The following is a 113,225-nucleotide window of genomic DNA, read 5'->3' as shown; positions in this document are numbered from 1 at the left end:
GCGTCGCGCGCCGAGGAGTGTGGTCAACCATCCGTCGAGTCTCCTGTTCTACGATCCGGACCGCTTGCGGACGACCTGCGCCGCCCGTGCCGCCGTGATTGTGCATTGCCGAAAGTCAAAACGCTGGCCCGCCGGCTGTCAATGACGCCGGCGATCCCGACCCGACGGAGGAGATTCCCGAACGCTCAGACGGAAAAGTCGACGAACGCGCCGCGCGGCGGCTCCTCGCCGGACTGGCCGGCGGCGACCGCGGCGACGATCGTCTGGCGGGTCGACTCCTCGGGGGATCCCGACGAGGCGCTCGGGGACGAGGCGCTCGGGGACGAGGCGGTCGAGGACGAGGCGCCGTCCTCCGCCTCGCTGCGCAGCTCGTCCCGGCGCGCCGCCGCTTCCGCCTCCGCCAGCTCGGCCTCGAGCCGCGCCGCCTCCTGCTGCGCCTCGCGGGCGCGTTCCCGCGCCTCGCCGAGCTCCGATGAGAACCGGATCGCGTGGTCGACCACCGTCACCCCGGTCCGCAGCCCGCTGCCGAGGGACACGGCCCCCCGCAAACCGAGCGGCACTCCCGCCGGGTTCTGAGCGGCCGCTCCGCTGCCGGGCGTCACACCGTACGCGGACAGCGACAATGTGCTTACACCGATCGCCACGTTAACGATTCCTTTGCCATAATTATTATGGGCAATGGAACGGCGATCGGCAAGCGCGTCAGAGACCGATATCGGCCTGGGTTAGGTCGAAGCAGCGGCGCGCGGTCTCGACCAGCCGGTCGACCTCGGCATGGCTGATCACCAGCGGCGGCGATATCACCATGCCGTCGCGCACCGCCCGCATGATCACGTTGTTGCGGAAGCAGTGGTCGCGGCAGATCGTCCCGACCCTGCCTTCCGGCTGGAAGAACACCGGGCCGTCCTTGTCCCGCACCAGCTCGACCCCGGCGATCAGCCCGACTCCGCGGACCTCGCCGACCAGCGGATGGTCGGCCAGCTCGCGCAGCCGGTCCTGGAAGTACGGGCCGATGTCGTCGCGGACCCGCTCGACCAGGCCCTCGTCCTGCATGATCCGCAGGTTCTCGAGCGCCACCGCGCAGGCCACCGGATGACCCGAATAGGTGAAGCCGTGGAAGAACTCGCCGCCCTCGTCGATCAGGGTCCGCGCCACCCGGTCGCCGACCATGACCGCCGAGATCGGCAGGTAGCCGGACGACAGCCCCTTCGCCAACGTCATCAGGTCCGGCTCGATGCCGAAGGTCTCCGAGCCGAACCAGTTGCCGGTCCGCCCGAACCCGCAGATCACCTCGTCGGCGATCAGCAGGATGCCGTACTCGCGGCAGATCCGCTGGATCTCCGGGAAATAGCTGTCGGGCGGGACGATGACGCCGCCGGCACCCTGGATCGGCTCGGCGATGAACGCCGCGACGCGTTCCGGCCCGAGCGCGAGGATGCGCTCCTCGAGCGCCTGGGCGGCGGCGACCCCGAACTCCTGCGGGGTCATGTTGCCGCCGTCGCGCAGATAGTACGGCGGCCGGATGTGCTCGAACCCGGGCAGCGGCAGGCCGGTCTGGCTGTGCATCGCGCTCATGCCGCCGAGGCTGGCCCCCACCAGGGTCGAGCCGTGATAGGCGTACTCGCGGCTGATGATGACGTTCCGCTCGGGCTGGCCGTGCAACTGCCAGTACCGCCGCACCATGCGCACGATTGTGTCGTTGGCCTCGGACCCCGAGTTGGCGAAGAACACGTGCTCCAGCCCCGGCGGCGTCAGCTCCGCCAGCCGGGTCGCGAGCTCGGTCGCCGGCCGCGTCGTCGTCTTGAAGAAGGTGTTGTAGTACGGCAGCTCGCGCATCTGGCGGGCGGCGACGTCGGCCAGTTCCTCCCGGCCGTAGCCGATGTTCACGCACCAGAGACCGGCCATGCCGTCCAGGATCGCGTTGCCCTGGGAGTCCCAGAGAGTGCAGCCCTCGGCGCGTACGATGACCCGGCTGCCCTCGGCCGCCAGCGCCTTGTAGTCGGTGAACGGGTGCAGATGGTGGGCGGTGTCGGCCGCCATCAGCGCCGAGTCGCTGAGAACGTTCAGTTTATTGGTCATGGGAATCTCATGTCGCCGGTCTAGCGACCCTATAGTCGTCGCCGGCGGCGTTGTCATCCAGTCAAAAATTGACCGCCCCCAAGTCACGAACGTCAACTTTTGACTGACTATTTATACAATTACAATAGTATGTTAACGGGCTTTTTACAGCCTATTCGACATCCTGTACCTTGCCGGAAAGCGACCGACAAAGGTTGCGGCAGTGGGGGAGGAGAAGACAATGGCGGCGGACCCTGTAGACATTGACAGCATTGACAGCGACGTACCGCGCGAGCCCGGGATCATCGATGTCATCGCCAAGGAAGCAGGCAGCCTTTCGATCGAGATCGTCGACGTTGCGGGCAACGTCGACGAGGTCGCCGGGCGGGTCGCGAAGCAGGCCGAGGACTTCCACAACCTGACCGCGGCGGCCGAGCAGATCGCCAGCAGCAACGCGGCGGTCGTCGAGGCGGCCGAACGCACCCGCGACATCGCGACCCGCGCCTCCGACGACGTGCAGGCTTCCCGCAGCACCGTCGACTCGGCTGTGTCCGACATTCACAGCCTGGTCGAGGGCGTGGCCGCGATCGAGGGTCGGCTGGGCGGCCTGCAGGAGGCGCTGAGCCAGGTCGGCAAGATCGCCGGCGTCATCAACGCCATCGCCAAGCAGACCAACCTGCTGGCGCTGAACGCCACCATCGAGGCAGCCAGGGCCGGTGAGTCCGGGCGCGGCTTCGCCGTGGTCGCCGGCGAGGTGAAGTCGCTGGCCAACCAGACGGCGGAGGCCACCCTCGACATCGAGCGGACCCTGAAGGACCTGGAGGCCCAAGCGCGCGAACTGATCGAGCAGGGCACGCACACCACGCGGCTGGCCGACGGGGTCCGCGACGGTACCGAGGCGATCGGCTCGGCCATGGGGACGATCGGCGACGCGGTCGGCGACATCGCCGCGCAGGCCACCTCGATCGCCACCGACGCCAGCCGGATCGCCGAGGGTTCGGCCGGCTTCCGCATGACCATCGAAAGCCTGAGCTCGGAGGTCGATCAGTCCAGCCAGACGCTCAAGGAGGCCCGCGACCGGGTCAACCGCCTGATAGACACCGCCGAGCGCCTCGCCGGCCATTGCGCCGATTCCGGGGCCAATACCGTCGACGGGCCGTTCATCGAGAAGATCCAGGAGATCGCCCGGTCGGTGTCCAGGGCCTTCGAGGCCGCGGTCGACCGCGGCGAGATCACCATGGAGGAACTGTTCGACCGCAACTACGTGCCGATCCCCGGCACCGATCCGCAACAGCTCCGGGCCGGCTGCCTGAAGATCACCGACAAGCTGCTGCCGCCGATCCAGGAGCCGGCGCTGGAGTTCGACGACAGCGTGGTGTTCTGCGCGTCGGTCGACGAGAACGGCTACCTGCCGACCCACAACAACAAGTTCAGCAAGCCGCAGGGCGACGACCCGGTCTGGAACGCCGCGAACTGCCGGAACCGGAGGCTGTTCAACGACCGCGTCGGCCTCAAGGCGGGCCGCAACCGCGACCCGTTCCTGCTGCAGACCTACCGCCGCGACATGGGCGGCGGCGTGTTCGCCCTGATGAAGGACGTCTCGGCGCCGATCACCGTCCGCGGCCGGCACTGGGGCGGGGTACGGCTGGCGTACAAGACCTGAGGCCGGTCAGACGTTGAGCAGCAGGAACTCGCGCTCCCAGGCGCTGATCACCTGCTGGTAGGCGCGCGATTCGGACTCCTTGACGGTCGTCAGCACGTTGACGAAACGCTGCCCGAGGATCTCGCGCAGCGGCTTGGCCCGGTTGAGCCGCAGAAGCGCATCCTCGAGATGCCGCGGCAGGTTGACCGCGAGCTGGTAGGCGCTGCCCTCGATCGGCTTGGACGGCTCCAGCTCCTCGATCACGCCCAGATAGCCGCAGGCGAGCGACGCCGCCATCGCCAGGTACGGGTTGGCATCCGCGCCGGCGACCCGGTTCTCGACCCGCCGGGACTCGGGCTTCGAGATCGGCACCCGGAAGCCGACCGTTCGGTTGTCCATTCCCCAATGCACGTTGATCGGCGCGTCGGTGTCGGGCATCAGCCGCCGGTACGAGTTCACGTACGGCGCCAGCAGCGGCATCGACGCCGACAGGTACTTCTGCAGCCCGCCGATGTAGTTCAGGAAGAACCCGGAGTTGCCGCCGTCGGCGTCGGCGAACAGGTTGCGGCCGGTCTCGATGTCGCTCACCGACTGGTGGACGTGCATCGACGAGCCCGGCTCGTGCTGCATCGGCTTCGCCATGAAGGTGGCGTACACCCCGTGGTCGAGCGCCGCCTGCCGCACCGTCCGCTTGAACAGGAACGTCTGGTCGGCGATCTCCAACGGGTCGCCGTGGTTGAAGTTGATCTCGAGCTGCGCGGCCCCCGACTCGTGCGTCAGGGTGTCGACGTCGATCTCCTGCGCCTCGCAGTAGTCGTAGATGTCCTCGAACAGCGGGTCGAACTCGTTGACCGCGTCGATCCCGTAGGCCTGCCGGGCCGTCTCGGGCCGCCCCGAGCGGCCGATCGGCGGCTCCAGCGGGTAGTCGGGGTCGGCATTGACCTTGACCAGGAAGAACTCGAGCTCCGGCGCCACGGTCGGCCGCCAGCCCTTCTCGGCGTACAGGTCGAGGACCCGGCGCAGCACGTGCCGGGGCGCCACATCAACCGGCGTGCCGTCGAAGTAGTGGCCCTCGCAGATGACCTGCGCCGTCGGCTCCTTGTACCAGGGCACCATACGGATGGTCTCGGCGACCGGACGCAGATAGACGTCGCTGGCCCGCGGGTCGAGGTCGTATTCCTCGATGTAGTCGCCGGTGACGGTGAGCCCGAAGATCGACTCGGGAATCCGCAGGCCCTGCTCGCCGATCGCCTTCAGGAACTTGCCGGCCGGCAGGATCTTGCCGCGCGGTATCCCCGACAGGTCGGAGACCATGCACTCGACCTCGGTGATGCGGCGTTCCTTGATCCAGGCTTCCAGATCTACGGTCATGGGACCTCGCGTGAAGGGACGGCCAGACATACACCGCCCCCCAACTCAGCGGCAACCGACGCGGCGGTGGCCGACGCGACGGCAGCCGGGGCCGGCAGGGCGTCCGGGGCAATTCCCCTCCCGCCGGAGGTCCTGGCGTGGTATGCAGTGAGATCATCAACCGCCATGCGTGTCCCATGTCTCCCGAAGGGACCTCCGGGTCCGACGCCTCCCCTCGCCTGATCGCGCAGTCCTTCCTCGACCAGCATCCGGACGTCGCGACGATCGACATCCTGCTTCCCGACATATCCGGCGTGGTCCGCGGCAAGCGCATCGGCCGCGACCAGCTGCCCGGCATCTTCGAGGAGGGAGCCGCGTTCCCGGCCTCGGTGTTCGGCACCGACGTGACCGGCGACTCGGTCGAGGAGACCGGGCTGGTCTGGGAACTCGGCGATGCCGACTACCCGTGCCGGCCGGTGCCGGGGACCCTGGTGCCGGTTCCCTGGACCGCCCGGCAGACGGCGCAGGTCATGCTGACCATGACCGATCCCAACGGGGTGCCGTTCTTCGCCGAGCCGCGGGTCGTGCTGCAGCGGGTGTTCGACCGCTACAGGGCGCGCGGCCTGACGCCGGTGGTGGCGCTCGAGCTCGAGTTCTACCTGATCGACCGCAAGCGCGAGGACCATGCGCCGCCGATCCCGGCGGTATCGCCGGTGACCGGCGCCCGCCAGGCGACCACTCAGGTGTACGGGCTCGACGAGCTGGACGATTTCGAGGCGGTGCTGGACGACGTGGCGAACGCCTGCCGCCTGCAGCAGATTCCGGCGGGGGCCGCGTCCGCCGAGTACGCCCCCGGGCAGTTCGAGATCAACCTGACCCACGAGGCCGACCCGGTGCGGGCCGCCGACCACGCGATCATGCTGAAGCGGGCGGTCAAGGGCGTGGCGCGCGCCCACGGCATGAACGCCACCTTCATGGCCAAGCCGTTCAGCGAGGACTCCGGCAACGGCCTGCACATTCACACAAGCGTCCTCGACGCCGACGGCAACAACATCTTCGCCGACCCGGACGGCGGCAAGCTCGGCTCGCCGACGCTCGAACACGCGATCGGCGGGCTGGCGGCGACGCTGAGCGACTGCATGGCGCTGTTCGCCCCGACCGCCAACGCCTACAAGCGGCTGCGGCCGCACAACTACGTCCCGATGTCGGCGTGCTGGGGCTACAACAACCGGACCTGCGCGTTCCGGGTGCCCGCCGGCTCCGCCGCCGCGACCCGCATCGAGCACCGGGTGGCCGGCGCCGACGCCAACCCCTACCTGGTGGCCGCCGCCGTGCTCGCCGGCATCCTGCACGGCATCGAGACACGGGCCGAGGCCCCGCCGCCGATCGACGGCAACGCCTACGAGACCGAGAAGCCTTCGGTGCCGAAGACCTGGGTCGAGGCGCTCGACCGCTTCGCCAGCAGCGACTTCGTCGCCGAGTGGTTCGGCGAGGGCTTCCGCCGGGTGTTCCACGCCGTGAAGGAAGGCGAGCGGCGCGACTTCGAGGCTGAGGTGACCCCGCTCGAATGGCGATGGTACCTGACCACCGTATGAGCTGCCTCCGGTGACCGCCCCGCCAGCAGCGACCGCGCCCGCGACCTGGTACCACGCGACGGTGCCCGCGGCGCCGGCGCGCCCGGCGCTGTCCGGGACCGTCCGCACCAGGGTCTGCGTGGTCGGCGGCGGGCTGTGCGGCGTTTCGGCCGCCCTGCATCTGGCCGAGCGCGGCATCGACACGGTCCTGCTGGAGAGCGAGACGATCGGCCACGGCGCCTCGGGCCGCAACGGCGGCCAGATCGTGCAGGGCTTCAGCGCGTCGATGGACCGGGTCGCGGCCGCCGTAGGTCGGGCCGACGCCCAGGCGTTCTGGGACATGGGGCGCGAGGCGATCGCCGACATCCCCGACCGGGTCGAGCGCCACGGCATCGACTGCGACCTGCGCTGGGGCTACCTGATCGCCGCCCTGAACCGCCGCCAGCTCGGCGAGCTGCACGAGACCGTCGCGGAGTGGGCCGGCTATGGCTACACCGGCCCCAGCATCGTCGAGGGAGCCGCCGTCCGCTCGGTCCTGGGAACCGACCTGTACGTCGGCGGCATGCTCGAGCCCGGCAGCGGCCAGCTGCACCCGCTCGCCTACCTGCGCGGCCTCGCCGGCGCGGCGGAGGCGGCCGGCGCCCGCCTGTTCGAGCAGTCGCCCGCCACCGCCATCGAGCACGGCACGACCGTCCGGATCGGCACGCCCGGCGGCACCGTCGTGGCCGACACCCTGGTGCTGGCCGGCAACGCCTATCTCGGGCGGCTGGTGCCGAGCATCCGCCGCCGGCTGATGCCGGTGGCGTCGTTCGTCGGCGTCACCGAACCGCTCGGCGAGGAACGGGCCCGCCGGCTGTTCCCGCAGGACGTCGCGGTCGCCGACTGCAACGTCGCCCTCGACTACTTCCGGCTGACCGCCGACCGCCGCCTGCTGTTCGGTGCCGGCGCCAGCTATTCCGCGACCACGCCGGTCGGCCTCAAGGGCTGGCTGGCCCGCCGGTTCCGCCGGGTGTTTCCGGAGCTGACCGACGTCGCGGTCGAGTACGCCTGGGGCGGGCTGATCGGGATCACCCACAACCGGATTCCGGACCTCGGGCGGCTGAAGCCGAACGTGCTGTATGCCCAGGGCTTCTCCGGCCAGGGCATGGCGCTGACCGGCCTCGCCGGCAAGCTGATGGCCGAGACGGTCGCCGGCGACGACAGCCGGTTCCGCCTGGTCGAGCGGGTGCGCCACCTGCCGTTCCCGGGCGGCATCCTGCGCACCCCGACCCTGGTCGCGGCGATGGGCCTGCTCAAATTGAAGGATCGGCTCGGCTGGTAGGGCGACGGCTCGCCCGAACCGCTCGTCACCGCCTATAATGGCGAGGCACGACGGGCCTCCAGCGACGGAAGGCGAAATGCGGCTGCCGAAGCTACCGGTCTCCCTGCTCGCCGGCGCGTGCCTGTTCGCCCTGTCGGCCTTTGCCGGCGGCGCGGTGCTGTTCGTCAGCTACGGCGTCGCGCTGAAGAACACGCTGGAGCTCCTGCACGGCAACGCCGACCTGTCGATCGCCGCCCTGCGGCAGGGGATCACCAGCCATCTCGACCCGGTGGCGGCGGCGGTCGACGAACTGGCGGACCTGCTGGGCCGCGACCCCCGATCCGCCACCGACGACGCGGCACTGGCCACCACCCTGCGGGCCGCGATGGCGGGACTGCCCCAGATCACCGCCCTCGCCGTCGTCGACCGGGACTACCGGGTGTTCAGGGTCACGCGCGACCCGAGCCGGAACCGGATGGCCTGGTCGGACTGGAGCGGCGACCGGCGGTTCCGCGACACGATGGACGGCGCCGCCGATGCCGGCGCCGGACGTTGGGGCGCCCCGTTCTATGCGGAGACGGCCCGGATCAGCCTGCTGAACTTCTACAGCCCGATCCCGGATCCCGGCGGCCGCATGCTCGCGCTGGCCGCCGTCATTTCGCTCGAGCAGCTGTCGGACTTCATGGTCGCCCTGTCGGACCGGCCGCAGCAGGGAGCCCGCATCAGGCCGTTCGTCCTGTACGGGCCCGACCGGGTCCTGGCCCATCCGCTGTTCCTCGCCGGCTACCCGGGCCTGAGCGACGACGATCCACTGCCCAGGCTCTCGGAGTTCACCGACCCGGTTCTCGCCAACCTGTGGCGCGCCGACCCGGCGACCGAGGAGCCCCCCGACACCGGCTTCCTGGAGGACGCCGAGGCCCGGTTCTTCCATGCCGGCGGGCAGCGCTACCTCGCGATCTATACCCGGCTCGCCGGCTACGGGCCGAAGGAGCTGCTGCTCGGCGCGTACATCGCCACCAGCGAGACCAGGGTCCAGCTGGACCGTCTGACGACCCTGGTCGAGGTCGCGGCGGTGCTGCTGCTGGTCGTGCTCGCTCTCGCCCTGGCGATCGGCCGGCTGGTCAGCCGACCGGCCCGGCAGCTGGCGGCGGCAGCGGAGTACGTCCGCCGGCTGGACCTCGATTCCGTCCCCCGCGTCGAGGAGACGATGCTGCGGGAAGTGAGCGCGGCGGCCGCGGCGTTCAACTCCATGACCGCGGCGCTACGGCTGTTCGCGGCCTACGTGCCGCGCCGGCTGGTCGAACGCCTGATGCGCCTCGGCCCCGAGGCCCCGGCCGCACCGAGCCTGCGTCCGGTGACCGTGATGTTCACCGACATCACCGGCTTCACCGAGCTGTCCGAGGCCCTGCCCGCCGAGCAGACGGCGCGGCTCCTGAACCGGCATTTCGGCATTCTCGGCCGAACCGTCGAGGCCGAGGCCGGCACCATCGACAAGTATATCGGCGACGCGCTCATGGCGTTCTGGGGCGCGCCGGAACTGCAGCCCGACGGCGCCGAGCGGGCCTGCCGGGCAGCCCAGGCGATCGCGTCGGCGATCGCCCACGACAACGGGCGCCGCCGGGCCGCGGGAGAGCCGCCGATCCGGGTTCGCGTCGGCCTGCACAGCGGACCGGCCGTGGTCGGCGACATCGGCTTTCCGGGCCGCATCAACTACACGATCGTCGGCGACACGGTGAACGCCTGCCAGCGGATCGAGCGTCTGGGCCACGAGATCGACGACGGCCGCGACGTCACGATCCTGCTGAGCCGGGACACGGCCGAGCAGTTGGGTCCGGATTTCCGCCTGACGGCATGCGGCCCCAGGATGGTCAGGGGCCGCGATGCGCCGATCGAGATCTTCCGCCTGGAGTCTTAGGAATCCTGAGCCTCAGGAAGCCGGTTCGGATTCGGCCGGCTCTTCCTGCTGCCCGGCCCTGGTCGCCCACAGCAGGCCGAGCGCCGCGCCCTTGCAGCGCGGCAGGAACAACAGCAGCAGGGCCAGCGTGACCACCGGCCAGACCGCCATCTGCAGCCACATGTCGGGGTGCCAGATCTGCTCGACCATGAGCAGCAGCGGCACGACGATGTGCCCGACGATCAGGATGGTCATCCACGGCGGCATGTCGTCGGCACGCAGGTGATCGTAGGACTCCCCACAGGCCGAACAGCCGGACGTCGCCTTCAGGTAGCCTTCCAGCACCCGGCCCTCGCCGCAGGCCGGGCAGCGCCCGAGGGCGCCGCGGGCGACGGCCTGCAGCACGCTGCGGTCCGCCTCGGGCTCCGCCACGGTCATCAACGGTTCGGTCAAAGCTTCAACGCCTCCTGTACCGGGGTGTAGTCGAGGCCGTGCGCCTCGGCGACAGCCTTGTAGGTGACCCGCCCCTCGTGAACGTTCAGCCCGGCCATCAGGTGATGGTCGTCCGCCAGCGCCTGCCGCCAGCCCTTGTCGGCGAGCGCCAGCGTGAACGGCAGGGTCGCGTTGTTCAGCGCGAAGGTCGAAGTCCGCGCCACGCCACCCGGCATGTTGGCGACGCAGTAATGCACCACGTCGTCGACGATATATGTGGGTTCGGCATGGGTCGTGGGACGCGACGTTTCGAAGCAGCCGCCCTGGTCGATCGCGACGTCCACCAGGACCGAGCCGCGCTTCATGCGCGACACCATCTCGCGGGTCACCAGCTTCGGCGCCGCCGCCCCCGGCACCAGCACGGCGCCGATCACCAGGTCGGCGGTCAGCACGTACTCCTCGATGGCGTCGCGCGTGGAGTAGATGGTGTTCAGGGTCGGCCCGAACTGCATGTCGAGCTCGTACAGCCGGTGCAGCGACCGGTCGAGCACGGTGACCCGCGCCTCCAGCCCCATCGCCATACGGGCGGCGTTGGTGCCGACCACGCCGCCGCCCAGGATCACCACCGAGCCGACCGCCACGCCGGGCACGCCGCCGAGCAGCGTGCCGTTGCCGCCCTGCGCCTTCTCCAGGCAGTGGGCGCCGGCCTGGATCGACATCCGGCCGGCCACCTCGCTCATCGGCGCCAGCAGCGGCAGCCGGCCGTGCGCGTCGGTGACGGTCTCGTAGGCGATGGCGATGCAGCCGGACTTCATCAGGCCGCGGGTCTGCGGCTCGTCCGGCGCCAGGTGCAGGTAGGTGAACAGGATCTGGCCCTTGCGCAGGCGCGCGATCTCGACCGGCTGCGGCTCCTTCACCTTGACGATCATGTCGGCCGTCGCGAACACCTCGTCGGCGGTCGGCGCGATGCGGGCGCCGGCCGCCACGTAGTGCTCGTCGTCGAGGCCGATGCCGTAGCCGGCATGAGTCTCGACAAGCACTTCGTGGCCGTGCGCCACCAGTTCGCGGACGCTCGATGGGATCAGCCCGACACGGTACTCGTGATTCTTGATCTCCTTCGGCACGCCGATACGCATTGGTTCCTCCCTGGGGGTATTTCCGGACCGTATTCCAGAGCCCGACCGGCTTCAAATTGTATGACGACAGACCATGCCCCCGCCCGCCGGTCGCGCGCCGGCCTGTGAAAACGCCGCTCGGGGCCGGCATTCCTGCCGCAAGATCCGGATGGCGACCGGCGGCTTCCGCCGGCAGTCTCCGGCCGCCAACCGCCTCGGAGTCGATCATGAGCGCCACCGTCCCGCCACGCATGTCGGGCCTCGACTGGCTCTGCCTGATCGCCCTGTCGCTGCTGTGGGGCGGATCGTTCCTGTTCGCCAAGATCGCGGTCACGGCGGTCCCGCCGCTGACCCTGGTCCTGGCGCGGGTGGCGCTGGCGGCCCTCGCCCTGCTGGTGGTGCTCCGGGTCGCCGGATACCGCCTGCCGGCCGACCGCCGCACCTGGATCGACTTCGCCGGCATGGGGATCCTTAACAACCTGATCCCGTTCGGCCTGATCTTCCAGGGCCAGACCGAGATCGGAGCCGGGCTGGCGGCGGTGATCAACGGCATGACGCCGTTCTGGACCGCTCTGATCGCGCGCGCCGCCGGGGCCGAGCCGCTGCCGGTGGCCAAGCTCGCCGGCATCGCGATCGGCCTGGTCGGGCTGGCGGTGATGATCGGGCCGGCCGCCCTGGCCGGGTTCGACGCCTCGGCGGCTGCCCAACTGGCGGTGGTCGGCGCCACCGTGTCCTACGGCTGCGCAGGGGTGTTCGGTCGGCGGTTCCGCGCGCTGCCGCCGCTGGTGACGGCGACCGGCCAGCTTTCGGCCAGCAGCCTGCTGGTTCTGCCGGCCGCCCTGCTGGTCGACCGCCCGTGGACCCTGCCGATGCCGGGGCTCGATGTCGCGGCGTCCGTGCTGGCCCTCGCCCTGGTCAGCACGGCGATGGCCTACATCCTGTTCTTCCGCGTGCTGGCCAGCGCCGGCGCCACCAACGTCATGCTGGTGACCCAGCTGGTCCCGGTCAGCGCCATGCTGCTCGGGGTAGCCGTGCTGGGCGAGACGGTGACCGACCGCCAGCTGATCGGCCTGGCGCTGATCGCCGCCGGCTTCGCCTGCATCGACGGCCGTCTGCTGGCACGCCCCCGGCCGGCACCCGGTTGACTGGGGTCGGTTGACTGGGGTCGGTTGACTGGGGTCGGTTGACTGGGGTCGGTTGACTGGGGTCGGTTGACTGGGGCCGGATCGTGCCCACGTTCAAGGGTCCAACCTCGACTTCAACCGAGAGGGAGGATCCGATGGCCGAGGAGCAACTCCGCCGCTATGCCGCGGCCCCGCTGGAGACCGCGGACACCTACCGCATCAGCGATACCTGGAGTGGCCAGATCATCGCCGTCGTCAAGGGCGAGGAGGCGATGCGCCGCCGCCTCGACCAGCTCAACGCCGAGGAGGCGCTTCGACGCCGCCCCGCCTGACGTAGCCTACCCCCGCGCCGCCTCCAGGCACGCCGTCGCCGCCATGTCGACGATGGCGGCAGCGTCGATGCCGTAGTGCCGGTACAGGTCCGGGATGTCGCCGGACTGGCCGAAGGCCGCGACGCCGAGCGGATACAGCCGTCGCCCGGTGGCCGAGCCGATCCAGCTCAGCGCCGCCGGGTGGCCGTCCTGCACGGTCACGAGGCCGGCGCGCGGCGACAGCCGGGACAGCAGGCGCTCGACATGGCTGGTTCCGGCACCGCCGCCGTCGGTCTTGCGCAGCCGGCGCTGCCAGTCGTGGTACAGCCGGTCGTTCGACGGCACCGCCAAGATGCCGAGGCCGGGCACGTCCTCGACCAGCTCGGCGAAGGCCTCCTGCACCTCCGACACCACCGGGCCGCTGTACACGATCGCCAGCTCGGCACCGGGTGCCGGCTCGACCTGCCAGTAGGCACCGGCCAGCAGGTCGGCGGTCTGCGCCTCGCTCAGCGTACGGTCCGGCTGCTCGAGCGCCCGGGTCGACAGCCGCAGGTACACCGACCCGCCGTCGTCCGCCTGCATGTACTCGAAACCCCAGCGCATGATCGCCGCCAGCTCGTCCACATAGGCCGGCTCGAAGGTCGCGAGCCCGGGCTGGCCGAGGCCGATCAGCGGCGTCGAGATCGACTGGTGGGCCCCGCCTTCCGGCGCCAGCGTGATGCCGGCAGGCGTCGCCACCACCATGAACCGCGCGCCCTGGTAGCAGGCGTAGTTCAGGCTATCGAGGCCGCGCTGGATGAACGGGTCGTACAGCGTGCCGACCGGCAGCAGCCGGGTGCCGAACAGCGGCCCGGACAGGCCGAGCGCCGCCAGCATGATGAACAGGTTGCTCTCGGCGATGCCGAGCTCGAAATGCTGGCCGCCGCCGTGGCGCATCCACTTCTGGGCCGACGCCACCTCCTCGTCACGGAACACGTCGTTTCGGACGTCGAGCGAGAAGATGCCGCGCTGGTTCACCCAGGGACCGAGGTTGGTCGACACCGTCACGTCCGGCGAGGTCGTGACGATCCGCGAAGCCAGCGCCGAGTTGCCGCGCGACAGTTCGTGCAGCACGGCGCCGAACGCCTGCTGGGTCGACGTGGTCTTGCTGGTGCGCAGCTTGAGCGTATCCGGCACCTCGACCTTCGGGGCCGAGTGGATGCGCGAGCCCGGCGCGTTGAACGCCACGCCCTGCACGTACTTCCGCAAGCGCTCGGCCGGCAGGCCGGCCTGCTCGAACAGCTCCCACTCCTTGCCGTCGGCGATGCCGTGCTCGGCCTTGAAGCGCGCCATCTGCTCCGGCGTCATCAGGCCGGCGTGGTTGTCCTTGTGGCCGGCGAGCGGCGTGCCGTAGCCCTTGACCGTGTAGGCGATGAAGCAGTGCGGCCGGTCGTCCTTGACCGAGTGGAACGCCTCCAGCACCGACTCCATGTCCTGGCCGGCCAGGTTGGTCATGAGCTGGTGCAGGTCGCGGTCGTCGTGGTCCTCCAGGATGTCCTTGATCCCGGCGACGCCCTTGAGGTCGAGCTTCAGACGCTCACGCCACACGCCCGGCTCGCCGGACTGGCCTTTGAAGGTCAGCGCCGAGTAGAGGCCGTTCGGGCAGTCGTCGATCCACTTCTCCAGAACGTCGCCGCCGGCGCGCGCGAACTGGCGCTGCAGCTTCTTGCCGTACTTCAGGGTCACGACCTGCCAGTCGACGGTCTTGAAGAACTCCTGGATCTTGCGGAACAGGCCGTCCGACACGACGCCGTCCAGGCTCTGCCGGTTGTAGTCGATGATCCACCAGAGGTTCCGGACGTCGTACTTCCAGCCCTCCAGCATGGCTTCGTAGATGTTGCCCTCGTCGAGCTCGGCGTCGCCGACGATCGCCACCATCCGGCCGAGGCCCTGGGCGGTGACGTCCGGGTCCTGCACCAGGTTGTGCAGCTGCACGTAGTCCTGGACCATCGAGGCGAACAGCGTCATCGCCACGCCGAGGCCGACCGACCCGGTCGAGAAGTCGACCTCGTCGCTGTCCTTGGTGCGTGACGGGTAGGATTGGGCGCCGCCATAGGCCCGGAAGCGCTCCAGCGCGTCGCGGCCCTGCCGGCCCATCATGTACTGGATGGCATGGAAGATCGGGCTGGCGTGCGGCTTGACCGCGACCCGGTCCTGCGGGCGCAGCACGTCGAAGTACAGCGCCGTCATCAGGGTGGCGACCGAGGCGCAGGACGCCTGGTGACCGCCGACCTTCAGGTTGTCCCGGCTCTCGCGTACGTGGTTGGCGTTGTGGATGGTCCACATGGCATGCCAGAGCACCTTGCGCTCCAGCGCCTTCAGGATCTCCAGGCGGCTAATGTCGCCCTCGATGTCGCCGCCGTCCGTCGCGATGCCGGTATCCATGCCGCCGAATCCTCCTGGTCTGCACGAGCCCCTGATATGGACCAAGACGGGCGGGAAATCGAGGCCCGCGGGGGCATGGCTGCGATGCCGGAGCGGTCGGCGATCAGTTCCAGTGCCTGCACCAGCGCCGGGAGGTCCCTCTTCGAGCCGCCCCACGCCGCCATGGCGCTCATCAGGTCCTGGGGGCTGGCGGCGTTCGGCTGGCTCATGCCGAGCGCCCGGGCCCAGGACAGGGCCAGGCAGAGGCCCCTCTGGGGTAGATCGATGCGGCAGGATGGCTGAGAGGACAGTCGATCTCCGGTGAGTTCCGCCGCCCGCAAACAAGCGGTCAACCTGACCCCGCGCGCGTCCGGTCATCCCGACTTGGTCCGCCGTTCCCCGTTGGGGGCCGCCACGACCGGGCTCCACGCGCTTAGCGCTTCAGGAGCGACCTCCGACTTGCGTAAGAGCATTCCAACGCGGCGGTGCGGATCAAGACCAAGTGCGCGCTCGTGCCTGAGCAAGTCCCGAAGATGGCGCGGAGCTTCCCGCCCGGGTTCTCGGAAGCCGAACTGTCGATAAAGCGGCGCATTAAACGGCAGCAATCGATCGGTTGTCAGCGTGATGCCGACGCAGTCGATGTCGAGACAATCTTTGATCAACACCCTGAGCAACGCAGAGCCTATCCCCCGCCGCTGCCATGCGCGCAACACACCGATCTCCTCCAGATGGAGCCAGCCCTCCCGTCTGGTCGAGACGGAGAATCCGACTACGCCACCGCCGCCCTCGCCTTCTGCAATTCTCAAGAAGTCGGCACCGAGACTTAGCTCGCAGAGGCGATCAATGTCGTGCCTCGGCCGCCGGCGGATCGGAACCCCGCTCTCGCGTATCATCTCTATCGCGTCGGCATAGACATCATAGACGCGGGCGACATCCTGCCGCAGCCCGTGGCGTATCGTAACCGTGCCGCGCTGATCCATTATTGTCCCCAGGTTGGCGATCACCCCGATGTGCAAAACCTACGCGCTAAGGTGATGATTTGCATGTTATTGACGTGAGTGCGAGCCTCTCGAGAAACGTCGCGGGCCCTCGGCCGCACCAGCCCACGCGAGATCGAAATCGCCTCGGACCACTGAAGTGGGTATCTCCCCTCGGCGCGGTACGATCCCCATGTTAAAATTGCACACAGCGCCGCGTGAGACATTCGCCCATGCGATGCTGCGCGAAGCGTCCAGCGGGATTTCACTGCTGGAACAGTATCGTCAGGCCGTGCATGAATAGCGGCGAACAGCAAAGCAGAGGACGGCCATGCGCAGGCTAGCCCGTATGACGAACTACATGGGCGCATCGTCTTTCGGTTCGTTCGCGCCAGTCGGAGAGAGCGTGACCGGGTCCAACACCGAAGGTCCCGGTCGCCGGTACTTGGCTGTCGAGATCGGCGAAACCTGTCAATTGACGTGTCGACACTGCATCTACCATCGCCCCAAGTCGCGGACACCGATGCCGAACGAGCGCGTCTTGGACCAGGTGATGAGCACGGTGCAGACAGTCTACAGACCCCTCTGGATCACGCTCGCCGGAAAGGAACCTACGATCTACCGCCGGAAACTCGTCGAAGTCGCCAGAGGCGTGCGCTCGCCGGACACACTGAACATTCTCATGACCAACGGCCTTCTTTTGAATGATCAACTGATCGATGAGTTGGCAGATCTCATCGACCTTTTCGACATCTCCGTGGATGGCACAAGAGCGGCGCATGATTGGATGCGCGGCGAAGGCACATACGACAGGACGTGGGATCGGATCGGAGCGATTCTCACAAGGACCGATCGACGGATTGGCCTGATCGCAACGGCGATTCACGGTCGTCTCGACAACGGCAAACGTCAGACGGACACGCTTGTCAGCCTGGCGAAGGAAATTGTCGAGCGTTGTGGAGCGGATGGACGAGTCGTGCTCGCCACCTCTCTGTATTACGGACCACCTGACGATCCGATGCTCCTGCAACCTGCGGACTTGATCGACCTGATTTCCGGTCTTTCTACATCAGGTTGTCCATCGAGGGTGCTCTTGACGGCAAACTATGCGCATCAATGGCCACAGGTCTCGCGCGCGTTGGGCATACAGAGCACACCGGAAGATTTCGATACAATGACCGGCCTTCCGGTCGTCCGCTTCGGGAGCGTGACCGTCATCCTGTTCAATCTCTCGCAGGTGCCGCAGGTCAGCGCCCGCATCTCGAACGACGGCCTGGTCTTTCTCGGCTGCAATCATCTGACCCTCGGCGATGCGGCGGCGGACCATGCGATCGCAGATCTATCGCGCGAACCGCTCACCGGCGTGCTCGAGCAACTCGCAGACGGTTCGCGGCCCGTGTACGCGAAGTTCCAGGCCATTCCCGCCGCATGTGACAGCTGCCCGGATCTCGGAATCTGCAACGCCGGCGACCGCCTCTCGGGCACATACTTCCAGCGCGGGGCCATCGATCCCTTCTGCACGCGCGCCGTTGCGCCGCTTCACCCGCGAACAGCGATGCTCGATAGCTGATTAATGATCACGCGACGGAATCTGCTGATCACCGGCTCCGCGGCCATCACCGCTGGTGCCTTGTACTTGGCATTCAAACCGGGGAGCCCGACCGACCAGCCGTTCCGTATCGGCCTGATCAGCAGGAGCGAGATCAACACGCTGGAGCCCTCCCAGGCGGCCACAGAATCGCCGATCAGCATTGTCTGGAACATCTATGACCGGCTGGTCCAACTGTCGGAAGCAGGGGATCTGGAACCGCGGCTCGCCGAGCGCTGGGAGAGCAACGACCGCCGCGACAAGTGGCGCTTTGCGATCCGATCCGGAGTCCGTTTCCACGATTCTGGCTACGGCGCTGGTCGAACACTCGGCCCATCCGATGTCGTATTCTCGATCCATCGCGCGGTCCGGCTTCCCGGCTACGCGCGCACGCTTCTTGTCGACGTCGTCGAAGGCGTCTCGGATTTTCTCGAGGGGCGTGCCAATTCGATCCGCGGCATCCGCATTGACGGCGATACGGTCGAGTTCCAACTCTCGAGATCGTTCAGTTTTCTTCCGGACCGGCTAGCGGCGTCGTATCTCAGCATCGTGCCGGAAGGGACGCCGGACGAGGGCGACACTCCCGCAGGAACGGGGGCTTATGCCCTCACAGCATGGGACCGGACGGCACAGCGAATCACACTCCGTCGATTTGAGGGACACTGGCAGAAGCTCTCGCCGGACGCGCCATCCGAGATCGTCGTACGCTCCGTCCCGAGTGAGGCGCTTGGCGCCGCGGAGCTCAAATCCGGCGGAATCGACTACGCCGAATTCAACGCGACGGCGTATCCGGCCATGAACGGCCAAGCCGGCACGCTCTACCGCATCAGAGAGTATGACCACACAGAGCTTCGGCTGATCGCGCTCAACCAACAGAAGCCCCCCTTCAGCACGCCGCACGGCGCGACGCTTGGCCGTGCCCTCAACCTCGGAATCGATCGCGATATCCTGGTCAGGACACTCGACGGCGGAACCCCATTTGCCGGCCCCGTTCCGACCCGTCCGACCGAGCGGTTCCAGTTGCCATTCGACCGAGCCGTCGCCCGCTCGCTGGTCGACACGGTACCCAAGGAGCTGCGGCGGATCGACCTGCTGGTGGAGCCCGTCGACGAGGCGCGGATCATCGCCGAACTGCTCGTTCCGCAGTGGAGCGAGATCGGCCTGACGGTCACCGCGATTTATGGCCGCGCCGACTTCTTCCCTGTCGTCATCAATGGCGACTACCAGATGGCTCTCGCCTACTATGGACCCTATATACCGTCGCCGGAGCAATATCTTTGGATGTATCGTGCGGATGCTGCTCCGGTACCAAACGTAATGCGGTTTTCCAACGATACATTCGAAGCCGCCTTCACCCGGTACACTGCAGCCCTTTCCGACACCGCGGCCGAATCCGCCCTCGACCAAGCACTGGCCGCCCTGTTGCAGCAAAGCCCGACCGTCTGGGTGATGAAGCCTCCTCGTTACTACGCCTCACGCCGGGCGGTTGAAATTCCCCGTAGCGCAGGACTTCCGGTTTATGCCAGGATGAAATTTCAGCCGCCAATTGGCTGAGGTAATGAAGATGGCACGGACTTCGCGGGGGTGTAATGGCAAAGGGGAAAGGCGCTTTGACGAATGGGGTGGATACAATTTCCGACAAAGTCCGCAATCGATTTCAATGCACTATGTTTGCTTTATTTACGATCGCACCCGACAGCATTAAATGGCGATATGGTTTTGACCGCGCCGAGGTAACCAAGGGCGGAGAGGAGCACAACATTCCGCCCCCCCCCTTTCTGCAGTCTCTTGTTGCGAATTTATTAGAATCGGATGCCATTTTCGACAACTTTAATGTTTCAATTCAGTATTTGGTCGTCGAGAGTAGTCTATTTGTCTCATATGATGTTATACACACACGCGAAACTCCCCTAACATGTGCTACGTTCGACGAAGAGCGGATCTCCCCCGATGCGATTGACGCCGAACCTATCAAGTCCCTCTACGAATCACTCAAACACACGCTTTCCAAGGATTACAAAATCGAGAAGGACTTAGGCGAGCTACATAAAGACTTTCCGTACTGGAGGAATGCTGGCTTCATTGATCACGCAATTTCTCTACTTAAACTGGAAATCGATCCGGATCCCGACTCACCCGGCAAAGAACTGTTGGTTCGGATGGATACGACCTACCGTCGCCATCCCCGTGCCGAGTATTCGGCCGTCTTCGATCTGCCACGCTTTCCACGCCCCGAAAAACGCGCCTCATGGTCGATCAATATGGCTGGAATTGCAGCCGACGGCATGACAGCGACCGTCTCTGAGATCGTTCGCGAAAACATGATGGCACTCGAACTCGCAATGGGGCTTCCCAATTCAAAGATCGTTTTCATTCAAGGAGAGCCCGGATCCGGAAAGGAAGGATTTGCGAGCGCATTGCACTACGGCTCGAAACGGCTACAGCCAAAAGATGACAAGCCAGAAAAATTCGAAACACGGTCGGTTGCGGGCATGCAATTGCAGGAATTCCGCCGTCTCCTCTATGGTGAAATAATGCAGCATGGTCGCCACGAGCCGGGCCTGCTGGAGCGAGTGGCAGGCGGAACCCTCTTCCTTGATGAGTTCGATAAATTCGCCAAAGGCGACGAGCCGAATGCACCTTACTCCGAGTTACTCAGGGTTTGGGAAGCCGGAAAATACATACCCATTGAAGGAAAATCGGAACTGCCGGTCAAAGACGTTAACTGGGTTGTCGCTGGAGCGTTTACATCTGAACGAAAAATTTCGGAGCTTCCGCCAGATATTTGGAGTCGCATTACCACACAACTGTCGATAAAATCACCACTCTCTTCTCCTACATTGGATAAGGATGACAGAACTGCGTACGCGCGTGCTCTGGTCTTGAACTTCATGTTGGCGATCGGCCTAGAGCATGTCACGAATGGTCGTGGGATCCGTGAATCACTCCATGCCCTTAGCAAGCCGACATCGCGAAAAGCGGCAGTCATTCGCTCTATGTTGTTGGACGATGACGAAAAATATGCGTCACAAGATAAGTTGAGTCCATCCGTACTGACGATTGCGCTTGCAAATGTCATGGTCGAATATATCGGCGAATACTCACGTGTTGAATATGTTCTAACGAAATCCAAAAGCAACCCTGGAATGGGGATCGACACCGAAAACCACGAAGATAACGAGGGTCCGGTCGTAATTGATGTTTGTATACCCTCGTCTCTCACCGGAAAAGTCGGCCTGAGCAACGGAATGGTGACCTTCAAAAGCTCAGAAATGCTTAGTTTAGGAAAAATCTACGAAGGATATGGTCTCGCATCTCGTAGAGAGAGAGTCTTCTATGACAGCATTCGAACGGTTCGACAAGCATGTAAAATCGCGTTTGCGCGGTTTTTCGAATTTTTGTTGCAGGGGAAGAATGGGTGTCAGGTCGATGACGAGTGGATTAAGCGCGCTCTTTTGGATGCATTCGTCACGGTTGATGTCGCTCGCAAAGGTACCGCACCAGACAAATATGTTTCTCGCCGGGAGTGGCAGCAGGAGGTTTTTGGCGGAGGCGTCATTTCCCAAGACAGTATGAACAGGCTGAAGTATGCCCTCATCGACACCGCGAATGCCCAGACGAATAAGGCGACGAGGCAGGTGACATCCGCGCCAGACACGGAAAAGAACTAGACTTTGCTGTAAGATCGAACGACCGGAGCGCGGCGAGTTGAGATTTGTGGGCGGCCTTGTCCTTCGGTTGCTGCTCTCGGGCGCTTTGGTCTACACGCTCGTGTTCTTGGCTTTCGCCGTCTTGCCTGTCGATCCTGCGAGAGCGGTCCTGGGACCGGCAGCCGACCCCTCGGCCGTCGAAGATCTGAGAATGCGGTATGGCCTGGACCGACCGATCCTCGAGCGGTTTGCCCAGGTTGCTCTGGCTCAGATCCAGGGGGACTTTGGCGCATCCGTCATTTGGGGGCAGCCGGTCTGGGACGTCCTCGGCCCGGCGATGGGACGCACGTTGGCGCGACTGTTCGTCGCCTTGGGCCTCGGGCTTGCGGCCGCTGCGATGGTCTCCTCATACGTCGTATCGCGGGACGTAAGGGGCGTGAGATCTTTTCTCATGGTGGTCGCCGGTGCGCCGGGCTTCGTCAGCTTGATTCTGATTCTAAGCTTCCTGACGGACAGCTTTTCCGCACCGCCCTCCACCAACCCGACGCTTTATGAAGCCGTAGCGGTTCTGTGGGCGTCCGTCATGACCGCGGCGATCGTCGGCTTGCCGCTGATGGAACGCCTCGATTTCCGCCGCAACCGGACTCGGCAGGCGGAATTCCTGCTGTTCCTGCACGCACCGCCAGACGCGGTGACCGGAATCCTGATGCGCGGGGCTTGGCCGACCGCGTTGGCGGCGACGGCGAATGCTGCCACCGGAGCGTTGACCGTGCTTGCGTTTGCCGAGTACGTCTTCGGATTGGAGGGTTTTGCCATACCTTTTTTTCGCGCGTGCTTGAGTGGCGACCTGGCGATCGTTACGTTTGGCAGCTTGATGCTTGCCTGGTGCTTCCTGACCCTCCAGACGACGGTCGAGGCCGCCGCGCGCTGGATGGACCGTAGGCTGAACTGACATGCTTCGCCCTTTGGCGATTGCCGCGATGAAGCCGCCAACTGCCTACGCCGTCGGCCTGTTGAGCGCAGTCCTGCTGGCTGCCGCAGCGATGACGGCCCTTCTGTCCCTTACCGATGTCGCCATGTCGGGCCGCCCCCTGGACGCGCCGGGAGCATCGTACCTCCTCGGCACCGATCGTCTCGGTCGCAGCGTCCTTGCCACAACAGCGATCGGCTCTCTGCGGTCGCTCGCCTGGGCGACCCTGGCGTTGTCGGGAGCCGCCGTGATCGGCGTCTTTCTGGGCCTGGTGTCTGTGGCCAACCTGCGCGCCCCCGTGGACGATGCAATTCAGATCCTGGCCGATGCGATCCGCAGCTTTCCCTCGATCGTAGCAGCGCTGCTGTTCGTGTCGGTAAGCGTGCCGCTCCCGATCTTGCTGGTGCTGTATTTCTGGGTCCCGGTCTGGCGGGTGAGCCGTGCGCAGGTCGGCGCGCAGCGATTTCGGCCGTACATCCTGAATGCGATCCTGTTCGGGCACTCGCGGTTCTCGGCTCTCCGCGATCACGGGCTGCCCAACGCCAGCACCGGAATTCTGGGCGTTCTCTTCGTCGTCTACGCGGAGTTGATTTCCGTCCAGATCGGGCTCGAATTCCTTGGATTCTCCGAACCACTGAGCACGCCTACCCTGGGCAACATCATAACCGATGCCATCCGTCTTGGGATTCCTTACGCGTGGACTTGGGCACCAGCGGCGGTGGTCACCATCCTAGCGTCGATCTTGCTGTTCGTGATCGGACAATATCTGATCCGGCGCGAGGGGCAGATGTTGGAGTAGCGTCCAGGTGCTGAAATTGGAATCCGACCGGTTTTCCCTCCGTGCGCGAGGAAAGCCGCTGCTTCAGTTCGAAGACGCCTCGTATCTGGTCACTCCCCCCTTGTGGCTCAGTGGGGCGTCGGGCTCGGGAAAATCGCTGCTGTGCCGAGCGTTCGCCGGACTGCTTCCCCTCACCATAACCTGCGATGGACACGCGGCGATTTTCTCCGCGCGAGACCAGCCTGAAGGCGAGTGGCAAAGGCCGCGGATCGTCTACATTCCGCAGTCTCCGGCCTCTGCGCTTCCGACCGCGATCCGATGCATTGACCTGTTCAACCGGGTTTCAGCCTGGAGCGGCCGGGATGCCATACCGGCCAGGGCACGAGACGTCTTCGGGTCGCTCGGCCTGGATGCGGATAGCCTTGTCGGCCTCCAGGCGCATCAACTCAGCGGAGGCATGGCGCAACGCTTTGCCATTGCGCTGGCGATCGCCGCCCGACCGGAGGTCCTGATTCTCGATGAGCCCACGGTTGGGCTCGATCCGAAGTCCCGAAGCGCTGTTCTCTCGACCCTCAACGCGCCGGTGCTGCGGCGCATACCGTTGCTGATCGTGTCGCACGATCAGGCGATCGAGGCGTTCTGTGCGGATCGGCTGACCGTCGTACGGGACGGCTCCCGTGTTGATCTGGTGAGATGAGGAGACAGCCCTGAATGGATGCACCCCTTCTGGAACTCAAGCGCTGCGCGTTTTCCTGGAATCGCGAGTCCAAACCGGTTTTCACCGACGCCTCGATGGCGGTCTCGCCAGGGTCGTGGAACGTGCTCTCGGGGTCGTCCGGGAGTGGCAAGAGCACGCTCGCGATGATGTGTGCAGGTCTGCTCCAACCCACGCGGGGACAGATACGCTATGGGCTCGGCCGCCGGCCAAAGCCACGAACGATTCAGTACCTGTTTCAGGATCCCTTCGCCGCGATCGACCCGCTGATGACGGTCGGTGAGTGGCTCCGGCGCGTCGTGTTGAATCCACGGATCGCGCAACAGACGCGTCCGTCGACGTTGGGCGGGCAACGCTCGGCGGACGATCTCGACGCCCTTCTCGATCGACTGCGTCTATCGAAGCTGCTCCTGGAATCACGTCCTCTCGATCTGTCGGGCGGCGAATGTCAGCGCGTCAATCTGGTGGCCGCACTGCTGGCAGCGCCGACATTCTTGATACTGGACGAACCCTTCACCATGGTGGACCGGGAAGCCTCACGGCTCATGTTCGACGAAGTTTGCCGGTTGATGGCAAGAGAGCACACTGCCGTGCTGCTCATACACCATGGCGAGTTGCCTCCCGAAGTTCACGACCACCAGCGGATCGAAATTAAGGACGGGACGGTCCACGCGAAACGACGGTGACCAACGTTGTCCCCGAGAAATCACGCTACCGGGAGTTGCCGCGTTGCCGCTCGCGTCAGCGAGTGCAACGTCGGTGCGTCATCTATAGAACGACCCTTTCCCTGATCCGCGACCCGCACTCCGCCGTCAGCGCCGCGCTGTTGAGCTCCAAGTCGCAGGCCGGCCCGGCGCGAACACCCCGACCTTGCGTGCTCCGCCATCTCGTCCCCCAGCATCACGCCGTCGACGATCGGGTCGTTGCCGCCGGCAGCATCTCCAGGAACGCGTCCATCTGCATGTGCAGCAGCGGCGTCGCCGCGATCGCCTGCAGGGCGCGGGCAATCGACGACTTGCCGGCGCTGCCGGCGCCGTTCAGCAGGACGATGCGCGCCGCCACCTACTTCTTCGGCTGGCCGATCTGGTGGTCGGCCATCAGCTCCAGCGCCTGCACCAGGGCCGAGTGGTCCTTCTTGGAGCCGCCGCGCGCCGCCATGGCGTTCATCAGCTCCTGGGTGGTCGCGGTGTTCGGCAGGCTCATGCCGAGCGCCCGCGCCCCGGACAGCGCCAGGCCGAGGTCCTTCTGGTGCAGCTCGATCCGGAAGCCCGGGTCGAAGTTGCGATCGATCATGCGCTTGCCGTGCAGCTCCAGGATCCGCGACGAGGCGAAGCCGCCCATCAGCGCGTCGCGCACCTTGGCCGGGTCGGCACCCGCCTTGGAGGCGAACAGCAGCGCCTCGCCGACCGCCTCGATGGTCAGCCCGACGATGATCTGGTTGGCGACCTTGCAGGTCTGGCCGTCGCCGTTGCCGCCGACCAGGGTGATGTTCTTGCCCATCAGCTCGAACAGCGGCCTGGCCCGGTCGAACGCCGCCTGCGGCCCGCCGACCATGATGGTCAGGGTCGCCTGCTGGGCGCCGACCTCGCCGCCCGACACCGGCGCGTCCAGGTAGTCGCAGCCGAGGTCGTTGATCCTCTTGGCGAACTCCTTGGTGGCGATCGGCGAGATCGAGCTCATGTCGATCACCACCGAGCCCTTCTTCAGGCCGCTGGCGACGCCGCCCTCGCCGAACAGCGCGGCCTCGACATGCGGGGTGTCCGGTACCATGAGGATGACGATCTCGCTCGCCGCCGCGACCGCGGTGCTGTCGGCCTCGACAATGGCGCCCGCCTTCACGACCTCCTCCGGCACGCCGGAGAGGCTGTAGACGTGCAGCTCATGGCCGCCGTTGATCAGGTTGATCGCCATCGGCTTGCCCATGATCCCGAGGCCGACGAATCCGATCTTCATGACGATTTCTCCCCTGTGGGCGCTTGGTTGGTCGGGGCCGACTCGACACCAGCCGGACGGCGGCGGCAAGCCCCCTTGGCCGCAACACTGTCGCGCGTCGCTGCGTGGGTCCCGGATCGGTTCGCTCGCTGACGCGATCGCCCCGTCCGGGATGACGGCAGGAAGGGTGGAACTGCCGTCGATTCCATTCTGACGTCATCCAGGACGGACGCGCCACCCCGGCGCGGTCGATCCGGGACCCACGGGGCGACGGGTTCCCCCTACCCCGCCGACAGCGCCAGCGCCTCGGCGGTCGGGCCGCGCTCGTCGTTCTCGGCGCCGATCTCCTGCTGGCGGCGCCACATCGCGGCGAACACCCCGTCGCGCGCCATCAGTTCGGCGTAGGAGCCGCGCTCGACGATCCGGCCGGCCTCCAGCACCAGGATCTGGTCGGCGTCGACCACAGTCGAGAGCCGGTGCGCGATCACCAGGGTGGTGCGGTCGCGCGACACCTCGCGCAGGCTGCGCTGGATCGCCTTCTCGGTGTGGCTGTCGAGCGCCGAGGTCGCCTCGTCGAACAGGAAGATCCGCGGGTCCTTGAGGATGGTGCGGGCGATGGCGACCCGCTGCTTCTCGCCGCCCGACAGCTTCAGCCCGCGCTCGCCGACCATGGTCTGGTAGCCGTCCGGCAGGCCCATGACGAAGTCGTGGATGCGGGCGTGGCGGGCGGCCGCCTCGACCTCGGCCGGGCCGGCCCCGGGCTTCCCGTAGGCGATGTTGTAGAAGATCGTGTCGTTGAACAGCACGGTGTCCTGCGGGACGATGCCGAGGGCGGCGCGCACGCTGGCCTGGGTGACCTCGCGGATGTCGGTGCCGTCGATCCTGACCGCCCCGCCGGTGGCGTCGTAGAACCGGAACAGCAGCCGCGAGATGGTCGACTTGCCGGCCCCGCTCGGGCCGACGATCGCCACCGTCTCGCCCGGCTCCACCGCGAACGACACGCCCTTGAGGATCTGCCGGTCCTCCCGGTAGGCGAAGCGCACGTCGTCGAACTCGACCCGGCCCGGTCCGGCCGGCAGCGCCGGCGCGTCCGGCGCGTCGGCAATCTCCCGGCTCTCGCCGAGCAGGCGGAACATCGCCTCCATGTCGGCCAGCGACTGCTTGATCTCGCGGTACACGAAGCCGAGGAAGTTGAGCGGCAGGTAGAGCTGCATCAGGTAGGTGTTGACCAGCACGAAGTCGCCGGTGGTCATGGTGCCGGCCTGCACGCCGAGCCCGGCCATGGTCATGATGCCGGTCAGGCCGACCGCGATGATCGCCCCCTGCCCGATGTTCAGCAGCGACAGCGAGGTGCGCGAGCGGACCGCGGCGTCCTCGTAGCGCTCCAGGCTGGAATCGTAGCGCCGGGCCTCGTGCTCCTCGTTGCCGAAATACTTGACGGTCTCGTAGTTCAGCAGGCTGTCGATCGCCCGGGTGTTGGCCTTCTGGTCCTGGGCGTTCATCTCGCGGCGGTGCTTCAGCCGCCACTCGGTGACCGACATGGTGAAGGCGATGTAGCCGGCGATGGTCACGAAGGTGACCAGCGCGTACCAGACGTCGAACAGGTACCAGAGGATGCCGCAGACCAGCACGATCTCGAGCATGGTCGGCAGGATGTTGAACAGCATGAAGTTCAGCAGGAACTCGATGCCCTTGGTGCCGCGCTCGATGGCGCGCGACAGGCCGCCGGTCTGGCGGTCCAGGTGGAACCGCAGCGACAGCGCGTGCAGGTGCCGGAAGGTCTTCAGCGCGACCTTGCGGATCGCCCGCTGGGCGACCCGGGCGAAGAAGAACTCGCGCAACTCGGCGAACGCCTGCTGGGCGACCCGGACCAGGCCGTAGGCGATCACCAGGGCGATCAGCGCCGACGCCGCGAACCCCGGCCCGCCCGACACCAGGTCGACCGCCTGCTTGTAGAGGATCGGCACGTAGACCGTGGCGACCTTGGCCATCGCCAGCATCGACAGCGCGATCACCACCCGGACCCGCATCACCGGCTCGCCCTGCGGCCACAGATACGGCGCCAGGGTCCTCAGCGTGTTCAGGTCGCCCGGCGCCTGCTGGCCGGGCGGGGCGGTGCGGGACGGCGGCGGGGCCATGGGAACTCCGGAGGGACGCGGAACCGTTGATATAGGGAGTTCCGCGGTGCGAGGCTACCCGTGGCCCGCGCCCCCCGGTCCGCGGGACCGGTGTTCCGGAGCGCCGGACCGCTATCCCCGGACCCGGAAGTCGAACCAGGTCGAGTTGACCCGCTGCGCCCCGTTGGTCGCCCGAACGAACAGACTGTAGCGGCCGTTGGCCCGCAGCCGCGGCAACTGTGCCTGGGTCTGGTTGGCGGCCGGCAGGACCGTCATGAAGACCCGGTTGCCGGCAGCGTCGCGACGGTAGAGGTAGACGTAGTAGGCGGTCGCCGGCGCGACCCGCTGGGCCTGCGGGGGCGACCAGGTGATCCGCGGGGCCCGCGGCAGCGCCGGCTCGACGTTGCCGGCATCCAGCGGCAGCACCGGCCGGGTCAGGCCGGGCAGCGCCGCCCGGTACACCCGCATCAGGTTGGCGCCGAACACCCGCCGGATATCGGAGTCCGAGTAGCCGTGCCGGCGGATCATCAGCTCCGCCAGATCCATCCAGCGGTCGCGGTCGTTGAAGCCGCGCACGTTCAGCCAGGTGCTCGGGGTCGGCATGCCGTTCACGTAGGAGTCGGACGCGACCGCCACGTGCTCGATCATGCGGATCCGCCGGCCGGCATCGTCGCGGCAGTCGACATCGCGGGCGATGTGGTTGATGTGGTCGACCAGCAGCTCGCGGTTCGCCCACTTGCCGCCGGTGTTCAGCGGCGAGTTCGACAGCATGAAGCGGATCGGCGTGACCCCGACGACCCCGCCGGTCCTGGCGATCGCGCAGATCACGTCGTCGTCGTGGTTGCGGCTGACCGTATCGGCATAGACCGCCCGGGCGTTGGCGTGGTTGGCGATCACCGGGCGGTTCCGGTCCTTGGCGATCCGGGCGACCTCCAGGGCCGTCGCCCGGCCGACATGCGACAGGTCGACGATCATGAAGCGGTCGAGCATGGCGTCGACCAGCTGCCGGCCGAGCGGCGTCAGCGGTACGCAGGGCGGTGCCCCGGCCCCGCCGCAGTTCCCGGTGCCGTTGATCCGGACCCCGGCGTCCTGGTTGGAACCACCGCCGTAGCGGCTGTCGAACGCCGCGGTGACCAGCCGGGCGTTCTCGTTGGCGTTGTAGGCCAGCTGGACGATCCGGATGCCGTCGTCGAACCAGGCCTGGGCCCGGTTGCGGGCCAGCAGGGCGGTGTTGCCGAGCGGGTTGGCGACCCCGGCGATATCGACCGCGCCGGGCTTCTGGATGTAGCGGATCACCCCGACATGGTTGGCCCAGCGCGCCTCGTCGATGTCGTTCGACGTCAGGACACGCTTGACCCGGCGCTGGGCACTGGTCCGGATGTTGCCGCTGGTCGACAGCAGGTCGACGCCCATCCGGTCGCGGATCACGGTGAAGGTGGGAACCGAGACGTTGTCCCAGCATCCCAGGGCGTCGCCGGCGCCACAGTCCGGATTCACCTGCCAGGTCGCCGGGCTGAGGTTGCCGTCGACCACGAAGCTGTCGAGGATCAGGCGGCGGGCTCGATCGCGGATCTCGTCGGCCCCCGCCGGCGAAACGGCGCCCAGCAACGTCGCCAGGGCCCCGGCCGCTGCGACGGCCAGGACCACCGGCCACCACGGAATCCTGCTCGCGCGCTTATGCGGTGCATATCTCCGAGCCTTCATCGGTCGGTCCTCCGGTTACGGTTCGTTTCCCGCAGCACCCCCGCATTTTTGTATCGACCATCACGCCGGCTCGGCATCCCGCGGATGGGTGATCCGCCCGCAAAAAAGCAAACGGGCGCCCGCAGGGGGCGCCCGTCGCCGCGTGTGCCCGGGCCGTTACGCCGGCATCTGGTACCCTGGCGTCGAGCGCATCAGCGCCAGTTCGTCGGCGTCCATCTCCGCCTCGATGCCGTCGAACAGCGGGGTCGACAGGTAGCGCTCGCCGGTGTCCGGCAGCATGCACAGGATCACCGAGCCCTTCTCGGCGCGCTCGGCGACCTGGCGGGCGACCGCGAAGGTCGAGCCGCCGGAGATGCCGGTGAAGATGCCCTCCTTCTGGGCCAGCGCCTTCGCCCACTTGATGCCGTCGGCGCCGGCGACCGGGACCAGCTCGTCGTACAGGTGCTCGTCGATCGCCTCCTGCAGGACGTAGGGGATGAAGTCCGGGGTCCAGCCCTGGATCGGGTGCGGCTCGAACGCCGGGTGGCTGACCGCCGGCGAGCGGTCGGCGGCCCGGTCCTGGCCCTTGCCGCTGCCGATCAGCTGGGCGTTGGCGGGCTCGGTCAGCACGATCTTCGTCTCCGGCCGCTCGCGCCGCAGCACCCGGGCGACGCCGGTGACGGTGCCGCCGGTGCCGTAGCCGCTGACGAACCAGTCGAGCCGCTTGCCGGCGAAGTCGTTGACGATCTCGCGGCCGGTGGTGGCCTCGTGGATGTCGGCGTTGGCGTCGGTCTCGAACTGGTGGGCCAGGAACCAGCCGTTGGCCTCGGCCAGCTCGACCGCCTTGCGGTACATGCCGTAGCCCTTCTCGGCCTTCGGCGTCAGCACCACCTTCGCACCCAGCATCCGCATCAGCTTGCGGCGCTCGACCGAGAAGGTCTCGACCATGGTGACCACCAGCGGGTAGCCCTTCTGGGCGCACACCATGGCCAGCCCGATGCCGGTGTTGCCGCTGGTCGCCTCGACCACGGTCTGCCCGGGCTTCAGCGCACCGCTGCGCTCGGCCGCCTCGATGATGTTCAGGGCCAGCCGGTCCTTGACCGAGGCGGCCGGGTTGAAGAACTCGGCCTTCACGTACAGCGTGACGCCGTCGACCCCGATGTTGTTGATCCGGATCGCCGGGGTGTCGCCGACGGTGTCGAGCACGCTGTCGAACAGCCGCCCGCGCCCGGCGGTGGTGCGGATCCCAGAGTCGGTCGTCATGGTCGGTCTCCCTGCTTCGAAGTTCGCCATGGTTAATAGGCCATGACGCAGCCGCCGACCATGCGGGCCGCGTGCACACGCCCGTGCCGGGGCGTCACGTCTCGCGGGTTCGCCGCATCGCGTACAGCAGGCTGGCGGCCCCGGTCAGCGGTGCCGCCGCGGTCACCGCGAACGCCGCCTGGTAGCCACCGGCGGCCGTGACCGCCGCCCCGAACACCACCGGGCCGACCACGTAGCCGATGAAGGTCAGGAAGGTGGAGCCGGCGGTCGCGTGCCCGACCATGCCGGCCGGTGCCGCCGCGGCGATCTCCGACAGGTACACGCCGTTCCAGCTGGCACTCGCGAAGCCGGAGACGCCGGCCAGGCCGACGATCGCCCAGACCGGCCAGCCGTCGGACATGCCGGCGACCGCCAGGGTCGCGGCCGAGGAGGCGACCGCCAGGGCCACCAGGGTGGCGCGCGCCGAGCCGACGCTGTCGGCGATCCAGCCGACCGCCACCCGCCCGACCACGCCGACCCCCTGCATGACCGCGAAGGCGAGGCCGGCGAGCGGCAGCGACAGCCCGAGGCCGGTCGCCAGGAAGGTGACGTAGAACGCGAACAGGCAGCCCTGCACCAGGGCGAAGCAGAAGCCGGCATAGGTCGTCGCGAGCATCACCGGCCCCTCGGCGACCGCCCGGAACGGCCGCAGCAGGCTGCGCGGCCGCAGCGCCTCGGACAGCCGCAGCGGATGGTGACGGTCGCGCTCGGCGTCGATGGCCGCACGGACCGGCTGCACGAACGCGATGGTCGCCAGCGCGGCGGCCGCGGCGATCGCGCAGGCGGTCCGCCAGTCGGCCCACACCAGCAGCGCCGGCATCAGCACCCCGGCGACCGCGCCGCCGAGCGGCACGCCGGACTGCTTGATCGAGAACACCAGCGACCGGCGGCCCGGCGGCGCATGCCGGTTGAGGATGTCGCTGCCGGCCGGCGGCGACGGCCCATAGCCGACCCCGATCAGGAAGGCGGCGAAAATCAGCGCCTCCCATGCCCCGAGCAACGCCGCCAGCAGGCCGGCGGTGCCGATGCACACCCCGACCTGCAGGGTCCGCACCGCGCCCAGGCGCGGCAGCAGGTCGCCGCCGGCGATCAGGTAGACCATGGTCCCGAACGAGGTGACCGAGGCCAGGATGCCGATCCGCTCCGGCGCTACGCCGACCGCGTCGGTCAGCGCCGGCCCCATGACCGGGAACACCCGGGTCAGGAACGCCGCCGACGTCTGCATCAGCAGCGCCGCGCCCAGTGCGCTCAGCCAGACCGGCATGCCGCGCATCCGCCCCCGGATCGACCGGTCAGCGCGCCGGTCACTTCCCCTTGTAGAAGTCCGCGACCGCCTCCAGCACCCGGTCGACGTCTTCGGCCGTCACGTCGAGGTGGGTCACCACGCGGATCCGCGGCTTCTGGCCGGCCAGCACGATGCCGCGCGCCGCCATGTGGGCTCGCAGCGCGTCGAAGTCGTCCGGGTGCGGCTGGACGAACAGCATGTTGGTCTCGACCGCGTCCAGGTCGACTGAAATCCGCTCGAACCCCGCCAGCCCCTCGGCCAGCCGGCGGGCGTTGGCGTGGTCCTCGGCCAGCCGCTCGACGTGGTGCTCCAGGGCGTGCAATCCGGCGGCCGCCAGGATGCCGGCCTGGCGCATGCCGCCGCCGACCATCTTGCGCAGCCGGCGAGCCCGCTTGATGACGTCGGCCGGGCCGCTCAGCACCGAGCCGACCGGCGCGCCCAGGCCCTTGGACAGGCACAGCGACACGGTGTCGAACGGAGCCGCCAGCTCCTGCGCGGTCTTGCCGAGCTTAACGCAGGCGTTCATCAGCCGGGCGCCGTCCAGGTGCACGTTCAGGCCGTGCTCGCGCGCCGCCGCGGCCAGCGCCGCGATCCGCTCCGGCGCCTGCACCCGGCCGGACACCGTGTTCTCCAGGCACAGCAGCCGGGTGATCGGGCTGTGCGGGTCGTCCGGCTTGACCCCGGCATGCACCTGGGCCGGGTCGAGGCCGCCGGTCGCGTCGGTCTTCAGCGGGTAGGATGCGACGCCGCCGAGCACCGAGGTGCCGAGCGCCTCGGACTTGTAGACGTGGTAGACGTCGCCGATCAGGTACTCCTCGCCACGCTGGCAGTGCGACAGCACCCCGAGCAGGTTGCTCTGGGTGCCGGAGGAGACGTAGAGCGCCGCCTCCTTGCCCATCATCGCCGCCACCTTGGCCTCCAGCGCGATGATCGACGGGTCCTCGCCATAGACGTCGTCGCCGACCTCGGCGCGGGCCATCGCCTCGCGCATCGCCGCGGTCGGCTGCGTCACCGTGTCGCTTCGCAGGTCGATGCGGCGGTTGCTGGCGGCCGAACGGTCGGCGGCGGGGCGGGTCGCGGTCATTCCGGCGTACATCGACGGGGTCCTTCACTGGCGTGGTCGGGTGTCGGCGCGCCGCGATCCGGTGTTGGCGCGCCGGGAGGGTCGGGGAGATACTGAGCGGGAACGGTGCGGAACGCACCCCGAAAAACAGAGACGGCAGTCGCGGAGGCACGCATGCACACCTTGTACTGGAAGCCGAGCTCCGGTTCGCTGGCGCCGATGGCGCTGCTCGAGGAGACCGGCCTGCCCTATACGACGGTCAAGGTGGACGCCGACGCCGGCGAGCACAGGTCGGAGGCCTACAAGCGCGACGTGCATCCGCTCGGCCTGATCCCGGCGCTGAAGCTGCGCGACGGCCGGGTGATGATCGAGTCGGCGGCGATCGTCGCCTACCTCGCCGACCTGGCGCCCGAGAGCCGGCTGGCGCCGGCGCCGAACGACGCCGACCGCGCGTTCTACCTGCAGTGGCTGGTATACGGCGCCGCCACCCTGTACCCGTGCTACATCCGCTTCTACCACCCGGACTATCACCGGGTCCGCGACGGCGACGACGAAGCGGTGCAGGACCTGGCGCTGACCGCCCTGAACGAGGCCTGGAAGGCGGTCGAGACGGCGTTCGCCGACGGCCGGCCGTTCCTGACCGGCGAACGCTGCACCGCGGCCGACATCTACATCGCCATGCTGGCGCTCTGGCATCCCGACAAGAAGGCGTTCAAGCCGGCCTGCCCGGGCGTCGACCGCATGCAGGCGGCGGTCTGGCAGCGCCCGGCGGCCGCCAAGGCGCTGGCCCTGCACGCCCGCTAAGAGGTCGGGTTATTTAGTTATCCGAATCTGACCCTTTTTGGAGCATCATTAGACTTGAACTGGGGGTGATTGGACGCTAAATGAGAATTGTGCAACGCAACATAGTTTGCGCTGCAGGGGCACGAAGACCCCGCTCGGGGAGGAAGACATCCAGCAACCTCGGAGGTCTTCCATGCGATCCATCACCGCCCGCCCGGCCAGCCGCGCCGACATCGAACGCCTGTACGCCGACGTCGACGCCGCGCACATCGAGCTCAGCTCGGAGCTGGTCGAGCTCCACATCCAGCGCGGCCGCTTCATGCGGGCGCAGGCCGCCGGCGAGATGCTGCGCGACGCCGGCCGCGGCCTGAAGCGGCTGTTCGGCGGGGCCCGTTCGGCCGTCGACGGCCGCACGGCCGGTTCCCACCCGACCGGCCCGCTGAAGCCGTCCAACGTCTGACACGAAAAGCCCCGGGCCCGGCACGCCATCGGCCGGGCCCGGGGCTTCGCTTCCGGCGACCGTCGCGTCATGGGTTCCGGCTCCGTTTCGCCTGCGGCGATCCGGTCCGGAATGACGACAAGAATGATGCGACCGTTCCCTCTGCAGCAGCCGACCGCAACGGCCGGCGCGCTTCCCCACCCCAACGTCATTCCGGAATGACGACAAGAATGATGCGACCGTTCCCTCTGCAGCAGCCGGCCGCAACGGCCGGCGCGCTTCCCCACCCCAACGTCATTCCGGACGGACGCGCGCCGGCGCGGCCGATCCGGAACCCACGAGGCGACGGACGGGAACCCAACAGGAAGCGACGGACGGGAACCAAAAGGGCGGGATCTACGAGCCGGCGCCTCAGCCCTTAGCGGCGGCGACGCTGAAGCTCTCGCCGCAGCCGCAGCGGCCGGTCTCGTTCGGGTTGTTGAAGACGAACCCGGAGAACATCTTGTCCTCCTTGTAATCCATCTCGGCGCCGAGGATGAACATCACGGCGGTCGGGTCGATGAACAGGGTGACCCCCTTGTCCTCGACCACGTCCTCGAACTTCTTGCGCTCCTTGGCGTACTCGACGATGTAGCTGAGCCCGGAGCAGCCGGTGTTCTTGACGCCGACGCGCAGGCCGAGAACGCCCTCCTCGCCGGACTTCGCCACCAGCTCGCGCACCCGCGCGGCGGCGGCCTCGGTCAGCGTGATCGGTGCCTTGGTCGGCTGGAACATGCTCCTACCTTCCGTCATCAAGCGTTCGTCGATTACGTGGGCACTACCTTAGAACATGTCCAGAAGCAGTCGAGCCTCTTCGCTCATCCGCTCCGGAGTCCACTGCGGTTCCCACACCAGCTGGACCTCGACCTCGCCGACGCCCGGCACCCCGGCGACCGCCCTGGCGACCATGCCCGGCATCTCGCCGGCCACCGGGCAGGCCGGTGCGGTCAGGGTCATGTCGACCTTGACGCTGCCGTCGTCGAAGATATCGAGGCCGTAGATCAGCCCGAGATCGTAGATGTTCACCGGGATCTCGGGATCGTACACGCTCTTCAGCGCCTCGATCACCTCGGCCTCGGACGCCACCTCCATGCCGGCGGGCAAGGGCTCGCCGGCCCGGGCGATGCCCTCCGGGGCGGCCTCGAAGCCCGGCATGAAATCGCGGATCCCGAGTTCCTGGTTCATCGCCGCACGCTCCGTCACGCGAAGATCGCCCGGACCTTCTCCAGCGCCTCGACCAGCGCGTCGACCTCGGCCCGGGTGTTGTACAGGCCGAAGCTCGCTCGCGTCGTCGAGCCGACGTCGAAGAAGTCCATCAGGGGTTGGGCGCAGTGGTGGCCGGCGCGCACCGCCACGCCCTGCTGGTCGACGATGGTCGACACGTCGTGCGGGTGCGCGCAGTCCATGGTGAACGAGATCACCGAGACCTTGCCCGGCGCGGAGCCCAGCACCGACAGCCCGTCGACCGAGGCCAGCCGCTGGGTCGCGTAGTTCAGCAGGTCGCGCTCGTGCTCGGCGATCCGGTCGAGACCGACGCCGCGCACGTAGTCGATCGCCGCGCCGAGTCCGATCGCCTGGGCGATCGCCGGGGTGCCGGCCTCGAACTTGTTCGGCAGGTCGGCCCAGGTGCTCTTCTCGATGGTCACCGAGGCGATCATGTCGCCGCCGCCCTGCCACGGCGGCATGGCGTCCAGCACCGCCTCCTTGCCGTACAGCACGCCGATGCCGGACGGCCCGTACAGCTTGTGGCCGGTGAAGCAGTAGAAGTCGCAGTCGAGGTCCTTCACGTCGACCGCCATGTGCTGGACCGCCTGGCTGCCGTCGATCAGCACCGCGGCTCCGGCGGCGTGGGCCAGCCGGATCACCTCCTTCACCGGCACCACGGTGCCGAGCACGTTGGAGACGTGGGTGACGGCGACCATCCGGGTGCGATCGGTCAGCAGCGACTTGAACGCCGCCATGTCGAACGAGCCGTCCGGCAGCACCGGAACCGCCTTCAGCACCAGCCCCTTCTCGTCGCGCAGCATCTGCCACGGCACGATGTTCGAGTGGTGCTCCATGTAGGTGATGACGATCTCGTCGCCGGGCTGCAGGTTGGCGCGGCCCCAACTGTAGGCGACCAGGTTGATCGCCTCGGTGGTGTTGCGGGTGAACACGATCTCCGAGGTCGAGGCCGCCCCCAGGAAGCCGCGCACCTTCTCGCGCGCGCCCTCGTAGTCGGCGGTCGCCTTCTCGCTGAGATAGTGCAGCCCGCGGTGCACGTTGGCGTAACCGGTCTCGTACACCTCGGTGACCCGGTCGATCACCTGGCGCGGCTTTTGGGCCGAGGCGCCGTTGTCGAGATAGACCAGCGGCTTGCCGTGGACCTGGGTCGACAGGATCGGGAAGTCGGCCCGGTAGCGCTCGACGTCGTACACGGTGCCCTCGTTGATGGCGGCCTCGGCCATTCTCAGCTCACTCCCCGCTTCCGCTGACGCCGGCGACATGCCGGTCCAGCCACTCCGACGCGACCGCCGCGAAGGCGTCGCGCACCGGCGCCCGCCCGATCAGGGCGATCGCCTCCTGCACATAGGCCTCGACCAGCAGCGCCCGGGCCCGCCCCCGCGGGATGCCGCGGGCCATCAGGTAGAACAGCTCGTCGTCCTCGAGCTCGCCGACCGTGGCGCCGTGGCTGCACTTCACGTCGTCGGCGTAGATCTCCAGCTCCGGCTTGCTGTTGACCTCGGCGTCGCGCGACAGCAGCAGCGCCCGGTTCATCTGGAAGCCGTCGGTCTTCTGGGCGTCCGGCCGGACCAGGATCTTGCCCTGGAACACCCCGCGCGCCGTACCGGTCAGCACGCCCTTGACCATCTCGTGGCTGGTGCCGTGCGGCCGGGCGTGGTCGATGAAGGTGGTGATGTCGTGGTGCTGGCCGTCGGCGCCGAGGTACACCCCGTTGATCGCATACTCGATGTGCTCGCCGTCGAGCTCGGCCCGCACCTCGTGGCGCGCCAGCTTCGAGCCGGTCGCCAGCACGAAGCCGTCATAGGTCGACTTCTCGGCCAGCTTCAGGGCGGTCATCGAGACGTGGAACGCCTCGGCGTCCTCGGCCTGCAGCACGGCGTGGCCGAGCCGGGCCCCCTCGGCGACCGCGATCTCGGTGACCGGGTTGGCGATGTAGCGGCCGCTGCCCTGGAACACCGTGACCAGGTCGGCCGAGCCGCCCTCCTCGACCACCACCAGCACCCGCGGATGGGCGATGGTCGCAGTCTCGCCGCCACCGGCCTGGGCGACCGACAGCACGATGGGGGCCTCCGGCATCGCGCCGCGGGCGATCCGGACGGCGACGCCGCCGGCGAGCTGCGCGGTGTTGAGTGCGGTGAACGGATGCGTCTCGAACGAGGCGATCGAGCCCAGATGTGCCCGCACCCATTCCGGAGCGGCCGCCGGATCGTCCAGCGCCACCACCTCGACGCCCGTCGGCATGGCCGGCAGGGCGGACAGACGGCCGTTCACGATCTCGATGCGCGGGCCGTCGAGCGCCGCCACGGCCGGCGGCAGTTCCGTCGCGGGCACGCCCTCGGCCGGCACCGGCGTCAGCGCCTTGACGGCGTTCAGCCCGGTGAACTTCCAGGCCTCGGTGCGCGGCCCCGGCAGGCCGATCGCGTCGTAGCGGGCGATCGCCGCCCGGCGCAGCGCGGCCAGCCAGTCCGGCGCGCCGGCCGCCAGCACGGCCGGGTCCTCGCCGGCCACCAGGGGAAGCGTGTTGGTGTCCGTGGTCATCGCGTCCTCACGCCGCTTCCACGAAGTCGGCGTACCCCTTCTGCTCGAGCTCCAGCGCCAGTTCCTTGCCGCCGGTGCGGCGGATACGGCCGCGAGCCAGCACGTGCACCTTGTCCGGCTCGATATGGTTCAGCAGACGCTGGTAGTGGGTGATCACCAGCATCGAGCGCGCCGGGTCGCGCAGCGCGTTGACGCCGTCCGACACCACCTTCAGCGCGTCGATGTCGAGCCCGCTGTCGGTCTCGTCGAGCACGCACAGCTTCGGCTCCAGCACCGCCATGTGCAGGATCTCGTTGCGCTTCTTCTCGCCGCCCGAGAACCCGACATTGACCGCGCGCTTCAGCATCTCGTCGGTGATGCCCAGGCCCTTGGCCTTGGCGCGCACCAGCTTCAGGAACGCCATGGCGTCGATGTCGCCCTCGCCGGCCGCCTTGCGGCGCGCGTTCACCGCCTCCTTGAGGAAGGTCATGCCCGAGACGCCCGGCAGTTCGACCGGATACTGGAACGCCAGGAAGATGCCGGCGACCGCGCGTTCGTCGGCCTCCATCTCCAGCAGGTCATGGCCGTCGAAGCGGATGCTGCCGGCGGTGACCTCGTAGCCCTCGCGGCCCGACAAGACGTAGCTCAGCGTGCTCTTGCCCGAGCCGTTCGGCCCCATGATGGCGTGCACCTCGCCGGGCTCGATCACCAGGTCGATCCCCTTGAGGATCTCCTTGCCCTCGACCTCGACGTGCAGCCCTTCGATCTCCAGAAGCGCCATGGCTCCGTAACCCTCTTTCTCTTACCTGTTCACCCGCTCCGACGCGGCGGGTGGGTCCCGGATGCTCGCCGGAGGCGCGCTCCGGGATGAGGACCAAGTTCTATTCCCTCATCCCGGAGCGGCCCGCCGGAGGCGGAACGGATCCGGGACCCATGGGCGCCGTCAGCCGACGCTGCCCTCCAGGCTGATGCCGATGAGCTTCTGCGCCTCGACGGCGAACTCCATCGGCAGTTCCTTCATCACTTCCTTGCAGAAGCCGTTGACGATCAGCGACACCGCCTGCTCCTCGGAGAGCCCGCGGGCCAGGCAGTAGAACAGCTGGTCCTCGCTGATCTTCGAGGTCGTGGCCTCGTGCTCGACCCGCGCCGACGGATTCCTGCTCTCGATATACGGCACCGTGTGCGCGCCGCATTTGTCGCCGATCAACAAGCTGTCGCACTGGGTGTAGTTGCGCGCGCCCTCGGCCTTCTTCGAGATCCGCACCAGGCCGCGGTAGGTGTTGTCGGCGCGGCCGGCGCTGATGCCCTTGGAGATGATGGTCGAGCGGGTGTTTCGCCCGAGGTGGATCATCTTGGTGCCGGTGTCGGCCTGCTGGGCGTTGTTGGTGATCGCGACCGAATAGAACTCGCCGACCGAGTCGTCGCCCTGCAGGATGCAGCTCGGATACTTCCAGGTGATCGCCGAGCCGGTCTCGACCTGGGTCCAGGAGATCTTCGAGCGCTTGCCGCGGCAGGCGCCGCGCTTGGTCACGAAGTTGTAGATCCCGCCCTTGCCGTTCTCGTCGCCCGGGTACCAGTTCTGCACGGTCGAGTACTTGATCTCGGCATCGTCGAGCGCCACCAGCTCGACGACGGCGGCGTGCAGCTGGTTCTCGTCGCGCTGGGGTGCGGTGCAGCCCTCGAGGTAGCTGACGTAGCTGCCCTCGTCGGCGACGATCAGGGTGCGCTCGAACTGCCCCGTGTTCTCGGCGTTGATCCGGAAATAGGTCGACAGCTCCATCGGGCAGCGCACGCCCTTGGGGATGTAGACGAAGCTGCCGTCGGTGAACACCGCGCAGTTCAGGCAGGCGAAGTAGTTGTCCGCCACCGGCACCACCGAGCCGAGGTAGCGCTTCACCAGCTCCGGGTGCTTGTGCACGGCCTCGGAGATCGAGCAGAAGACGATGCCCTTCTTCTCCAGCTCCTTCTTGTAGGTCGTGGCGACCGAGACGCTGTCGAACACCGCGTCGACCGCGACCACGCCGGCCAGCATCTCCTGCTCCTTGAGCGGGATGCCGAGCTTCTCGTAGGTCGCCAGCAGCTCCGGGTCGACCTCGTCCAGGCTCTTCGGGCCGTCCTTCTTCTTCGGCGCGGCGTAGTAGTGGATGTCCTGGAAATCGATCGGCGGATAATTGACCTTGGCCCAGTTCGGCTCGGCCATGCGCTGCCATTGCCGGAACGCCTTGAGGCGCCACTCCAGCAGCCACTCCGGCTCCTCCTTCTTGGCGGAGATGAACCGGATGGTGCTCTCGTCGAGGCCCTTGGGCGCGATCTCGGCGTCGATGTCGGTAACGAAGCCGTACTTGTAGGCTCCGCCGGTGACGTCCTCGACCTGTCGCACGGTGTCCGCTGTGGCGGCCATCGACCTGTTCTCCCGTATCCTGCGTTCGATCTACTCGGCAGCACCCGCCGGCGGCATCGCGTGCAGCCCGGCCGGCGGGGTTCGTACCGGAAACATCCCCTCCGGGTCGAGCATGTCGGCGAGGGTCACGCCGTCGAGCGCCGAGCGGATTGCCTGGTTCACCCGGTTCCAGTTGCCCCGCATCGGGCAGCAACGCTCGACCTCGCAGCTGTCCTCGGCGCCGTCGACGCAGGCGGTGAGCGCGATCGGCCCCTCCAGCGCCTGGATGATGTCGGTCACCGTGACCGCCGCCGCCGGGCGGTCCAGGGAGTAACCGCCCTTGGCGCCGCGATGGGCATTGACGAGGGCCGCGCCGGCCATCTGCTTCAGCAGCTTGGACACCGTCGGCACCGGCACGCCGGTCGAATCCGCCAAGGCCGCCGCGGTGCGCACCCGCCCGACGTCCTGGGCCATCTGGCCGAGGACGACGATCGCGTAGTCCGTCATGCGGTTGAGCCGGAGCATGGGTTAACCAATCCGTACCACTTCGGTACGCATTAGGTAGTCCCGGGGCGATGGCCGGTCAAGGCGAAATCGGACCGGATCGGTCGGGTTTCGAGGCGCGGCCGGCCGGCGCCTCCAGCGGCGCCGGCCGGCCGTACAGGTATCCCTGCAGGAAGTCGACGCCTTCGCCCCGCAGCCAGTCCGCCTCGCCCTCGGTCTCGATACCCTCGGCGATCGTCCGGATGCCGTGCTCGCGCGCGATCGAGACCAGGTGATGGACGATCGTCTGCTTGAACGGGTCGTCCTGGATGCCGCGGATCAGGTCCATGTCGATCTTGGCGTAGTCCGGCCGCAGCTCGTGCAGCATGGTCAGGCCGGACCAGCCGGCGCCGACGTCGTCGAGCGCCACCGCGAACCCGGCCTTGCGGTAGAACGCCAGGATCCCTTTCAGGTGCGCCTTGTCGTGGGCGCGGTGGGTCTCGGTCAGCTCGAACACCACGTCTTCCGGCCGCAGTCCGAGTTCCTCGATCCCGGCCGCCGTGGTCCGCAGGCAGTAGGCCGGGTCGTAGACGCTGGACGGGTTGAAGTTGACGAACACCTTGCTGCGCACGCCCGCGCGCGCCGCCGTCTCGACCGCCGACCGCCGGGCCACCAGGTCGAGGCTGAACAGCAACCCGGCATCCTGCGCGACCCCGAACACATGGCCGGGCGGGATCAGGGTCCCGTCCTTGTCGCGCATCCGGAACAGGCCTTCCCGCGCATAGGGACGGGTCGGATCCGGGTCGGCCGCGCTCACGATCGGCTGGAACCACGTCGTGTAGCGGCCCGCCTCGAGCGCCTCGACGATCCACTCCGCCTTGAAGCGGTTGACGAACACCTCGCCGCTCATCACCCGCGCCAGGTCGGCCGGCCCGGGCTCGCGCCCGCCGGTCACCACCACCCGGGCGCCGGCCAGTTCCGGCCCTTTCAGCTCGCCGTACAGCGCGGTGACGAACCGGTCGACCTCCGAGCGCGCCAGCCTGACGAGGACCGCCGACTCGCCGACGGCGTCGGCCTTCGTCCCCTGGGACGAGCAGAGATCGAGCAGCCGCCGGAAGCTCTCGCCGGAGGGCATCCCGAACCAGAGCGCATTGCTGTCGTGGAGCAGGCCGTCGACGCTCTCGCAGTCGGCACAACGCATGACGGGAACCTCTCTGTCGGTCGGTGGAAGACCGGTTGTGAACGGTGGGCGCGGTCGAGCACGTCCTACGTCGACCGGCCGTACCCGGATCACTGGCGGAATTGCTCCGTTCGGCCCGTTTGCCTATGCTCCAGCGCCGCCTTCCCGGCCCCATCTCCCGTGCCCCGCCCCGGACTCCTGCCGTGACCGAAAGCCGCCCCCTGCTCGCCGTGGCCTGGATGATGGGCGCGCTCGCCTCGTTCACCGGCATGGCGCTGGCCGGACGCGAGCTGACCGCCGAGATGTCGGTGTTCCAGGCGATGGCCCTGCGCAGCGTGATCTGCGTGACGGTACTGGCCCTGATCGCCTGGCGGGTCGGGTTCCGCAAGGTCACCACGGCGCGGTTCCCCATGCACCTGGCGCGCAGCGTCGCCCATTTCGGCGGCACCTACGCCTGGATCTTCGGGATCTCGGTGCTGCCGCTCGCCGCGGTGTTCTCGATCGAGTTCACCACGCCGATCTGGACCGCGCTGCTGGGGGCCGTGTTCCTGCGCGAGCGGCTGACCCGCTGGCGGCTCGCCGGCATCGCGCTCGGCTTCGCCGGCATTCTGGTGATCGTGCGGCCCGGCTCCGGCCTGTTCGACGTCGCCGCCTTCGTCGTGCTGGGGGCGGCCTGGTGCTATTCGACGGTGTACGCCTTCACCCGCGCCATGGCGCCGACCGAGAGCCCGCTCGCCATCATCTTCTGGATGAACCTGATCCAGCTCCCGCTCGGGCTGGTGCCGGCGCTCGGGGTGTGGGTCGCCCCGTCGCCGCACGCCTGGCCCTGGATCGCCGTCATCGGCATCGCCGGCCTGACCTCGCACTACTGCGTCGCCCATGCCATGCGCCACGCCGACGCCGCCCTGGTGGCGCCGATGGACTTCGTCCGGCTGCCACTGATCGCGGTGGTCGGCTGGCTGTTCTACGCCGAGCCGTTCAACCCGTTCGTGCTGGCCGGCGGCGCGCTGATCTTCGCCGGCAACATGACCGGGCTTTGGGGGGAGCGGCGCAGGCGCTTGGCGGCGGCGGTCAGCCCGAAGCGAGCATCGGGTAGCTGAGGAAGCCGCGGAAACGGGCGCGGCCGCCGCGCAGGAAGTCGCCGGCCCGCTCCAGCCGCGGGAACCGCCGCACCAGCCGGCCGATCGCCACCCGCCCCTCCATGCGCGCCAGGCTCATGCCGGCACAGGCATGGGCGCCGGACCCGAAGGCCAGGTGCTTGTTCGGGGTCCGGTCGAGGTCGAGCCGGTCGGGATCCGGGAACACCGCCGGGTCGCGGTTGGCGGCACCGATCCCGATGTGCACGTAGGTGCCCTCCTCCAGCGTCTCGCCGGCCAGCTCCATCCGCTCGCCGACCCGCCGGTTGCCGAGCTGGTTCGAGCTCTCGTAGCGCAGGAACTCCTCGACCGCGCCGTTGATCAGCCCCGGATCGCCACGCAGCCGGGCCAGCTGGTCCGGGTGCTCCATCAGCGCGGCGACGCCGTTGCCGATCAGGTTGGTCGTGGTCTCGTGGCCGGCGTTCAGCAGGAAAATGCAGTTCTGCGCCAGTTCGTCCGGGCTCAGCATATCACCGCTGCCGGGGTCGCCGGCGATCAGGGTCGACAGCACGTCGCTGCCGTCGAGCACGAGGTTCCGCCGGCGCTCGGCGATCAGGTCGTCGAGATAGGCGGTGAAGTCGGCGACCGCCCGGTTGCCGCGCGCCATCTGCTGGTCGGTCAGCCGCGGCTCGAGCGCGCCGAGGATCGCCAGCGACCAGTCGCGCAGCGGCCCGCGGTCGGCCATCGGGATCGCCAGCAGGTCGCCGATCACCTGCACCGGGACCGCCGCCGCCAGGTCGGCGATCAGGTCGAACCCGCGCTTCTCGGCGATCCGGTCGAGCAGCCGGTCGACCAGCGCCTCCAGCTTCGGGTGCAGCGCGGTCAGCGCCCGCGGCGTGAACGCCGGCATCAGCAGGCTGCGGACCCTCGTGTGCAACGGCGGGTCGTTGAACACCAGGCTGGTGGTGTGGTGCCGGTACAGCGGGCTGCCGACCCCGTATTTCGGACCGAACTCGCGGGTCTTGTCGGACAGCATCCGGCGGTCGCGGTAGACCGCCAGGCAGTCGGCGTAGCGCGACAGGAACACCGAGCCGTCGGGCATCCGGTGCACCGGGTCGTGGGTCCTGAGCGCGTGATAGGTCGGGTACGGGTCGTCCAGGAACGCCGGATCCAGCGCCGCCAGGTCGAAGCCGGCGGCGAGCGCCCGCGGATCGGCCGTCGGGGTCACGCTCACCCTGCGGCGATCTCGTCCTTGCGGTAGGCGAAGGTGTCGTCGAACCGCGACTGCAGGTACGGCCCGGCCAGCACCGGTGCGTAGCGCGGCGCCTCGCCTTCCGGCACGGTGCCGGGCAGCGCCTCGATCAGCGCGTCCCAGTTCGGGTCGAAGAAGAACGGCATCGAGTACCGCTCGCGCCCCGAGGTGTTGATCACCCGGTGCGGCGTCGCCTGGAACCGGCCGTTGGTCCAGCGCGCCATCTGGTCGCCGAGATTGATCACGAAGGTCCCCGGGATCGGCGGCGCCGAGATCCAGTCGCCGGCCGAGTTGCGGACCTGCAGGCCGCCGTTGTCGTCCTGCGCCAGGATCGTCAGGCAACCGTAGTCGGTATGGGCGCCGCAGCCCATGGTGCGGGCCTCGATGTGGCCCTCCTGCGGCGGGTAGTGCAGCAGCCGCAGCGAGGCGCAGGGCCGGTCGATCTTGTCCGTGAAGAAGTCCGGTGCCAGCCCGAGCGCCAGGGCGAACCCGCGCATCAGCGCCTCGGCCAGCGAGCGCATCGCGGCAAAGTATTCCTCGGTGGTCTGCCGGAAGCCCGGCAGGTCGGCCGGCCACTGGTTCGGCCCGTGCAGCGGCAGCCCCTGCCGCACCTCGGGATCGTCGGAACCGAGGTCGCGGCCGAGGTCCAGCCCTTCCTTCAGGTCGGCCGTCAGGTCCGGGTCGGTGTTCTCCTCGAACAGCGGGAAATAGCCGCGGTGGATCGCGGAGTGCCGGATGTGGATGGCGTTCTTCGCCTCCAGCGGCTGCGCGAAGAACCGCTCGGCCTCGGCCATCATCGCCGCCCGCAGGCCGGCCGGAACCCCGTGGTTGCGCACGTACAGGAACCCGACCGAAGCCGCCGCCCGGCCCAACGCCTCGGCCACCCGCTGCGGGTCGCTACCGTCGACCAGCGCGCCGACGTCGATGACCGGGATCTCCTGGAAGGGAACCGTCCTGCCGACCAGATCCTCGGCGAGCGTGGTGACGGCCATCGAACCCTCCCTATCGTTCGAGCACGTATGAATTGAGCGCCTCCGGGTTCCGGCGGTCAAGCCGAAACCGGGACGGTCAGCCGCCCTGAACCACCCGATGCGCGGCCCGGATCATGTCTACCACATCGATCAGCCGGGCGACGTAGTGATCGCGCGGCGCGAACGCGGCCGGCCCGTGGCCGCGCAGGTTGGTCTCGATGGTGCCGAGCATCCGCTCCAGGCGGCGGTGGTGGATGCCGAGCGCCCGCTGCGCCGGATCCGCCACCAGGCCGGCGAATGCCGCCACCACGGCGCCGACGGCGGCCAGACCGACGGTGGTCGACGCCACCGCCCAGGGCCCGACGACGGCCGGGAACACGCCGTACCAGGCGCTGCCGAACGACGCTCCGAGCGGGAAACTGGCGATCGCCGCCTTCTGGGCGATCGCCGCCGCCAGCACCGGCCCCAGGGTCCATACGCTGGGGGTGATCTGGTGCGCGGCAAGATAGCCGGCGCCGAGGTTGACCAGCGCGCCGGTCACGTCGGCGGCGGCGGCGCGGGTGCCGGTATAGGCCGCCACGGTCTCCTCGATGCGGCGGCGGATGTCGGGGTCGCCGGCGTGGCGGGCGATCTCGGCCAGCGGCTCGGCGACGGCGAGCGCCAGCCGGGGGTCGGCGAGCAGGCTCTCGGCCAGCGCGTCGCGGGTCGAGAGCCGGGTACCGTCGGCGTAGGGCAGCTCCAGGAACTCGGTCCACAGCAGCCACTCGATCTCGCGGTCGACGTCGGTGCGCAGCAGCAGCCGGCGCGACGACAGCCAGTGCCCGAGCTTGCGGCCGCCGAGCCGGGAGGCGACGACGCCGGCGGCGTGCAGGCCGAGCTGCGGCGGCACCAGGGCGATGTTCGCCGGTGCCCGCAGGACGTCCCAGCCCAGCGCCTTGCGGTGCAGCCGGCCGGCCCCGCGGAATCCGAAGTGGCGGTCGACGAAGCCGCCGATCGCCTCGCGCCGCCCGGCGCCCCAGCGGTCGATCGCCGCATCCACGATCGCCCGGGCGGTCGAAAGGTCGATCGGCAGATTGGGGGCGGGTTCCAGGTCCGGCAGCGGCTGCATGCGACAGAGATAGCGAGTGCCGGCCGAGGATGAAAGGTCCGCCCGCGACCGACGGGCACTGGTCGGAGATGGTTAATTTGCCATTTTTCACATTTGGAATAAACTTTGCTTGGACGATCCGCGAGAACACGCGGAGGGGTGGGACATGTTCGGGAAGCGAGAAAGCTTCGAGGTCCTGGCGTGCCGAGAAGGCCGCTGGACGATCGAGACCACGGCGACGTCGCAGACGGATGCCGAGGCATTCGCCCGTAAGGTCCTCAACAAACAGGGTGTTTCCGGCGTAAAGGTGGTCCGCGAGGTGGCGCGCGGAGACACCGCCCGCGAGACCGTCGTCTTCGAGCAGACCCGCGAGCTGCGCGACAGCGGCAAGATCTTCGTCAACGACGTCGACGAGGCGCCGTACTGCGAGAGCGTCGAGGAGGTTTTTGCCGGTCGCGGCCGCCAGACGATCAACCGCCTGTTCCGCGCCTACCTCGACAAGAACGGCGTAACCGCCACCGAGGTCATGCACGATTTCCGCGAGCTGCGCCGCATCGTCGACGCCGACACCCTGATCGCCTCGGGGGTCGGGAAGGTCGCGACGCTGCAGGCGAAAGGACGCGACGACACCGACACCGGCAAGCGCCGGGACACGCTCTACGGTTTCCTCGACGAGATCACCGCGCGCGCCCGGGCCGCCGCCGAGAAGAAGCTGCCGGCCATCCGTACCGACGGCTTCGACGGCGCGGTCGGCAAGATCGTCGCCTCGGCCGACCCCGGCCAGTGCGACTACCTGCTGCGCGTCGTGGTCGCCCGCGAGTTGGTCCAGCAGCGCTCGTTCTTCGGCAAGCTGGCGCAGACCATGGACTGGGCGGAGCCGGCCGACGACGACCGGGCGCGGGCGCTGGTGGACACCTACATTTCCGACATCCTCGCGAACGCCGAGACCCTGCAGGACCTGCTCGGGCTGCAGCCGAGCCTCGGCGCGGCCCTCGGCTCGCTGATCGACCTGGCCCAGGGCCGGCTGGAAGCCGACTCCGAGGGCCAGCCGGCGGACTCGCCCGAAGCGCTGGCCGGACGCCTGAACGCGCTGCTCGGGCTCGAGGCGCTGCCCGACAGCCAGGCGATGCTGGTCGACCGCGTGCGCCGGCAGCTCGAAGCCAAGAGTCCGCTGGCCCGCGGCGAGCCCGACGAGGAGGCCGAGGCGTTCCGGGCGCTGATCGACAAGCTGATGCCCGGGGACGACCTGTTCGGCGGTGGCTCGATCGCCGAGGCGCTGACCCACCGGCAGTCGCGGATCCTGAACAAGGGCGGGATCGCCGGCCTCAAGGAAGCGACCGGGCGCCTGCTGCCGTCGTTCTCCGATCCGGCGCGCAAGGCCGCCTACCTGCTGGCACTGTCCGAGAGCCGGCTGGTCGAGAGCATCGGCGACGAGATCAGCATGCAGCTCGAGGGTCTGTTCATCCGGCCGGAATCGGTGAAGCAGATCGTCAAGGACAACCGGCCGCCCAACAAGAAGATGGAGACCATCACCACGGTGGTGAAGAAGGTCCAGGGCTCCGGTCTCGCCGACGGTTTCAAGACGCGGATCGCCAACCACCTCGACGACCTGCTGGCCAGCTACATCGTCGACGACCGGATCCTGGAACGGGTCGACGACCCGAGCCGCCCGCTGCATATCCGCGCCTTCATGCTGCTGTCGATGTGCACGCCCGAGATGCTGCCCGAGGGCAAGGCCTCGCAGCTCGCCCGCAAGATCGTCGTCAAGCACCTCAAGCGGCCGAACTTCGAGACCGAGCTGGTCGCCGAGGTCCCGCCCGCCGAACAGGAGCGCGTGCTGCGCGACTTCCACGTCCAGCTCTACCGCTGCGGCTTCATGCAGTAGCCCAGGGGCGCTCGAAGGCCCGTCGCAGTGTAGGTTCCGGCTCCGTCTCGCCGTCGGCGATCCGGTCCGGAATGACGAAAGGTGGGTGAAAAAGGGGTGGCTGCTTTCTCTGTCGTCATTCCGGACGGACGCGCCGCCCTCGGCGCGGTCGAGCCGGAACCCACGACGCGACGGGCACCGCCTCCGCTCCCTACGGGTCGAACGGCGCCCGCTCCAGCCATTCCCGGAGCTGGCGCTCGCCGATCAGGCAGTCGTAGCCGCTGACGTTCCGCAGCCCGGCCCGACGCGGCGTCAGCCCGGCGATCTCCAGCACCAGCTTGCGGCGGATCGCGGCGCCGAAGTCGCTGAACCCGTCGGCGACCAGCACGAACGCGCCTTGGCCGACGATCACGCATTCCTCGTAGTAGACGTCCAGATCCTCCAGGACCGGATAGCCGTGTGGCCCGATCCGGTCGTTGAGGATCGCCAGGCCGTTCACCGACACCCCGGCGGCGGCGGCGGCCTCGCGCGCCGCCAGCACCGCCACGCCATCGTTGTTGGGACCGTCGCCGGATATGTCGATCACCCGCCTGGTGCCGGCGAAGCCGTTGTCGCGAAACAGCGGGAGTGCGTAGAGGATGGCGCTGCTGATCGAGGTGCGCTGCCCGGGGAACAGGTCGGCGTCGAACATCATGTCGGCCACCCGTTGCGCCGCCTCGGGCCCGTCGATCAGCTGCCAGTCGACGGCCGTCCGGACGTGACGGCTCCCGGCCCACTCGACGTAGCTGACCGCGATCCGTCCGAGCGGCCCGGCGGTCGCCGCCCGGATCACCTCCGGACTGGTCAGCGCCTGGATGTAGCCCTCGCGCTGCAGGAACGCCTCGGTCGGGTCGATCGAGCCGGACACGTCGACCGCCAGCACCAGTTCCAGGTCGACGGCGACCTCGGCCCGGGCCGGGGCAGTGCCGGCCACCGCCAGGAAGGACAGTCCGAACAGCAGGCCGAGGGTCCGACGCATGGTCCCGGCATTGCACGATGGCCGGCGCCGTCTGTCCAGGGCTCGTGGCCTACGCAACGATCGCCAGCCACGCCGTGGCGAACGCCATCGACACCAGGGTCATCGGCACGCCGCAGCGGGCATGGTCCAGGAAGCCGAGCCGCACCCCGGCGCCGGCGGCCCGTTCGACGACGATAATATTGGCCAGGCTGCCGACCAGCAGCAGGTTGCCGGCCAGCGTCGACAGCAGGGCCAGGCCATGCAGCGCGGCCTCCGGCAGGTCGGGGACCAGCGCCAGCACCAGGACGACGGCCGGCACGTTGCCGATGGTGTTGCTGGCCGCCAGCGCAAGCGGCGCCAGAACGCCCAGCCGCGCCGGGTCGGCCCCGGCCGCCTGCAGGCCGGCGACCGCCTCGCCCACTACCGGTAGGGCGGCGACCGCGTCGGTGATGACGAACAGGCCGACAAACAGCAGCAGCAGCGGCCAGTCGACATGCGCCAGCATCTCGCGCGTCGTCCGCCGCCGGCTGACCAGCAGCGCCCCGGCCACCACCAGCACGCCGGTGGCCTGCGGCACCGGCAGCGCGAAGCAGCCGAGCAGCGCGACCGTGGCGACCGCGCCCTTGAGGATGCCCGGGCGGTCGACCGCCGGCCGCTCGTGGCCCGGCGACCGCCCCGGTTCGGCCAGCTCGCGCCGCCACACCGTCGCCACCGTGCCGTAGACGACCGCCAGCGCGACCGCCGCCGGTGGGCCGCACACAGCCAGGAAACGCCAGAAGTCGAGGCCGCCGGCCTGGCCGATCAGGATGTTCTGCGGGTTGCCGATGATGGTCGCCGCCGAGCCCGCATTGGCGGCGCCGGCGAGCGCGATCAGGTACGGGCGCGGGTCGAGGCCGCGGGCCCGCAGCCCGTGGCACAGCAGCGGCGTCATCGCGAACACCACCACGTCGTTGGCCAGCACCGCCGACAGCCCGCCGGCCACGGCCACCGTCGCCGCCAGCAGCCGCCGCGGCGACGCCCCGCGATGGGCGATGGCGTGGGCGCACCAGTCGTAGAAGCCGCTGACGTAGAACTGCGCCGACAGCACCATCAGGCCGAACAGCACGGCCAGTGTCGGCACGTCGACGGCCGCCGCGACCCGGTCGCCGTCGGCCGCGCCGGCGGCGTACAGCACCAGCGCGCCGAGCAGCGCGAAGCCGGTGCGGTCGATGCCGAGCCCGGGCAGCCGGCCGGCGGCCAGTCCGGCGTAGACGACGACGAAGACGGCGAGGACCAGCCCGGTCATCGCCGCCGCCCCGGTCTCACGCGGCGTCCTCGCTGTCGAGCGACGCGATCTCGTCGAGCGTCACCGGCTTGATCGGCGCCCGGATCCGGTAGTAGCCGGTCTCGGCCGGCGTGGTCCCGCGCGCCCGCGCGATCATCTCGGTGACGGTCAGGCCGCACAGCCGGCCCTGGCACGGCCCCATGCCGCAACGCAGATACGCCTTGGCCTGGTTCGGCCCGGCGGCGTGCCCGGCGACCGCGCGGAGCTCGCCGGCGGTGACCTCCTCGCAGCGGCAGACGACCGCCTCATCGGCCGGTGCCGCGATCCAGTCGGGCGCCGGGTACATCACGTCGAGCAGCCGCCGCAGCGCCCGCTCGCCGCGCAGGCGCGACTGCCAGGGATCCGCCCGGAAATCCCGCGCGGCCTCGGTCAGGCGCTCGAGCCGCGACGCCGCCGCCAGCACCGCCAGCCGGCCCGAAGCCTCGGCGGCCCTCGCCCCGAGGGTGCCGCCGCCGTCGCCGGCCACGTAGACGCCGGCCGCCGTGGTCTCGCCCCACGGATCGGTCACCGGATGGAAGCAGCGCTGCGCCGCGTGCCAGCGATGCTCGGCGGCGACCAGCCGGGTGAGCTGCGGGTTCGGCACCACCCCCTCGTGCAGCGCCAGCAGGTCCGCCTCTACCGTCTCCTCGTCGCCCGATGCCGTGCGGAACCGGACCGTGGCGAGTGCGCCGTCGGAACCGGCTTCGGCCCGCACCTCGCGGACGTGGCGCCACACCGGCACGCCCGAGCGGTCGCGCGCCTTCAGCAGCGCCAGTCCCTTGCGCAGGGTGTCCGGCGCCCCGAGCGCCGCCGCCGGCAGCAGCGGCAGCGCCTTCGCCGTCCGTCCCGACGGGGTGGTGTCGAGGATCGCCGCCACCGGCACACGGGCGGCACGAAGCTGTTCGGCCAGCAGCAACGGCAGCGGCCCGGAGCCGGCAATCACCACCCTTCCGGCCGGGTAGATCGCCGACTGCTTCAGCGCGACCTGCAGGGCGCCGACCGTGGTCACCCCCGGCAGGGTCCAGCCCGGCACCGGCACCGGCCGCTCCATGGCGCCGCTGGCGACCAGGACGGTGCGGGCCAGGACCCGGCGGGCGGCCCCGGCCTCCGACCAGATCACCTCGCGGCTGCCGTCGCGACCGGCCGGGCCGATCTGCCAGACCGTCGCCCCCTGCCGGCGCTCGCCCCCGGTGGACGCGGCCACCAGCTCGGCGCCGCGGGCGTAGTCGGCGCCGAGGAACGCCAGGTCGGCCGGCCGCCGCTCGGCGACCCGCGCCACCGAGCGGTAGACCTGGCCGCCCGGCTCCGGCTGCTCGTCCAGGACCAGCGCGTCGAGGCCGAGCTCGCGCGCCTCGGCGGCGGCCGACAGGCCGGCGGCGCCGGCGCCGACGATCACCAGATCTCGGACCGTGGTCATCGCACGTCCTCCGCGACGCCGGCGGCGCCGCGCTGGCGCCGGACGCTCATGCCCTCGGCGACCGGCACCATGCAGCCCTGGCGGTTCGGCACCCCGTCGATCTCGACCAGGCACTCGAAGCACACCCCCATCAGGCAGTAGGCGCCGCGTGCCGACCCGCTGGCCGGTGTCGACCGGGTGGCGCCGGCACCGGCCGCCAGCAGCGCGGTGGCGACGGTGTCGCCCTCCTGCGCCGTCACCGGCTGGCCCTCGAACAGGAAACTGATCCGGCGCGCGCGGCCGGGACTGGAAAGACGATCGAAACGCATCATGCGGGAGCCCCGGCGGCGGGAGGTTCGTGGACGGCCATGGTGAAGCGGACGCGGTCGGAAACCGCAAGGTAGGCGTGTCGGCGGTCGCCGGCAAAGGTCATTCCGTCGCCGGGGTCGAGCTCGACCCGCCGTCCGTCGACCTCGACCGCCAGCCGGCCCTCGACCACGTGCAGGATCTCCCGGGTGCCGGCGGCATGCGCGGCGCCGTCGTAGCGCTCACCGCCCCGCAGCTCCCATGCCCACAGCTCCAGCATGTCGGGGCCGCGGGTGCCGGCCAGCAGCCGGGCGGTCCCGCCGGATGGTCCGTTCCACAGCACCGGCACCTCGCCGGCCCGGACCACCTGGACCGCCGCCCCGGCATCCTCGGCCAGCAGGTCGACGACGGCCACGCCGAGCGCCGAGGCGAGCCGGCACAGGGTGGCGATGTTCGGGTTCGAGCGGGCCTGCTCGAGTTGCACGATGACGCCCTTGCTGACGCCGGCCCGGCGCGCCAGCTGCTCGAACGACAGCCGCTGCTCGTGCCGGCGCAGCGCGACGTTTCGGGCGATCACGCCGGCAATGCGCTCGGGGGCAATGCGCTCGGGCTCGGTTTCGGTCATCGGTCAATCCATTGACACGGTCGGTACGTTTGATATGGACATTCCAACAGAATGATCGGTCAGAGAAACGACATGATGCCCGAGTTCACGCCCAGCGTCTCATCCGCCGTCGCCGCCCTCCGCCCGGACTTCCGGGCGGTCAGCGTGCGCGTGGTCGGCGGCCGCAACCTGGCCGACGACCCGGAGGCCACGGCCATGCTGTCCGCGGCGGTCGCCGGGATCGCCGACGGGCCGGACTGGGGAGAGGCGCACCTGGCTGCCTGGGCCGAGGCCTATCGCGCCTTCGGCGCAAGGCCGAACCGCACCCCGTGCTCGGCCGAGGCGCTGCGCAAGCGGGCGCTGAAGCAGGGCGCGCTGCCGGCGATCAACGCCGTGGTCGACGTCTACAACGCGCTCAGCCTGCGCTACGCGATCCCGGTCGGCGGCGAGGACCTGCGGGCCTACTCGGGCTCGCCCCGGCTGATCGTCGCCGACGGCAGCGAGAGCTTCGAGACCACGGCGAACGGCGAGCCGGCGGTCGAGACCGTCGACGCCGGCGAGGTGGTGTGGCGCGACGATCTCGGCGTGACCTGCCGGCGCTGGAACTGGCGCCAGGGCCCGCGCACCCGGCTGACCGAGGCCAGCACCGACATGTGGTTCGTGTTCGAGCGGCTCGACCCGATGCCGCTGTCGGCCGCCGAGGAGGCCGCCGGCGAGTTGGTCGACTACCTTCGGCGGCTGGCGCCCGGGCTGGACAGCGACGTGACGGTTCTGCCGTAGCGGACGGCGAGCGCCCATCGCTCCGTGGGTTCCGGCTCGGTCGCGCCGGGGCGGCGCACCCGTCCGGAATGACGACAGGAAGGGGAAGCGCCCGTCCCCTCCTTGTCGTCATTCCGGAGCGGTTCGCCGAAGGCGAGACGCATCCGGAACCCACCCGCTGCCGCAGACCTAAGCCGCCGCTTCGTTCCGGAACCGGTCCGGCGAGAACGCGGCGAAGCGGTCGTTGAAGCCGTCGCCGAGCAGCACCGGCGCCAGGTCGAGGGCGTGGGCCGCCGCCAGGGTGACGCCGCTGTGGCAGGTCACGACATACGCGCCCGGGCAGCTCGCCGACTCCGCGTAGATCGGGAAGCCGTCGGGCGACATGATGCGCAGTGCCGCCCAGGTCCGCACGATGCGGGCCTTGCCGATCGCCGGCAGCACCCGCCGGGCCCGCGCCGCCAGCCGCGCCACTGTCGCGAAGTCCAGGGAGGTGTCGTAGCCGGGCCGGTCCGAGCTGGCGCCGATCATCACCGTGCCTTCCTCGGTCTGGCGCAGCCGGGTCAGCGGATGCGACAGCAGCGGGCCGAGCCGCTCGGTCACCAGGATATGGCCGCGGTCCGGTGCGGTCGGCACGTCCAGCCCGACCATCGGGCCGAGCCGGCCGTTCCCCAGACCGGCGGCCAGCACCACCTTGCCGGCGGTCACGGCTCCCGCCGTCGTCTCGATCGCGTAGCCCGACCCGGAGCGCTCGATCCGCTCGACCCGGTGGTTCAGCCGGTAGTCGACCCGGTGCCGGGCCAGCCCGGCATGCAGGCCGCGCAGCAGGAACAGCGGGTTCACGTGGCCGTCGTGCGGGCAGAACGCGCCGCCAATCACCTCGGGACCGAGCGCCGGCTCGAGTTCGTGCACCTCTTGCGCGTCGATGATTCGGGTGTCGTTGGCGCCGACCCCCGGCTGGTTGTGCATGCGCCGGATCTCGAGCTCGGCGGCGTCGTGCTCCGACTGGTCGAGGAACGGCTCGATGCCGCCGGGCTGGCGCAGGCCGACGTCGACGCCCTCGGACTCGGCGATGGCGGCCGCCAGCTCCGGCCAGCGGGTCGCGCTGTTGCGGGTCCAGGCGGCGTATTCGTGCATGCCGTCGCCCTTGCCCTGCACCCAGACCAGGCCGAAGTTGCCGCGCGAGGCGCGGATCGCGTCGTCGCCCTCGTCCAGCACCACGACCCGGGCGCCGGCCCGGCCGAGCCCCCAGGCGACGGCCGCTCCGACCAGCCCGCCGCCGACGACCGCGATATCCGCCGCCCCCGTCATCCGAGCGCCTCCACCCGGGCCTGCTCGGCCTTGCCGAAGCCGACCACCACCGTCCCGTCGCCGCCGACGAACACCGGCCGCTTGATCAGCGCCGGGTTGGCGACCAGCAGCTCGACCAGCCCGGCCGGGGTCTCGGCCTTGGCCCTGGCCGCGTCGTCCAGCCCGCGCCAGGTGGTGCCGCGCCGGTTCAGCAGCACGTCGGCCCCGACCGCGTCGAGCCAGGCCTTCACGTCGCCGGCCGCGACCGCATCGGCGCGCACGTCCTTGAAGGCGTGGGACACCGAGCGGCCGTCCAGCCAGGCCCGGGCCTTCTTGCAGGTGTCGCAGTTCTTCAGGCCCCAGACGGTGATCACAGCCCGGCCTCCCAGTCGTCGATCATCAGCAGCATGGCCTCCAGGCAATGACCGGCCAACCGCCGGCTGCGGTCGGGCGACCAGCCGACCTCCGGCATCGGGTTGTTGGCGGTGTCCTTGAACGGCATCTCCAGGGTCATCGCCGCACACCGGAAGGTGCTGGCGATATACCCGGTCGAGGTCGTCAGGTTGCCCTTGCCCGGTGCCGGCTTCGGGTAGCCGTGCTCGGTCTGGAAGTCGGGGGTCAGCCGTGCCAGCTCGTCCTTGTAGCGGGTCAGTCGCGCCAGGTGCGCCTCGCTCGGGTCCGGGATGCCCTCGTAGCCGGCGATGAAGTTGTAGGGCAGCGCCTCGTCGCCGTGCACGTCCAGGCACATGGCGACGCCGGTCGCCTCCATCCGCCGGATCGTGTGGAACACCTCGGGGCTGTTCTCCAGGCTCGGCTCGCGCCATTCGCGGTTCAGGTTGGCGCCCTTGGCGTTGGTCCGCAGGTGGCCACGGAACACGCCGTCCGGGTTCATGTTCGGCACGACCCGCAGGGTCGCCTGCGCCATCAGCGCCCGCGCCACCGGGTCGTACGGGTCGCACAGCCGGTCGACCAGCCCGTCCATGAACCAGCCGCACATCGACTCGCCCGGATGCTGGCGGGCGATCACCCACAGCGGCTTCGGCCCGGAGCCGAAGGTCAGCATGTCCAGATCGCGGCCGTCGAGCGTAGCGCCCAGGCGCTCCAGCCGGGCGGTGCCCCGGGCCTGGGCGCGAGCCACCAGGTCGTCGTGGCGGTCCAGCGAGTACGGCGCGAAATAGGCGAACCAGACGGCGTCGGCATCGGGCGTGTGCCGGATCGTCAGGGCGGTCCCGTCGTAGCCGGTCTCGACCCGCCGCCAGTCCTGCCGATCGGTCGAGGCGACGGCACGGTAGCCTTCCCAGCCCTTCGGATAGCTGGAAGACCCGGCGTTCTCGATGATCAGGGTCAGCGGCACGCCGCGCGCACCCGACACCCGGAAGTGGAACCACTGGAAGAAATCGGCGGCCCCGTCCTTGGCGATGCGCAGCCGGACGGCGTCCGGGCTGTCGGCTGCGACAACCTCGATGTTGCCGGAATCGAACTGGCTTGAAACGTGGATCACGATAGCTCCTCGGCAGGCGGTGCCGAGACGGTAGTCCCTCGGCCGGCGCGAGGAAAGCAGGGCAGCGTTGCCTCTGGCCGACGGGTCATTTTCCCCACGCCTCATCCCAGGGCGGCACGCCAACGGCGAGCGGATGGGGCCGAAAGGCCGGCCAGCTGTACCCCTTATGAAGTCAGCTTGGGTCGACGGTTCGGTCTTGCTGCTGTAAGCAGCCGCAGGCACAATCTCTACCTTTAGGTGGAGTGAAAAATGGCGAAGACATCAGAAAGAGAACTTGGATTGGCGGTCATGCAGGTTCTCGCATCTCGGTCAGAGCACAAGGCCCACGTTCGCACGCTGATCAAGAATGTTCCGAACTATGTCACCTTGACTGACGACGATCGAAATCAGTCAGCCACTAGGCCCAACGAAGAAGTTTGGGAGCAACGCGTAAGAAACCTGAAATCACACCATAAATCAGATGGCAATGTCATCAAGGACGGCTATGTCGAACACGCAGGACGCGGCATGTACAAACTGACTGATGTTGGTGTTCTACACCTAAGAAGCAAAGGCCTTCTCTAGCTGTATTGAGCTTTGTAACCAGGTTTGAACCACCGAAGTTCCGTACCAGACTGCGCATTCTTGTCCCAAACGAACCATGCGTAGGCCGTAGTACCGGAACCCTTAACCTCGGCACCAGCCGGATAAAACGTGATCCGCTCGCTGAAGACCCACACGCGACTGGGCGGCACGCGAGAAAAAATAGTGTTCGCGCGATTGGCGCCTTCGAGGAACGCGAGGCGAAGAAGCAGAGCGAACTTTTGCCGGGCCTGCTGAACGCCCTTTGCCACAAACCCCTCGGCGGCGTTGTACGGTGGGTTAGTGACGATATTGTCCGCGGCCCGGCGCGTGGTCAGGAAGTCGTGCCCAATATCCCCGAAGCCGCGATCGTAGAGGTCGGAGCTACGCACCGACCGTCCTGTCTCCGCAAGCACGTCGGACATGGCTCCGTCGCCGCACGCGCTTTCCCATATATCACCCTTGAATGATTCATTGTCGATCAGGGCGAATGTCGCCCATCTCGGGGTTGGGAAAAAATCGGGCCCATTGAGATCTGCGAACCGCTTGAGAGTCGGCTTGTAGGCTCCGTGCAAATTGTATGTCGCGTCCATCGCCGCCTCCATTCACATGGAAAAGAAAATATATTAGAATCAGGATTCTACAAGATTTTTTTTGAGTCGAATCAGAACAATCTTCTTCTACTGCAATTTCCCTCCTGCCCACGAGCCACCCGAGGGATCAAACGCCAATCGGACGGCGGGCGAGTTTCCAGAATCGCACAGGATCGTTCCCGACTTCGGCGGCCCCGTCCGGAATGAGGACTGAAGGGCGACGCGTCTGCCCGCTCAGACCGCCTCCTGCCGCGCGTGCACGGTGCGCACCCGCAGGTCCCGGCCCAGGAACGGCCGGTCGTCCGGCCCGCCGTCGCCATGGCCGACGGTCCAGTGCGGCAGCACCGCCAGCGCCTCCGGCCCGGACGCCGAGGCGCCGTCGAGAGTCGACCACGGCCCGTCCTCGCCGGACCGCACCAGCACGCCGCCCGGCCCCATGCCGCCGTGCAGGGCGACGGTCAGGTCGAACCGCTCGCCGGGTTCCACGACCGGCCCGTGCCAGTAGTGCGGGCTGCGGCCGGGGTCCGGGTTGATGCCGATGCTGACGCTCAGGCGCTGGTCGGGTCCACTGAGGCCGATCCACAGCGGCGCGATCGCCGGCCCGTCGCCGCGCGCGCTGAGCCAGGTCTGGCGCGCCGCCGTCCCGTCCGCGGCCGCGATCCCGGTGAAGCGCCATGCCCGCACCGCGGCCGGCACCGGCCCGGCGGCCATCGGTTCGCTGTCCGGGGCCGCCTGCCCGCCGGCCGGCAGCGCGAGCCAGGCATCGGCGGCCGGTAGCGCGAACGGCCAGGACAGCGCCTCGCGGACAGTACCCTCGGCATCCAACACCCGGTAGCGGAAGCCCTGCCCGTCGATCGCGGCGGTCAGGCAGTGCAGGTACTCGATACCTTCCGGCATCCGGTGGGCGGTGCCGGCGCCGGCGGTGCAGACCTGCAGGATGCCGTCGAGCACCTGCACGTCGAACGCCAGGATGTGGCTGCAGATGTAGGCGGTCACGCCGTGGTGCTTGAGGGTCTCCCAGAACGCGACGCTGTGCGGCGGGCCGATGTCGCGCTGGTAGGCGCCGGCGTAGCCGTTCACCGGGAACAACGGGTGGTGGCCTATCACCAGCTTGATCCGCGCGTCGGCGTGGGTCTCCAGGGTCGCGTCCAGCCAGTCGCACTCGACGTGCCCCTCGCCGCCGAGCCCGGACCACAGGGTGTGCACGAACACCATCAGCAGGTCGTCCCGCCGCACCCAGTAGCTCAGCCCCTTCTGCTCGCGCGGGCCGTTGCGCGGCAGGTGCGCCATGACGTCGGCGAACACCCGCTCGCTCATCGGGTCGTAGGTGGTGTGGTTGCCGGTGGTGTTGAACAGCGGTGTGCGCTCGCGGTCGAGCCATGCCATCTCGACCTCGAACCAGTGCCGCCACTGCTCGCGCAGCGCGGCCTCGTCGCGGGTCAGGCCGGTTATCTCGTCGCCCGGGAAGATGATGAACTCCGGCGCCGGGTCGAGCCGGCGGACCACCGCATTGACGCTCGCGAAGGTCCTTTCGTGCAGGGCGCCGGGAATGCCCGAGCAAGAATCGCCGTAGATCGCGAAGCGGTGGCCGGCACCGCGCGGCGTCACGGCCGGCAGCGGGCTGGAGGTCGGGTCGTCGGTCATCGTCGTGGGGTCTCGTCTTCGCTGTCGTCGTCACGTTCAAGCCGGCGCTCGACCATCCGGCGGGCGGCCTCGGCTGCCGCCGCGTTGCGGTCGGCCCGAGCCGGCCCGGCACCGCCCGGTTTCGCCCGTCGATGCCAGCGCCACAGCTCGACGATGTACATGACGAAGCCGAACACCACGCCGGCGCCGATGTTGCCGGCAAGCGACTCGTCGTCGAGCGGCCGCGCCTCGCGGAACAGGCCGTAGACCTGGATGACGCTCAGCATCACCGCGAACAGCGCGCCGTTGGCCACGCCGCGCACCACCGGCCACTGCCAGAGGCTGGGCCGGTCCGGCTCCGCCGGGACGGGATCGGTGTCGTCCTCGTCGTCCGGCTCGCGGTCCTCGCGGTGGCTGTCTTCCGGGTCCTTCATGGCCGGCAGTCTACGGGCGGAGCGCTGCCGCCGGAACCCCTCAGCGCCCTCCTCAGCGCGCGAACAGCAGCAGCACCACGATGCCGCCGGCGACCAGCGACATGCCGACCAGTTCGCGCGCCGTCGAGCGCTCGCGGAACACCAGGGTCGAGACCAGGATCGCGAACACGAACTCGATCTGGCCCATCGCCTTGACGTAGGCCGCCCGCTCGATGGTCATGGCGGTGAACCAGCCGCCGGAGCCGATGGCGCTGGTCAGGCCGACGAACACGCAGGCCTTCCAGGCCCGGCCGATCGCCGCCAGTTCCCCGGCCCGGGTCGCCAGGATGTAGCCGCCGAGCAGCACGACCTGCATCGACACCACGGTGACCAGGGTCATCGAGGCGGTGGTCAGGAAGTCGGGATCGCCGAGCGACAGGCTGGCGCGCCGCAGGGTCAGCGACGCCAGCGCAAAGAACAGTCCCGACAGCACGCCGACGCCGGCCGCCCTGTTCAGGCCGGAGCGGACCAGCGCCATGCCGGAGACCCCCTGCTTGGCCAGGCTGATCAGCACCACGCCGGCGACGCTGATGACGATGGCGATCCAGCCGGCGGCGTCGATGTGCTCGCCGAACAGGCTGGCCCCGACCAGCGCGGTCAGGAACGCCTCGGTGCGGGCATAGGAGGTCCCGACCGCGAAGTTGCGCAGCGAGAACAGGTGCACCAGCAGCACCGTCGCGACGATCTGCGACGCTGCGGTACCCAGGCACCACAGGAAGAACTCGAGGTGCGGTGTCGGCATCGCCGCCGTGCGGTCCGCCGTCGCGACCAGCAGGTAGCCGACCACGAAGGGCAGGCCGAACAGGAACCGCACCCAGGTCGCCGACCACGACGACATCGAACCCGCCAGATGCTTCTGCCCGGCGGTGCGCGCGGTCTGCGCCGCGGCCGCCATGATCGACAACCAGACCCACAAGGCCATCTCTCGTTTCCTCCCGCCCCCTCGGGCGGATGGATCATGGCGGGCGGGCCCGTGCGGTCAAAGCGCGGATTTGCGGGAACCGCTTTGCGGGGAAGGGGTTACGGGCTGGTCAAGCTGGGGCATGGGTCCCGGCTCTCCGCTTCGCTACGGCCGGGATGAGGGAAGGAACACAACACACCCTCATCCCGGCCGGAGCGGCAGAGCCGCGAAGAGCCGGGACCCAGGCAGGCCTCAGCGCCCTACGCCGGCGTGTGCACCGGCAGGCCGAGCAGGGCGCGGCGGCGCAGCCACAGCGACGGGCGGTAGCGCGGGTCCCGGGTCGCCTCGTGGATCGCCGAGATGATGCCGTAGGTGTGGGCGACGCCCATGTCCTCGACGATCTCCAGGGGCCCGAGCGGATAGTTCAGGCCGAGCTTCATGGCGGTGTCGATGTCCTCCGGCGTCGCCAGGCCTATCTGCGCCATCTCGCAGCCGAGGTTGGCGATCATCGCCCGCATGCGCTGCAGGATGAAGCCGGGCGAGTCGGCGATCACGGTCGGCGCCACGCCGGCCCTGGCGAACGCCGCCGCCACCGCGTCGCGGGCCTGCGGGCCGGCACCAGGCGCCGTCATCAGGGTGGCCCGCTTCGAGGTGTCGCCGGTGGTGTCGATCGCCACCAGGCGCCTCGGATCGCTGACCGTGCGGGCGCAGAACCCGCTGGCGTCCTCGCCGTACAGCGCCGCCACCACCGGGATGTGCCCGTCGTCGCCGCGCACCGCCAGCCCGACCCGGTCGAGCATCTCCAGCAGCGCCGCGTCGTTCGGGGTCGCCACGTGCACGGCGGTCGCCGGGGCAGCGTCGCTGGCGTGGTCGGCGCTCGGCGCGTCGACCACGTTGCCCTTGCCGTCGTAGCTGTAGTGGCCCTGCCCGGTCTTGCGGCCGAACCGGCCGGCGTCGAACAGCGCGCGGTGCTGCGGCGTGGTGCGCAGCCGCGGGTCGTTCAGGAACTGCTCGAACACGATCATCGAGACCGGGTAGTTCACGTCGATCCCGGTCAGGTCCATGAGCTGGAACGGCCCCATCCGGAAATGCCCGCAGTCGCGCATCACCGCGTCGACCTGGGCCGGCGTCGCCACCCCCTCGTGCTGCAGGTGCAGCCCTTCGGTGGTGAAGGCGCGGCCGCCCATGTTGACCAGGAAGCCCGGCGAGTCCTTGACCACGACCGGGGTGCGGCCGAACCGTCTGCCGATCACCACCAGCGCGTCGATCACCGCCGGGTCGGTCGCCGGGCCGCGGATCACCTCGACCAGCCGCATCAGCGGCACCGGGTTGAAGAAGTGCAGGCCGGCGACCCGCGCCGGGTGCCTGCAGCCGCGCGCCAGCGAGCCGATCGGCAGCGACGAGGTGTTGGAGGCGATGATCGCGTCCGCCGCCACCACCGCCTCGAGCTTCTCGAACAGCGCGCGCTTGACCTCGATGTCCTCGAACACCGCCTCGACGATCACCCCGGCGGAGGCGAGGTCGGCGATGTCGCCGGCGACGGTCAGGGCCTCGCCCATGCCGGCGGCCGCGTCGGCCTCCAGGGTGCCCTTCTCGACCAGCCGATTCAGCCGGCCGATCACCGCGTCGCGCCCGGCCGCCGCCCCGCCCTCGCGGGCGTCGTAAGCGACCACGCGCAGGCCGCCCTGCAGCGCCACCTGGATGATGCCCTGCCCCATGGCGCCGCAGCCGACGACACCGACGACGAGATCCTTGGCGTTCGGGTCGATCATGGCGTGGTCTCTCCCTGAGCTGTCCGGATGTTGAGTATCGGCGTTCGCCCGTCGCTGCGTGGGTCCCGGATCGGTCCCGCCTGCGGCGCGCCCGTCCGGGATGACGTCAGGAATAGGGTCCGCTTCTTTATCGTCGTCATCCCGGCCGCCGCGACAGCGGCGAGCCGGGACCCACCGGCTGCCGCCATCGCGTCGGGCCGTCGCATCAGACCGTGGCGGGCGTCACACCCGCTCGATCACCATGGCCATGCCCTGGCCGACGCCGATGCACATGGTGCACAGCGCGTAGCGGCCGCCGGTCTCGTGCAGGGTCTCGGCGGCGGTCAGCACCAGCCGGGCGCCGCTGGCGCCGAGCGGGTGACCGAGCGCGATGGCGCCGCCGTTCGGGTTGACCCGCGGGTCGTCGTCGGCGACCCCGAGCTCGCGCAGGCTGGCCAGCACCTGGCTGGCGAACGCCTCGTTCAGCTCGATCACGTCCATCTGGTCGATCGACAGGCCGGCGATCGCCAGCGCCTTCTTCGACGCCGGAGCCGGACCGATGCCCATGATCCGCGGCTCGACGCCGGCCGCCGCCGCCGCGATCACCCGGGCGCGCGGGGTCAGGCCGTGCTTCTTGGCCGCCGCCTCGCTGGCCACGATCAGCGCCGCCGCACCGTCGTTGACGCCGCTGGCGTTGCCGGCGGTCACCGAGCCGCCGTCCTTGCGGAACGGCGTGCCGAGCTTCGCCAGCGCCTCCATGGTGGTCTCGGGGCGCGGGTGCTCGTCCTTGTCGACCACGGTCACCTGGCCCTTGCGGCCGGCGATCTCGACCGGGACGATCTCGCGCGCCAGGCGGCCGCGCTCGACCGCCGCCTTGCACTTCTGCTGGCTGCGATAGGCGAAGGCGTCCTGGTCCTCGCGCCGGACCTGGAACTTCTCGGCGACGTTCTCGCCGGTCTCCGGCATGGAGTCGGTGCCGTACTGCTTCTCCATCGCCGGGTTCACGAACCGCCAGCCGATGGTGGTGTCGTAGACCTCGGCGGTGCGGGCGAACGCGGTGCCGGCCTTGGCCATCACGAACGGCGCGCGGGTCATGTGCTCGACCCCGCCGGCGATCGCCAGGCTGCCCTCGCCGGTCTTGATCATGCGGGCGGCGTCGCTGACCGCCTCCATGCCCGACGCGCACAGCCGGTTGACCGTGCAGCCCGGGATGTTCGACGGCAGCCCGGCCAGCAGCAGCGCCATGCGGGCGACGTTGCGGTTGTCCTCGCCGGCCTGGTTGACGCAGCCGTAGTAGACCTCGTCGACGGCCTCCCAATCGACGCCCTGGTTGCGCGCCATCAGCGCCTTCATGGGATGGGCGGCGAGATCGTCGGCGCGCACCTGCGCCAGCGCGCCGCCGTAGCGCCCGATCGGCGTGCGGATCGCATCGCACACGAAAGCCTCGGCCATGGCGTCCTCCGGATCTGGATGTCTGTCGCGGCACGGAAGCGAGCCGCGTTGCGCCGCACGATGTGCCACGCGGGCGGTCGGGGGTCAATTCGGTGAAGCGGCGCTTCATTCCAAGATCGGGGTGCGGCAATCGCCGACCGGCGTGTGTATTGTCGCCGGATCGACGATCCGGGGGGACCGGGGAATGGATATGCCGCTCGACGAGAGCCAGCGGGACCTGGTTCGGCTCTGGCACGAACGGAAGGCTGGTCGCCGCCTGCCCGAGCGGTCGGATTTCGACCTGCCGGACCTCCAGGCCGCTATCGGCCGGGTCGCCCTGCTCGACGTGATCCGCGACGTGGCCGGCCGCGAACCGACCGTCCTGCGGTACCGGCTGTTCGGAACCTGGATCGTCCACGAGATCGGCCAGGACCTGACCGGCCAGACGATCGACGCCTTGCTGTTCGACTGGCAGCGCGACATGGTCCGCCGGATCTACGACCGGGTCGTCGACCTGGGGCGGCCGGTCGCCGCGACCCGCCTGCAGATCGGCCGCAGCCGCTCGATGGGACACAGCCTGGTGTGCCTGCCGCTCGGCGTGGATCGGGTCGACATGGTGATGACGGTCTACGCCCTGCTGCCGTCGACACCCCCAAGCTGGCGCGGCCCGTGGGCTGCGACCGACAGCTACGAGCTGCATCAGGCGACCTACGACCTGCACCCGGACGGGACGCCGGAACCCGAGCCCTACGCCCGCGACGCGGTTCTCCTGGAGGCCGAAGACGTTCCGCCGGCGGTTTCCCCGATACCCGGCCAGACCGGCGGGCCGCGCTGCAACGTGCCGGTCCGCCCCAGCCGCCGCCTGTAGGCCCCCTACCCGGAGATCACGATCTTGCCGAAATGCCCGGCCGCCTCCATCGCGTGGTAGGCGGCCCTGGCGTCGGCGAACGGCACCGTGTGGTCGATCACCGGCTTGATCGAGTGCAGTTCCAGCGCCTTGTTCATCTCGCGGAACATCCGGCGCGAGCCGACGTAGACGCCCTGCAGGGTGATCGACTTGCGCATGATCAGGGTCGGGTCGATGGTGCCGCCCGTCAGCACGCCGATCAGCGCGATCCGCCCGGCCACCCGGGTCGCCTCGACCGAACGCGCCAGTGTGCCGGGGCCGCCGACCTCGACCGTCACGTCGACGCCGCGGCCGCCGGTCAGGTCCAGCACCGCCTTCTGCCAGTCGGGATTGGCCCTGTAGTTGACGGTCTCGGCCGCCCCCATCGCCCGGGCACGCTCCAGCTTGGCGTCGCTCGACGAGGTCAGGATGACGCGCGCGCCCATGGCGGTCGCGAACTGCAGCGCGAAGATCGACACCCCGCCGGTGCCGAGCAGCAGCACGGTGTCGCCGGCCTTCAGGCGGCCGACCTCGACCAGGGCGTTCCAGGCGGTCAGCGCGGCGCACGGCAGGGTCGCGGCCTCGAGCGTCGACAGGTGCGCCGGCACCGGCACCACGCCGTCGGCCTTCAGCACCACCTCCTCGGCCAGCACCCCGTCGAGGGCACCGCCGAGCGCGCTCGCCATCGCCTCCGGCGAGCAGGCGCCGTCGGTCCAGTCCTGGAAGAAACACGACGCCACCGGGTCGCCGACCGCGATCCCGGTCACCCCCGGCCCGACCGCGGTCACCGTGCCGGCGCCGTCGGAGTTCGGGATGCGCGGCAAGGGGATGCCGCGGGCCGCCGCGTGCTTGATGGTCATCAGATCGCGGTAGTTGATCGAACTGGCCTCGACCTTGACCCGGACCTCGCCCGGCCCGGGGACCGGCACTTCGAGATCGGCGAGCCTCAGGGCGTCGATGCCGTCGGTGACGATCTGCCAGGCCTTCATGTCGCGCTCCTGCGGATTTCCGTTGGTTCGACGGTCTGGCCGGTCGCCTCCAGGGCGCCGGCCGCCAGGATCAGAACGCACCCGGCCGCCTCCCGCAACCCGAACGGCTCGTCGGTCAGCAGCGCCGCCGAGACCGCCGCCGCCACCACCTCGAGCAGCATCAGCAGGGCCAGCCGCCCGGGATCGAGCCGGGCCGAGCCCCACAACTGCGCCCAGGTGATCGGCATCAGCCAGAACAGCGCGACCGCCGCCACCGGCAGCAGCACGGCGGGCGACGGCGGCAGCGCCGGCTCCGGACCGAGGGCCACGGCGGTCGCCGCCAGCCCGGCACCGATCAAGAAGGCCAGCGCCGTCAGCACCCGTCCGTCGACCCGGCCGTAGCGGGCGGCCGTCGCCGATCCGGCGAACAGCATCCCGGACAGCAGCCCGAGCCAGTCGCCGAGCGCCTTCGGAACCGGCGGCCAGGCCTCGGCCAGCAGCACCAGCGCGCCACCGACCCCGAAGCAGATCGCGGCGATCCGACGGCCCCCCATCGGCTCCGCCAGGAACAGCCGGCCGAGCACCGTCGCCCAGACCGGCATCAGGAAGAACAGCAGGGTGACCCGCACGACCTCGCCGGTCTGCAACGCCCCGTTCCAGGCCAGGATCGCGATCCCGAACAGCCCGGCCGACAGCAGCAGCGCCGGCCCGCCGGCCAGCGCTTTCGTGCGCAGCGCCCACAGCACCGGCAGCAGCGCCAGCGCCGCCACCACGTAGAGCCAGAGGTTGAGCGCCATCGGCCCCAGCCCGGTCGCGTCGAGCGACCGCAGCGGCAGCCACCAGAGGCCCCAGAACACCGCCGACACGGCCACCACCGTGGCCGGGGAAACGCGTCGAATCATGAGCGACCGCCCGAACGTCAGGACTGCGGAGCGGCAGTCACCCGGCGGCGCCGAGGCCGAAGATCTCGCGCGCCTCGTCCGGCGTCGCCACTTTCGAGCCGAGCGCCTCCACGATAGTCACCGCGCGCTCCACCAGGGCGGCGTTCGACGGCGCCAGCACGCCGCGCTCGAGATACAGGTTGTCCTCCAGGCCGACCCGGACGTGACCGCCCAGGATCACCGCCTGCGCCGCCATCGGGAACTGCATGCGACTGATCCCGAAGCCCGACCACACCGCCCCCGCCGGCAGCAGGCTGGCGAGATACGCCATGGTCTGCGCGGTCGCCGGCGCCCCCCAGGGAATGCCGAGGCAGAGCTGGAACATCGGCCGCCCCGCGATCAGCCCGTCCTCGACCATCTTGGCGGCAAGCCGGGCGTGACCGGCATCGAACACCTCGAGCTCCGGCTTGACCCCGACCTCGCGGATCCGGCTCGCCATCTCGCGCAGGTGCGCCGGCGTGTTCATGAACACGTGCTCGCCGAAGTTCATGGTGGCGATGTCCAGCGTGCACACCTCGGTGCGCAACTCGTCGACGTGCTGCACCCGGATCGCCGGCGTGGTCAGGGTCGACCCCGCGGCCGGCGACAGCGGCTCGTTGTCGCCGGGAATGTAGCGGCCGCCGGCGCCGGTGGTCAGGTTCAGGACAAGCTTGGAGCCGGCGTCGCGAATCCGCTGCACCACCTCGCGGTACAGCGCCGGGTCCATCGACGCCCTGGTGGTATGCGGATCGCGGACGTGGATGTGGGCGACCGCCGCGCCGGCACGCTCGGCCTCCAGCGCCGAGTTGGCGATTTGCTCGGGGGTCACCGGGATCGCCGGGTTCATGTGCGCATTGTCGAAGCCGCCGGTCAGGGCACAGGTGATGACGGTCTTCTCGTTGATGCCGGCCATGGCGCGCTCCCGGACGGATGTATGATGCCGGGCGACTGTCGCACGGCCCCGTCCGAGCCGTCGAGCCGAGAGCAGTATTCCGTACTTCGGAATACTGCTTGCCGATTTCGGAATTTTTCAGCCGGCGTCACTTGTCGGGCCGGCGGCCGCCGACCATACTCGCCAACTCGACAAGCGGGGACAACCCGCGGACACGCAGGATCACGAGGAGGAACGCCATGCAGATGAAGATGGGCGTGCGCCTGAGCAGCGCGCTGATGGGGGCCGCCGCCCTGCTGATGACCGCCGGTTCCGCGGCGGCGGACGTCAAACTGCCGAGCACGATGGCCTGGACGGCCTACGACACCGGCTCCGCCGGCCACGCGCACGCGGTCGCGATGGGCAAGGCCTTCAAGGAGAAGTACGGCGTCAACCTTCGCGTGCTTCCCGGCAAGAACGACGTCTCGCGCCTGCGCCCGCTGCAGGTCGGCAAGGTCGAAGCCGTCGCCAACGGCGTCGGCACGTATTTCGCCCAGGAGGGCGTTTTCGGCTTCGACAAGCCCGACTGGGGTCCCCAGAACATCCGGATCGTGATGTCGTCGACCGGAGGCGCCGGGCTGATGGTCGGCGTCGCCGGCGATGTCGGCGTCAAGGAGTACAAGGACCTCAAGGGCAAGCGCGTCGCCTGGGTCAAGGCGGCTCCGGCGCTGAACCACAACGTCACCGCGTTCCTGGCGTTCGCCGGGCTGACCTGGGACGACGTCGAGAAGGTCGAGTTCGCCGGCTTCGGCGCGTCCTGGGAGGGCATGACCAACAACCAGGTCGACGCCGCCTTCGCGATCAGCAACTCCGGCGCGACCAAGGCCGTCGCCGCCAGCCCGCGCGGCCTGCTGTGGCCGCCGCTGCCGTTCTCCGACACCGACGGCTGGAAGCGGCTGAAGGACATGGCGCCGTACATGAACCAGCACAAGGTGTCGGCCGGCACCAACGTCGACAAGGCGTCGCCGATCGAGGGCATGGCCTATCCGTACCCGATCCTGACCGTCCGCACCGATGCCGACTCCGACCTGATCTACAACATCACCAAGGCGGTCGTCGAAAGCTTCGACGCCTACAAGGACGGCGCTCCCGGTGCCGCCGGCTGGGCGCTCGCGAACCAGGCGTTCGAATGGGCGGTCCCGTACCACGACGGCGCGATCAAGTACTTCAAGGAGATCGGCGTCTGGACCGACGCGATGCAGCAGCACAACGACGGCCTGGTGAAGCGCCAGGAGGTCCTGCAGGGTGCGTGGGCCGAGTTCACCAAGAACGCCCCCGCGGACGAGGCCGCGTTCCTGGAAGGCTGGGGCAAGGCCCGGGTCGCGGCGCTCAAGGGCGCGGGCATGAAGCCGGTGATCGAGTAACGATCGTCCGTCACAAACTGGAGACCGACGGATGAGCGTGCCCGACACGGGCTCGCGGACGGATGTCGCGGTGGCGGACACGATCCGCCACCGCGTTCTGCCGCGTGGCTGGAATGCGATCGTGATCGCGATGGTCGTCGCCGCGGTGGCGCTGTCGATCTACCAGTTGTTCAACCTCGGGTCCTCGGTCGGCTGGGTCATCCTCGACCTCGCCTATCTCGACCTGCTGGTCGCGCTGCTGCTGCCGATCGTGTTCCTGGTGTTCCCGATGCGGGCCGCCGACAAGGACCGGGCGCAGCCGCCGCTCTACGACGTCGCGCTGTTCGTCCTGACCTTCGCGCTCGGCAGCTATCTCGCCTGGAACGCGGTGCCGGCGGTCGAGGAAGGCTGGGAGTACCTGGCGCCCGACCACGCCCGCTGGGCAAGCTTCGTGCTGTGGATCCTGATGATCGAGGGTGCCCGCCGCGCGGCCGGCCTCGCCCTGACGATCATAGTCCTGCTGTTCTCGTTCTATCCGCCGGTCGCCGACCTGATGCCCGGCCCGCTCAACGGCGCCCAGCAGCCGCTGTGGGAAGTTGGCCAGTACTACGCGTTCTCGGCCGAGGCGGTGTTCGGCATCCCGATGCGGGCGTTCGGCAAGCTCGTCATCGGCTTCGTGATCTTCGGCATCGCGCTGCAGCACACCGGCGCCGGCCGGTTCTTCATCGACCTGGCGTTCGCCCTGCTGGGCCACGTTCGCGGCGGCGGCGCCAAGGTCGCGATCTTCTCCAGCGGGCTGCTCGGATCGATGAGCGGCTCGGTCATCACCAACGTCCTGACGACCGGAACCCTCACGATCCCGGCGATGCGCCGCACCGGCTTCGACCGGCAGACGGCGGCGGCCGTCGAAGCGTGCGCGTCGACCGGCGGGGTGCTGATGCCGCCGGTGATGGGGGCGACCGCGTTCGTGATGGCGTCGTTCATCGAAGTACCGTACGTCGACATCGCGATCGCCGCGGTGATCCCGTCGATCCTGTACTACCTCGGCCTGTTCCTGCAGATCGACGCCTACGCGGCCCGCAAGGGGCTGCAGGGCCTGCCGCGCGAAGAACTGCCCCGGCTCCTCGACGTGTTCAAGAAGGGCTGGCACTACCTGTTCTCGCTCGCCCTGCTGGTCTGGATGCTGCTGTATCTCAAGCAGGAGGCGATGGCGCCGTTCTACGCCACCGCGGTGCTGCTCGCGACCAACCAGATCTTCGGCAAGCGGCTGGGGTTGAGCGGCATCCGCCACTTCTTCCTGGAGACCGGCAAGGTGCTGGCCGAGCTGGTGGCGATCCTGGGCGCGATCGGACTGATCGTCGGGGCGCTGTCGGTGACCGGCCTGACCGGCTCGCTCGCGACCGACCTCATCCTACTGGCCGGCGGCTCGGTGTTCGCGCTGCTGCTGATGGGCGCCGCCACCAGCTTCGTGCTCGGCATGGGAATGACGGTCACCGCCGCCTACGTTTTCCTGGCGATCGTCCTGGCGCCGTCGCTGGTGTCCTCGGGCCTGGACCCGATGGCTGTGCACCTGTTCATCCTGTACTGGGGAATGCTGTCCTTCATCACCCCGCCGGTCGCGCTCGGCGCCTTCGCGGCCGCCACGATCTCGGGCTCCGACCCGATGCGTGCCGGCTTCACGGCGATGCGCATCGGCTCGATCATCTACTTCATCCCGTTCTTCTTCGTCATGGAGCCGGCGCTCATCCTGCGCGGCGAGACCCTGGACATCCTGGTGGTCCTGGCCAGCGCCCTGGTCGGCGTCACCCTGGTGGCCGGCGCCACCCAGTCCTACCTGGTCGGGTTCGGCAGGCTCGGCAGCGGAAGCACCGGGTGGCTCGCCAAGGCGCTGGTGTTCGTCGGTGGCCTGCTGTTCGCTTTCCCGGGCAGCGAGGACCTCGGGGTCGGGCACTGGGAAGGCGTGGCCGCCGGCGCCGTGGTGGCGGCGATCGGCCTGGTCACCGCCCGGCTTGCCCGCTCGGCGACCGACCTGGCCGCCTGACGGAGACGCGTGCGACTTCAACGCCACCCCTACGAAGGCGGCGCGGCCCGGCCGGGGCCGTGGTTCCGGCCGGCGGTCAGCCGCCCTTGCGCTCGATCGCCGCGGCGAAGCTGTGGACGACGATCTTGCCGTCGCGGATGGTCAGGGTCTCGGTCCCCATATGGAACTTGAGCGACGGCGAATCGGCCTGCCAGACCAGGAACGCCGTGTCGCCCCGGACGTCCTGGCGGACGGCGACGAAGCTGGTTCCCGCCGGCATCATCGAGCCGGTCAGGTTGGCGAAGAACTGCCGGATCTGGTCCTTCCCGGTCAGCACGCCGTCCGGCGAGAACAGCACCGACGCGTCGGTGTAGTCCTGCATGATGCCGTCGACGTCGCTGCGGGCGACGCAGGTCATGTGATGGCTCAGGACTTCCAGGATCGACTGGCTCATTCGGGTGCCTCTCGCTCGGAGCTCGGTTGACCGGTTCCTCATGCCCCAGGCAGGGGGGGCGCGTCGAGGCCCAATCGCCCGACCGCCGTCCGGGGCCGTAGCCGTCGTGCAACGCCGCCGCCACACCGTCCGGGCGGACGGGTTCGCGGCCGATCACAACAGCTGGTGGGCGGAGGCAGGACCGGCGGCACATCTGCCCCTTCCCCGGCGAACGCCGCCCGTCGCCCCCGGTGCCTGCTGTTGCGCGATTGCAGCGGCCGGCCGACGTCCGTTGCGCGCCGGCCACACCCGTCAGCCGCCGTCGGTCCAGGCCTTCACCATGTTCCGGGCGATCACGATCTGCTGGATCTGCGAGGTGCCCTCGTAGATCCGGAACAGCCGGACGTCGCGGTAGAACCGCTCGACCGCATACTCCGCCATGTAGCCGGCACCGCCGTGGATCTGCACCGCGCGGTCGGCGACCCGCCCGACCATCTCGGAGGCGTAGTACTTGCAGCAGGCAGCCTCCATCGGCGCCTTGCCCGCGGCGTCGTACAGGGCGGCGGCGTCGAGCGTCATCGAGCGCGCCGCGTACATCTCGGTCTGGCAGTCGGCGAGCATCGCCTGCACCAGCTGGAAGTCGGCGATCCGCGAGCCGAACTGCTTGCGCTCGGTGGCGTAACGCAGCGATTCCTCGATCAGCCGCCGGGCGATGCCCACGCACACGCCGGACAGATGGATGCGGCCGCGGTCCAGCACCTTCATCGCGGTCTTGAAGCCCCGGCCCTCGACCCCGCCGACCACCGCGTCGGCCGGCACCCGGACGTCCTCGAAGACGATGTCGGCGACGTGGGTGCCCTGCTGGCCCATCTTGCGGTACGGCCGGCCGATCGAGATCCCCGGCGACTTGGCGTCGACCAGGAAGGCGGTGATGCCGGACGAGCCGGGGGCGTCCGGATCGCTGCGCGCCATCACGGTCAGCACCCCGGCCCGGCTGGAGTTGGTTATGAACCGCTTGGTGCCGTTCAGGATCCAGCCGTTGCCGTCCTTGCGGGCCGAGGTCCGCACCGACTGCGCGTCGGAGCCGGCCTCCGGCTCGGTCAGGCAGAACGAGCCGACCAGCTCGCCGCTGGCCAGCCGCGGCAGGTAGGCCTGCTTCTGCTCCTCGGTGCCGTCGATGACGATGCCCTGGCTGCCGATCCCGACATTGGTGCCGATCAGCGAGCGGAACGCCGGCGAGGCACGGCCGAGCTCCATCATCACCCGCGCCTCCTCGCCCATGGTCAGGCCGAGCCCGCCGTAGGCCTCCGGGATCGAGATCCCGAACAGGCCCATCTCGGCCATCTCGGCCGGGATCTCGTCGGGGATCCGATCGTCGCGCGACACCTGCTCCTCGAGCGGGATCAGGCGCTCGTCGACGTAACGGCGCACGGTGTCGAGCAGCTGGTTCAGGGTCTCGGCGTCGAGCGCCACGGCGTCCTCCAAATGAAATGGCTTTTCATCGAAACCGGACTATAGGCGGAGCTCGCCGTCGTCGTCCATGTCGGCCTGCGCCTGCCGCGCCGTGGGTTCCGGCTCCGTCCCACCGCGGGCGGGCCGGTCCGGAATGACGACCAGGGAGGGAAGGCTTCTCGCCCACATTCTTCGTCATTCCGGACGGGCGCGCCGCCCCGGCGCGGTCGAGCCGGAACCCACCCGCCGCTCCGCCGCCCGCAACCGCAGCGACTGCCGGGCCTCGCCCGTCGACACCCCCTCCCGCCGGGAACGAGTGCCGTTGCGTCACCCGGCTTGCCGGGACCTGCGGGGGTCGCTATCACGCTTCGATCATCCTCGGGAGGAACCGACTCCATGCGCGATCTTCATCGCCCCGGCCGCTCGCCGGTCTACGCCCCGAACGCCGCCATCGCCACCTCGCACCCGCTGGCCACCCAGGTCGGCATCGAGGTGCTGAAATCGGGGGGCACCGCCGCCGACGCCGCCGTCGCCGCCTGCGCGGTGCTGTGCGTGGTCGAGCCGGCGATGACCGGCATCGGCGGCGACTGCTTCGCCCTGGTGGCACCGAAGGGTTCCGGCGAGATCGTGGCGCTGAACGGCTCCGGCCGGGCGCCGGCCGCCGCCGAGCTCGGCTGGTACCTGGAGCGCGGCATCAAGGAGATCGGCCTGACCGCCGACCCGCACTCGGTCACCGTGCCGGGCGCCGTCGCGGCCTGGTCGCTGCTGCTCGAGCGGTTCGGCCGCAAGGGCCTGGACGAGCTTCTGCAGCCGGCGATCCGACTGGCCGAAGGCGGCTACCCGGTGGCGCCGCGGGTCGGCTCCGACTGGGTCGAGGACACCCCGCGCCTGCTGCAGCATGCGGTCGCCCGCGAGGTCATGCTGGTGGACGGCAAAGCGCCGGCGATCGGCACCCGGCACCGCCAGCCGAAGCTCGGCGCCACCTTCCGGCGGATCGCCGAGCAGGGCCGCGACGGCTTCTATACCGGGCCGGTCGCCGAGGACATGGTCGCGGAGCTGCGCCGGCTCGGCGGCCTGCACACGGTCGAGGACTTCGCGACCGCCACCGCCGACTGGGTCACCCCGATCAAGTCGACCTATCGCGGCCACGACATCTACGAGTGCCCGCCGAACGGCCAGGGCATCTGCGCGCTGATGATCCTCAACATCCTGTCCGGCTACGACATCGCCGGGCTGTCGGAGGTGCAGCGCGTCCATCTGCTGGCCGAGGCCACCAAGCTCGGCTACGCCCAGCGCGACCGCTACGTCTCCGACCCGCGCCATGTCGACGTGCCGGTCGACTGGCTGCTGTCCGAGGAGCACGCCAAGGGCCTGCGGGCGATGATCGACCCGGAGCGCGCCGGCAGCTTCCGGCCGAGCGACTTTCCGGTCCACAAGGACACCATCTACCTGTCCTGCGTCGACGCCGACGGCACCGCGGTCAGCTTCATCAACTCGATCTTCTCCGGCTTCGGCAGCTGCATCATGGCGCCGGAGTCCGGCGTGATGCTGCACAACCGCGGCCGGTCGTTCCGGATCGAGGAAGGCCACGCCAACGCCATCGGCCCGAGCAAGCGGCCGATGCACACCATCATCCCCGGCATGGTGGTCAAGGACGGCCTGGCGGTGGCGCCGTTCGGCGTCATGGGCGGCCAGTACCAGTCGACCGGTCATGCCGGCTTCCTGAGCAACGTGCTCGACCTGGGCATGGACGTGCAGGAGGCGATGGACGCGCCGCGCAGCTTCGCGCTCGCCGGCAAGCTGCAGGTCGAGAACACCTTCTCGGCCGAGACCCTGGCCGCGCTGGAGGCCAAGGGCCACGTGCTCGAGCCGATGGAGAAGCCGCTCGGCGGCAGCCAGGGGATCTGGATCGACCGGGCCAACGGCTGCCTGGTCGCCGGCTCCGACCCGCGCAAGGACGGCTGCGCGCTCGGCTACTGAGGAGAGCACGGATGACCCACAAGACCGCGATCATCGGCCTCGGCATCATGGGCCGGCGGCTGCTCGACAACCTGGTGTTCCACCCGGGCTTCGAGCCGGTGGCGCTCTGGGACCCGTCGCCGGAGTCCTGCGCCAAGGCCCGCGAGGTGGCGCCGGGGGTGCCGGTGGTCGACAGCGCCGAGGCGGCGATCGCCGCCGCCGACGTCGTCTACCTCGCCTGCCCGCCGGTGCCGCGCAAGGCCTATGCCCTGGCGGCGGCCGCCGCCGGCAAGACGGTGTTCCTGGAGAAGCCGCTCGGCGTCGACATCGCCGAGAGCGAGGACCTGGTGAAGCGCCTCGCCGGCACCCGCGCCGCCGTGAACTTCACCCAGGCCTCGTCGATCGGCTTCGAGGTCCTGCGCAACGCGATCGCCGGCGGCGAGACCGGCGACGTGCTGGGCATCGACATCGTCGTCACCTACCCGGCCTGGCCGCGCGCCTGGCAGGTCGATGCCGACTGGCTGCGCTTCAAGGCCGAGGGCGGCTACACCCGCGAGGTGATCTCGCACTTCCTGTTCCTGTCGGAACGGTTCCTGGCGCCGCTCACCCTGAAATGGGCGCGGCCGAGCTATCCGGCCGACCCGGCGCTGTGCGAGAGCGAGATCCTGGCCCGGCTGGAGACCGCCGACGGCCGCCCGGTCAGCGTGATCGGCACGGTCGGCGGCGCCCAGCCGGACCGCCAGGAGGTCACCGTCAAGGCGGCGAAGACCAGTTTCCGATTCACCGAGTTCTACCAGCTCTGGAAGTCCTCGGGCGGCGACTGGGCGGCGGCCTACGAGTTCCCGGCCGACCCGCGGCGCTCGTCGCTGCAGCGCCAGCTCGACGAGTTGGACAAGCTGGTCCGTGGCGAGAAGAGCCTGCTGGCCACCCCCGAGGAGGCGCTGCGCGTGCAGGTCCTGATCGAGGGCATGCTGGCCGGCAAGGGATAGGGACGGAACCACCGCCTGGCGCTTCGTGGGTCCCGGGTCGCGCTGCGCTTGCCCGGGATGAGGGATGATGAAAGTTCCCTCTTGTCCTCATCCCGGCCGCAGCGGCGAAGCCGCGGAGAGCCGGGACCCATCTGAAGCTCCGACTCTATCCGGCGGCGATGCGATCAGGCATCACGAAGCCGGCGCGGGCCCGCTCCGAGGTCAGCCGCTGTTCGCTGTACCAGCGGCCGAGCGCGCCCCGCACGCCGCCGAACAGGTCCGGGTTGCGGTCGCGGAAGCCGTCCCAGCCCTCGGCCTCCGGCCCGTCGGCGATGCGCTCGTTGATGACCATCAGGAAGGCGTAGGTGATGGTCTCGTGGTACAGCCCCGGCTTGCCGACATGCGCCGCGAAGGCGCGCAACCGGTCGGCATAGCGCCGCATCGCCTCGGGCAGCGCCATGCGGCGCAGGTAGATCCAGGCCAGCCGCACGTGATCGGCGTGCCGGAACGCGCTCGGCGGCAGGGTCAGCGCCTCGAACGCGGCGGCGAACTCGTCATCGGTCATCGGGGCTCTCCGTCAGCTTGTGGCTGTCCGCCGCCGTCAGGTCGAGGTCGTACACCGCCTTGAGCCTCGTGATCCGTTCGAGCGTTTCCGGACCGAACGGCGCCTTGCCCTCGAAGGCGTGCAGCATGACCCCTTCGATCAGGTCGCCCAGGCTGATGTCGTGCAGCTCGGCCACCCCCTTCATCACCTTCAGCAGGCGACGCTCCAGGCGGACCCCGGTCTGCACGCGGTCGACGGTTCTGGTCTCGGTCATGGCGAACTTCGCTCGTTGTCTTGGTACATATGTACCAAGATTTCGACTTCTCCGCAACGCCTCGCGCACCCAGTGCATGGGTCCCGGGTCGCCGCTTTGCGCCGCCCGGGATGAGGGGTGAATGTGGTGAACCCTCCGAGCCTCATCCCGGACGGACGCGCAGCAACGCGGCCGATCCGGAACCCATGACCGGATGCGTCGCTCAGTCGATCGGCTGCCAGCCGTGCCGCAGCGCGCCGGTCGCGACGTCGACCGCGAACAGGTTGCCGCCGCCGTTGCGAGGCTGATCGAAACGCCGGCCGATCGGCTGACCGAGCAGATGCGCGAGCAGGAGCGCCCCGACCGCGCCGTGCGACACCACGGCAATGTCGCCCTGCCCCGGCGCCTCGGCGATCACCGCTTCGATCGCGGCGACGATCCGCCGCTGCTCGTCTACCGCCGGGGCCCAGCCGCGCACCGACACCTCCGGCTCGGAGAAGAACCGGTCGGCCGTGGCCTCGAACTCGGCCGGCGGCAGGTAGCCGGTGGCCGAGCGGTCGTTCTCGCCGAGTTCGCCGCGTACCAGCACCGTCAGGCCGGTGGCGGCAGACAGGATCGCCGCCCCGTCCAGCGCCTTGCGCTCGGCACTCGAGTACAGCGCCGACAGCCCGCCGACCCACGGCTTGCGGCAGCACCGCGCCATCCGCTCGCGTCCGGACGGCGACAGCGGCCACTCGGTGATCGGCACCGACGGATCGATGACGACCTCGGGATGGGTGACGAAGTGCAGGGCCCGGCCCGGCCCGCCGGCCGTCACAGCGCGGGCAGGCTCATCACGCGGGTGATGTTCCTGACCGACTTGACGCCGGGAACCTCCCGGATCAGCACGGTCAGGGCGTGCTTCTGGTCCTCCGAGGCGATCAGCCCCGAAACCTCGGCCGTGTGATCCTGCACGCTGACCGACAGGAACGCGGTGTCGACCCAGGCCTCGTTCCTGAGCCGGTCCATGATCTCTTCCTGGATCTCGTTGTCGGGCCGCTTGTCGTCGGTCGCGGCCGACGCGCCGAGGGCGACCATCTGCACGATGTCCGCCCGCGTGACCATCCCGACCAGCTTGCCGTCCTCGACCACCGGCACGCGCTTGATGCCGCGGCGGCGCATGATGTCGGCGACCTGCGCGGTGGTCGCATCCGGCCCGACACTGACCACGTGGCGGGTCATGACGTCCTCCGCCGTCTGGCCGTGCGACTTGGTGTACTCGCGCGCCATTTCCTCCGAGCTCTCGAACAGCTTCAGCCACCAGGACTGCCGCGGCACGGTCCCGGCCTCGTCCCGGATCACGAGATCGCCCTCGCTGACGATCCCCAGCAGATGGAACTTCTCGTCGACCACCGGGACCGCGCTGATCAGGTTCAGCATCATGATCATGGCGATCTTGTCGACGGTGGTCGCGGGGGCCACCACGATCAGATCCGTCGACATCACGTCACGCGCCAGCATCCGGTTCATCCGAAGCCCTCCTCCCGAAACGGCAACCGTCGCGCGCACCGTAGCGCGAACCGGCCCGTCGTTCCTTGATTCAGCGCAACCCGCTGCGCCACCCGCCTACCCGGCCGCCCTACCCGGCCGCCCTACCCGGTCACCGGCACGATCAGCGCGTCGAGCGCGACCACGCCCTGCCCCTTCGGCAGCACCCGCACCGGGTTCAGGTCGACGCTCTCGATCCGCCCGGCCTCGGCCGCGGCGAACACCGAGACCCTGGCCAGCAGCCCGGCCAGCGCCTCGACGTCGGCCGGCGGCGCGCCGCGCACACCCTCGAACACCTTGGCGCCCTTCAGGGACGCGATCATCCGCCGCGCTTCGGCGACGCCGAACGGCGCCAGCCGGAACGCCACGTCCTCCAGCACCTCGACCAGCACGCCGCCGAGCCCGACCATCACCACCGGCCCGAAGGTCGGGTCGCGCTGCACGCCGACCACCGCCTCGACGCCGTCCGGCGCCATGGCCGCGACGATCACGCCGTCCAGCCTGGCCGCCGGCGCGGCCGACCCGACCCGGTCCAGCAGCCTGGCGTGGGCCGCCCGCACCGCGTCGTTCCCCTCGACCCCGACGATCACGCCGCCGACCTCGGTCTTGTGCTGGATGTCGGCCGACGCGATCTTCAGCACCACCCGGCCGCCGATGGCGGCGGCCGCGGCCGCCGCCTCGTCGGCGGTCTTCGCCAGCCGACGGGCCACGAACGGCACGCCCCAGGCCTCCAGCAGGTCGGTCGCCTCGTGCTCCGCCAGCATGACCGCGGGCACCGCCGGCGCACCAGCCGGGACCGCCGGCGGCGCCGGCTCCGCCGGGCGCGCGAAGAACCGCCCGAACCGCATCACGGACGCGGCCGCCGCCACCGCCCGGGTCGGGTCCTCGTACACCGGATAGCCGGCGTCCTCGTACTGGCGGACGATCTCCGGCGTCGCCACCAGCGACAGGATCATCGCGCGGTCCGGATAGCTGGCCCGCGCCTCGGTCAGGATCTCGATCAGCGGCCCCGCGATCGCCTTGGCGCCGGCGACCACCGTGAAGAACGCCACGACCACGTCGTAGCCGCCCTTCTCCAGCATCAGGGTCAGGTTCTTGCCGATCAGCGTCAGGTCGTTGAAGGCCTGGGCGGTGACGTCGACCGGGTTGCGGACCGCCGCGAACGGCAGCAGCTCCTTCAGCTCGCGCTGGGCGTCCGCCGGCATCTCCGGCACCGACAGGCCGCAATCCTCGGCGGCGTCCGCCATCTGCACGCCGACACCGCCGGAGATCGTCACCAGGCCGAGGCGGTCGCCGTCGGGGAACAGCCCGCGCGAGGCGATCTGGGCGGCGTCCAGCAACTGGTCGGTGGAGTCGACCCGCATCACGCCGTACTGCGCGAACAGGCCGTCATAGACCCGGTCGGAGCCGGCCAGTGCCGCGGTGTGCGAGGCCGCCGCGGCCGCGCCGACCTGCGACCGCCCGACCTTCATGAAGATCACCGGCTTGCAGGCGGCGGCCGCTTCCGCCAGCGCCGCTCTCAGGGCGTCGCCGTCACGGATTCCCTCGGCATAGGCGACGATCACCCGCGTGGCCTCGTCGCGCACCAGGTAGCCGATGGCGTCGGCCAGGTCGACGTCGGCCTCGTTGCCGGTGGTGATCATGATGCCGGTGTCGACGCCGCGCGCCCGCAGCAGCGCGAAGGCATGGCTGCCGTACGCCCCGGACTGGCTGGCGACCGCCACCGGCCCCGGTGCCGGCGGCTCGCGCTCGACCGAACTCGAGAACGTCGCGATCCAGCCGTTGTGGGCGTTGAACACGCCGAGGCAGTTGGGACCGAGCACCCGGATGCCGCCGGCACGGGCGATCGCGCGGATGCGGTCCTGGGCCTGCCGCCCTTCGTCGCCCATCTCGGCGAAGCCGGAGGAGAACACCACCGCCGCCTTCGCCCCCTTGGCGGCGCACGCCTCCAGGGTCTCCGGCACCACCGCCGCCGGCACCGCCACGATCACCGCGTCCGGTGCCGCCGGCAGGGCGTCGACCGAGGCGAAGGCCGGCAGGCCCTGGATGGTCTCGCGCTTCGGGTTGACCGGCCAGATCGGTCCCTGGAAGCCGGAGCGCAGCATGTAGCCGAGCGGCCTTCCGCCGATCCGGGTCGGATCGTCGGAGGCGCCGATCACCGCGATCGAACGCGGGCTGACCAGGGCACGGAGGGTGTCGACGTCGGGACGGTCCTGGGAAGACGGGGCGCTCATTCTGGCGATCTCAAACCGTGGCGATGGCGTTGGCGGGGGAACCGACCACGCCCGGCAGGTGCAGCGGCGGAGCGGTCAGCAGGAAGCGTGAGCGGCTGTTGGCGTGCAGCCACTCGGCCAGTGCCGTCAGGTACCAGATCTCGCCGAGGTGGATGCCGAGCTTGAACAGGCAGAGCTCGTGCAGCGGCATCATCGCCCGCTTCGGGCCGTTGCGGCGGTCGCGCCCCGGAATGTGCTCGACTGCGTAGTTGTCGGCGACCAGCACCGCCAGCCCGCTGTCGCGGATCCAGTCCTGCAGCTCCGGGTCGCCGCCGTCGAGCGCCGGATAGGCGTTGTGCAGGGCGTCGGGGTCCGGGTTGCCGGCCCGCTCGACCAGCATCTTCCCGAAGCCGGTGTGCAGGCAGACCATGTCGCCCTCCTCCACCACGATGCCGTCTTCCTTCATGATCCGGTCGAGGGTGGCGAAGTCGACGACGGTGCGTTCGTCGCCCAGGTGACGGTGCAGGTCGATCATCACCCCGCGGCCCTGCACGCCGGCCTGGGCCATGTTCTCGATGCCGAGCGCCTTCGCCCGTACGCCCTCGAACCGCATCAGTGGGTCGGCGGCGTCGTTGCGCGGCTGGGCGGCGACCAGGTGCTCGAGCCCGGTCCAGCCGTTGTAGTAGACGATCTCCGGAATGCCGTCGCCGTTGGCGTCGAACAGCGAGCCGACATGGGCGAAGCTGTCCCATTGCGAGGAGTACTGCAGGCACAGCAGCACCGCGTCGTCGGAGACCACGTCGGTCAGCTCCGGATTGTCCTCGGCCAGCGGGAAGTTGTAGTTCGACAGCCCGTTGCGCTCGGTCGAGAACCGCCGCGGCGGGAACCGCCGCGGGTTCAGGTCGCGCCCGCCCGGCAGGTCGAGCGGCAGCGACAGGCAGAAGCGGATGCCCTCGCGGACCTCCCTGGCCGCCGCCACCACGCGTTCCGGGGTCAGCAGGTTGAGCCGACCGCGCTGGTCGTCGGGACCGAAATCGCCCCAATTGGAGCCCTCCGGCCGGTTCTTCCACCGTGCCGCCATCGCCGACCTCCCTTGTTCGGACCGCGCCGCCGTGAGCCGGCGGTCGCGCTTCGGATGAGCGCGGCGATTGTCGCGCGCCCTCGTGCGGACGCGCAAGCCCGAGCGCGCCCCCCGGTTGCGCCCCCCCGGCAGCCCCTCAAACCTCGGCGCAGGGAATCTGGACGATGTCCTCGGGCACCAGGACCGGACGGTCGCGATTGGCCGCCGAGATCCGGTACAGGCTGAGCCCGAGGATGTGGTCGACGGTATCCGGTTCGGAGGCGAGCGGCAGGATCAGGCGCTCGGCGATCCGGGTCTCCAGGGCCGACAGGCGCTCCTCTGCCGAGCCGTAGTGGATGAGCGGCACCCGCTGGATGAACTTCCAGCGCTGCAGGACGATCGGATGGTCGTCCGGTCCCAGGATCTGCCGCAGCGTCTTGCCCTTGATACTGCCGCCCCAGGCGGCGTTCACCTCCTCGCCGGCGAGCTTGCAGACGAAGTCGCCGCGGATCGGGTCGTAGCGGTACATCCACATCTGCGCCAGCAGGCCCGGAACGCTCATCGGGTCGAAATCGGACCGCAACGGCACCAGCGTGTCGTGCCGGGCCCGGCGCCAGGCCTCGAGAAACACGAAGATCCGAGGGTCGGCGCCGGCGAGCCGCTGCTCGACGGTCGACTTCGGTGGGGTCGCCTGGGTCATGCCGGCCGCGGATTCCTAGCGGACCGCCGAAGTCGGGCCATGTCGGCTTCGGTCCGGCCGGCCTCTTTCGTGCATCGGCATCCATCCTCCCCCGGCGGGGGTCTGCGCGCCGCCCGGCCGGTCCCGTTCTAGTCAGGTTTCCGGCATCGTAACCCGAATTGCGATCGGTCGCGACGGCAGCGCCGGGAACCGGTCAGACGAACAGCGCGTCGGTCACGCTCGCGGCCGACACCCCGACCAGCGTCACCGCCGACCCGTCGGCGAACCCGATCACCGCCCCGTCGGCACCGTCGCCGACCGAGACCCGGGCGGTGGAGGCGGACAGGCGGTCCGACGCCACGTCGAAATCCTCGATGCGATCGTCGCCGAGCCCGACCCCGAAGACGTCGGCGCCGGCGCCGCCGGCCATGGTGTCGTCGTCGCGGTTGCCGAACAGGGTGTCGTTGCCCGCACCGCCGGACAGGGTGTCGGCGTCCTGCCCGCCGTACAGCACGTCGTCGCCGCTGCCCCCCAGCAGCAGGTCGCCGCCCTTGTTGCCGTACAGCAGGTCGGCCCCGGCACCCCCGACCAGGGTATCCACTCCCTCGCGCTGCGCTGACGAGCCGTCGCTGCCGACCGAGAACGGACCGTCGTTCTGGCCGCCGAACAGGGTGTCGGCTCCGTCGCCGCCGCTGAGCAGGTCGGTGGCGAGGTTGCCGTACAGCACGTCGGTCCCGGATCCGCCGATCAGGGTGTCCGAGCCGTCGGCCCCGACGATGGTGTCGACCTGATCCCAGCCGACGACGCTGTCGGCCCCGGCGGTGCCCGAGGTCGTCCGGTAGTCGGCCAGGATCACCGGGTTGTCGCCCGGCGTGTAGGCGCCGGTGGAGATGATCTCGGAGCTGCCGTCGACCGAGATCTTCCGAACCGTCGACCCGACGGACGACGGCAGCGCGGCGTCGCCCCAGGTGACGTAGGCGGTCCTGATCCCGTCGGTGAACCGGTAGCTGGCGGCCGTGATGTCGCTGCCGCTGCGGGTCTCCGACACGACCTCGGCAGAGGTGAAGAAATCGAGCTCGCCGACCATGGTCGTGATCGCGGTGGCGGTCGGCTGCAGGTAGCCGGCGTCGTAGGCCGGCAGCGACGTCGCGCCGTCGGTCAGCACGCCCTCCAGGCTCATGAACTTGGAGGTCTCGTCGCCCGGGCCGGTCGCCGTCCCGACGAAGAACGTCCTGTCGACCCCGTTGGCCCAGGCCGTGGCGAACACCTTGGTGATGATGTTCGCGTACTCACTCGAGGTGATCGAGGTCTGGCCGAAGCCGGCAGCCTCGAACTCGATCTCGGTCACCCAGACCGGCTTCGACACGCCCTGCTCCGACAGGAACGCCTGCACCGTCGGCAGGTTCAGGTCCATGCCCTGGCCGATCGAGTGGAACGAGAACACGTCGATGTAGTCGGCACCGCCGAGCTCGAACACCGACGTCCAGTAGTCCAGCGCCTCCTGGTGGCCGCCGGCCATGCCGCCGTTGACCACGGTGGCATCGGAATCCGCCGCCTTGACCGCCTGGTAGGTCGCCTGCAGGAGCGCGACGTACTCGGCCGCCGTCCCGTCGAAGAACACCGGCGAGGTCAGCGACGGCTCGTTCGAGACCTCCCAGGTCCGGATCGCCTCGGTCAGGCCCGGCATGTCGTCGATGCCGTCGCCGTCGTAGCGCTCGACCAGGGCGGTGACGAAGTTCCTGTAGGCGACCGTGTCGACCGGCGCGTGCCGGTAGTAGCCGAGGGTTGGAAAGCCTGCGATCTGGTCGTCCGAAAGTGGGCCGTAGGTGCCCGACTGGTCCCACTCGGCATAGGGCCAGATGGTCGCGACGATATTCTGGCCGGATGCCTGGGAAGTCGCGACGTAGGAGTCGACCGCCGACCAGTCGTAGCCGCCGGTGGCACTTGTCTGAATGTCGCCCCAAAGGAACGGCCCGGGGTGCGGGCGCTCCCAGGACGTGCCCATGGACTGCAGGGCTTCGTAGTAGTCGGGGTGCATGATCCCGACGTGCGAGTTCTGGTCCGACACGGTTCTCCTCCCCCAAGGATGCCCGATCAGCGGCGACCCGAATGACCGGTATTCTACACAAACTCATGAATTCCCGGGACGGATTCCGCGCCGGGACGCAAGCCAGCCATGCCGCGGGCGGCCGGCGATCCCGCTGTCCGGCCGGCAGGCGCCGTGGTATGAGCCGGCGATCTTCTCCGGAGACATTCATGCCAGCCGCCGTCGCCGTCGCGGGCCCGAGCCGCGGGATCGTCCTGATCCTGCTGGCGCACATCGCGTTCACCACCATGGACACCACCAACAAGTGGCTGGCGGCGAGCTATCCGGTCGGCCAGATCGTCTGGGCGTTCTACCTCGGGTTCGCGGTGGCGGCCCTGGGCCGGGCGGCGGCACACGGGGGCACCGGGGCCAGCGGCATCGGAGGCGGGATCCGCGCCGCGCTCGCGACCCGGCACCGGACGCTGCAGGTGCTGCGGGCGGCGCTGCTGGCGGTCAACATGGGCTGCGTGGTGCTGGCACTCGGCCTGCTGCCGATGGCCGAGGTCATGGCGGTCGGCATCTCCTACCCGCTGATGATCACGGTGCTGTCGGCGCTGGTGCTGAAGGAGCACGTCGGGCCCCGGCGCTGGGCGGCGGTGCTGGTCGGCTTCGCCGGCGTGCTGCTGATCCTGCGGCCCGGCGCCGCCGTCTTCAACCCGGCGAGCCTGCTGATCCTGGCGGCGGCCGCGCTGTTCGCGGTCTACCAGATCCTCACCAAGATCCTCGGCCGGACCGACCGGCCGGTCACCCTGACCCTGTACACCGCCCTGGTCGGTCTGGTGCTGACCAGCGCGGTGGCGCCGTTCGACCTCCGGATGCCGGACCCGGCCGGACTGGCGCTGCTGGCGCTGAGTGCCGCCGCCGGCACCATCGGCCACAGCCTGGTGATCCAGGCCCTGGAGTCGACGCCGGCCAGCGTGCTGCAGCCGTTCAACTTCGTGCAGCTGGTCTGGGCCACCCTGGCCGGGTTCCTGGTGTTCGGCGAGGTCCCGGACACGGTCACCATGGCCGGCGCGTCGGTGGTGGTCGCCAGCGGCCTGTACGTGTGGTGGCGCGAGCGGGTGCGGGCCGGGACCGTCGGATGAGCGCCGCCGCCGCGGACAGCGCCGCGCCGACCCGCGGGATCGCCCTGATCCTGCTGGCGAACCTGCTGTTCTCCGGCATGGACGCGGTGTCGAAGACGCTGATCGTCGACTATCCGGTCGGGCAGATCCTGTGGGTCCGCTACGCCTTCTTCGCCGGCTTCGCCACGGTGCTGTCGCTGCGCGCCGGCGGACCTCTCGCCGGGTTGCGGACCCGCCGCCCGGTCCTGAACCTGCTGCGGGCCGGCATACTGCTGGCGGAGATCGCCTGCTTCGTGGTGGCGTTCCGCTACCTGCCGCTGGCCGACACCCACGCGATCGCGGCGGTCTACCCGCTGATCATCACCGCGCTATCGGCCATGGTCCTCGGCGAGTACGTCGGGCCGCGGCGCTGGGCGGCGGTCGCCGTCGGCTTCCTCGGGGTCGTCGTGATCCTGCGCCCGGGCATGGCGGTGTTCGACCCGGCGGCACTGATCCCGCTGGCCGGCGCCGCCCTGTTCGCGGTCTACCAGATCCTCACCAAGGTCGTCGCCCGGACCGACGGGACGGTCACCATCCTGCTGTACACCGGCTGGGTCGGCTTCGCCGTCACCAGCCTGATCGGGCCGTTCCAGTGGAACCCGCCGGACCTGACCGGCTGGATCCTGCTGCCGGTCGCCGGCGCCATGGGCGTGGTCGGGCATCTCATCCTGATCAAGGCCCTGGAGATGGCGCCGGCCAGCGTGCTGCAGCCGTTCAACTACACCCTGCTGGTGTGGGCGACGACGGTGGGCTTCCTGGTGTTCGGCGACCTGCCGGACGGCGTCACCATCGCCGGCGCCGCCATCGTCGTCGGGTCCGGCCTGTACACCTGGTGGCGCGAGCGGGTCCGGGCACGCGCCCGCTGAGGGCTGCGTCCGACCGCCCCCTCGACACGGCTCGTGCGGCTGGGCTTAAATCTGGAACAGCGTTTCACGCCGGGCCCGACGGCCTCTCGGCGGCCCCAGAAAATCCAAGGGAGATGACAGAATGCGCAGCTATCAGCTGATGGAGCCCGGCAAGCCGTTCGAGGCGGTCGACAAGCCGGATCCGACCCCGACCGGCACCGAGGTGCTGCTGAAGGTCACCCGCGCCGGCGTCTGCCACTCCGACATCCACATCTCCGACGGCTATTTCGACCTCGGCGGCGGCAAGGTGCTGAACATCGTCGACCGCGGCCAGAAGTTCCCGATCACCCTCGGGCACGAGGTGCTCGGCGAGGTGGTCGCGCTCGGGCCGGACGCCAAGGGCGTGAAGGTCGGCCAGACCATGCTGGTGCACCCGTGGCTCGGCTGCGGCGAGTGCTCGGCCTGCAAGGCCGAACAGGAGAACCTGTGCCCGACCATGCGCTCGATCGGCATCTTCCGCGACGGCGGCTACGCCACCCACTGCATGGTGCCGAACCCGAAGTACCTGGTCGACATCGGCGACGTCGACCCGACCGTCGCCACCCCGTACTCGTGCTCCGGCGTCACCGTGTACTCGGCGCTGAAGAAGGCGATGCCGCTGCGCGACGACGAGTGGCTGGCGATCATGGGCGCCGGCGGCCTCGGCCTGTCGGCGGTCGCCATCGCCAAGGCGATGGGCGTGAAGAACGTCATCTCGGTCGACATCGACGACTCCCACCTGGAAGCCGCCAAGGGCATGGGTGCGTCGGCGGTGCTGAACCCCAAGACCGCCGGCAACGCGGTCGCCGAGCTGCAGAAGCTGGCCGGCGGCGAACTGCGGGCGGTGGTCGACACCGTCGGCGGCGAGGCCACGGCCAATCTCGGCATGGCCGCGCTCCGCAAGGGCGGGCGCTACGTGATCGTCGGGCTGTACGGCGGCCAGGTCACGATCTCGCTGCCGACCATCCCGATGCGCGCGCTGTCGATCCTCGGCTCCTATGTCGGCTCGCTCGGCGAGCTCAAGGAGCTGATGGAGCTGGTGAAGACCGGCAAGGTCAAGCCGATCCCGATCGAGACCCGGCCGGTCGAGCAGGCCTACCAGACCCTGCAGGACCTGAAGGCCGGCAAGATCGTCGGCCGCGTGGTGCTGACCAACGACTGAGTCGAAACGCGACGGCCGCCGCCCCTCCCCCCGGGGCGGCGGCCGTTCGCTTCCGGGCGGCGCCTCAGAACCGGTAGCCGACGCCGACGCCGACCACGATCGGGTCGAGCCCGACATCGGCAGTGCGGGTGGTGCTGCCGGTCCGGAACTCGGCGTCGACGTTGACGTCGATGTATTTCACGTCGACGTTGACGAACCAGTTCTCCGCCACGTCGAAGTCGACGCCGGCCTGCACCGCCCAGCCGAACGAGTTGCCGAGATCGACGGTGGTCGGCCCGCCGAGGGCGTTCTCGAGCGAGGCCGAGGCGTTCTCGCCATAGGTGATGGTGTAGTTGATGCCGGCGCCGATATAGGGGCGGATCTTGCCCTTCGGCAGGAAGTGCCACTGCGCCAGCAGGGTCGGCGGCAGCAGCCAGGTGTCGGCCGCCTTGCCGAGCCCGGCGATCGCCCCCTTACCGTCGATATCGTGGTTCGAGGTCGCGAGGATCAGCTCGAACCCGATGTTGTCGGTCGCCATGTAGGTGATGTCGAGCTCCGGCACGTAGGACGCCTGCGCCTCCAGCGAGCCACCCAGCAGGTCGGGCGAGATGCCGCCGCTGTCGCTGGTCGGCATGACGCCGATCCCGCGAACGCGCACCAGCCAGTCGCCCTGGTCGATCGCCAGGGCCGGCGTCGAGGCGCCGGCCAAGGCCACGAGCATTCCGGCGGCCGCCAGCCGCCGCGCGAACGAACCGTTCATCAGGAGTCCCCGTTTTCAGATCCCGACCGCCGGACCGGCGGTCACGGGGCATCCTTCCGCTCTTTCGCTGCACCGCGGCATGAGATGGATCAAAACGGCGCAAATACTGGATGCGACGGACTGCCGCACCGCATTCTCAGCCGGCGCCGGCGAGATCCTTCGCCATCTCGCGCAGCTTGGCGCGCTGGATCTTGGCGCCGTTCGGGCCCATCGCGGTCGGGAACGCCTCGAGTGCCACGACGCGGACCGGCGCCTTGAAGGCCGCCAGCCCGTCCCGGCAGTGGGCGATCGCCGCCGCCTCGTCCAGTTCGGCCCCGGCTTCCAGGGTCACGAACGCCACCGGCCGGTTGCCGGCCCGGGTAGCGAGCTCGACCACCTGGGCGCCGTCGATCCCGGGATAGGCGCACAGCCGATCTTCGATCTCCAGCGGATTGACCAGGAACCCGGACAGCCGCAGCACGTCGCCCTGCCGGCCGATGAAGGTGAAGCCGCCGTCGCCGTCGAGCCGGGCGAGGTCGCCGGTGCGGAACCAGCCGTCGTCCGTGAACGCCGCCTTCGTCGCCTCCGGGTCGCCGTCGTAGCCCAGCATCATGTTGTCCGAGCGGATCAGCAGGGCGCCGGGTTCGCCCACCGGGACCTCCTCGCCGCCGTCGGGATCGACGATCCGGACCCGGCCGTGCAGGCCGACCGGGGTGCCGCCGCCGGCGTGACGCCGGCCCTCGGGCTCGTCCGCCCGGCGCAGGGCGAAGAACGAGTAGGCCTCGCTCATGCCGAAGGCCCCGCGCAACGGCAGCCCGCGGCGCGCCGCGGTCTCGTGGAACCGCGCGAGGGTGGTGTTGAAGGCGGCGTAGCCGATCGCCCGCAGGCGCGGGAACGGCCGCTCGCCCAGGCCGAGGTCGTCGGCCGCCTGCAGCAGGCGGTGCAGCATGTCGTCGGTCCCCGAAGTGTGGGTCACCCGGTGCTCCGCCATCATCCGCGCCGCCTGGATCGGATCGAAGGCCGACGGCAGCACCATGTCGGCCGAGGTCGCCAGGCAGCCGAGCAGCTGCGAGTAGCCGAACACGCCGCAGAACGGCAGGGCGTGGAACACCACCGTCCCGGGCTCGCCGTACAGGAAGGCGCGGGCGACATCGGCACCGTGGGCGACCGCCCGGTTCTGGGCGTGCAGGGCGAACTTCGGACGGGCCGTGGTGCCCGAGGTGGTGAACAGCGCGACCGGCGCGTCCTCCGGCACCGGCGGCAGGCGCCAGGGCGCGGCGTCGGCCAGCGCCGCATACTCGACGACCCCGGTCGCCGGCAGCGGCGACGGCCGGCTCCGCCCCGCCGGACCCAGCCCCGCCAGGATCAGATGCCGCAGCCGGCCCAGCGCCCGGGCGTCGGTGGCGCCGAGAACCGACAGGTAGTCGACCCCGCCGGCCGCCGGTGCCAGCACCAGGGCGACCGCCCCCGAGCGCGCCACGATGTCCGCCAGCTCGCGCTCCCGGAACCGGGTGTTGATCGCGACCGTCACCGCCCCGAGGCGGGCGCAGGCGAGGTGAAGCACGAGGTAGGGCAGGCCGTTGGGCAGCCAGAACGCCACCCGGTCGCCGAGCGAGATCCCCAGGCTCGCCATTCCGCCGGCCACGCGCTCGACCTGTCGCAACAGCTCGTGCCACGAGACCGACCCGGCCTCGGTGTGGATGGCCGGGGACTCGCCGCGGCGCGCTGCCGCCCGCTCGAGCAGGAGTTCAAACCCGCTCATCCCGCGCCGCCGGAGCCGGTATTCTCGAGCTCGGCCGTCATGCGGCCGGCCTCGTTCCGGGTCTCCAGCCGCACCAGCCGGCCGGCGGCGTCGCGGCTTCCCAGCATGACCATCGGGTCGTCCCAGAAGACCGGCCGGCGGAACCGCGCGATCACGTCGAGCGGCGCCCGCGGGCCGGTCTCGAGAGCCAGTCGGCCGACCATCCACAGCATGGTCATCAGCCCCTGGGCGAGCGGCGCGCGGTAGCCGTAGCGGGCCGCGAAGGCCGGGTCGAAATGGATCTCGTTGCCGACGTCGCCGGAGAACAGCCGCACCTGGTCGGGCGTCAGCCGCTTCTCGACCAGCGTCTCCATCGGCGCCGGGGTCTCGATCGACCCGACCGTTCTGCCGCCGCCCATCTTCGACGGGTCGGGCATCAGCCCGACATGCTCGGCGACCACCGCCACCGTGCCGTCGTCGCGCACCGCCTCGAAGCGCTGCACCAGATGGCGGCCGCGCGGCACCGGGTCGAGCGCCACCGTCGTGCCGCGAAACGTCACCGGCTCGCCGACCGGCACCGGCTCGACCTGGCGCAACCGTTGCTCGACATGCACGTAGCCGTCGATGTCCTGGCCGGCATCGGTCATCGACCGGAAGCCCTCGAGCGCCCACAGCACCGGCTCGGCGACGTCCCCCCAGATGTCGGGATCGACACCCGATGCCGTCAACCGCTCGGCCTGGTACCCGGCGGCGCGGACGATGCGCCGTTCCGGAAAGCGGAAGCCGGGCTCGAACGAAGGGCCTTCACGCATGGCACCGTCCTTCGGTCGCCGCGGTGCGAGTCGCCGGAGCCGACGCCCCGCGGCCGCCGGACGGAACGCCATCGGCCATGCGCCCGACCGTCATCCGGCACAGCTCACACTGGACGGCTGTCCATGCCGGCAATAACGTCGCGGCATGCATACCATGCCATTCACCGTGCTTCCGTTTCCTTCCGCGACCCCCGACATCCGCCAGGTAGTAGCCGGATTGCTGCAGCCGGGCGGGAAGATGTCGTTCGCCAGGTTCTGCCATGCGCGGCGCGACGTCGGGATCCCGCTCATCTTCGGCTACGCGCAGGCCCTCGCGCACCATGCCGAAACGCTGTTCGGCGAGCCCGCGATCATGGGGCTCCCGGCAGGCACGCTGCGATACCACGGCTCCGAACAGGCCGACTTCGCCCCCTGGCATACCGATGCCTGGTTCTTTCGCGGCGACGGGCGCGGGCTCACGTTCTGGGTCACCTTCGACGACGCCGGCGAAACCGCGCCGGGCGTCGAGTTCCAGGTCGGCGACCGCACCGTCTCGCCCCGGGTTCCGGCCGGCCACGCGCTGATGTTCGGCCCGCACGTCCGGCACCGGACCCAGACGATCCACGGCGACCGGATCAGCGTCGAATTCCGTTGCGTCCCCGCCTCGATGCGGGTTGCCGAGTGGCAGAACATGCTGCAGGCCCGGGTCGACCGTACCGGTGACGGGTGCCGGGTCGCCATCTCGGCACAAGGACGGACCCAGTACCTCGACCCTCCGGAAGCCTGACGCGACCGCAACCTGGGCCGCCTGCCGCCGATCCGGAAAGCGAAAGCCGAACTCGGGCGAGGGGCCTTCGCGCATGGCTTCAGTCCTCGATCACCGCGGCGTCGTTCGGGCTGCCGAAAGCGGTGTAGCCGCCGTCCACCGTCACGACCGTCCCGGTAATCATACGCGCCAGCGGCGAGGCCAGGAACACCATGGCGTTGGCGACGTCTTCGGGCGGCAGCAGAACGCCCATCGGCGTGCGCCGGCGGATCACCTTGGCGTCGAGCTTGCCCTGCGCCATCAGCCCCTCGACGAACGGCGTGCGGATATAACCCGGCGCCACGGCGTTGACCCGGATGCCGTCCTGGGCCCAGTCGCAGGCCAGCGCCTTGGTCAGGCCGATCACCCCGTGCTTGGCGGCGGTGTAGGCGTTGCGGCGCGGCAGCGCGTGGGTGCCGGCGATCGAGGAGATGTTCACGATCACGCCGTGGCGGTGCCGCATCATCTCGACGGCGGCCCGCTTGGCCATCAGGAAGCTGCCGGTCAGGTGCACGTCGATCAGCCGCTGCCAGTGGTCGCGGGTCTGCTTGACGGTCGGCACGAAGGTGTCCGGCAGCCCGGCGCAGTTGACCAGCACGTCGAGCCGGCCGAACGCCTCGGCGGTCGCGTGCACCATGCGGTCGACGTCGGCCTCGCTGGACACGTCGCCGCCGATGCCGCGGTGGCCGCCACCGAGTTCGGAGGCCCGTTCGGTCGCCACCTCCTCCCTCAGGTCGGCGACCGTGACGTGGGCGCCGCGCTGGGCGAGCGCCCGCGCCGCCGCCCAGCCGATGCCGCTGGCCCCGCCGGTGACCAGGACGGCCTGGCCGTGGAAGTCGGTGTCGTCGCGCATCCAGCCGACCCCCGGTCAGCGCTCGACGATCTCGGGCGGCCGGTGGGCGGTGACCGGCGGGATCGTGCCGTCGACCCGGGCGACTTCGACCAGGCAGGAATGCGCGCTCGGGCCCTGGCCGAGCCGCGAGGTGCCGCGGTCACGGGTCAGCACGTTCGGATTGCCGTGCTTTTCCAGCCCGCCGGCCCGGCCCGGGGTCTCCGGGTCGAACCAGGCGCCGGTCGAGAGCTGGACGATGCCGGGCATCACCACGTCCGAGACGACTGCGCCGGCGAGGCAGGAGCCGCGGTCGTTCCACACCCGCACCACGTCGCCCGACTTGATCCCCCGCTTCGCGGCGTCGTCGGGATGGATGGTCATCGGCTCGCGGTCGGCGATCTTCGAGCCCTTGCTGACCGAGCCCGGGTCAAGCTGGCTGTGCAGCCGGGTCCGCGGCTGGTTCGACATCAGGTGCAGCGGAAAGGTCTCGGCCAGCTTGCCGCCGAGCCACTCCTCCGGCTCCCGCCAGACCGGGTGGCCCGGGCAGTCGTCGTAACCGAAACCGTCGACGGTCTCCGAGAAGATCTCGATCCTGCCCGACGGCGTGGTCAGCGGGTTGGCCTCCGGGTCGGCCCGGAACCCCTCCAGCAGGATGGTCGGACGCTCGGGATCGGGAAGCTCGAAGGTCTCCTGCTCCCAGAATGTCTCGAAGTCCGGCAACTCGAAGCCGGCCTCGGCGGCGCGCTGGCGCGACTGGTCCCAGAGGTGGCGGATCCAGTCCATCTCGTCGCGGCCCTCGGTGTAGCGCTCGCCGAAGCCGAGACGCTGCGCGAGACCGGTGAAGATCTCGTAGTCCGGCCGGCTGTCGCCGACCCGCGGGATCGCCTGCTTCATGGCGACGCTGAGCGGCTCCCAGTGGGTGATCGAGATGTCGTTGCGCTCGAGCGCGGTGGTCGACGGGAACACGATGTCGGCATGCCGCGCCATCGCCGTCCACCAGATCTCGTTGACGATGACGGTCTCCGGGCGCCGGAACGCCTCGACCATCTTGTGCAGGTCCTGGTGGTGGTGGAACGGGTTGCCGCCGGCCCAGTAGACCAGCCGGATGTCCGGGTAGGTCAGGTCCTGGCCGTCGAACTGGAGCGGCCCGCCCGGGTTCAGCAGCATGTCGGAGACCCGCGCCACCGGGATCACGGCCTTCACGGGGTTCTCGCCCTGCGGCACCGACGGCCAGTGGAAGTACCGTACCGGATTGCCGACGCCGTTCTCCGAGCTGTAGCCGATGCCGAAGCCGCCGCCGGGCGTGCCGATCTGGCCGAGCATCGCCGCCAGCACCACGGTCAGCCAGATCGGCTGCTCGCCATACTCGCAGCGCTGCATCGACCAGGTCGAATTGATCATGGTGCGGCTGTCGGCCATCCGGCGGGCGAGATCGCGGATCGTGTCGGCCGGGACGCCGCTGAGCTGCGCCGCCCAGTCCGCGGTCTTGGGCTGGCCGTCGCCCTCGCCCAGCACGTAGGCGCGGAAACGCTCGAAGCCGACCGTGTAGCGGTCGAGGAACCCCGCGTCGTGCCGGCCCTCGACGATCAGCGTGTGGGCCAGCGCCAGCATCAGTGCCGCGTCCGAGCCGGGCCGCACCGGGATCCACTCGGCGCCGAGATCGGGCGGCATGTCGATCCGGATCGGGCTCAGATAGACGATCTCGCACCCGTTGTCGACGCAGGCCTTGAGGCCGTGATAGCAGGTGTGCCGCCCGACGCCGCCGGAGGTCACCTGGGCGTTCTTCACCGGCATGCCGCCGAACGAGACCAGCAGCTCGCAGTGCTCGGCCAGCACCGGCCAGGTAGTGTGCTGGTCCAGCAGCGGCTTCAGCTTGCCGACCACGTGCGGCAGGATCTGCTGGGCGGCGGCATAGGAGTAGGTGCCCTCGTGCCGGACGTAGCCGCCGAACTGGTTGAAGAACCGGTGGATGTGCGAGTTGGCGTGGTGGAAGCGTCCCGCACTCGCCCAGCCGTAGGAGCCGGCGTAGAACGCGGTGTTGCCGTGCGCCGACTTGATGCGGTCGAGCTCGGCGGCCGCCATGTCGAGCGCCTCGTCCCACGGCACCGCCACGAACGGCTCGCGCCCGCGCCCCGAACGGTCGCTGTGGTGCCGCCTCTCCAGCCAGCCCTTGCGGATCATCGGCCGGCCGATCCGGGTCTCGTGGGTCACCGCGTCGACGATGCCGGGCCCGATGATCGCCGGTGCGGGATCCTTGGCGTAGTCGTGGACCGCGACCAGCCGGTCGCCCTCGACCTCGGCGTAGTAGGTGCCCCAATGGGTCGAGGTCGGGATCAGGCGGCGCTGGACGGCGGTGCTCATGAAGCTCTCCTGCGGCGGGCGGCGGCGGGGGCCAGGGCCGCGTCGAGGATCGCCGCGTACTCGGCCTTGTGCCACTTGCCCCAACCCACGGCAGGGGATGCCGCGGCCGGGCGCCCGCAATAGGTGGCATGGCTCTCGGAGCCGCGCAAGGAAGCCAGGAGCGGGGCAGCGAAACGCCAGCCGCCCATGTTCTCCGGCTCCTCCTGCGCCCACACCAGTCCGGCCCCGGGGTGCTGCGTGAGCACCCCGGCGATCGCCTCGGCCGGGAACGGATACAGCTCCTCGACGCGCACCAGGGCGACGTCGTCGATGCCGCGCTCGCGGCGCGCCGCCGCCAGCTCGAAGTACAGCTTGCCGGCGACCAGCACGACCCGACGCGCGCCGGCCGGGACCGCCGCATCCGCGATCACCGGCCGGAACGCCGTGCCCGGGCCGAACTCGGCGAGCGACGAGACCGCCTCGGCGTGGCGCAGGCCGGATTTCGGCGTGAACGCCACCAGCGGCACCCGGTACGGCCGCAGCATCTGCCGCCTGAGCGCATGGAACAGGTTTGCCGGCGAGCCGCAGGCCAGCACCGAGATGTTGCCGTCGGCCGCCAGTTGAAGGAACCGCTCGACCCGGCCCGACGAATGCTCCGGCCCGCCGCCTTCCAGGCCGTGCGGCAGCAGCAGGACCAGGCCGGACTGCCGCAGCCACTTGTCGTCGCCGGCGACGATGAACTGGTCGACGATCGCCTGGGCGCCGTTGGCGAAGTCGCCGAACTGCGCCTCCCAGGCGACCAGCGTGTCCGGGTCGGTGATGCTGGCCCCGTATTCGAAGCCGAGGCAGGCCTCCTCGGTCAGCGGGCTGTCGGCGACCGTCAGCCTTCCCGGCGCGTGGGCCAGGGCCGCCAGCGGCGTATGCTCCTCGCCGGTGGTCTGGTCGAACACCACGGCGTGGCGCTGCGAGAACGTGCCGCGCCGGCTGTCCTGGCCGGTCAGCCGCACGCCGTAGCCGTCGTCCAGCAGGCTGGCGAACGCCAGCGCCTCGGCGGTCGCGAAGCAGACCCCCTCGCCGCGCTCCAGGCTGTCGGTCCGCTCGCCCCACTGCCGGGCGATCTTGGGGTTCAGCTCGAAGCCCTCCGGAACCCGCACGGTCGCCGCGCCGAGCGCCCGCAGCCTGTCGAGCGGCAGGCCGGTCGCCGGCGCCTCGCCCTGCCCGCGCGGCTTGAGGGCCGACCAGCGCCGGGCCAGCCGGTCCGGACGGTTCGGCTTGTAGCCCCTGGCCGCCTCGAACGCCTCGTCGAGCGCCGCCCAGTGCCGGTCGGCGAGCGCCTGCACGCGGTCGCGGTCGATCGCGCCGGCGGCGACGCAGGCATCGGCATAGCCCTGGGGCGAGCCCGGCGTCCCGGCGATGCGAGCGTAGCGCACCGGCTCGGTGAACATCGGCTCCTCGAGCTCGTTGTGGCCGCGCCGGCGGTAGCCGACCACGTCGACCACGACGTCGCGCCGGAACTTCGCCCGGAACGCCATGGCGATCCGGCCGGCCCGCACCACCTGGTCGACGTCGTCGACCTGGACGTGCAGCACCGGCGCGCCGATCGCCTTGGCGGCGTCGCTCGGGTGCCGCGACGAGCGGCCATGCTCCGGCTTCACCGTGAAGGCCAGCTGGTTGTTGGCGATCACGTGGACCGAGCCGCCGACCCGGTAGGCCGGCAGGGATGCCAGCTGCAGCATCTCGGCGATCACCCCCTGCCCCGCGAACGCGCCGTCGGTGTGCAGCAGCAGCGGCAGCACCCGGCCCTCGGGATCGGGCTCGCCGGCCGCCCGCAGCAGGTCCTGCTTGGCGCGCGCCTTGCCCAGGCTGACCGCCGCCACCAGCTCGACGTGGCTCGGGTTCGACGGCATGACGATCCGCAGCGGCCGGCCGCCGAACTCGCGGTCGGTGGAGATGCCGAGGTGGTACGGCACGTCGGACGAGGCGGCGATGCCGTCGGGCACCTGCGGGGTCCCGAGCAGCTCCGAGAACGCCGCGTTGAACGGCTTGCCGACCACCCGGGTGATCAGGGTCAGCCGGCCGCGGTGCATCGGCGCCATGACCACGTCGGTGACGCCGGCGGCAGCCGCGTCGGCAAGCATCGCCTCCCACATCGGCACCTCGGCCTCCATGCCCTCGAGACCGAAGCGCTTGTTGGTGGGCAGGCGCTTGTTCATGAACTGCTCGACCGCGTCGGCCGCCAGCAGGCCGTCCAGCCGCGCCAGCCGCTCCTCGCGGCTCGGCTCGGCGAAGCGGTCGCCCTCGACCGCGGCGATCAGCCAGTCGCGGGCCGCCACGTCCTCCAGATGCATGACCTCGGCCGCGAAGGTTCCGCCCCAGACGTCCCGCAGCCGGTCGAATACCGCCCCCGGCGTGGCCGCCGCGCAGCCGGCCGGCAGCTCGACCGCGACCGGGGCCGCCATGTCCTCGGCGCCGAGCCCGTGGGCCGCCGGGTCGAGCTCCGGATGGCCCGGCGCCGCGCGCAGGCCCAGCGGGTCGAGCCGGGCGGCCAGATGGCCGTGGGTCCGCCAGGCCGCGATCAGCCGTTCGGTCGCCACGCTGCGCCGGACCAGCTCGGCGTCGCCGGCCGCCGCCGCGACCCGCGGCCGGCGGGCGCGCCGGACGGTGGCGCGGGCATCGGCGGACTCCGCGAACAGCGGCCACAGGCTCGGGTCGACGGACAGCGGGTCGTCCAGGAATCGGGCGTACAGGTCTTCGAGATAGGCCGCGTCGGCAGCCGGGGACGTGCGCATGGGGAGCCGCTGAAAGTGGGGGCGGAGGGAACTGCGGACAGGAGGCATATTGTATGCAATCGATCTTTACAAACCGCTACCCCGGAACCTAGCTTCGATCCACCCTTCTCGAGGCACGGAGAGCCCCCAGGAATGGATGATCACTGGAGCGTGGCCGCCCACCGCCACTTCAAGGCGGCGGGTGTCCGGCAGGTCGCCTATGTGCCCGATGGCGGCCTGACCAGGCTGATCGAGCGTTGCCGCGAGGACAACGCGATCGAGACCGTGATGTGCGCCACCGAGGAGGAAGGCGTCGGCCTGGCCGCCGGCGCCTGGCTCGGCGGCCAGAAGGCGGCCGTGCTGATGCAGTCGAGCGGCGTCGGTAACACCGTGAACGCCATCGCCTCGCTGGTCACCTCGGCGCAGTTCCCGTTCTTCGCGATCGTCACCATGCGCGGCCAGTGGGGCGAGGGAAACCCGTGGCAGGTGCCGATGGGCCAGGCCGTCGCCCCGGTGCTGGAAGCGATCGGCGTGAAGGTGTTCCACGCCGACACCGCCGAGGACGTCGGCGCGATGGTCGAGGCCGGGCTGCGCATGGCTTACAGCAGCGACCAGGCGGTCGCGGTACTGGTCTCGCAGCGGGTGATCGGCTCCAAGGTCTGGGTCGCCGACAACAAGGAGGGCGCGCAATGACCGACTTCGTCCTGCACCGCCGCGAGATCCTTGCCAAGGCCCTGGCCGACCGCGGCGACGCCCTGGTGGTGACCGGTCTCGGTTCCTCGACCTGGGACCTGGCCTCGCTCGGCGACCGGCCAGAGAACTTCTATCTGTGGGGCGCGATGGGCAACTCGGCGATGATCGGGCTCGGCCTGGCGATCGCCCGGCCCGAGCGCCGGGTGGTGGTCGTCACCGGCGACGGCGAGATGCTGATGGGCCTGACCTCGTTCACCACCATCGGCGCCCGTCGCCCGTCCAACCTGGCGATCTGCGTGCTCGACAACGAGCGCTACACCGAGACCGGCCGGCAGCCGACCGCCACCGGCCTCGGCACCGACCTGGCCGCCGTCGCCAAGGCCTGCGGCTTCCCGACGACCGCGACGATCCGCACCGAGGCGGAGGCCGGCCAACTCGGCGAGCTGCTGCTACGCACGCCCGGACCGGTGATGGCCGTCGCCAAGGTGGTCGACGAGCCGCTGCCGATGGCGGTGCCGCCGCGCGACGGCGGGTACCTGAAGACCCGGTTCCGGATCGGACTGCTGGGCGAGAAGGCGGCGACCCAGCCCTGACCTTCGGGCGGTCGCCGCTGTCGCGCGGCGGTCCCCGGCGTATTACCGCTGCCGGGCCTTCCGCGCGGCATAGCGCGCATCCCGGGCGGCCTTCTGCTGAACCTTCACTGCCTCGAGCGCGAGGGCGCGAGCCTCCGCCTCGGCAGCGAGACGCTCGGTCTCCGCCGCCTCAGCCGCCAGCCGTTCGAAGTCCTTCGCCGCCCGCTCGGCCGCCCTTCGCTCGATCTCGGCGGCGCGAGCCGCCTCGCGCTCGGCCTGCCGAGCGTCGCGCGCCGCCGCCGCCCTCTGTCGTGCGAGCTGCCGTTCCGCCAGTGCCGGGTCGCCGGGTCGCGCGATCGCGCGGGCCCTCTTCAGGGAATCCTGCTTCGCCTGGGCCGCGCTGCTCAAGCGCGCACTGAAACTGTCGTCCTTGTAGGCGTTCTTCATCTGCTTCCGATCTGTTGAAGGAGCCGAGACGCACACTACTTGCCGTGGCGACCCGGTCTGGACTCCACCGACACCGGCGCCGAACGCCGGAGCGCCGAAGGCTCTCGCGCGCGTATGTACTACGATCTGCGCCGTTGGACGCCAGAAATCGACGGAGTCACGGTCCGCAGCGATCGCCTGAGGCCGACAACCGCGATCCGATCGGGGCTACTGCAGGAGCTCAGCCCTTGAGGTCCTGGGCGTCCTTCCAGCGGTTCAGCGGCAGCCACAGCGAGAACGCCAGCGAGGCGAGGCCCGGCAGCAGCACCGGGTCCGGCTTAGTGAGCGGGACCGGCAGGCCCTCGTTCGAGCCCCCGGTCAGCCACAGCGCGAACTGCCGGCCGAGCGCGGTGGTCATCGCCATGCCGCGGCCGTTGCAGGCGATCGCCGACCAGGCGTTCGGGCCGAGTTCCATCAGCCGCGGCATGTAGTCCCGGGCCGCCGCCAGCCGGCCCTGCCAGGCATAGGCCACCTTCAGCGGCGGCAGCTGCGGCAACAGCGCCTGCAACCGGTGGATATGGTGGGTCCGGCCGCGCCCGGCCGAGCCGACCGGGTTCGCCAGCAGGCCGCCGGTCACCAGCCGGTTGTCCCAGGTCCAGCGGTAGGCGATCAGGTCCTTGCGGGTATCCGCCGAGCAGCGATCGTTCGGCAGCACCGACTTGCGCAGTTCGGGATCGAGCGGCTCGGTCGCGACCTGGAACAGGGTGATCGGGAACTGGGTGCCCTCGGCCGCCGGCGCCAGGCCGCCACCGGTCGCGTTGGTGGTCAGCAGGACCCGGTCGGCGATCAGCACGCCGTGGTCGGTCTCGATCCGCCAGACGTCGCCGACCCGCTCCAGGCGCTTCGCGCGGCTGTCGCTGAACACCCGCGCCCCGTGCCGGATCGCGGCGTGGGCCAGCCCCCGCACATAGGCGAGCGGGTTGAGATGACCGCCGGTCGGGTCGAGGAAGGCGCCGTGATACTGCTCGGAGCCGGTCTCGTACACCGCCTCGTCGCGCGACAGCCGCCGGACCGGCCGGCCGAGCGCCTTCCATTGCTCGACCCGATCGTCCAGCCAGGCCGCCTTCTTCGGCGTGTGGAGCGGCTGCATCCAGCCGGCCTGCCGGGCCTGGCAGTCGATCTCGTGCCGGCGGATCAGCTCGAACACCAGCTCCGCCCCCTCGCCCAGGGTCCGGCACAGTAGGGTGCCCTTCTCCTCTCCGAACTCCGCCTTCACGTCCCGCGGGTCGAGCCCGGTCAGCAGGTTCGGCACCGCGAAGCCGGTGTTGCGCCCGGATGCGCCGAACCCCGGCTCGTCGGCCTCCAGCAGGGTGACTTCGTGGCCGGCTTCGGCCAGGTGCAACGCCGTCGAGAACCCGAGATAGCCGCCGCCGACCACCGCCAGCGCGGTTCGCGCCTCGCCCTCCAGGCGCTGCGTCGCGGGACCGTCGAGCGCGGTGGCGTGCCAGAACGACGACTGGAAGCTGTCGGACGGATGCGGAGCGGCGGCCAGCCGCTCCCAGAGGGTCGGGCTGTAGCCGGTATGGGCGGGTCGGTTCATGGAGTGGCTCGGCCGGGGGTTGCGGACGGCGGAGTGTAGAGCGCGGCGCGGCGGTCCGTCAGCCAAAAGCCGAAGCCCCTCGACCGGGACCGCCAGGCCGGGGGCCGGGCCCTATTCGGCGACCGTCACCGGCGCGGCCGGTCGCGTCGCCGCATGGCCCGGCAGATAGCTACCGGCCCGCCGCACCAGCGGCACCGGCTCCGGCTCACCGTCCGCGATCGCGGCCCGCTGGTCCCAGTAGGCCTTCATGGTCTCGGCGAGCGCGAGTTGGCTTTCGGCATAGCGCACGATGCCGTCCTGACGCGCGACGGCCGCCCGCAGCGCGTCCCGGGCCAACGGGTCCTGGGCGATCTCGGGATGGATGCCGGCCAGCTTCGCGAGGGCCTGACGCGCCTGCTGCGCAGCGTCGCGCTGCGCCTCGTAGACGGAGTCCAGCGCCTCCCAAAGGGTCCGGTTGGCTTCGGGTACCGTCACCATGGCCTGTTCCTTTGCGGGTCCGGCGACTCTAGGAGCCGGGACCACCCGCGCACAAGAAACAATTTCGGGAAAATGCCGCGAAGCGTGCGGCGCCGGGCCCTCAGTCGACGACGATCGCGGCGTCCGGATGAAATGCCTTGAAGACGAAGGCGAACCCGACGGTGTACGCGACGTCGACGAAGCCGCCGCCCTGGCGCCGCCGGACCACCACGTTGCCCACGTCGCGCCCGTCGGCGATGTGCTTGGCGTCCAGGGCCGAACTCTGCCCCGGTGTCCACTCGATCAGCAGGTCGTCGACCTCGACGGTCCCGCGCGCCCGAATCAGGGCCAGGCTCCAGGCCCGGGCGCCGACCGACACCACCCGCGCCAAGGGGGCGATGCCCTCCGGCAGCGGACCGTCGTAGTTGTAGGGGGTCGGCATGCTGTCGTACCCGGTGTACGGGTTGCGGCCGTACGGGCGAGAGGTCTCGTCGGGCGGGACCAGGACCCGACCCTGCGGGAACCGCTCCTCGAACCGCCCCATCGCCTCCAGCCGCGCCGGCACCGCCAGCAGCCGCACGCCGGCCATCGCGCCGACGATGCCCTGGCCCTCGTATTGCTGCCACCAGCTCTCGGTCTGCCGGTCGTACATGACGAGGTCGGAGTGCCGGACCAGGCCGGTCGAGCCGAACGAGACGGTCCGGCCGTCCACCCGACGATCGAACACGATGGCGGCGTTGCACAGAGGACAGTAGGTCACCGCCACCGGCAGGCCGCCGACGACGTCGTTCACGATCTGGTGCCAGATCAGGATCCGCAACGGATAGGCCCGGGCGTCGCCGGCGACGACGACCGACACCACCGGCTCGACGTCCGGCACGTCGGCATCCGTCACCGCGACGAAACGCGGCGCATCGATCGACGGGATGCCGTCGCGCTCGGGACCGCCGGAGCGGATCTCCGCCAGCGGGACGGCCGACCGGGCGAAGTCAGTACGCGGCCACGCCTCGATCCACCTGTGGACCGGATCGGCGGATGCCGGCACAGCAGCGAGTGCAACGGCGACAACGAGGAGACGCAGGATCGACATCCCGGCGACAGTGCCGCAACCGTGGGCTCCGATGAACTCACGATCAGGTCACCCGGGCGCACCGACGCATCACGCTGTCGCGAGTGCATCGAGACCGGATCGTGACGGAGGAGCGGACCCTCAGGCGGTGCCGAGCTTGGTGGAGCGGGCCCGGATGTCGCGCAGCCGCGGATCCGGCGCCATGTCGGTCAACGCGTCATCGTAGTCGCCGAACTTGTGGAAAAGCTCGGCACTCTCCATCGCCGTCGAACGGACCTTCCGGGTCTCGCGAGGGTTGAGCATGCGGAACGCCTTGTCCGCCTGCCGGTAGTCGTGCGCCGCCAGCGTCTGGGCGGCCTTCAGCACGGCGGCGTGCACGAAGCCGGTCCCGACCGTGCGGTCGACCGCGTCGGCGAGGATTTCCAGAGCCTTCTTCTCAAGCTTCGCGTCGAACATCGCCGTTCCACAAGCCTGGGGCATACGCCGCAATCGATACCGATCACTAAGTAAGATCGTTGATTCGGCCGATTCGTTCAAGCCTATAGGTGGAATCAATTTCGATTGCACGCCACAATCGGGACAGGATGAATCGAATCAAAAGTTTGCGGTCGCCCGCTCGCGTCGTTGTCCGCCGCCCGGGCCGGGAGTAGGCTCCGCCCCATGGCTGCGATCGCGGTGTTCCTGGTCCTGAGCGCTCTGGTGTTGCTGGCGGTTCGCGTAACCCGGCGGCAGATGGCGCTCAGCGCCCTGACCGACGCGCTGGCGCCGGCCCGTCGCAGCCTGGTCGCGGTCGACCCGGCATCCGGCCGGGTCCTCGACGCCCGCGCGGAACTGGCCGAAGTGGAGGCGACCTGGCACCCGGTCCGCTTCCCCGAAGGCTGGGAGTCGCGCGGTTCCGGGTTTCCGCCGGAACGCGCCTCGTTCGACCGGACGCTCGGCGGGCGACGCAAATGGTGCGAGACCCGGTGTCGGGGTGCCTGGCGGGTCGAGCGACCGGAGTCGGGCAATCCGGTGTTCTGGTTCGAGGACCGTCGCGACGCCGCCGACTTCTCGCTGCAATGGTTCCCGTTCAAGTGCAGCTGATCCGCCGTTCCCTCTGATCTTCCGACATCGTCCGAAGACGCACGGTGTGCGCATAGCGACTGGAAAAGCGCACAGGGTGCGCGTATCGTGACTTTCGGATGGCACGCCGGCCCGGGCAACGACGTCGACACCGGAGGAGCGAATGCGGTGGATGGTGGTTCCGGCCCTCGCGGCGATACTGTGGAACGGCACGCCGCCGGCACTCGCCGCGCAGCCCGCCCCGGCCGACCAGGGCGACGCCAAGCGGGGCGACGCCAAGCGGGGCGACGCCAAGCGGGGCGAAGTCGACCGCGGCGAAATAGACCGGGCGCTGACACCGGTCGAGGTCGCCGAGTGGCGCATCGACCGGGCGGTCGACCACTACGGGCGCGGCGAATTCGAGACTGCGGACCGCCTGCTCGAGGCGGTCGTCGAGACGACGGAGCTGTCCGATCCCATGCGGGCGCTGGCGCTGTTCAACCGCGGCGCCGCCCGCCTGCAGCTCGAACGCTATTCCGAGGCGATCCTCGACTTCGACGCGGCCGAGGCGCTCGCGTTCCCGCGCCCGGCCCAGCTTCACCTGGCGCGCGGCCTCGCGTGGGAGAGCCTGCGGATCCTGGACCGGGCCGCCAGGAACTACGTGGACGCGCTGTCGGCGGACCCGGACGATCCGGCGGTCCGCGCCAAGGTGCGGTCGTTCTTCTACAAGCCCTGAGACGTCGAATGGCTGGCCCCGGTCAGGGGTTCTGCTTCCGCCACTCGGCCGGATCGACGAACTTCAGCGCCCAGATGCCGGCCCGGTCATTGCGGGCGAGCTTCTCCAGGCTGGCGAAATCCGGCTGCTCGGCCGGGCGCGCGACCGCCCAGCCGGTCCGGACCATTCGGGCGTTGAGGTTGGTGTCGCCCGCGTAGCAGACCGAAAGAAGATGGCCCTCCTCGCTCCGCCGGTCGCCGACGCAGGTCACCGTGCGCCGGCCTATCAGCTCGGTCAGGGCGTCGAGGGCCTGGATCCCGCACTCGAAGGTTCGCCCGTACTCGTTCTCGCAGTACTGATCCTGTTCCGGTGCGTCGACACCGTGCAGCCGGACCTCTTCCCGGCCGAAGCGCAACGTGTCGCCGGAGACGACGAGTGGTCGGCCCTTCACCTCGGCGACTGCCGGCGTTCCCGCAGACAGGGCAGTGGCGGCCGACACGGCCAAGGCGGCGAACAAGCGCGCAGGTCGCATGGCTGTTCTCCAGTCTCCCCGGACCCGTTTTGAATCGCTCCGGTTCCGCCGTCAATCCCGCACCCCGCGGCGCGCCGTCAGAGAATCTCCAGCGGGCGCTTCGAGGTCGGCGGCGGGAATGCCGTATCGAGGGTTCTGCGATCTTCCGCCGTCAGCCGGATGTCGAGGGCCGCCCGGTTCTGCCGGACGTGGTCGAGCCGGGACGCCTTCGGGATCGCGATCACCCCGTCGCGGTCGAGCACCCAGGCCAGCGCCGCCTGGGTCTCGGTCACCCCGTGACGCGCCGCGACCTCGGCGAGCGCGCGGTTGCCGGCGATCCGGCCCTGCTCGAGCGGCGAGTAGGCCATGACCGGGATCGACCGGGCGGCGCACCACGGAAGCAGGTCGTACTCCACGCCGCGACGGTCGAGGTTGTAGAGCACCTGGTTCGTCGCGCAGGCGCCGCCGCCGTCCAGCGCCGTCAGTTCCTGCATTTCCCCGGTGTCGAAGTTGCTGACGCCCCAGTATCGGATCTTGCCGGCGCGCTTGAGCTCGTCGAACCCGGCGAGCGTGTCCTCGAGCGGGTAGGAGCCCGGCCAGTGCAGCAGGTACAGGTCGATGGTCTCGACCTCCAGCCGCGACAGGCTGGCCTCGCAGGCCTCCACCGTGCCGTTCCGGCTGGCGTTGAACGGCAGCACCTTGCTGACCAGGAACACCGCGTCCCGGCGGCCCCTGATGGCATCGGCCACCACCTCCTCGGACCCGCCGCTGGCATACATCTCGGCAGTGTCAATCAGGGTCATGCCGAGATCGATCCCGCAGCGCAGGGCGTCCGCCTCGCTGCGCCGGTCGGCCCCGCGTTCGCCCATGTGCCAGGTTCCCAGGCCGAGCGCCGGCACGGCCTCGCCGTCCGGCAGCATCACGGTTCTCATGCTCGTCCTCCTTCGGCCTTGCGGGCCTGCAGCGCCGCCACGTAGGCGGCGATTCGCCCCTTCAGTCCCGGTCGCGCGGCCGACGCGACCAGGTTAACCATGTCCGACTCCCGGGTGTCGGGAACGGTCAGCGCATTGATCCGGGCCGTCGTCTCCCGGTCGATCTTCAGGGCGGCCCCGGCCTCGCGGATGCCCGCGTCGACCGCATCGGCGTCCACGATGCGCGTGACCAGCCCGAGCCGCGCCGCCTCGTCGACGTCGATCCGTCGCCCGGAGCCCACCAGGTCGCGGGCCGCGTCCGGGCCCACGCGGAGGCAGAGGCGCCGGGTGCCGAGAGCGAGGCCGAACCCCGCCCCCGGGAACGCGAACCGGGTTCCCGGCAGCGCCCAACGGTGCTGGCAGGCCGCCAGCAGGTCGGCCCCGGCACCGGTGGTGGCGCCATGCGCGATCGCCAGGGTCGGGATCGGCATGTGGTGGACCGCCTGCAGCAGGGTCTCGATCCGCACCACCCTCAGCAGCAGATCGCCGTCGGACAGCTGCTCGAGGTCGGAGAGGTCGAAGCCGGTGCAGAAATGCTTGCCGGCACCTCGCAGAACCGCCAGCCGGGCCCCGCCCTCGGCCGCCCGGTCGAGCGCGTCCAGCGTGGCCTCGACCAGATCCGGGCCGAGCGCATTGCCGCGCTCCGGCCGCGACAGGACGATCTCGAAGACGCCCTCGCCGACCCGGATCTCGACCGGGCCGCTCACGCCGACCGTCCGAGCGCGGCAACGACCGCCTCGGCGGCCTGCCGGGTGGTCGCCCGACCGCCCAGGTCGGGGGTCCGCCCGGCCTCGGTGCCGAGAGCGGCATCGACCGCCCCTTCCAACCTGACCGCAGCGTCGATCGCCGCCTCGTCGCCGTCGCGCCGGCCCAGCCAGCCGATCAGCATCGCGGTCGACAGGATCAGCGCCGCCGGGTTCGCGACGTTGCGACCCGCCAGGGTCGGGGCCGAGCCGTGCGAGGCCTGGGCGACCGCACAGCTGTCGCCGGCATTCAGCGACCCGGCCACCCCGAGTCCGCCGGCCAGCTCGGCCGCCAGGTTGGAGAGGATGTCGCCGAACATGTTGGAGGTGACGATCACGTCGAAGCGCTCCGGCTCGCGCACCAGCAGGGACGCCATGGCGTCGACCAGGACCTCCTCGATGTCGAGCCCGGCCTGGTCGCGCGCGGCGGCCTGGACGGCGTTGCGGAACAGGCCGTCGGAGACCTTCAGCACGTTGCTCTTGGTGACGATCGCCAGCTTGCCGCGGCGCCCGGCGGCGAGCGCGGCGGCGGCCCGGCCGATCCGCTCGGAGCCCTGGCGGGTGATCTTGCGCATGGCGATCGCCAGGTCCGGCGTCGGCATGAACTCGCCCGGCCCCATGTGCATGGTCCGGTCGGCGTAGAAGCCCTCGGTGTTCTCGCGAACGATCACCAGGTCCATCGAGCGTGCCAGCGACGGCACGCCGGCCCGGGTCCGTGACGGCCGGATGTTGGCGTACAGGTCCAGGCGCTTGCGGAATTCCGCGGACGGGTTCAGCCCGCCCTGCGCCGGGGCCGGGTAGTCGGCGGTCGACACCGGTCCCAGGATCACCCCGTCGGCGGCGACCGCGCGGCCGAAGGTCGCCTCGCTGACGGTGATGCCGTCGGTGCGCAGCGCCTCCATGCCGATCAGCCCACGCTCGACCTCGAGGCCGATCGGATGCACCCGCTCGAGGGCCTCCAGAACGGCCTCGGCGGCATCGGCGATCTCGGGCCCGATACCGTCGCCGGGCAGCAGCAGCAGCTTCATTCACCCTCCCTCCGCGCAGGCCTCAAGGACCGACGGTCGCACCGGCGCGATTTCAAACTGGCGCAACAAGACAGCAACAGAACCGACACGATACCCCGGTATTGCAGGCTCCCAACGCATCGGGCCGCCCGGAAGCCGGGGACCTTCCCCGCGACCCTATTCCGGCGCCAGGATCAGGGAGAGACTGCCATGCAACGCCTCGACATGCAGCATCGCCTCGACGAATTCGACAATCGCGCGGCTGCCATGGAAGCAGCCGACGACGTCGGCAGCAACCCGAGCAGCGCCGCGACCATGGGCGACCTGGTCGCCCGCCGCTTCGGCCGCCGCGACCTGCTGCGCGGCGCCCTGGTCGCCGGCGCCCTGGCCGCGGTCGGCGGGCCGGCCGCCATCTTCGGCCCGTCGAAGGCGCAGGCCGCGCCGAAGAGCCGGTACGTGTTCGAGGAGATCAGCCACGGGGTCGACGAGACCCATCACGTGGCCGAGGGCTACGACGCCGACATCCTGGTGCGTTGGGGGGACCCGCTGTTCGCCGATTCCCCGGACTTCGACCCGGCCAACCAGACCGAGGCGTCGCAGCTGAGGCAGTTCGGCTACAACAACGACTTCATCGGCTTCCATCGGCTGTCCGACGACCGCGCCGTGCTCTGCGTAAACCACGAGTACACCAACGAGGAACTGATGTTCCCGGGCATCGGCCGCCAGGACAAGAAGGGCTTCGCCGACATGACAGCGGCGCTGGTCGCGGTCGAGATGGCGGCCCACGGCGGCACCGTGGTCGAGATCGTCCGCAGGGACGGCAAGTGGGCGGTCGACACCGCCGGCAGGCTGAACCGCCGCATCACCCCGAAGACCCCGATGGTCCTGACCGGACCGGCCGCCGGCGACGATCGGCTCAAGACCTCGGCCGACGGCACCGGCACGCAGGTGCTCGGCACCATCAACAACTGCGCCGGCGGCATCACGCCCTGGGGCACCTACCTGATGGCCGAGGAGAACTTCAACGGCTACTTCTGGGGCGGCAAGGACGCGGCCGCCGCGCACCCGCACGCGACCAGCCTGAAGCGCTACGGCATCCCCGGAGGCTGGTACAACTGGGGTGAGCACGACACCCGCTTCGACATCGCCAAGGAGCCGAACGAGCCGTTCCGCTTCGGCTGGGTGGTCGAGGTCGACATCATGGACCCGGCCTCGACCCCGAAGAAGCGCACCGCGCTCGGCCGCATGAAGCACGAGGGCGCCGAGACGATCGTCAACAAGGACGGCAAGGTCGTCGTCTACTGCGGCGACGACGAGCGCTTCGACTACGTCTACAAGTTCGTCACCAACGGCAGCTACAACCCCGCCGACCGGGCGGCGAACATGGACCTGCTCGACGAGGGCACCCTGTACGTCGCGAAGTTCGACGCCGACGGCGGCGTCGAGTGGCTGCCGCTGGTCCACGGCCAGGGCCCGCTGACCGCGGCCAACGGCTTCAGGAGCCAGGCCGACGTGCTGATCGACACCCGGCTGGCCGCCGACGCGCTGGGTGCCACCCCGATGGACCGGCCGGAGGACGTCGAGGCCAACCCGGTGACCGGCAAGGTCTACGTGATCCTGACCAACAACTCGAAGCGCAAGGCCGACCAGGTCGACGGCCCGAACCCGCGCGCGCAGAACCTCTGGGGCCAGGTCCTGGAGATCACGCCGGACGGCGGCGACCACGCCTCGACCAAGGGCAGCTGGGATCTGGTCGTGCAGGCCGGCGATCCCGCCGACCCCGAGGTCAAGGCGGTGTGGAACCCGGCGACCTCCGCGAACGGCTGGTTCGCCTGCCCCGACAACTGCGCGGTCGACCCGGAGGGCCGGCTGTGGATCTCGACCGACCAGGGCGGCAGCTGGAAGAAGGCGTCCGGTACCGCCGACGGCGTCTGGGCGCTGGAGACCGAGGGCGAGGGCCGCGGCACCGGCAAGCATTTCTTCCGCTGCCCGGTCGGCGCCGAGATGTGCGGCCCGCGCTTCGCCGACGACATGCAGGCGCTGTTCGTCGCCGTCCAGCACGTGGCGGCCGACGGCACCAAGCACTGGGAGCCGTTTGGGCGGGAGTCGACCTACGACGACCCGGCGACCCGCTGGCCGGACTTCGATCCAAAGCTGCCGCCGCGGCCGTCGGTGGTGATGATCACCAGGAAGGGCGGCGGCAAGATCGCGGTGTGATCTGCCGGCAAGCCAGACACCTCCTCATCCCGGGCGTCGCGAAAGCGACGATCCGGGACCTATCCGCCTTCGTATCCACGGGTCCAGGATCCGGCCCGCCTTCGGCGATCCGGTCCGGGATGAGGGGATTTGCCCCTACCCCCGCGCCGGCAGCGCCAGCGAGCCGACGAACAGCGCCAGCGCCGCCACCACGATCGACGGGCCGGACGGGGTGTCGGCGGTCACCGAAAGCGCGAGCCCGCCGGCCACCGCCAGCGCGCCGACGACCGACGCGGCCAGCGCCATGGCCTCGGGCGACCGGGCGCTGCGCCGGGCCGCCGCCGCCGGGATGATCAGCAGGGCGGTGATCAGCAGGACGCCGACGATCTTCATGGCGATCGCGATGGTCGTCGCGATCAGCAGCACGAACACCACCCGCGTCCAGGGTGCGGCCGCCCCCTCGGCCAGCGCCAGGTCGGGATCGACGGTGGCCGCCAGCAGCGGCCGCCAGACCGCCGCCAGGCCGGCCAGCACCGCCGCCCCGCCGCCCCAGATCCACAGCAGGTCGCCGGTCGACACCGCCAGCACGTCGCCGAACAGGTAGGCCATCAGGTCGAGGCGCACGCTCTCCAGGAACGCCACCGCGACCAGGCCGATCGACAGCGCCCCGTGCGCCAGGATGCCGAGCAGCGTGTCGCTGCCGATCTGCCGCTGGCCCTGCAGCGCCGCCAGCAGCAGCGCCACCGTCACGGTCACCGCCAGCACGCCGACGCCGAGGTCGAGCCCGAGGATCAGGCCGAGCGCGACCCCGAGCAGCGAGGCGTGGGCCATGGTGTCGCCGACATAGGCCATGCGGCGCCACACCACGAAGCAGCCGAGCGGGCCGGCGACCAGCGCCACGCCGAGCCCGGCGACCAGCGCCCGGACCAGGAAATCATCCAGCATGGCCGGCGGCTCCGTGCGAATGGCCATGGGGATGGTGGTGGTCGTGATGGTCGCGACGATGATCGACATGGCCGGCGACCGGCTCGCCGGTCAGGTCGTGCTCGTGGTCGTGGTGGTGGCGGTACAGCGCGAACAGCTCGGCCTGCGGCCCGAACAGCCGGCGGACCTCGGCGTTGCCGGATACCTCGTGCGGGGCGCCGGTGCAGCACACATGGCCGTTGACGCAGACGACGCGGTCGGTCGCCGCCATCACCACGTGCAGGTCGTGGCTGACCATCAGCACACCGCAGGCGTGACGGTCGCGGATCGTGCCGATCAGCTCGTACAGCGCCGCCTCGCCGGTGAAGTCGACCCCCTGCACCGGCTCGTCGAGCACCAGCAGGTCCGGCGCACGCACCAGCGCACGGGCCAGCAGCACGCGCTGCAGCTCGCCGCCGGACAGGCCGTGCACCGAGGCGTCGATCAGGTGCGCGGTGCCGGTCTCGGTCAGCGCCCGCTCGATCGCGCCGCGCCCCGGCCGGGCGGTCAGGCTCATCAGCCGGGCGACCGTCATCGGCATCACCCGGTCGAGCGCGAAACGCTGGGGCACGTAGCCGACGGTGACGCCGTCGGCCACGAAGGCCCGGCCGGCGCTCGGCTTCAGCAGTCCGAGCACGGCCCGCAGCAGGGTGGTCTTGCCGCCGCCGTTCGGGCCGATGACGGTGACGATCTCGCCGCGCCGCAGGGTCAGGTCGACGCCGTGCAGGATGACCCGCCCGCCGAGCCGCACGGCCAGCCCCTCGGCCCGCAGCAGAACCCCCTCCGGCTTTCCGACCCCTGTCATGCGTAGACCCTACTTGCGATTTGAAACGTTATACTATTACATCACGGCAATCCGGAACCGTGGATAGCGCCATGCGACCCTTCTCACAAGCCCTCGCCAGCCTCGTTCTCGCCGCAACCGCCGCCCTGGCCGCAACCGGACCGTCGGCGGCCGCCGATACGCCGCGCGTGGTCGCCTCGATCGCACCGGTCGGCAGCCTGACGGCGGCGGTAATGCGCGGCATCGCAACCCCCACCGTGCTGCTGCCGGCCGGCGCCTCGCCGCACGCCTATGCCCTGCGCCCGTCGGAGGCGCGGGCCCTGGCCTCGGCCGACCTGGTCCTGTGGGTCGGCGAGGCGCTGGAGGCGTTTCTCGAGGAGCCGCTGCATTCGCTCGCCCGCGCCGACAACGTCGTCGAGCTGGCCGATACCGAGGGGCTGATCCTCTACCCGCCCCGCACCGGCGGCGTCTGGGAGGCCGACCATGAGGACGAGCACGAAAAAGGCCACGCCCGTCACTCCCACGGCCACGACGGCATCGACCCGCATCTCTGGCTGGACCCGCGCAACGCCGCGGTACTGCTCGACCGGATCGCCGACGCCCTGGCGAAGCGCGACCCCGGCCGCGCCGACGCCTACCGGGCCAACGCGGTCGCCGCGAAGGCCGACATCGCCGCCCTGGACGCCCGCCTGGCCGACGAGCTGCGACCGCTCGGCGGCCGGCCCTACGTGGTGTTCCACGACGCCTACCAGTACCTCGAGCGACGCTACGACCTGACGCCGGTCGGCGCGGTCTCGATCGGCCCCGAGCGCTCGCCCGGCGCCCGGCGGCTGGCACATCTGCGCGACGAGATCGCCGAGCGCGGCGCCGTCTGCGCGTTCCGCGAGCCGCAGTTCGCCCCGAAGGTGCTGGAAAGCCTGGCCGGTGACACCGGCATCCGCGTCGACGTCCTGGATCCTCTCGGCACCGGCACCGCGCCGGGTCCTGACGGCTACGCGACGCTCATGCTGGGCCTGGCGGGCGCGCTGCGGCGCTGCCTGTCCGCCGCCGGTTAGACCGGCCCCGGCCCGTCGGCCAGGAAATCCAGCAGCGTCGCGTTGAACCGCTCCGGGTCCTCGTACTGCACCCAGTGGCCGATGCCGTCGAGCATGGCGATCCGGGCCTCCGGCTGCAGCGAACGCAGCAGCGCGTGCCGCGGCTCGAAATAGCCGATCGCGGTAACGTCTTGGTCGCCCCAGATCAGGCTGATCGGCGCCTGGATCGACGGCAGCGTGACCGACAGCCTGTCGGTGACCGAGATCGGCCGCGAGCGGATGCGGTTGCGCTCGGTGTTGCGGCGCTGGATCAGCATCGCCAGGTCGTCGACCTTGGCCTCGTCGGCGAACATCAGCAGCGCCAGGTTGTGCCGGTAGGTGGCCTCCTGCTCCTCCGGACTCATCTCCGGGGTGATCCGGATCATGTTCCGTGTCACCGGGCCGCGTGCCCCGAACCCGGCGGCCCCGACCCCGGTGAAGCTCCGGACCCGGTCGCCGAGCCGGGTCGCGACCAGGCTGCCGATGACCGCCCCGAACGAAAAGCAGACCATCCGGATGCGTTCGCCGTCGTGGGTCACCCGCCGGACACCCTCGGCGACGATGTCGGCCAGGCTGTCGGCATCGTAGGGATGGTCGGGATCGTCGCTGTCGCCCTGCCCCGGCATGTCGGCGGCGATCACCCGGTAGCGCCCGGCCAGCGCGTCGATGTTGCGGACCCAGTGGTTCCACGAGCCGAAGCCGCCGTGCAGCAGCACCACCGGATCGCCCTCGCCCCAGACCCGCCAGACCATGCTGCCGTCGCCGCACGGCGTCCGCACGGTGAGCGCGCGGGCCTCGAAGTCGGCGAGCAGGGCCGCCGGGTCGCTGGTCTGGGTCATCGCTGGTCGGAAGCCGTCGGACGGAAGGGCCGCAACAACACACCGTCCGGGGCCGGCCTGTCAACGAGGGCGAGATCGACGCCCATTGTCATTATGCGCGATATGGGATCAATTAATTATCCATCATGAACATTAT

Annotated in this window: 105 protein-coding genes (1 of these 105 only partly in view); 34 read left to right on the top strand and 71 right to left on the bottom strand. The window is 69.9% G+C overall.

The features are described from left to right. From IE246_RS20775 to IE246_RS20765, 3 genes are all read right to left on the bottom strand, one after another. Positions 1-31 carry the beginning of an ABC transporter substrate-binding protein gene (locus IE246_RS20775; RefSeq protein ID WP_189993229.1) on the bottom strand. It extends 1,046 nt beyond the left edge of the window, so the window shows 31 of its 1,077 coding nt (coding positions 1-31); the start codon lies at positions 29-31; the stop codon falls past the left edge of the window. A 154-nt stretch (positions 32-185) separates the two neighbouring features. After that, a complete protein-coding gene (locus IE246_RS20770; RefSeq protein WP_189993227.1) occupies positions 186-536 on the bottom strand; it encodes a hypothetical protein in 351 nt (116 codons plus the stop codon). Positions 537-702: 166 nt separating this feature from the next. Then, positions 703-2,079, bottom strand: a complete 1,377-nt coding sequence (locus tag IE246_RS20765) for an aspartate aminotransferase family protein (RefSeq protein WP_229837424.1) — start codon at positions 2,077-2,079, stop codon at positions 703-705. Between the two features lie 220 nt (positions 2,080-2,299). On the opposite strand from IE246_RS20765, the gene IE246_RS20760 reads away from it, so the two are divergent. Further along, entirely contained in the window at positions 2,300-3,721 is a 1,422-nt protein-coding gene (locus IE246_RS20760) for a methyl-accepting chemotaxis protein (RefSeq protein ID WP_189993225.1), read from the top strand. Between the two features lie 6 nt (positions 3,722-3,727). Here the strand turns inward: IE246_RS20760 and IE246_RS20755 are convergent, their stop codons facing one another. Next, positions 3,728-5,071, bottom strand: coding sequence for a glutamine synthetase family protein (locus IE246_RS20755; RefSeq protein WP_189993223.1), 1,344 nt, complete (start codon positions 5,069-5,071; stop codon positions 3,728-3,730). A gap of 176 nt (positions 5,072-5,247) precedes the next feature. On the opposite strand from IE246_RS20755, the gene IE246_RS20750 reads away from it, so the two are divergent. The 3 genes from IE246_RS20750 to IE246_RS20740 all read left to right on the top strand — a co-directional run bounded on the left by IE246_RS20750 (position 5,248) and on the right by IE246_RS20740 (position 9,839). After that, complete coding sequence (locus tag IE246_RS20750) at positions 5,248-6,645, top strand: glutamine synthetase family protein (RefSeq protein ID WP_189993221.1); 1,398 nt, start codon at positions 5,248-5,250, stop codon at positions 6,643-6,645. 10 nt (positions 6,646-6,655) lie between these two features. Next, positions 6,656-7,945, top strand: coding sequence for an NAD(P)/FAD-dependent oxidoreductase (locus IE246_RS20745; protein WP_229837423.1), 1,290 nt, complete (start codon positions 6,656-6,658; stop codon positions 7,943-7,945). A gap of 76 nt (positions 7,946-8,021) precedes the next feature. Then, positions 8,022-9,839, top strand: a complete 1,818-nt coding sequence (locus tag IE246_RS20740) for an adenylate/guanylate cyclase domain-containing protein (protein WP_189993219.1) — start codon at positions 8,022-8,024, stop codon at positions 9,837-9,839. Positions 9,840-9,851: 12 nt separating this feature from the next. Here the strand turns inward: IE246_RS20740 and IE246_RS20735 are convergent, their stop codons facing one another. Both IE246_RS20735 and ald read right to left on the bottom strand, forming a co-directional pair. Next, entirely contained in the window at positions 9,852-10,271 is a 420-nt protein-coding gene (locus IE246_RS20735; RefSeq protein WP_229837422.1) for a DUF983 domain-containing protein, read from the bottom strand. After that, positions 10,268-11,386, bottom strand: coding sequence for an alanine dehydrogenase (gene ald / locus IE246_RS20730; protein ID WP_189993217.1), 1,119 nt, complete (start codon positions 11,384-11,386; stop codon positions 10,268-10,270). The genes IE246_RS20735 and ald overlap by 4 nt, the downstream gene beginning before the upstream one ends. A 206-nt stretch (positions 11,387-11,592) precedes the next feature. Between ald and IE246_RS20725 the strand changes: the two genes are divergently transcribed. Both IE246_RS20725 and IE246_RS20720 read left to right on the top strand, forming a co-directional pair. Then, on the top strand, positions 11,593-12,510 hold the full coding sequence (locus IE246_RS20725; RefSeq protein WP_229837421.1) for a DMT family transporter: 918 nt from the start codon (positions 11,593-11,595) through the stop codon (positions 12,508-12,510). Between the two features lie 134 nt (positions 12,511-12,644). Next, the gene (locus IE246_RS20720) at positions 12,645-12,821 is read left to right on the top strand and encodes a hypothetical protein (RefSeq protein WP_189993215.1); all 177 of its coding nucleotides are present in this window, start codon (positions 12,645-12,647) and stop codon (positions 12,819-12,821) included. Positions 12,822-12,827: 6 nt separating this feature from the next. Here IE246_RS20720 and IE246_RS20715 read toward each other — a convergent pair whose 3' ends face one another. Further along, complete coding sequence (locus tag IE246_RS20715; RefSeq protein WP_189993214.1) at positions 12,828-15,224, bottom strand: thiamine pyrophosphate-binding protein; 2,397 nt, start codon at positions 15,222-15,224, stop codon at positions 12,828-12,830. Between the two features lie 353 nt (positions 15,225-15,577). Beyond that, entirely contained in the window at positions 15,578-16,183 is a 606-nt protein-coding gene (locus tag IE246_RS20710) for a GNAT family N-acetyltransferase (RefSeq protein WP_189993212.1), read from the bottom strand. Positions 16,184-16,529: 346 nt separating this feature from the next. Between IE246_RS20710 and IE246_RS20705 the strand changes: the two genes are divergently transcribed. From IE246_RS20705 to IE246_RS20675, 7 genes are read left to right on the top strand one after another with little or no spacing between them, the layout of a single operon-like run. Then, complete coding sequence (locus IE246_RS20705) at positions 16,530-17,750, top strand: radical SAM protein (RefSeq protein ID WP_189993209.1); 1,221 nt, start codon at positions 16,530-16,532, stop codon at positions 17,748-17,750. Between the two features lie 3 nt (positions 17,751-17,753). Further along, the gene (locus tag IE246_RS20700; RefSeq protein WP_189993208.1) at positions 17,754-19,322 is read left to right on the top strand and encodes an ABC transporter substrate-binding protein; all 1,569 of its coding nucleotides are present in this window, start codon (positions 17,754-17,756) and stop codon (positions 19,320-19,322) included. A gap of 35 nt (positions 19,323-19,357) precedes the next feature. Next, entirely contained in the window at positions 19,358-21,439 is a 2,082-nt protein-coding gene (locus tag IE246_RS20695) for a sigma 54-interacting transcriptional regulator (RefSeq protein ID WP_189993206.1), read from the top strand. 46 nt (positions 21,440-21,485) lie between these two features. Further along, positions 21,486-22,370, top strand: coding sequence for an ABC transporter permease family protein (locus IE246_RS20690; protein WP_268245289.1), 885 nt, complete (start codon positions 21,486-21,488; stop codon positions 22,368-22,370). A gap of 1 nt (position 22,371) precedes the next feature. After that, the gene (locus tag IE246_RS20685) at positions 22,372-23,187 is read left to right on the top strand and encodes an ABC transporter permease subunit (RefSeq protein WP_189993202.1); all 816 of its coding nucleotides are present in this window, start codon (positions 22,372-22,374) and stop codon (positions 23,185-23,187) included. A gap of 7 nt (positions 23,188-23,194) precedes the next feature. Further along, on the top strand, positions 23,195-23,863 hold the full coding sequence (locus IE246_RS20680; protein ID WP_189993200.1) for an ATP-binding cassette domain-containing protein: 669 nt from the start codon (positions 23,195-23,197) through the stop codon (positions 23,861-23,863). 14 nt (positions 23,864-23,877) lie between these two features. Then, complete coding sequence (locus tag IE246_RS20675) at positions 23,878-24,567, top strand: ATP-binding cassette domain-containing protein (RefSeq protein ID WP_189993198.1); 690 nt, start codon at positions 23,878-23,880, stop codon at positions 24,565-24,567. 214 nt (positions 24,568-24,781) lie between these two features. Here IE246_RS20675 and IE246_RS20670 read toward each other — a convergent pair whose 3' ends face one another. From IE246_RS20670 to ltaE, 7 genes are all read right to left on the bottom strand, one after another. Beyond that, positions 24,782-24,943: a phosphotransferase-like protein gene (locus IE246_RS20670; protein ID WP_229837420.1), complete on the bottom strand. Its 162-nt coding sequence runs from the start codon at positions 24,941-24,943 to the stop codon at positions 24,782-24,784. Then, entirely contained in the window at positions 24,944-25,834 is an 891-nt protein-coding gene (gene glxR / locus IE246_RS20665) for a 2-hydroxy-3-oxopropionate reductase (protein ID WP_189993195.1), read from the bottom strand. It abuts the gene before it with no gap. A gap of 260 nt (positions 25,835-26,094) precedes the next feature. After that, the gene (locus tag IE246_RS20660; protein ID WP_189993193.1) at positions 26,095-27,951 is read right to left on the bottom strand and encodes an ABCB family ABC transporter ATP-binding protein/permease; all 1,857 of its coding nucleotides are present in this window, start codon (positions 27,949-27,951) and stop codon (positions 26,095-26,097) included. A 111-nt stretch (positions 27,952-28,062) separates the two neighbouring features. Beyond that, entirely contained in the window at positions 28,063-29,634 is a 1,572-nt protein-coding gene (locus tag IE246_RS20655; protein ID WP_189993191.1) for a membrane dipeptidase, read from the bottom strand. A 156-nt stretch (positions 29,635-29,790) separates the two neighbouring features. After that, positions 29,791-30,876 (bottom strand): cysteine synthase A, encoded by a 1,086-nt coding sequence (gene cysK / locus IE246_RS20650; RefSeq protein WP_189993189.1) that lies wholly within the window; start codon positions 30,874-30,876, stop codon positions 29,791-29,793. A gap of 94 nt (positions 30,877-30,970) precedes the next feature. Then, positions 30,971-32,179: an MFS transporter gene (locus IE246_RS20645; protein WP_189993187.1), complete on the bottom strand. Its 1,209-nt coding sequence runs from the start codon at positions 32,177-32,179 to the stop codon at positions 30,971-30,973. A 40-nt stretch (positions 32,180-32,219) separates the two neighbouring features. After that, positions 32,220-33,284 (bottom strand): low-specificity L-threonine aldolase, encoded by a 1,065-nt coding sequence (gene ltaE / locus IE246_RS20640; RefSeq protein ID WP_229837419.1) that lies wholly within the window; start codon positions 33,282-33,284, stop codon positions 32,220-32,222. A gap of 153 nt (positions 33,285-33,437) precedes the next feature. On the opposite strand from ltaE, the gene IE246_RS20635 reads away from it, so the two are divergent. Next, positions 33,438-34,067 carry a glutathione S-transferase family protein gene (locus IE246_RS20635; protein ID WP_189993184.1) on the top strand — a complete coding sequence of 210 codons (630 nt, stop codon included), beginning with the start codon at positions 33,438-33,440 and terminating at the stop codon, positions 34,065-34,067. Between the two features lie 172 nt (positions 34,068-34,239). Continuing rightward, a complete protein-coding gene (locus tag IE246_RS20630) occupies positions 34,240-34,506 on the top strand; it encodes an RSP_7527 family protein (RefSeq protein WP_189993182.1) in 267 nt (88 codons plus the stop codon). A gap of 390 nt (positions 34,507-34,896) precedes the next feature. Here IE246_RS20630 and IE246_RS20625 read toward each other — a convergent pair whose 3' ends face one another. The 8 genes from IE246_RS20625 to IE246_RS20590 all read right to left on the bottom strand — a co-directional run bounded on the left by IE246_RS20625 (position 34,897) and on the right by IE246_RS20590 (position 42,329). Further along, positions 34,897-35,259: a HesB/IscA family protein gene (locus IE246_RS20625; RefSeq protein ID WP_189993180.1), complete on the bottom strand. Its 363-nt coding sequence runs from the start codon at positions 35,257-35,259 to the stop codon at positions 34,897-34,899. Between the two features lie 48 nt (positions 35,260-35,307). Beyond that, a complete protein-coding gene (locus IE246_RS20620; protein WP_189993178.1) occupies positions 35,308-35,709 on the bottom strand; it encodes an SUF system Fe-S cluster assembly protein in 402 nt (133 codons plus the stop codon). A 14-nt stretch (positions 35,710-35,723) separates the two neighbouring features. After that, entirely contained in the window at positions 35,724-36,971 is a 1,248-nt protein-coding gene (locus tag IE246_RS20615; protein WP_189993176.1) for a cysteine desulfurase, read from the bottom strand. A 7-nt stretch (positions 36,972-36,978) separates the two neighbouring features. Continuing rightward, positions 36,979-38,286 (bottom strand): Fe-S cluster assembly protein SufD, encoded by a 1,308-nt coding sequence (gene sufD / locus IE246_RS20610; RefSeq protein ID WP_189993174.1) that lies wholly within the window; start codon positions 38,284-38,286, stop codon positions 36,979-36,981. A gap of 7 nt (positions 38,287-38,293) precedes the next feature. After that, a complete protein-coding gene (gene sufC, locus IE246_RS20605) occupies positions 38,294-39,046 on the bottom strand; it encodes a Fe-S cluster assembly ATPase SufC (protein WP_189993172.1) in 753 nt (250 codons plus the stop codon). Positions 39,047-39,208: 162 nt separating this feature from the next. Next, positions 39,209-40,666 carry a Fe-S cluster assembly protein SufB gene (gene sufB, locus IE246_RS20600; protein WP_189993170.1) on the bottom strand — a complete coding sequence of 486 codons (1,458 nt, stop codon included), beginning with the start codon at positions 40,664-40,666 and terminating at the stop codon, positions 39,209-39,211. 30 nt (positions 40,667-40,696) lie between these two features. After that, positions 40,697-41,170 carry an SUF system Fe-S cluster assembly regulator gene (locus tag IE246_RS20595; protein ID WP_189993168.1) on the bottom strand — a complete coding sequence of 158 codons (474 nt, stop codon included), beginning with the start codon at positions 41,168-41,170 and terminating at the stop codon, positions 40,697-40,699. Positions 41,171-41,228: 58 nt separating this feature from the next. Beyond that, complete coding sequence (locus IE246_RS20590) at positions 41,229-42,329, bottom strand: EAL domain-containing protein (RefSeq protein WP_189993166.1); 1,101 nt, start codon at positions 42,327-42,329, stop codon at positions 41,229-41,231. Positions 42,330-42,511: 182 nt separating this feature from the next. On the opposite strand from IE246_RS20590, the gene IE246_RS20585 reads away from it, so the two are divergent. Next, positions 42,512-43,408, top strand: coding sequence for a DMT family transporter (locus tag IE246_RS20585; protein ID WP_229837418.1), 897 nt, complete (start codon positions 42,512-42,514; stop codon positions 43,406-43,408). Here IE246_RS20585 and IE246_RS20580 read toward each other — a convergent pair. From IE246_RS20580 to IE246_RS20570, 3 genes are all read right to left on the bottom strand, one after another. Continuing rightward, positions 43,380-44,618, bottom strand: coding sequence for a cytochrome P450 (locus IE246_RS20580; protein WP_229837417.1), 1,239 nt, complete (start codon positions 44,616-44,618; stop codon positions 43,380-43,382). The genes IE246_RS20585 and IE246_RS20580 overlap by 29 nt on opposite strands. After that, positions 44,615-45,628, bottom strand: a complete 1,014-nt coding sequence (locus IE246_RS20575; protein ID WP_189993163.1) for an isopenicillin N synthase family dioxygenase — start codon at positions 45,626-45,628, stop codon at positions 44,615-44,617. Before IE246_RS20575 ends, IE246_RS20580 begins: the two co-directional genes overlap by 4 nt. Positions 45,629-45,704: 76 nt before the next feature. Continuing rightward, a complete protein-coding gene (locus IE246_RS20570) occupies positions 45,705-46,715 on the bottom strand; it encodes a DUF6635 family protein (protein WP_189993161.1) in 1,011 nt (336 codons plus the stop codon). A gap of 145 nt (positions 46,716-46,860) precedes the next feature. Between IE246_RS20570 and IE246_RS20565 the strand changes: the two genes are divergently transcribed. Further along, entirely contained in the window at positions 46,861-48,579 is a 1,719-nt protein-coding gene (locus IE246_RS20565) for a hypothetical protein (protein WP_189993159.1), read from the top strand. 190 nt (positions 48,580-48,769) lie between these two features. Here IE246_RS20565 and IE246_RS20560 read toward each other — a convergent pair whose 3' ends face one another. The 5 genes from IE246_RS20560 to IE246_RS20540 are packed head-to-tail and all read right to left on the bottom strand — an operon-like array spanning position 48,770 to position 53,185. Continuing rightward, positions 48,770-49,576, bottom strand: a complete 807-nt coding sequence (locus IE246_RS20560) for a DUF1194 domain-containing protein (RefSeq protein ID WP_189993156.1) — start codon at positions 49,574-49,576, stop codon at positions 48,770-48,772. 49 nt (positions 49,577-49,625) lie between these two features. Beyond that, positions 49,626-50,840 (bottom strand): SLC13 family permease, encoded by a 1,215-nt coding sequence (locus tag IE246_RS20555; protein WP_189993155.1) that lies wholly within the window; start codon positions 50,838-50,840, stop codon positions 49,626-49,628. A 16-nt stretch (positions 50,841-50,856) separates the two neighbouring features. Beyond that, positions 50,857-52,275, bottom strand: a complete 1,419-nt coding sequence (locus tag IE246_RS20550; RefSeq protein WP_189993153.1) for an FAD/NAD(P)-dependent oxidoreductase — start codon at positions 52,273-52,275, stop codon at positions 50,857-50,859. Beyond that, entirely contained in the window at positions 52,272-52,586 is a 315-nt protein-coding gene (locus IE246_RS20545; RefSeq protein WP_229837416.1) for a (2Fe-2S)-binding protein, read from the bottom strand. The genes IE246_RS20550 and IE246_RS20545 overlap by 4 nt, the downstream gene beginning before the upstream one ends. After that, the gene (locus tag IE246_RS20540) at positions 52,583-53,185 is read right to left on the bottom strand and encodes a helix-turn-helix domain-containing protein (protein WP_189993151.1); all 603 of its coding nucleotides are present in this window, start codon (positions 53,183-53,185) and stop codon (positions 52,583-52,585) included. Before IE246_RS20540 ends, IE246_RS20545 begins: the two co-directional genes overlap by 4 nt. A gap of 51 nt (positions 53,186-53,236) precedes the next feature. Here IE246_RS20540 and IE246_RS20535 point away from each other — a divergent pair, with 51 nt between their 5' ends. Then, positions 53,237-53,944, top strand: a complete 708-nt coding sequence (locus tag IE246_RS20535; RefSeq protein WP_229837415.1) for a B3/B4 domain-containing protein — start codon at positions 53,237-53,239, stop codon at positions 53,942-53,944. 168 nt (positions 53,945-54,112) lie between these two features. On the opposite strand, the gene IE246_RS20530 is transcribed toward IE246_RS20535, so the two are convergent. From IE246_RS20530 to IE246_RS20520, 3 genes are read right to left on the bottom strand one after another with little or no spacing between them, the layout of a single operon-like run. Next, positions 54,113-55,231: an NAD(P)/FAD-dependent oxidoreductase gene (locus tag IE246_RS20530; RefSeq protein WP_189993149.1), complete on the bottom strand. Its 1,119-nt coding sequence runs from the start codon at positions 55,229-55,231 to the stop codon at positions 54,113-54,115. Further along, complete coding sequence (locus IE246_RS20525) at positions 55,228-55,584, bottom strand: Spx/MgsR family RNA polymerase-binding regulatory protein (protein ID WP_189993147.1); 357 nt, start codon at positions 55,582-55,584, stop codon at positions 55,228-55,230. Before IE246_RS20525 ends, IE246_RS20530 begins: the two co-directional genes overlap by 4 nt. Next, entirely contained in the window at positions 55,581-56,711 is a 1,131-nt protein-coding gene (locus IE246_RS20520; protein WP_189993144.1) for a M14 family metallopeptidase, read from the bottom strand. The genes IE246_RS20525 and IE246_RS20520 overlap by 4 nt, the downstream gene beginning before the upstream one ends. A 249-nt stretch (positions 56,712-56,960) precedes the next feature. Here IE246_RS20520 and IE246_RS20515 point away from each other — a divergent pair, with 249 nt between their 5' ends. After that, the gene (locus IE246_RS20515) at positions 56,961-57,275 is read left to right on the top strand and encodes a winged helix-turn-helix domain-containing protein (RefSeq protein ID WP_189993141.1); all 315 of its coding nucleotides are present in this window, start codon (positions 56,961-56,963) and stop codon (positions 57,273-57,275) included. Here the strand turns inward: IE246_RS20515 and IE246_RS20510 are convergent. The 6 genes from IE246_RS20510 to pcaF form a co-directional block, all read right to left on the bottom strand. Beyond that, entirely contained in the window at positions 57,272-57,865 is a 594-nt protein-coding gene (locus IE246_RS20510) for a hypothetical protein (protein WP_189993140.1), read from the bottom strand. The genes IE246_RS20515 and IE246_RS20510 overlap by 4 nt on opposite strands. Before the next feature lie 234 nt (positions 57,866-58,099). Continuing rightward, positions 58,100-59,509, bottom strand: a complete 1,410-nt coding sequence (locus IE246_RS20505) for a metallophosphoesterase family protein (RefSeq protein WP_189993137.1) — start codon at positions 59,507-59,509, stop codon at positions 58,100-58,102. Next, positions 59,506-59,922, bottom strand: a complete 417-nt coding sequence (locus tag IE246_RS20500) for a hypothetical protein (protein ID WP_189993135.1) — start codon at positions 59,920-59,922, stop codon at positions 59,506-59,508. The genes IE246_RS20505 and IE246_RS20500 overlap by 4 nt, the downstream gene beginning before the upstream one ends. Positions 59,923-59,974: 52 nt before the next feature. After that, on the bottom strand, positions 59,975-60,883 hold the full coding sequence (locus IE246_RS20495) for an EamA family transporter (protein ID WP_189993133.1): 909 nt from the start codon (positions 60,881-60,883) through the stop codon (positions 59,975-59,977). 239 nt (positions 60,884-61,122) lie between these two features. Then, positions 61,123-62,634: a 3-hydroxyacyl-CoA dehydrogenase gene (locus IE246_RS20490; RefSeq protein WP_189993131.1), complete on the bottom strand. Its 1,512-nt coding sequence runs from the start codon at positions 62,632-62,634 to the stop codon at positions 61,123-61,125. Positions 62,635-62,856: 222 nt separating this feature from the next. Then, positions 62,857-64,065 carry a 3-oxoadipyl-CoA thiolase gene (gene pcaF / locus IE246_RS20485; protein ID WP_189993129.1) on the bottom strand — a complete coding sequence of 403 codons (1,209 nt, stop codon included), beginning with the start codon at positions 64,063-64,065 and terminating at the stop codon, positions 62,857-62,859. A 184-nt stretch (positions 64,066-64,249) separates the two neighbouring features. On the opposite strand from pcaF, the gene IE246_RS20480 reads away from it, so the two are divergent. After that, entirely contained in the window at positions 64,250-64,912 is a 663-nt protein-coding gene (locus tag IE246_RS20480) for a PAS domain-containing protein (protein ID WP_189993127.1), read from the top strand. A gap of 5 nt (positions 64,913-64,917) precedes the next feature. Here the strand turns inward: IE246_RS20480 and IE246_RS20475 are convergent, their stop codons facing one another. Genes IE246_RS20475 through IE246_RS20465 form a run of 3 tightly spaced genes read right to left on the bottom strand, consistent with a single transcriptional unit; the run spans position 64,918 to position 67,731 of the window. Continuing rightward, positions 64,918-65,919, bottom strand: coding sequence for a zinc-dependent alcohol dehydrogenase family protein (locus IE246_RS20475; protein WP_189993126.1), 1,002 nt, complete (start codon positions 65,917-65,919; stop codon positions 64,918-64,920). Then, positions 65,916-66,800, bottom strand: a complete 885-nt coding sequence (locus IE246_RS20470; RefSeq protein ID WP_189993124.1) for a DMT family transporter — start codon at positions 66,798-66,800, stop codon at positions 65,916-65,918. The genes IE246_RS20475 and IE246_RS20470 overlap by 4 nt, the downstream gene beginning before the upstream one ends. Positions 66,801-66,837: 37 nt before the next feature. Next, on the bottom strand, positions 66,838-67,731 hold the full coding sequence (locus IE246_RS20465) for a beta-keto acid cleavage family enzyme (RefSeq protein ID WP_189993122.1): 894 nt from the start codon (positions 67,729-67,731) through the stop codon (positions 66,838-66,840). A 218-nt stretch (positions 67,732-67,949) separates the two neighbouring features. On the opposite strand from IE246_RS20465, the gene IE246_RS20460 reads away from it, so the two are divergent. Further along, complete coding sequence (locus tag IE246_RS20460) at positions 67,950-69,113, top strand: TAXI family TRAP transporter solute-binding subunit (RefSeq protein WP_189993120.1); 1,164 nt, start codon at positions 67,950-67,952, stop codon at positions 69,111-69,113. A 70-nt stretch (positions 69,114-69,183) separates the two neighbouring features. After that, positions 69,184-71,133 (top strand): TRAP transporter permease, encoded by a 1,950-nt coding sequence (locus IE246_RS20455; protein ID WP_229837414.1) that lies wholly within the window; start codon positions 69,184-69,186, stop codon positions 71,131-71,133. Positions 71,134-71,209: 76 nt separating this feature from the next. Here IE246_RS20455 and IE246_RS20450 read toward each other — a convergent pair whose 3' ends face one another. Both IE246_RS20450 and IE246_RS20445 read right to left on the bottom strand, forming a co-directional pair. Beyond that, positions 71,210-71,566 carry a YybH family protein gene (locus IE246_RS20450; RefSeq protein WP_189993117.1) on the bottom strand — a complete coding sequence of 119 codons (357 nt, stop codon included), beginning with the start codon at positions 71,564-71,566 and terminating at the stop codon, positions 71,210-71,212. A 291-nt stretch (positions 71,567-71,857) separates the two neighbouring features. After that, positions 71,858-73,018, bottom strand: coding sequence for an acyl-CoA dehydrogenase family protein (locus IE246_RS20445; protein ID WP_189993115.1), 1,161 nt, complete (start codon positions 73,016-73,018; stop codon positions 71,858-71,860). A gap of 375 nt (positions 73,019-73,393) precedes the next feature. Here IE246_RS20445 and ggt point away from each other — a divergent pair, with 375 nt between their 5' ends. Both ggt and IE246_RS20435 read left to right on the top strand, forming a co-directional pair. Beyond that, on the top strand, positions 73,394-74,977 hold the full coding sequence (gene ggt, locus IE246_RS20440; RefSeq protein ID WP_189993112.1) for a gamma-glutamyltransferase: 1,584 nt from the start codon (positions 73,394-73,396) through the stop codon (positions 74,975-74,977). Between the two features lie 11 nt (positions 74,978-74,988). Beyond that, positions 74,989-75,945, top strand: coding sequence for a Gfo/Idh/MocA family protein (locus IE246_RS20435; protein WP_189993110.1), 957 nt, complete (start codon positions 74,989-74,991; stop codon positions 75,943-75,945). Positions 75,946-76,090: 145 nt separating this feature from the next. Here IE246_RS20435 and IE246_RS20430 read toward each other — a convergent pair whose 3' ends face one another. From IE246_RS20430 to IE246_RS28010, 8 genes are all read right to left on the bottom strand, one after another. Continuing rightward, complete coding sequence (locus tag IE246_RS20430; protein ID WP_189993108.1) at positions 76,091-76,489, bottom strand: hypothetical protein; 399 nt, start codon at positions 76,487-76,489, stop codon at positions 76,091-76,093. Further along, entirely contained in the window at positions 76,479-76,742 is a 264-nt protein-coding gene (locus IE246_RS20425) for a hypothetical protein (protein ID WP_189993106.1), read from the bottom strand. The genes IE246_RS20430 and IE246_RS20425 overlap by 11 nt, the downstream gene beginning before the upstream one ends. 202 nt (positions 76,743-76,944) lie before the next feature. After that, a complete protein-coding gene (locus IE246_RS20420) occupies positions 76,945-77,538 on the bottom strand; it encodes a histidine phosphatase family protein (protein WP_189993105.1) in 594 nt (197 codons plus the stop codon). Further along, on the bottom strand, positions 77,535-78,230 hold the full coding sequence (locus tag IE246_RS20415; RefSeq protein WP_189993103.1) for a CBS domain-containing protein: 696 nt from the start codon (positions 78,228-78,230) through the stop codon (positions 77,535-77,537). Before IE246_RS20415 ends, IE246_RS20420 begins: the two co-directional genes overlap by 4 nt. A 122-nt stretch (positions 78,231-78,352) precedes the next feature. After that, complete coding sequence (locus tag IE246_RS28195; RefSeq protein ID WP_189993101.1) at positions 78,353-80,482, bottom strand: acetate--CoA ligase family protein; 2,130 nt, start codon at positions 80,480-80,482, stop codon at positions 78,353-78,355. 10 nt (positions 80,483-80,492) lie between these two features. After that, positions 80,493-81,542 (bottom strand): cyclase family protein, encoded by a 1,050-nt coding sequence (locus IE246_RS20405; protein WP_189993099.1) that lies wholly within the window; start codon positions 81,540-81,542, stop codon positions 80,493-80,495. Positions 81,543-81,678: 136 nt separating this feature from the next. Next, positions 81,679-82,221: a PAS domain-containing protein gene (locus IE246_RS20400; protein ID WP_189993097.1), complete on the bottom strand. Its 543-nt coding sequence runs from the start codon at positions 82,219-82,221 to the stop codon at positions 81,679-81,681. A gap of 193 nt (positions 82,222-82,414) precedes the next feature. After that, the gene (locus IE246_RS28010; RefSeq protein WP_229837413.1) at positions 82,415-84,268 is read right to left on the bottom strand and encodes a calcium-binding protein; all 1,854 of its coding nucleotides are present in this window, start codon (positions 84,266-84,268) and stop codon (positions 82,415-82,417) included. 188 nt (positions 84,269-84,456) lie between these two features. Here IE246_RS28010 and IE246_RS20390 point away from each other — a divergent pair, with 188 nt between their 5' ends. The 3 genes from IE246_RS20390 (at position 84,457) to IE246_RS20380 (ending at position 87,435) form a co-directional block, all read left to right on the top strand. Beyond that, positions 84,457-85,371 (top strand): DMT family transporter, encoded by a 915-nt coding sequence (locus tag IE246_RS20390; RefSeq protein ID WP_189993095.1) that lies wholly within the window; start codon positions 84,457-84,459, stop codon positions 85,369-85,371. Continuing rightward, positions 85,368-86,255 carry a DMT family transporter gene (locus IE246_RS20385; protein ID WP_189993093.1) on the top strand — a complete coding sequence of 296 codons (888 nt, stop codon included), beginning with the start codon at positions 85,368-85,370 and terminating at the stop codon, positions 86,253-86,255. Before IE246_RS20390 ends, IE246_RS20385 begins: the two co-directional genes overlap by 4 nt. Positions 86,256-86,376: 121 nt before the next feature. Next, entirely contained in the window at positions 86,377-87,435 is a 1,059-nt protein-coding gene (locus IE246_RS20380) for an alcohol dehydrogenase (protein ID WP_189993091.1), read from the top strand. Positions 87,436-87,499: 64 nt separating this feature from the next. Here the strand turns inward: IE246_RS20380 and IE246_RS20375 are convergent, their stop codons facing one another. The 3 genes from IE246_RS20375 to IE246_RS20365 all read right to left on the bottom strand — a co-directional run bounded on the left by IE246_RS20375 (position 87,500) and on the right by IE246_RS20365 (position 90,706). Next, on the bottom strand, positions 87,500-88,174 hold the full coding sequence (locus tag IE246_RS20375) for an OmpW/AlkL family protein (RefSeq protein WP_189993089.1): 675 nt from the start codon (positions 88,172-88,174) through the stop codon (positions 87,500-87,502). 136 nt (positions 88,175-88,310) lie between these two features. Further along, complete coding sequence (locus IE246_RS20370) at positions 88,311-89,915, bottom strand: AMP-binding protein (protein WP_189993087.1); 1,605 nt, start codon at positions 89,913-89,915, stop codon at positions 88,311-88,313. Next, a complete protein-coding gene (locus IE246_RS20365) occupies positions 89,912-90,706 on the bottom strand; it encodes a MaoC family dehydratase (RefSeq protein WP_189993085.1) in 795 nt (264 codons plus the stop codon). Before IE246_RS20365 ends, IE246_RS20370 begins: the two co-directional genes overlap by 4 nt. A gap of 217 nt (positions 90,707-90,923) precedes the next feature. Here IE246_RS20365 and IE246_RS20360 point away from each other — a divergent pair, with 217 nt between their 5' ends. Beyond that, entirely contained in the window at positions 90,924-91,472 is a 549-nt protein-coding gene (locus IE246_RS20360; RefSeq protein ID WP_229837412.1) for a hypothetical protein, read from the top strand. A gap of 79 nt (positions 91,473-91,551) precedes the next feature. On the opposite strand, the gene IE246_RS20355 is transcribed toward IE246_RS20360, so the two are convergent. Genes IE246_RS20355 through IE246_RS20345 form a run of 3 tightly spaced genes read right to left on the bottom strand, consistent with a single transcriptional unit; the run spans position 91,552 to position 97,451 of the window. Next, on the bottom strand, positions 91,552-92,343 hold the full coding sequence (locus IE246_RS20355) for an SDR family NAD(P)-dependent oxidoreductase (RefSeq protein WP_189993082.1): 792 nt from the start codon (positions 92,341-92,343) through the stop codon (positions 91,552-91,554). A 15-nt stretch (positions 92,344-92,358) separates the two neighbouring features. Then, positions 92,359-94,683 (bottom strand): molybdopterin guanine dinucleotide-containing S/N-oxide reductase, encoded by a 2,325-nt coding sequence (locus IE246_RS20350; protein ID WP_189993081.1) that lies wholly within the window; start codon positions 94,681-94,683, stop codon positions 92,359-92,361. Further along, positions 94,680-97,451, bottom strand: coding sequence for a 2-oxoglutarate dehydrogenase E1 component (locus tag IE246_RS20345; RefSeq protein WP_189993080.1), 2,772 nt, complete (start codon positions 97,449-97,451; stop codon positions 94,680-94,682). Before IE246_RS20345 ends, IE246_RS20350 begins: the two co-directional genes overlap by 4 nt. A 132-nt stretch (positions 97,452-97,583) precedes the next feature. On the opposite strand from IE246_RS20345, the gene IE246_RS20340 reads away from it, so the two are divergent. After that, the gene (locus IE246_RS20340) at positions 97,584-98,123 is read left to right on the top strand and encodes a thiamine pyrophosphate-binding protein (protein WP_189993079.1); all 540 of its coding nucleotides are present in this window, start codon (positions 97,584-97,586) and stop codon (positions 98,121-98,123) included. Next, on the top strand, positions 98,120-98,716 hold the full coding sequence (locus IE246_RS20335) for a thiamine pyrophosphate-dependent enzyme (protein WP_189993078.1): 597 nt from the start codon (positions 98,120-98,122) through the stop codon (positions 98,714-98,716). Before IE246_RS20340 ends, IE246_RS20335 begins: the two co-directional genes overlap by 4 nt. A 42-nt stretch (positions 98,717-98,758) precedes the next feature. On the opposite strand, the gene IE246_RS20330 is transcribed toward IE246_RS20335, so the two are convergent. The 5 genes from IE246_RS20330 to IE246_RS20310 all read right to left on the bottom strand — a co-directional run bounded on the left by IE246_RS20330 (position 98,759) and on the right by IE246_RS20310 (position 102,702). Beyond that, positions 98,759-99,142 carry a DUF6481 family protein gene (locus IE246_RS20330; RefSeq protein WP_189993077.1) on the bottom strand — a complete coding sequence of 128 codons (384 nt, stop codon included), beginning with the start codon at positions 99,140-99,142 and terminating at the stop codon, positions 98,759-98,761. 220 nt (positions 99,143-99,362) lie between these two features. After that, positions 99,363-100,721, bottom strand: coding sequence for an NAD(P)/FAD-dependent oxidoreductase (locus tag IE246_RS20325; protein ID WP_189993075.1), 1,359 nt, complete (start codon positions 100,719-100,721; stop codon positions 99,363-99,365). Between the two features lie 111 nt (positions 100,722-100,832). Further along, complete coding sequence (locus IE246_RS20320; protein ID WP_189993073.1) at positions 100,833-101,198, bottom strand: hypothetical protein; 366 nt, start codon at positions 101,196-101,198, stop codon at positions 100,833-100,835. Positions 101,199-101,298: 100 nt separating this feature from the next. After that, complete coding sequence (locus IE246_RS20315) at positions 101,299-102,222, bottom strand: DUF3179 domain-containing protein (RefSeq protein ID WP_229837411.1); 924 nt, start codon at positions 102,220-102,222, stop codon at positions 101,299-101,301. A gap of 165 nt (positions 102,223-102,387) precedes the next feature. Continuing rightward, positions 102,388-102,702: a hypothetical protein gene (locus IE246_RS20310; protein WP_189993069.1), complete on the bottom strand. Its 315-nt coding sequence runs from the start codon at positions 102,700-102,702 to the stop codon at positions 102,388-102,390. A gap of 204 nt (positions 102,703-102,906) precedes the next feature. Between IE246_RS20310 and IE246_RS20305 the strand changes: the two genes are divergently transcribed. Both IE246_RS20305 and IE246_RS20300 read left to right on the top strand, forming a co-directional pair. Next, positions 102,907-103,329 carry a hypothetical protein gene (locus IE246_RS20305; protein WP_189993067.1) on the top strand — a complete coding sequence of 141 codons (423 nt, stop codon included), beginning with the start codon at positions 102,907-102,909 and terminating at the stop codon, positions 103,327-103,329. A gap of 142 nt (positions 103,330-103,471) precedes the next feature. After that, positions 103,472-104,023, top strand: coding sequence for a tetratricopeptide repeat protein (locus IE246_RS20300; RefSeq protein WP_189993065.1), 552 nt, complete (start codon positions 103,472-103,474; stop codon positions 104,021-104,023). Between the two features lie 22 nt (positions 104,024-104,045). Here the strand turns inward: IE246_RS20300 and IE246_RS20295 are convergent, their stop codons facing one another. The 4 genes from IE246_RS20295 to IE246_RS20280 form a co-directional block, all read right to left on the bottom strand. Next, positions 104,046-104,534, bottom strand: coding sequence for a thermonuclease family protein (locus IE246_RS20295; RefSeq protein ID WP_189993064.1), 489 nt, complete (start codon positions 104,532-104,534; stop codon positions 104,046-104,048). Between the two features lie 77 nt (positions 104,535-104,611). Next, positions 104,612-105,445 (bottom strand): aldo/keto reductase, encoded by an 834-nt coding sequence (locus IE246_RS20290; RefSeq protein WP_189993062.1) that lies wholly within the window; start codon positions 105,443-105,445, stop codon positions 104,612-104,614. Next, positions 105,442-106,191, bottom strand: coding sequence for an enoyl-CoA hydratase/isomerase family protein (locus tag IE246_RS20285; protein WP_229837410.1), 750 nt, complete (start codon positions 106,189-106,191; stop codon positions 105,442-105,444). The genes IE246_RS20290 and IE246_RS20285 overlap by 4 nt, the downstream gene beginning before the upstream one ends. Further along, positions 106,188-107,255 carry an isocitrate/isopropylmalate dehydrogenase family protein gene (locus IE246_RS20280; RefSeq protein WP_189993060.1) on the bottom strand — a complete coding sequence of 356 codons (1,068 nt, stop codon included), beginning with the start codon at positions 107,253-107,255 and terminating at the stop codon, positions 106,188-106,190. The genes IE246_RS20285 and IE246_RS20280 overlap by 4 nt, the downstream gene beginning before the upstream one ends. 189 nt (positions 107,256-107,444) lie before the next feature. Here IE246_RS20280 and IE246_RS20275 point away from each other — a divergent pair, with 189 nt between their 5' ends. Then, entirely contained in the window at positions 107,445-109,451 is a 2,007-nt protein-coding gene (locus IE246_RS20275) for a PhoX family protein (protein WP_189993058.1), read from the top strand. A gap of 135 nt (positions 109,452-109,586) precedes the next feature. Here the strand turns inward: IE246_RS20275 and IE246_RS20270 are convergent, their stop codons facing one another. Continuing rightward, positions 109,587-110,375: a metal ABC transporter permease gene (locus IE246_RS20270; RefSeq protein ID WP_189993056.1), complete on the bottom strand. Its 789-nt coding sequence runs from the start codon at positions 110,373-110,375 to the stop codon at positions 109,587-109,589. After that, complete coding sequence (locus tag IE246_RS20265; protein WP_189993054.1) at positions 110,365-111,198, bottom strand: ATP-binding cassette domain-containing protein; 834 nt, start codon at positions 111,196-111,198, stop codon at positions 110,365-110,367. The genes IE246_RS20270 and IE246_RS20265 overlap by 11 nt, the downstream gene beginning before the upstream one ends. Positions 111,199-111,269: 71 nt before the next feature. On the opposite strand from IE246_RS20265, the gene IE246_RS20260 reads away from it, so the two are divergent. Then, complete coding sequence (locus IE246_RS20260) at positions 111,270-112,232, top strand: zinc ABC transporter substrate-binding protein (RefSeq protein WP_189993052.1); 963 nt, start codon at positions 111,270-111,272, stop codon at positions 112,230-112,232. Here the strand turns inward: IE246_RS20260 and IE246_RS20255 are convergent. Next, on the bottom strand, positions 112,229-113,089 hold the full coding sequence (locus IE246_RS20255; RefSeq protein ID WP_189993050.1) for an alpha/beta fold hydrolase: 861 nt from the start codon (positions 113,087-113,089) through the stop codon (positions 112,229-112,231). The genes IE246_RS20260 and IE246_RS20255 overlap by 4 nt on opposite strands. Between the last annotated feature and the right edge of the window lie 136 nt (positions 113,090-113,225).

The organism is Thalassobaculum fulvum (genome assembly GCF_014652915.1).
In the GTDB taxonomy this organism is placed as follows: domain Bacteria; phylum Pseudomonadota; class Alphaproteobacteria; order Thalassobaculales; family Thalassobaculaceae; genus Thalassobaculum_A; species Thalassobaculum_A fulvum.
The sequence above is the reverse complement of the archived record's forward strand: the minus strand, read 5'-3'. Positions and strand labels throughout refer to the sequence as shown.

Coding starts and splice junctions, on each gene's coding strand:
- IE246_RS20765 (WP_229837424.1), bottom strand. CDS start 2,079: ATGACCAATAAACTGAACGTTCTCAGCGACTCGGCGCTGATGGCGGCC.
- IE246_RS20760 (WP_189993225.1), top strand. CDS start 2,300: ATGGCGGCGGACCCTGTAGACATTGACAGCATTGACAGCGACGTACCG.
- IE246_RS20755 (WP_189993223.1), bottom strand. CDS start 5,071: ATGACCGTAGATCTGGAAGCCTGGATCAAGGAACGCCGCATCACCGAG.
- IE246_RS20750 (WP_189993221.1), top strand. CDS start 5,248: ATGTCTCCCGAAGGGACCTCCGGGTCCGACGCCTCCCCTCGCCTGATC.
- IE246_RS20740 (WP_189993219.1), top strand. CDS start 8,022: ATGCGGCTGCCGAAGCTACCGGTCTCCCTGCTCGCCGGCGCGTGCCTG.
- ald (WP_189993217.1), bottom strand. CDS start 11,386: ATGCGTATCGGCGTGCCGAAGGAGATCAAGAATCACGAGTACCGTGTC.
- IE246_RS20725 (WP_229837421.1), top strand. CDS start 11,593: ATGAGCGCCACCGTCCCGCCACGCATGTCGGGCCTCGACTGGCTCTGC.
- IE246_RS20720 (WP_189993215.1), top strand. CDS start 12,645: ATGGCCGAGGAGCAACTCCGCCGCTATGCCGCGGCCCCGCTGGAGACC.
- IE246_RS20715 (WP_189993214.1), bottom strand. CDS start 15,224: ATGGATACCGGCATCGCGACGGACGGCGGCGACATCGAGGGCGACATT.
- IE246_RS20710 (WP_189993212.1), bottom strand. CDS start 16,183: ATGGATCAGCGCGGCACGGTTACGATACGCCACGGGCTGCGGCAGGAT.
- IE246_RS20705 (WP_189993209.1), top strand. CDS start 16,530: ATGACGAACTACATGGGCGCATCGTCTTTCGGTTCGTTCGCGCCAGTC.
- IE246_RS20700 (WP_189993208.1), top strand. CDS start 17,754: ATGATCACGCGACGGAATCTGCTGATCACCGGCTCCGCGGCCATCACC.
- IE246_RS20695 (WP_189993206.1), top strand. CDS start 19,358: ATGGCAAAGGGGAAAGGCGCTTTGACGAATGGGGTGGATACAATTTCC.
- IE246_RS20685 (WP_189993202.1), top strand. CDS start 22,372: ATGCTTCGCCCTTTGGCGATTGCCGCGATGAAGCCGCCAACTGCCTAC.
- IE246_RS20675 (WP_189993198.1), top strand. CDS start 23,878: ATGGATGCACCCCTTCTGGAACTCAAGCGCTGCGCGTTTTCCTGGAAT.
- glxR (WP_189993195.1), bottom strand. CDS start 25,834: ATGAAGATCGGATTCGTCGGCCTCGGGATCATGGGCAAGCCGATGGCG.
- IE246_RS20660 (WP_189993193.1), bottom strand. CDS start 27,951: ATGGCCCCGCCGCCGTCCCGCACCGCCCCGCCCGGCCAGCAGGCGCCG.
- IE246_RS20655 (WP_189993191.1), bottom strand. CDS start 29,634: ATGAAGGCTCGGAGATATGCACCGCATAAGCGCGCGAGCAGGATTCCG.
- cysK (WP_189993189.1), bottom strand. CDS start 30,876: ATGACGACCGACTCTGGGATCCGCACCACCGCCGGGCGCGGGCGGCTG.
- IE246_RS20645 (WP_189993187.1), bottom strand. CDS start 32,179: ATGCCGGTCTGGCTGAGCGCACTGGGCGCGGCGCTGCTGATGCAGACG.
- ltaE (WP_229837419.1), bottom strand. CDS start 33,284: ATGACCGCGACCCGCCCCGCCGCCGACCGTTCGGCCGCCAGCAACCGC.
- IE246_RS20635 (WP_189993184.1), top strand. CDS start 33,438: ATGCACACCTTGTACTGGAAGCCGAGCTCCGGTTCGCTGGCGCCGATG.
- IE246_RS20630 (WP_189993182.1), top strand. CDS start 34,240: ATGCGATCCATCACCGCCCGCCCGGCCAGCCGCGCCGACATCGAACGC.
- IE246_RS20625 (WP_189993180.1), bottom strand. CDS start 35,259: ATGTTCCAGCCGACCAAGGCACCGATCACGCTGACCGAGGCCGCCGCC.
- IE246_RS20620 (WP_189993178.1), bottom strand. CDS start 35,709: ATGAACCAGGAACTCGGGATCCGCGATTTCATGCCGGGCTTCGAGGCC.
- IE246_RS20615 (WP_189993176.1), bottom strand. CDS start 36,971: ATGGCCGAGGCCGCCATCAACGAGGGCACCGTGTACGACGTCGAGCGC.
- sufD (WP_189993174.1), bottom strand. CDS start 38,286: ATGACCACGGACACCAACACGCTTCCCCTGGTGGCCGGCGAGGACCCG.
- sufC (WP_189993172.1), bottom strand. CDS start 39,046: ATGGCGCTTCTGGAGATCGAAGGGCTGCACGTCGAGGTCGAGGGCAAG.
- sufB (WP_189993170.1), bottom strand. CDS start 40,666: ATGGCCGCCACAGCGGACACCGTGCGACAGGTCGAGGACGTCACCGGC.
- IE246_RS20595 (WP_189993168.1), bottom strand. CDS start 41,170: ATGCTCCGGCTCAACCGCATGACGGACTACGCGATCGTCGTCCTCGGC.
- IE246_RS20590 (WP_189993166.1), bottom strand. CDS start 42,329: ATGCGTTGTGCCGACTGCGAGAGCGTCGACGGCCTGCTCCACGACAGC.
- IE246_RS20575 (WP_189993163.1), bottom strand. CDS start 45,628: ATGGCCGTCACCACGCTCGCCGAGGATCTGGTCGGCAGGACGGTTCCC.
- IE246_RS20570 (WP_189993161.1), bottom strand. CDS start 46,715: ATGCAGCCGCTGCCGGACCTGGAACCCGCCCCCAATCTGCCGATCGAC.
- IE246_RS20565 (WP_189993159.1), top strand. CDS start 46,861: ATGTTCGGGAAGCGAGAAAGCTTCGAGGTCCTGGCGTGCCGAGAAGGC.
- IE246_RS20560 (WP_189993156.1), bottom strand. CDS start 49,576: ATGCGTCGGACCCTCGGCCTGCTGTTCGGACTGTCCTTCCTGGCGGTG.
- IE246_RS20555 (WP_189993155.1), bottom strand. CDS start 50,840: ATGACCGGGCTGGTCCTCGCCGTCTTCGTCGTCGTCTACGCCGGACTG.
- IE246_RS20550 (WP_189993153.1), bottom strand. CDS start 52,275: ATGACCACGGTCCGAGATCTGGTGATCGTCGGCGCCGGCGCCGCCGGC.
- IE246_RS20545 (WP_229837416.1), bottom strand. CDS start 52,586: ATGATGCGTTTCGATCGTCTTTCCAGTCCCGGCCGCGCGCGCCGGATC.
- IE246_RS20540 (WP_189993151.1), bottom strand. CDS start 53,185: ATGACCGAAACCGAGCCCGAGCGCATTGCCCCCGAGCGCATTGCCGGC.
- IE246_RS20535 (WP_229837415.1), top strand. CDS start 53,237: ATGATCGGTCAGAGAAACGACATGATGCCCGAGTTCACGCCCAGCGTC.
- IE246_RS20530 (WP_189993149.1), bottom strand. CDS start 55,231: ATGACGGGGGCGGCGGATATCGCGGTCGTCGGCGGCGGGCTGGTCGGA.
- IE246_RS20515 (WP_189993141.1), top strand. CDS start 56,961: ATGGCGAAGACATCAGAAAGAGAACTTGGATTGGCGGTCATGCAGGTT.
- IE246_RS20510 (WP_189993140.1), bottom strand. CDS start 57,865: ATGGACGCGACATACAATTTGCACGGAGCCTACAAGCCGACTCTCAAG.
- IE246_RS20505 (WP_189993137.1), bottom strand. CDS start 59,509: ATGACCGACGACCCGACCTCCAGCCCGCTGCCGGCCGTGACGCCGCGC.
- IE246_RS20500 (WP_189993135.1), bottom strand. CDS start 59,922: ATGAAGGACCCGGAAGACAGCCACCGCGAGGACCGCGAGCCGGACGAC.
- IE246_RS20495 (WP_189993133.1), bottom strand. CDS start 60,883: ATGGCCTTGTGGGTCTGGTTGTCGATCATGGCGGCCGCGGCGCAGACC.
- IE246_RS20490 (WP_189993131.1), bottom strand. CDS start 62,634: ATGATCGACCCGAACGCCAAGGATCTCGTCGTCGGTGTCGTCGGCTGC.
- pcaF (WP_189993129.1), bottom strand. CDS start 64,065: ATGGCCGAGGCTTTCGTGTGCGATGCGATCCGCACGCCGATCGGGCGC.
- IE246_RS20480 (WP_189993127.1), top strand. CDS start 64,250: ATGGATATGCCGCTCGACGAGAGCCAGCGGGACCTGGTTCGGCTCTGG.
- IE246_RS20475 (WP_189993126.1), bottom strand. CDS start 65,919: ATGAAGGCCTGGCAGATCGTCACCGACGGCATCGACGCCCTGAGGCTC.
- IE246_RS20470 (WP_189993124.1), bottom strand. CDS start 66,800: ATGATTCGACGCGTTTCCCCGGCCACGGTGGTGGCCGTGTCGGCGGTG.
- IE246_RS20465 (WP_189993122.1), bottom strand. CDS start 67,731: ATGGCCGGCATCAACGAGAAGACCGTCATCACCTGTGCCCTGACCGGC.
- IE246_RS20460 (WP_189993120.1), top strand. CDS start 67,950: ATGCAGATGAAGATGGGCGTGCGCCTGAGCAGCGCGCTGATGGGGGCC.
- IE246_RS20450 (WP_189993117.1), bottom strand. CDS start 71,566: ATGAGCCAGTCGATCCTGGAAGTCCTGAGCCATCACATGACCTGCGTC.
- ggt (WP_189993112.1), top strand. CDS start 73,394: ATGCGCGATCTTCATCGCCCCGGCCGCTCGCCGGTCTACGCCCCGAAC.
- IE246_RS20435 (WP_189993110.1), top strand. CDS start 74,989: ATGACCCACAAGACCGCGATCATCGGCCTCGGCATCATGGGCCGGCGG.
- IE246_RS20430 (WP_189993108.1), bottom strand. CDS start 76,489: ATGACCGATGACGAGTTCGCCGCCGCGTTCGAGGCGCTGACCCTGCCG.
- IE246_RS20425 (WP_189993106.1), bottom strand. CDS start 76,742: ATGACCGAGACCAGAACCGTCGACCGCGTGCAGACCGGGGTCCGCCTG.
- IE246_RS20415 (WP_189993103.1), bottom strand. CDS start 78,230: ATGAACCGGATGCTGGCGCGTGACGTGATGTCGACGGATCTGATCGTG.
- IE246_RS28195 (WP_189993101.1), bottom strand. CDS start 80,482: ATGAGCGCCCCGTCTTCCCAGGACCGTCCCGACGTCGACACCCTCCGT.
- IE246_RS20405 (WP_189993099.1), bottom strand. CDS start 81,542: ATGGCGGCACGGTGGAAGAACCGGCCGGAGGGCTCCAATTGGGGCGAT.
- IE246_RS20400 (WP_189993097.1), bottom strand. CDS start 82,221: ATGACCCAGGCGACCCCACCGAAGTCGACCGTCGAGCAGCGGCTCGCC.
- IE246_RS20390 (WP_189993095.1), top strand. CDS start 84,457: ATGCCAGCCGCCGTCGCCGTCGCGGGCCCGAGCCGCGGGATCGTCCTG.
- IE246_RS20385 (WP_189993093.1), top strand. CDS start 85,368: ATGAGCGCCGCCGCCGCGGACAGCGCCGCGCCGACCCGCGGGATCGCC.
- IE246_RS20380 (WP_189993091.1), top strand. CDS start 86,377: ATGCGCAGCTATCAGCTGATGGAGCCCGGCAAGCCGTTCGAGGCGGTC.
- IE246_RS20375 (WP_189993089.1), bottom strand. CDS start 88,174: ATGAACGGTTCGTTCGCGCGGCGGCTGGCGGCCGCCGGAATGCTCGTG.
- IE246_RS20370 (WP_189993087.1), bottom strand. CDS start 89,915: ATGAGCGGGTTTGAACTCCTGCTCGAGCGGGCGGCAGCGCGCCGCGGC.
- IE246_RS20365 (WP_189993085.1), bottom strand. CDS start 90,706: ATGCGTGAAGGCCCTTCGTTCGAGCCCGGCTTCCGCTTTCCGGAACGG.
- IE246_RS20355 (WP_189993082.1), bottom strand. CDS start 92,343: ATGCGCGACGACACCGACTTCCACGGCCAGGCCGTCCTGGTCACCGGC.
- IE246_RS20350 (WP_189993081.1), bottom strand. CDS start 94,683: ATGAGCACCGCCGTCCAGCGCCGCCTGATCCCGACCTCGACCCATTGG.
- IE246_RS20345 (WP_189993080.1), bottom strand. CDS start 97,451: ATGCGCACGTCCCCGGCTGCCGACGCGGCCTATCTCGAAGACCTGTAC.
- IE246_RS20340 (WP_189993079.1), top strand. CDS start 97,584: ATGGATGATCACTGGAGCGTGGCCGCCCACCGCCACTTCAAGGCGGCG.
- IE246_RS20335 (WP_189993078.1), top strand. CDS start 98,120: ATGACCGACTTCGTCCTGCACCGCCGCGAGATCCTTGCCAAGGCCCTG.
- IE246_RS20330 (WP_189993077.1), bottom strand. CDS start 99,142: ATGAAGAACGCCTACAAGGACGACAGTTTCAGTGCGCGCTTGAGCAGC.
- IE246_RS20325 (WP_189993075.1), bottom strand. CDS start 100,721: ATGAACCGACCCGCCCATACCGGCTACAGCCCGACCCTCTGGGAGCGG.
- IE246_RS20320 (WP_189993073.1), bottom strand. CDS start 101,198: ATGGTGACGGTACCCGAAGCCAACCGGACCCTTTGGGAGGCGCTGGAC.
- IE246_RS20310 (WP_189993069.1), bottom strand. CDS start 102,702: ATGTTCGACGCGAAGCTTGAGAAGAAGGCTCTGGAAATCCTCGCCGAC.
- IE246_RS20305 (WP_189993067.1), top strand. CDS start 102,907: ATGGCTGCGATCGCGGTGTTCCTGGTCCTGAGCGCTCTGGTGTTGCTG.
- IE246_RS20300 (WP_189993065.1), top strand. CDS start 103,472: ATGCGGTGGATGGTGGTTCCGGCCCTCGCGGCGATACTGTGGAACGGC.
- IE246_RS20295 (WP_189993064.1), bottom strand. CDS start 104,534: ATGCGACCTGCGCGCTTGTTCGCCGCCTTGGCCGTGTCGGCCGCCACT.
- IE246_RS20290 (WP_189993062.1), bottom strand. CDS start 105,445: ATGAGAACCGTGATGCTGCCGGACGGCGAGGCCGTGCCGGCGCTCGGC.
- IE246_RS20280 (WP_189993060.1), bottom strand. CDS start 107,255: ATGAAGCTGCTGCTGCTGCCCGGCGACGGTATCGGGCCCGAGATCGCC.
- IE246_RS20275 (WP_189993058.1), top strand. CDS start 107,445: ATGCAACGCCTCGACATGCAGCATCGCCTCGACGAATTCGACAATCGC.
- IE246_RS20270 (WP_189993056.1), bottom strand. CDS start 110,375: ATGCTGGATGATTTCCTGGTCCGGGCGCTGGTCGCCGGGCTCGGCGTG.
- IE246_RS20265 (WP_189993054.1), bottom strand. CDS start 111,198: ATGACAGGGGTCGGAAAGCCGGAGGGGGTTCTGCTGCGGGCCGAGGGG.
- IE246_RS20260 (WP_189993052.1), top strand. CDS start 111,270: ATGCGACCCTTCTCACAAGCCCTCGCCAGCCTCGTTCTCGCCGCAACC.
- IE246_RS20255 (WP_189993050.1), bottom strand. CDS start 113,089: ATGACCCAGACCAGCGACCCGGCGGCCCTGCTCGCCGACTTCGAGGCC.